Raw genomic sequence first — 112,519 nt, forward strand, 5'->3', positions numbered from 1 at the left:
ACCCCACGAACACCGCCGGGGTGTCCGCCCCGCCAGCGTCGTTGCTCAGCACGTTGCCATTCAGGCTGCCCGCCACATCCTCGGTCAGGGTCCCCCCTGCGTCATTGGCAGCCGTCGGCACGTCGTCGAGTATCACCACATCCAGGCTGGCGCTGGTGCTGTCGCCATCGCTATCTGTCAGTACAACATTGAAACTCTCGGTCAGAGCCGTGTCATTGGCAGGCTGGTTGTGGGTCTCGTTATCGCTCAGGGTGTAGCTGTAAGCCACCGTGCCGGCGCCTGTCACCGGGTTGTAGCTGATACCTGTCACCAGCAACTGATTGCCCAGAGGGCTTGGGATCCCCTGCGGGAAACTGGTGATGACCTGGCCGTTACTGATCAGTACCACGCCACCCAGAGCCAGGCTCTGGATACCATCTGCCGCATTGAAGGTGAAGACACCACTCTTGGTCAGGTTCGCAGTATCCGGGCTGCTGCCATCTGCCAGTGCAGCTTCATTCAGGACAATCTCACCACCGTCTACTTGCAACCCTTCCAGGGAAACGGGTTCATCCACGGGAGTAATGGTAACCGTCAGTATGGAGGCATCCGTATCGGCACCATCGGTCACAACGTAGTTGACCGGAGGCACTGATCCTGAGTAGTTCGGGGCCGGCGTAAAGGTATAGGAGCCATCGGCATTGATGATGAGGGTGCCTATCCCGTCCAATGAACTCTCGACGCCAGCCGAAATACCGGTGTTGCTGCCCCAGCTATAAGAGACAATCGACGCATCGAGCGGGCCATCCGAGTTGCTGCTGTTGGTCAGCAGGTTGCCACTGATGGCTTGGTCTTCCAGGGTGACGGCAGACTCATCCAGATCATCAAGATCATTCTCGGGCAGGAGATCGTCTTCCTGAAGGACATTCTGCTCAGGCAAGGTGTCATAGCTGGTATCGAATCCGGCAGCGGCAATGGTTGCATCACCAATACGATCGATGACGACAAAGCCGCCGTTGCCGCTGGCTCCCGCGACCCCGCCGATGCCACCGCCGCCACCCGCTGCAGGTGCCCCGCCGGCTGCCGCAGCCTCAAAGTTTTGAGTCGGGTCGACCCCTTGCAAGATGGATTGTTGCAAGGCCGCAATTTCCGGCGACACCTCTGGCGAGCCCGCCTGACGATTGGCGACCGATGAGGAGGGTTGTCCATCGGCGGGAATATCCGGGCCAGCAGGGGCTGCATCGGCCGGAGCCGGGCTGTCATCGTAGGGTGCCAACATCAATTTGGCATCGTCGGCAATATTGAGTCTGGCTCCCGGCTGCAATATCTCGCCAGGCTGGAGAGGACGGCTGCTGCCATCGGCAAGCAGGATCTGAACATTGCCTTCTACGGAAGAGACGACGACGGTTTTGTCGATGATTTGGGTGCGCATATCCATTGCTCCAGGGTGACAGATCTTGATGCCTACACTCTAGATGCGCGTCCATCAGGCTTCAGTTGCAAAAATGTACAACATTGAATCTGTTTGGCTTCATCCGATGCAGCGAATCGAATGAATTTTTTTTACACAGGTAAATCAATAAACTAACAACACATTTTTCAGACCTTCTGCATACTCATCGAACAAAAGCTCCTCCATATATTCTAAATAGATATAAAAAAGGGCCCTTATTGGGGCCCGTTTCAGTATAGGGGTATGACTCACGGCAGTGGGAATGCCGGATGAACGAAACCCTGATAACCGTCTATGTGCAGACGGGCCAGCATCTCAACCTGCTGTTGATCCTCCACTCGGGTGGCAATGGTCGTTACACCCGCATTGTGGGCCGCCCTGCAGACCGCGGCCAGGAAGGACGTATCCGCTCCCGGCTCCATGATCTGGCTGGTATAGCCATGATCAACCTTGACGTAGGCAGGGGCCAGCTCCTCCAGATACCCAAGGGACTGGAAGTGGCGACCATAGTGATCAACCCCCCACAGGAAGCCATGCTCTCGCAGCACATCGACCAGGTTGGTCACATGCTGCTTGTGTTTCATGATGGCGGCCTCTGGGATCTCGAACAGCAGTTTATCCTTCAACTCGCCGTTCACGGCCAGATAGCCTCTCAGCCAGGTCAGGAACTCATCCGAGCAGAGTGATCCTGCGGTAATATTGACCGCCAATACCAGTTCGGATTGCTGCTTGAACAAGGGCAAGCAGACCTCCAGTATGGTCTTGTCAAACTCGGCGCCCATCTGGAACTGCTCGATGGCAGGCAAGAACTGGCCAGCGAAGTAGTCGCTGCCATCTCGCGAGATGGCAGCGAACAGCTCGGCATGCAGGCGTGTGCCATCATCGAAGCGACAAGCAGGCTGTGCCTTGAAGCGCCACAGGTTTCTGGCCATTGCATCCTGCACCAGATCACGCCAGGCGAGACGGCCCATCAAACCTTGATCCGCTCCCCCTTCCATGACGACGGCACCCCGTCGCTCGTTGCGGGCCTTGCCCAGCGCATTGTCCGCCTTGGTCAGCAGGGCAGAGAGATCATCATTGCCATCACGACCGGCGATCCCGACCACGGAGAGTGCACCGCTCTCACCCATAGGATTGACCACCAGATCGGCGATACGGCTATTGATCAGCTCCGCCAGATCCTTGAGTTGTGAAAGATCATCGGTAGGGCATAGCAAGGCGTATTCGGTAGCCGAAATCCGGGCCAGCGCCGCACCATCCCAGCCATCCAACAACTCTCTGAGCACCTGGGCGATGGATTTGACCATGTTGTCCCGCGCGGCAAACCCTTCTTCACGATAGAGATCGTCCAGCATGTCGACGGCCACCAACATGACCCCCCCTTGTCCCGCCTCGGCGATCCAGGCATTGACCTGCCCCACGAAGTAGGAACGGTTGCCAAGCCCGGAGACTGCATCCACATAGACGCGGGCGCGCAGATTCTCGGCTTCATCAGCCTGCTCCTTGAACTGCACCGCCAGCTTGCTCGAGAGGGTATTGATGGCCTGCACCACCTGTTTCAACTCGCGACTCTTGGGCTCGGGAATGGTGTGCCCGAAATGGTGAAGCTCTATCTCGACCGCCTGATCGCAAATGAGCTTGAGCGGTTTGAGCAGGTAGTTGAGTGCCCGCATCAGCAGTATGGTGGTGATCAGGAAGCCCACAAGGAACCAGGTCGCCAGCTCGCTCATCCCCTTCCAGAGCTCGTAGTAGGCCTGTCCCGGATGGCCCACGATCTTCAGCTTGCCCAGTTGCAACCAGCCCGACGTCAGAATGGATTCGTTGGATACCTCAGGGAAGAGGCCCAGCCCGATGAACCACTGCGGCACCCCTTGAATGTTGCTGCTGTTCTCGAGTTCGATGACATCCTTGGAAGCCAGCAGATCCAGGCGAACCAACCGATAGTAGCCACCGTCGAACACGGCCTTCATGACGGATTCGGCACTCACCTTGTCCCCGTTCTCCAGATAAGGTGTCAACGCCAGACCCAGGGCAGTGGAGGTGTTGATGACGGTAGTTTCCTGCTGCTGCGCCAGATAGTTGCGAGTCGAATTGAACTGTACCCAATAGGTGGCAGCAAACAGCAATCCGAACAGTAACAGCATGGTTGCCAATAGTTGTCTGTAGAGCGTCATAGGTTAATCATCCAAATTCACCACAGGCCGAGCCAATCGCCCTGAAGTCATGCGATTGCGTAAGTCAGTCCATAATCCCAAGCGGGATGATTGCCCGGCCAGTTCCCCTTGACCACGCGCCTTCATCAACCACAAGTGACTACCGTTAAAGCTGTAAATTGGCATCAGATCCGCCCGCTGATTGGCCGGGCGAATGGCGCCGACAATATTGTCCAGAATGAGAGGGACTGATGCGGGCGTTTCATAATAGGCAACAACCATATGAAACTGGTTATAATCCAATGCCTTGACATATACCATCCGCATTTTTTCATCCGGAATGCCAAGTTCAAGCAGCGTAAAGTACTTGGAAATGCTGAAGTCTTCACAATCTCCACCAGCCGCCCCCAAAAACTCCAGCGGGGTCGCCCAATAATCCTTCTTGTGCCACAGCTTGATGTCATCGATAAATTGCATCTGATTGAAAAACTGGTTCACCTTCTCCAGCTTCTGCCGCTCTGCCAGACCCGCAGTCCGGCTCTGAAGGGCCAGAGTGCGCCAGCTGGTGACTCGCTTGCCTGCACGAGGGCCATACGTCTCCTCCGCCCGCTTGACCAGCGTCAGATCTTCTGGTGACAAAGGCTGGCTGGCGCTGAGCAGCAGAGGGATCGACAACAGAACCAGCCACAGCAGGTGGAGCCGCCAACGTTGCACGGGGCGGATGGACCATGCTGGCCAAAAGAGCCTGAAGCTCCCAGCCTTGTACCACGATGTCACATGTTTCCCCTGCGGCATTCCATCGCAATCTTCAGTTGAAAACCAGATTCATAAAAGAATGACTGCAGCAAGCTGCAGCCATTTTTTCTGACTGAGATGGCATCAGCACGATAACCATCAGTTGTTGTTGGCCTGCCACTCGGCGGGCGGCTGGACATTCATGGCATTGAGCAGTCCCCCGGTGGCATTGAGGATACGGTAATCCGCCAACAGGGAATCATACTCGGCCGTGATGTAGCTGCGACGGGCCTCGAACAGTTCGTTTTCCGTGTTCAGCACGTCCAGCAAGGTCCGTTGTCCCAGACCAAACTGCTTCTTGTACGCCTGTACGGTGTCGTAGCTGGCGTCCACGTGCTCTTTCAGGAAGACCTTCTGCTTGGCCAGCGACTCCTTGGCATTCCAGGCGAGGCGGGTTCCCTCTTCCACCTGACGGAAGGCGTTCAGGTGAATATCTTTTGCCTGGGAATAGAGTGCCGAGGTGGCCTTGCTTTCTGCCAGATCGGAACCACCACGGAACAGGTTGTAACGCATCCGGACCATGGCGGTAAGATCGTCGTTACGCCCCTTGACCGCATCGATATCCTCGTTCCAGTTCTGATCCACCTCGAAGGCCACGTTCGGGTAGAACCCGGACTTGGATCCTTCATGCTGATACTTGGCTTCTTCAATGTCTTGCAGAGAGGACAACAGGGTCGGGTGAACCTCGGTAGCCGTCTTCAGTGCATCTTCCAGGGTGGCGGGGAGCAACTGGCTGTTGGGGGCCGGTAGCACCAGATCCTTGGGCACTTCGTTCACGACACGGATGAACTCGCTCTCGGCATCCCGGTAGTTGTTCTCTGCCGCAGCCTGGTTGGAGTAGGCCCGCGCAACACGCCCATCGATCTGGGTCTGGTCCGCCGTCGAACCAAGACCGGAATCGGTCCGTTTCTGGATGTCGCTACGGATCTGCTCGTGGGTTTCGAGGTTCTGCTTGGACAGTTCCAGGATCTCCTGCTGACGCAGCATGTTGAGGTACACCTCGGCCACACGCAGCGCAGTGTTCTCCGCCTCGGAGATCATGGCAAGACGCTGGGCCTGGGCGGCGGCATCGGTCCGTGCCACGTTGCTGCTGACATCGAAACCGTCAAACAGCATCTGGCGCAGGCTGATCCCGGCCTCCTTGCGGGTCATGGAATCATCGATCGTCTGCGAGTTGGCGCCCGCCGCACGGGTCGAGGGGCTATCGGTCTTCTCGTAACCCACGCCGCCACGTAGATCGATGGTGGGATAGTAGCCGCCCTTGGCTCCATCATGCTGATACAGTCGTGCCTGATAGAGATCAAAAGCTTCCTTGATTTTCGGATGGGTAGCCAGTGACTGTGCCACTGACTGTTCCAGTGTTTGTGCCTGGCTCAGGCCCGGGAACAGTATGGTGCCACTAACCAGCATGGCAACAATCGTCTTCTTCATGGTATCTCCAGTCATGTTGTTTTTAGATTGTTGGCTTATCGTTCTCTCAGTGCCGACTGCTTAGCCCTCAAGATGGGTTTCAGCAAGTAGTCTAGGACACTCTTTTTACCAGTAATAATATCTGCACTGGCTAACATACCGGGGATGATGGGAAGTGCGTTAAGCTCATCGCCCAGATAACTCTTCTCGGTGCGCACCCGAACCAGATAGAAGGAGTTGCCCTCCTCATCCTGGATCGAGTCGGCGCTTATCTGCTCAACCTTGCCATGTAAACCTCCATAAACAGTGAAATCATAAGCGGTTATCTTGACCACGGCCTCCAGCCCGGGTCGCAGGAACGCGATGTCCTTGGGTGATACCTTGGCTTCCACCAGCAAGGTATCCTCCAACGGCACTATCTCCATCAGATCCATGCCCGGCTGAACAACCCCGCCCAGAGTATTGATCTTGAGCTTCTTGATGGTGCCCTTGAGAGGCGCAATCACGCTGGTGCGATCGACCCTGTCTCGCAGACCGACCTGGCCCTCTGACAACTGGCTCAGCTTGCCCTGGCGTTCATTGAGCTCGGTCTGGGAGTCTGCTCTGAACTTCAAGGCGATATCGTTGCGCTTGGAGATGGTTTCCCGCAGCACGGAGTTGAGTTTGGGGATGAGCAACCGGTTGGCTTCCAGCTCTCCCTGCATCTCGTTGACCTGCCGTTCCAGTTTGATTAGCTCCACTTGGGGAACTATACCCTCTTTTGCGAGAGGCCGACTGATGTTCAGCTCCTGACGGGCCAAATCCACGCTGCGGCTCACTGTCCTGATCTTGGCATTGAGCTCTATGGTCTCCTGCTCCTTCTGCTCGATCTGCTGACCGAGAATGTAGAGCTGGTTGTTCAAATTGTTGAGCCGCTCGTCCTGTACCGACTTTTCACGGGCCACGTATTCCGCAAAGACATTCTCGAATCCTTCGGGGAAGACGATGGGCTGCTTGTCGATGACCACCTGCTCACGCCAGCCGAGGTTGGGTTCTCGCTTTACCACCACACTGCGGATCTCGGCACGCAGGCGGGCGATGTCGCCCTTGAGGATCACCAGCTCCTGTTCACGCTCGCGAAAGTCCGACTTGAAGCGGGTATCGTCGATGCGCAGCAGAGGCTGCCCCTTTTCGACTATGTCCCCCTCCTTGACGAAGATCTCCTTGACGATCCCCCCTTCCAGGTTCTGGATAACCTGCAACTGGCGAGATGGGATCACCTTGCCCTGGCCGATGGTGACTTCGTCAAGCTCGGCCCAGGCTGCCCAGACGATGGCGCTCATGAAAAACAGGAAACAGGCCCAGAGCAGCACCCTGGCGCGGGTTGGTGTGCTCAGCAAGACGGCGGCGGCACCATCATCGACATACTCGAGGTGCTCGGGAGCGGGCAACACCTTGTCTGATGCCGTTCTCTTGAACCAGTTGTTAGCCATTGGCCGTCTCCTGCACCCGCACCTTGCCTTCCTTCAGTTGTTGCAGCACCGCCTCTTTGGGGCCGTCAGCCACTATCTTCCCCTGCTCTACGACGATGACCCGGGAAGCCACATCCAGCATGGAGGTCTTGTGAGTGATGAGGATCAGGGTGGTTTCGGGCCCCAGCCTTGCCAGCTCCTGCTTCACATGCATCTCTGACTGGTTGTCCATGTTGGACGTGGGCTCATCCATCACCAGAATGGGCGGATCGTTGAGCAGGGCACGGGCCAGTAAAATGGCCTGACGCTGACCACCGGAGAGCTGGCGCCCACCCTCGCCTATCTGCCTGTCCAGCCCATTGGGATCCCGATTGGTAAAGTTGGTGACACCGGCCCGCTTGGCGGCACGAACGACCCGGGCATCGTCTACCAGCGGGTTGCCCAGCATGATGTTGTCTCGCACCGAGCCAAAGAACAGGGTCACATCCTGCGGCACACAGCCGATATTGCGGCGGATGGCGGCCGGCGGCAGTTGATCCAGCTCGAAGCCATCGAGACGCACCAGACCATCAGTGGGTCGGTAGAGTCCCATCAACAGCTTCTCCAGGGTGGTCTTGCCCGCCCCTATCCGGCCTATGATGGCGACTTTTTCCCCCGGCTCGATACGCAGGTTGATGTTGTGCAGGGTGCTGCTTTCCATGCCCGGGTACTTGAAAGAGACGTTCTCGAACTCGATACGCCCCTGGATGACAGGATGGTGGATGTACTGCCTGCCCTCCTCCTGCTCGCCCGGCGTCATCATGATCTTCTCCAGGATCTCCAAGGCAGACTTGGCCTGGTTGTAGCGGGTCGACAGCACGGAGAGCTGCACCATGGGTGCGATGGCGCGGCTGGACAGCATGACTGCAGCAATCATGCCTCCCATGGTCACCAGCCCTTCAGAAATCTGGTAGACCCCGACAATGACCAGTCCTACGGTCACCACCTGCTGGATATAACTCGCCAGAGAGGACATGGAGTTGGTGATGCGTCGTGTTTGCACACCCCAAGTCGAAATGTGGGACACCGCCTGCTCCCAACGATGCTGGAACATGCTCTCTGCGCCGAAAATCTTGACGGTCTCAAGGCCGGATATGCTCTCGATCAGGTTGGCGTTCTTCTGAGAAGCCAGGCGAGAGCCCTCCTCGATGGACTGCTTGAGGGGTGCCTGGATGTAGAAGCTGTAGGCCACCAGGATCAGCATGGCGACGATGGGCACCACCACCATGACACCGGCAAACAGCCAGATGATGAAGAGGAAGAACACCGCAAACGGCAGATCAATCAGGGTCGAGACAGTGGCGGAGGTGAAGAACTCCCGCACCGATTCAAACTCCTGCAGATGCTTGGCAAATGCCCCCGTCGAGGCCGGGCGGGATTCCATCTTCATCCCCATGACCTTGGCAAAGATCTTGGCCGACAGCAGCACGTCCGATTTCTTGCCGGCAATATCGATGAAATAGCTGCGCAACTGGCGCATCACGAAATCGAAGGTGAACACTACCATGGCCCCCACCGCCAGCACCCAGAGGGAGTCGAATGCCAGGTTGGGGACTATCTTGTCGTAGACATTCATGGTGAACAGGGGGCTGGCCACCGCAAAGAGGTTGATGAGGATGGAGGCAATCAGCACATCGCGATAGATGCCGCGGGATTCAAACAACGTGCTCCAGAACCAGTGACCATCCCGGGTCTCCAGCACCTTGGGGGAGCGCTCATCGAACTTGAACTGCTTCTTGACGAAGAACAGCCGGCCATTGTATTCGTCGCCCAGCTGGGCGGTGCTGACCCACTGCGCCGCGTCACCGGCCTGGGGGAAGATGACCTTGGCCTGGCTCCTGTCCTTGCTCCATTCCAGCAGGATGCAGGCGCCGCCATGGCGCGTCTGCAAGACGCAGGGCAACAGCAGGGGGGATATCTGTTCGAGTGGCTGGATGACCTCACGGGCGGACAGACCGCCACGTTCGGCAGCGCGGCTGAAGAGTGCCGTGCTCAGACGGCCCGAGACAAGTGGCAAACCCGTTGTGAGGGCATCCTGGCTATTGGGCACACCATAAAAACGGGTCAAAAAGACCAGGCACTCCAGTAGCTCATCTATATGGCTGGTTTCTGCTTGCATAGCATCCTGTCAAAACATGATTCAGACGGTTGTCGCAGGGAATACATCACCCGGAACCCGGTGGCGACCTGTGAACGCAGAGCAGCTTCTATCATCGCGAACCGACAACCCAATTAGCGCACTGAGCAGTGACATCGAATATCATCGCCAGACTCGCACATCGTCAAGCCGGAACGAAAGGAGCCAAGCACGTCATTTAATAACGGCAAGGGGGGCGAGATATCCTGCCGGGTACATTAATTACTAAAGAGTTATTGATAACAATGTCTTTTTCAAGCCGACCATCTTATCAAGGCGACTTGAACGAAACTATACTGCAAAGACTGAATTTCATCTAATAACCCTCTGTTTTTTTAATGAAATTAGAGTCGTCACTGATGAGCACAAGCGAGTGAGAAGGGTCGGCCCAACGCACTCCCCTGTGGGCCTGTTCGAGCCAGCTCAGTGGCAATCTCAGCCATGGCGGTCCAGCGATTCTCGCACCAGGCAGGCGCCAGCAGGGTCGGACGGCGGGCCGACGCCGAGATCCTGTGATAAACCACTTCGGGCGGAGTCTGCTGGATCATGGCAACCGCCGCCTCGACATATTGCTCCAGGCTCAAGACGTCGAGCCGCCCCGCCTGCCACGCCTTGCCAAGGATGCTCCCCTCCACCACATGGAGCGGATGCAGCTTGATCCCCTCGACCCCGGTCGCAACGATGCGATGCAGAGTATCGAGACTGTCCATCGGCACCTCACCAGGCAAACCGACAATCAGATGGGCACAGACCTTGATGCCCCTTGCGTGGGCCCGGCTAACCGCGTCTTCATAGGCGGCGTAGCCGTGACCCCGGTTGATCCGTTGCAATGTCTTGTCATTGGCGCTCTGCAGTCCCAACTCCAGCCATACCTCGTAGCCACGGGCCTGATAGCCCGCCAGCAGATCCAGCACCGCATCCGGCACACAGTCTGGCCTGGTGCCCACGCAGAGCCCCACCATGTCGCTGACCGACAGCGCCTCCTCATACATGCGTTGCAGGTACTCCACCTCGGCATAGGTGCTGGTATAGGCCTGAAAGTAGGCGAGATAACGCTTGGCACGGGTCACTTCGTCCCGGCGGGCCAGCAATTGCTGCACCACCGAGAGCTGCTGGGCCGACTCGTCGGCAAAAGAAGAAACATTGCAGAAGGTGCAGCCGCCGCGGCCCAGGGTGCCATCCCGGTTAGGACAGGTGAAGGCGCCGTGGATGGAGAGTTTGTGGATCTTCTGACCGTGGCGCTGCTTGAGATCCTGGCCGAATGTATTGATGAGTTCGTGTAACTGCATGACACCTCCAATATGAGCTGTCATTGTACTGGCACGGGCCCCACGCCAGACTGAGCTGGATCAAGCCGTCCCGCCGCCAAAAATCATATAAATATTCACATTGCGTGCGATAAATACCCACAGACAGGATTTTAAGGTTACTTTTGGAAACCACTGGCCTCATACAAAGAGGGAAAACGGAAGCAATTCATCCCCTCTAACCAGCTGTTAGTACTGAAAAAATCTCCCATAGCCCTCATACAAATAAATGCAAGATGCAGGATCCTGAAATGTGATCCCCGCCCACCCCTGACGGAATGGATTGGTAAAATTACTACAGTTCAGTGACGCGAAGCAGTCAACCACCAAACTCTCCATTACCAGCCCAATAAACTTTAAAAAATTAAATTAATAGATTTTTATATAGACAAAATCGAATTACATCTCTAAAACCCGCATTTTGTTATGGCAGTGTAACATTGCAAACAAGCGGGATGTCCAATTGACCTTGCTCGAAAATCCCATTAGTTTGGAGATTCGCCACCTCAGGCGGACGGAACCACAAGAGCCAATCGCAATTTATGCAATCTGTTGATGACAGTGCGATGGAAGGCCGAGCAAGGGAGAAATGCAATGTCACTATATGATCCAAAGCTGGAGAGGGATAACTGTGGCTTCGGCCTGTTGGCCCACATGGAAGGGGAAGCCAGCCACAAGCTTGTCCGTCTCGCGATGTCAGCCTTGGCTCGCATGCAGCACCGCGGCGGCATCTCCGCCGACGGCAAGACCGGCGACGGCTGCGGCCTGTTGCTGCAAAAACCCGACAGCTTCTATCGCGCTGTCGCCGAAGAGAAGGGATGGCACCTGGGCCGCAACTATGCGGTGGGCATGCTGTTCCTCAACCCGGATCCCGTATTGGCCCAGCAGACCCGCGACATCATCGACGAGGAGCTGGAAAGAGAGACCCTGAGTCTGGTCGGTTGGCGCAAGGTGCCCATCGATACCAATGTGCTCGGTCCCATCGCCAAGGCCTCCCTGCCCAGCATCGAACAGGTCTTTGTCAACGCGCCGCCAGGCTGGGTCGACAAGGATCTCGAGCGCCGTCTCTACATCGTGCGCCGCCGTATCGAGAAACGCATCAGCGATGACTACTTCTATGTGGTCAGCCTCTCCAACCTGGTCACCGTCTATAAAGGACTGTGCATGCCGGTGGATTTGCCGCGTTTCTATCTGGATCTCGCTGACATCCGCATGCAGGCAGCCATCTGCGTGTTCCACCAGCGTTTCTCCACCAACACCAGCCCGCGCTGGCCGCTGGCGCAGCCATTCCGCTACCTCGCCCACAACGGCGAGATCAACACCATCGCTGGCAACCGCCAGTGGGCCAAGGCGCGCAGCTACAAGTTCGCCACCCCGCTTATCCCGGACCTGCAAGAGGCAGCCCCCTTCGTCAACACCACAGGGTCGGATTCCTCCAGCCTCGACAACATGCTGGATCTCTTCCTGGCAGGTGGTATGGACCTGTTCCGCGCCATGCGCCTACTGATCCCGCCTGCATGGCAGAAGCACCCGAACATGGATGACGACCTGCGCGCCTTCTATGACTTCAACTCCATGCACATGGAGCCCTGGGACGGCCCGGCCGGCATCGTCATGACCGACGGCCGCTACGCCACTTGCGCCCTAGACCGCAACGGCCTGCGCCCGGCCCGTTACGTCATCACCAAGGACAAGTTCATCACGCTGGCCTCCGAAGTGGGTACCTGGGACTACACCCCGGACGAAGTGCTGGAGAAGGGCCGGGTCGGCCCGGGCGAGCTGTTCGTGGTGGATACCAGCAACGGCAAGATCTGGACCAGCTTCGAGATCGATGACGATCTCAAGAGCCGCCACACCTACAAGCAGTGGATGGACAAGCACTGCAAGCGACTGGTGCCGTTCGAGCAGATGGATGACGCCAGCACCGGCGCACGCGAATTCCCGGACGATCAGCTAAAGACCTATCAGAAGCTGTTCGGCTACTCCTATGAGGAGCTGGATCAAATCATCCGCGTGCTCGGCGAGAATGGCCAGGAGGCGGTGGGTTCCATGGGGGATGACACCCCGATGGCGGTGCTCTCCTCCAGCCAGCGTACCCTGTACGACTACTTCCGCCAGATGTTCGCCCAGGTGACCAACCCGCCCATCGACCCGCTGCGGGAAAACCACGTCATGTCGCTGGCCACCTGTATCGGCCGCGAGCAGAACGTATTCAACGAGACCTTCGGCCACGCCCACCGGGTGCTGTTCCAGTCGCCTATCCTGCTCTACTCCGACTTCCATCAGCTGCTGGCACTGGAAGGGGAGCACTACCGCCATGCGGTGCTGAGCCTCAACTACCTGCCCGAAGAGGGGCTGCAGGCGGCCCTCGAGCGCCTCTGCAACGAGGCGGCCGACAAGGCGCGCAATGGCACAGTGCTGCTGGTGCTGTCGGACCGGGACATCAGTGCCGACACCCTGCCCATCCCGGCCGCCATGGCGGTGGGGGCGGTGCAGCGCACCCTGGTGGACAACAACCTGCGTTGTGACGCCAACATCCTGGTGGAAACCGCGAGCGTGCGCGACCCGCACCACTTCGCCGTGCTGCTGGGCTTTGGCGCCACCGCCATCTACCCCTATCTCGCCTACGAAACCCTCGCCAAGCAGGTAGAAGAAGGCGTGCTCAAGATGAGCCTGCGCCAGGCCATGCTCAACTACCGCAACGGCATCAACAAGGGCCTCTACAAGGTGATGTCCAAGATGGGCATCAGCACTGTAGCCAGCTACCGCTGCTCCCAGCTGTTCGAAGCCGTGGGGCTGTCCAGCTCCGTGGTCGAACTCTGCTTCCGCGGCGTATCCAGCCGCATCCAGGGGGCCGATTTCAGCGACATCCAGCAGGATCAGGTCAATCTGGCGCGCCAGGCCTGGCTCGGTCGCAAGCCGCTGACACAGGGCGGGCTGCTTAAGTTCGTCCACGGCGGCGAGTACCACACCTACAACCCGGATGTGGTGCAGACCCTGCAGGTGGCGGTGCGCTCCGGCAACTACAGCGATTACAAGGAGTACGCCCGCCTGGTGAACGAGCGCCCCGTCGCCACCCTGCGCGATCTGCTCGTCCTCAAGCAGGGCACCACCCCGGTTGCATTGGATCAGGTTGAGCCTGCGGCCAAGCTGTTCCCCCGCTTCGACTCCGCAGCCATGTCCATCGGCGCCCTCGGCCCCGAGGCCCACGAGGCGCTGGCGGTGGCCATGAACCGGCTCGGCGGTCAGAGCAACTCGGGCGAAGGCGGCGAGGATCCCAAGCGCTTTGGCACCGAGAAGAATTCGCGCATCAAGCAGGTGGCGTCGGGGCGCTTTGGCGTCACCCCCCACTACCTGATGAACGCGGATGTGGTACAGATCAAGGTGGCTCAGGGCGCCAAGCCCGGCGAAGGTGGCCAGCTGCCCGGTGACAAGGTGACGGCCCAGATAGCCAAACTGCGCTACTCGGTGCCAGGCGTGACCCTGATCTCCCCGCCGCCCCACCACGACATCTACTCCATCGAGGATCTGGCCCAGCTCATCTTCGACATCAAGCAGATAAACCCGGACTGCCTGGTGTCGGTCAAGCTGGTCTCCGAGCCCGGCGTTGGCACCATCGCCTGCGGCGTGGCCAAGGCCTACGCGGACTTCATCACCGTCTCTGGCTATGACGGCGGTACCGGCGCCAGCCCGCTGAGCTCGGTCAAGTATGCCGGCTCCCCCTGGGAGCTGGGGCTGGCCGAAACCCAACAGGCCCTGGTGGCCAACGGTCTGCGCCACAAAGTGCGCCTGCAGGTGGATGGCGGTCTCAAGACCGGTCTGGACATCATCAAGGCTGCCATCCTCGGCGCCGAGAGCTTTGGTTTTGGCACCGGCCCCATGGTGGCGCTCGGCTGCAAATACCTGCGCATCTGCCACCTGAACAACTGCGCCACCGGCGTCGCGACTCAGGATGAGAAGCTGCGTCGCGAGCACTTCACCGGCCTGCCGGAAATGGTGATGAACTACTTCAAGTTCATCGCAGAAGAGACCCGCGAGCTGATGGCCGAGCTTGGCGTCACCCAGCTCACCGATCTCATCGGTCGTACCGATCTGCTGGAAGCCCTGCCCGGCCTCACCGCCCGTCAGGCCAAGCTGGATCTCTCCGGCATTCTGGCAAGCCCGGTGGCACCGACAGGCTCCAGCCTGTTCAGCCAGCAGCACAACCCCACCTTCGACAAGGGACCGCTGAACCTCAAGATGGTGGACGACCTGCTGGAGGCGGTGGAAAACATGAGCGGTGGCGAATTCCGCTACGACATCCGCAACACCGACCGCTCCGTGGGGGCGCGCCTGTCCGGCGAGATAGTCAAACGCCACGGCAACCAGGGTATGGCCGCCGATCCGGTCAAGGTGCACTTCAACGGCACCGCAGGCCAGAGCTTCGGCGTCTGGAACGCCGGTGGCCTCGAGATGATCCTCACGGGTGACGCCAACGACTACGTGGGCAAAGGGATGACAGGCGGCAAGCTGGTGGTCAAACCCCATGTCGGCGTGGCGTTCAAGTCCCACGAGGCGGCCATCATAGGCAACACCTGCCTCTACGGTGCCACCGGCGGCAAGCTTTATGCCGCAGGCACCGCGGGCGAGCGCTTCGCGGTGCGCAACTCAGGGGCGCTGGCGGTAGTCGAGGGGATTGGCGACAACGGCTGTGAGTACATGACCGGCGGCATCGTCACCGTGCTCGGTACCACCGGCGTCAACTTCGCGGCTGGCATGACTGGGGGCTTTGCCTACGTGCTCGACGAGTGCGGCAACTTTGCCAAGCGTACCAACCCCGAGCTGGTGGAACTGCTGGACGTGGCTGACCTTGCCATCCATCAGGAGCACCTGCGCGGCATCATCACGGCGCACCTCAACGAGACAGGCAGCTCGCGCGCCGAGGAGATCCTGGCCAACTTCGACTCCTATGTGCCCAAGTTCAGGCTGATCAAGCCCAAGTCCAGCGACGTCAAGTCCCTGCTTGGTCACACCAGCCGCTCTAGTGCAGAACTCAGAATCCAGGCGCAATAAGGAGGGAACCCTATGAGCCAGAACGTATTCCAGTTTATCGATGTCCAGCGGGTCGACCCGCCCAAGAAGCCGCTCAAGATCCGCAAGATCCAATTTGTGGAGATCTACGAGCCCTTCAACCAGGCCCAGGTCGGCATGCAGGCGGATCGCTGCCTCGACTGTGGCAACCCCTATTGCGAGTGGAAGTGCCCGGTGCACAACTACATCCCCAACTGGCTGAAACTGGCCAACGAGGGACGCATACTGGAGGCGGTGGAGCTCTCCCACCAGACCAACAGCCTGCCGGAAGTGTGCGGTCGCGTCTGCCCGCAAGACAGACTCTGTGAGGGTGCCTGCACCCTCAACGACAGATTTGGCGCCGTGACCATAGGCAACATCGAAAAATACATCACCGACAAGGCGTTCGAGATGGGCTGGCGCCCGGATCTCTCCAAGGTGGTGAAGACCGGCAAGCGGGTCGCCGTCATCGGCGCCGGCCCTGCCGGCCTCGCCTGTGCCGATGTCCTGGCGCGAAATGGCGTCACCCCTGTGGTGTTCGACAAGTACCCGGAGATCGGCGGCCTGCTGACCTTCGGCATCCCCTCCTTCAAGCTGGAAAAAGAGGTGATGCAGCGTCGTCGCGAGATCTTCGAGGGCATGGGGGTGGAGTTCCGTCTCGAGACCGAAGTGGGTCGTGACGTTACCTTCGCAGACTTGCTCGGCGAGTTCGATGCGGTCTTCCTCGGGGTCGGCACCTACAAGTACATGAAGGGCGGCTTCGAGAACGAAACGGCCCCTGGCGTGTACGACGCCCTGCCCTACCTCATCTCCAACGCCAACCGGCTGCTGGGTTTCGAGAAGGCCCAGGCCGATTACATCGACTTCGCTGGCAAGCAGGTGGTGGTACTCGGCGGTGGCGATACCGCCATGGACTGCGTCCGTACCGCCATCCGTCAGGGGGCCGACCGGGTGATCTGCGCCTACCGCCGCGATGCCGAGAACATGCCAGGCTCCAAGCGAGAGGTGAAGAACGCCCAGGAGGAAGGGGTGGAATTTATGTTCAACCTTCAACCGGTGGGCGTCGAGCTGGACGCTCAGGGCCGCACCTGCGGCATCAAGGTGGTGAGCACCGAGCTTGGCGCCCCCGATGCCAACGGCCGTCGCAATCCGGTGGTGATCGAGGGCTCCGAGCAGGTGCTGGCCGCCGATGCGGTGGTGATGGCGTTTGGCTTCCAGCCCAACCCCCAGCCCTGGATGGCGGAACACGGCATCGAGCTCGACAACCGGGATCGCATCAAGGCTCCCGAGCAGGCCGAGCATGCCTTCCAGACCAGCAACCCCAAGGTGTTCGCCGGTGGCGACGCAGTGCGCGGCTCGGATCTGGTGGTGACCGCCATCTACGAGGGCCGCAAGGCCGCCGAAGGGATCATGGACTACCTGGCCGTGTAAACTGCCGGTTAAGGTCTCAAGCAAACAGCCCCGCCAATGCGGGGCTGTGCTTTTATGCCTCACCCAGGGTGACAGCCCCTAGCGCCTCACAGCCAAAAGCTCCCCCTTGCCCACCGGTACCAGGGCGGTCAGGAAGGCCGGATCCTGCGCCACTTCTGCCATCCAGTCGTTCATCTCCTCCCGGTGGGAGATGGCGTTGTCCACCACCAGCAGGCCGCGAGGGGCAAGCAAGCGTTGGATCTCGGGCCACCAGGCCTGGTAGTGCCGGCGATCGGAGTCGAGGAAGATAACTGATAAGCGGCCGCTGGCAGGGTGGGCAGCAGCGTGCCTGCCTCGCCGGCCAACTGCTCAATCCAGGATTCGAGCCCCGCACGCTGGAAGTTATGCGCTGCCAGCGCCAGCTTGCCTTCGTCCGGCTCTATGGTGGTGACCCTGCCACCCAGCCCTCTTGACCGCCTCGGCCAGCCAGAGGGTGGAGTAGCCGTTGGAGGTGCCGATCTCCAGCACGGCGTCGGCCCCCCTCGTCTGCACCAGCAGCTCACCGGTATCCCGGGTGATGTTGAGCATCTTGTGGCCGCGAGCCTGCTGCTCGCCGTCATTGTGTGCGCCAAAGCGCTCCAGCTCCCGTTTGAGTTGTTCCAGTTCCATGTTTCCTCCTTGAAAGTCATCCAGGCTGACCCGGCACTGCCCATGGCCTGCGCGGTTCAATCGATGGTGGGTGGCAGATCCCCCAGCAAATAGCGGGGGCCGCAGCCCCCTGAGACGGCTTGGTCCTGCGGGTTGTAGAGAGCGCAGTGCTCCAGCGACAGACAGCCACAGCCGATGCAGGCAGTGAGCTTGCGCTTCATCAGTTGCAGGGCGGCTATGCGGCTGTCCAGCAGAGTTTGCCACTGGCCGGCGATCCGCTCCCAGTCGTGGCGATCCGGCGTGCGACCATCGGGTAACCCCTGAAGGGCCCCCGCTATCTCGTCGAGGGTGAGGCCCATCCCTTGTGCCACCCGGATAAAGGCGATGCGGCGCAGCACATCCTGGGGGTAGAGACGCCGGCCGCCTTCGCTACGCAGGCTCTGGATCAGCCCCTTCTGCTCGTAGAAGCGCAGGGCGCTGGCGTTCACGCCGGCACGTTTGGCTATCTGGCCTATGGCCAGCCATTTGCGATCCATCTTCGTCCTTGATCTCAAGTTAACTTCAACTTGCATAATCCTGTCTCCCCCGACAAAAGGAGTCAAACGATAATGGATCATCTCTACCCCCTGCTCGATGCCAACCAGACCTTCGCCCTCAATGGTCGCGGCACCACCAATCACTGTCCCATGGCGCTGCATGCCCTGCACGAGATGGGGGCCAGCCCCCGGCAGTTGCAGCGCTTCTTTACCCATTGGCAGACCACTCAAGCCCTGCCCGCCGGGGTGGGCAACCAGGGTGAAGAGGAGGAGACCCGGTTCGTGGCACTGCGCCAGCAGCTGCTAAGCCGATTCGCCGAAGAGGGCTGGTTGCCATGCTTCGAAGAGCTGCTGGTGCAGCGTTTCTCCCCGGCAGGCGGGGCATTTCACCCCCTCATCCGCTTCGCCTGTGCGCTGGAAAATGGCCACTTGGGGGAGCAGGCGGCAGCGCTGGCCGCCTGGCAGTGCAAGGCCCTGATCCTGCCAACGGGGACGGGCGCCCCCTGCCGGGACGTCACCGGCCTGCTGGCGGGGCTGGCGGCCCATTGGGAGGGATCGCGCTGGCAGGGAGAGTGGATCACCGCACGCCTGCGGCAGGTGGCAACCGATCCCCGCTGGCCGGAGTCGCTGCCGCGCAGCCTCGATGATGGGGAGAATGCGCTGGCACAGCTGGCCGAGGCCGCTCTGCCCCTCTACTGGCAGACCGGTAACTTCACCGTCTTGCATATGGTGACCGGCAGCCGGGCAGCCGCCATCGTCGCCCGTCAACTGCCGGATGAGCTGAAGGACGCCTGGCAGAGCCTGATGTGGCAGGCGGTGGCCGCCGCCTACATCACAGTCGGGGCTCCAAGGTTGCAGGCCCAGCGCTGGCCGGATACGACCGGGCTGGATTGGGCGCAGGTGTTACCGCGGGCAAGCGAGAGCCTGGATGACCATGTGATCAAGCTGGTGCACTGTTGCTGGCGGGAGCGAGCGCACTCACCCCATTATCTGGCGGTCGCCGCCCGCGCGGTGGGGTTGCTGGACGCGGCGTCTCACCCTCAACGCCCCTAAGGCGCTACTACCCGGATAAAATCGATGGCGGGACAGCTTGGCACCAGCCCCCGGGTCAGCGCCAGCGGCTGGACACGGTAGCTGAGCCGGTAGCTGCCCGGCTGCGACAGATCGTAGGCCTGCGCCAGATCCGCATCGGCATGGCTCTGCTCCCCCGGTCCCAGCAGGAGGAAATCGCCATCACCGGGCGCGCCACGCTTGGCAAGCGGTCCCCGGTAAGGCAACGGCTTGCCATCTCGGGTGAGGTCGATGGCATCGGCAAACCACCCCTCGAAGGGGGTGAACCAGGTCAATACCTCGAGTGGCCCCTCCCCCTTGTTGGTCAAGGTCATCACCAGGGGCAGTGGCTCGTTCACCCCGCTCTCGGCGCTGACCGACAGTTCGCACTGCAAGGGGGCCAGTGCCAGGGTGGTGAGCAGGAGTGTCATCATGGTGCCTCCGTCAAAAAAGGGGCCATCCGGCCCCTTCACAGATTAATTTTCGCTCGGGGTATTCTCGGCGAAGTATTCGTGGTTGTCGGCGTTGTTCAGCGCCTTGACCGGATCCGTGCTCGCCAGATTGCGGGCATTGGTCTGACCGTATCCCAGATCGTCGGTGCCCGCCACCACGTTGAAGTGGCTCAGCTCGTGGACTATGGTGCCTGCGCGGGAATCTGTCCCGGTGACGGGCGCCGTCCAGAAGCTCTTGCACAGGTAGACCTTGTAGGGCTGATCCGGATAGACGTAGGCAAAGTAGCTCTGCTTGCAGCCGCAGTCGAAGGTGAGCGGCTTGTTGTCGATGGCATCCTTGATCTTGCTGAAGTGGGTCTCGGCCTGGTTCCAGCGAGAGGCGTCATAGGCGCCAAACCAGCTGCGGTAACGCTGGCCATCGGGCTTGTCCACCGCCAGGTAACTGCTGGAGTTGTTGGTAATGCCGCTGGCGGCATCGAGCGCGGTGAGGATGTCGCTCTTCTGGGTGTTGCTGCAGCGGCCGCTGAAGCTGACCGAGGCGGTCACCGCCTGGGGCTCGGCCACCGCCGCCTTGGCGAGCACCCGATCGTCAGCCACCCCTTCCACCCACAGGGTCACGACATTGGATTCGCTCCCCTGGGCCTGCTTGGCCTTGGCAGCCTTCGCCTCCTGTGGCAGCGTCGGCAGCCGGTAACGGATGCTGTACTGGCCCTGGGCGCTCATGTCGTAGAGACCGGAAACCTCGGCCTGCAGCGTCAGGCTCTGGCCTGCCTTGAGCAGCTGGAAGTCCTTGTCGGTTGGCGCCGCCCGCTTGATCAGGGCCCCCTCGTAGCCGACCTTCTCGCCGTCGCGCTCAACCAAAAACAGGGGGGCATCTTCGCTGCCCGGCAGCTGCCACTTGAGCAAGCGGATGGGCTTGTCACCCGTGTTGGTCAGGGTCAGGTTGACCCGCACATCGTCGGTGCTGCCCTCCACCAGGGTGAGCCTGGCGTCGAGCCCGGCGGCGCAGAGCGGAGAGGCCAGCACGCTGGCCAGCAGCAGGGCAAGGGGGGTTGCTTTCATCATGTTTCCTCATTCATTGAGTAGCGCCATCAGGCGGTTTGCTTCCATATGGCCCTCTTTGGGGCCAAACCACCCTAGAGCAGAACGTCTGCGTCACCATCTCACCATATGGGTGACGTCCCCCATCAGAGGGGGACGGGCGGACAAACCATTCAAATGCGACAAAAATAGCCGACTGCCGCACCAGGGCAGCACACAGGTATGGGCCCCCTTCCCGTCGCTCACCCAGCCGTCATGGCCTGTCCCGCTGACGGTCAGCCATAAAAAACCCCGGCACGGGGCCGGGGTGATAAGGCGGGCATGGGCGTCCGCCCGTGATAAGGCTCAGGCCTCTGCCAGGAGCGCCAGGGCGGGCTGGGCATTGCCCGGCACCAGCCGGTAGGCCTTGTGGTGCTTGACCAGGGTGCTCTTCTTGTCACCCTGGCTCAGCAGCAGCCCCAGCTTGAAGGCCGCCTCGGCCAGCTGCTTTTCATCCCCGCGCACATAGAGGGTAAGAGGCTTTACCAGCTCTCCCCCCTCGATATGGCCCAGATACTCGCTGGCGGAGATAACCAGGCTGGACTGGCCCTGGCTCAGCAGCCGCTGCCTGGCGCTCAGTTCGCTGTCGGTAAACACCAGCCAACCCGCGCTCTCCAGCTCGGCGACCAGGGTGGCGAGCCTGGCGCCCAACTGCCCGGGCTCAGCCATGGCCCTGCCGTACTGGCAGACGATGCGTGAAAGCAGCCCCTTGAGATCGGCCCCGGCCCCCAGGGTGCGACCCAGCTGCACCCAGGCTTTCAAATCCTCCATCACCAGGCGGGAGAAGCGTTTCTCCTTGAGGGAGTCCGCCATCCAGGTGCAGAGGAAGTGGCTCTCTTGCGCCGGGGTGCGCTTGCCCGCCTTCTGCTCTGCGGTGCGGGCCAGCTCGGCCAGGCTCTGGGTGGCCATGTCGAGCAGGGCCTCATTGTAGGTGCTAAGGGTCATGGGCGATCCTCGGGTTGAAAACAGAGATGGCAAAGGCGCCCATGGCGCCTTTGCGGTTCAATAGAGAGGGTGGTCGAGGCCCTTACTTGCCCTGGCGGGGTTTCTTGGCGGCCGCCAGACGCTTGAGACGCTGACCCTGCAGCTTGGCTTCGGCCATCACCTGGGCGGCGGCGTTGTCTTCCCGCTGCGGGCGCTTGCCGAAACGGCGGCGCTCCTGCAACTGCTTGATCAGCTCGTCACGGCTGCTCACCTCGTAGCCCGGCACCATGATGCGGCGGATCTTCTGGCCGATCAGCGCCTCGATCTCCAGCAGGGTACGCTCCTCTTCACGGCTGACGAAGGAGACGGCCATGCCGCTCTTGCCGGCGCGACCGGTGCGGCCGATGCGGTGGACATAATCTTCCGCCAGGAACGGCAGATCGTAGTTGACCACGTACTGCAGATCCGGGATGTCCAGACCACGGGCGGCCACCTCGGTGGCCACCAGCACCCGCACCTTGCCTTCCATGAACTCGCGCAGGGCACGGCGACGGCTACCCTGAGCCTTCTCGCCATGAACCACGGCGGACTTGATGCCGTCGAGATTCAGTTCTTCCACCAGCACGTCACAACTCTCGCGGGTACTGGCGAACACCAGCACCTGTTGCCAGTTCTGCTTGCCGATGAGCTCGGAGAGCAGCTCGCGCTTGCGCTTCTGCTCCACCGGATAGACGGTGTGGCTGACGGTGTCGGCGGTGGAGTTCTGCTTGTTGACGCTGATGATCTGCGGTCTGTCCAGCATCAGGTTGGCCAGCTTCTTCACGGCGTCGGAGAAGGTGGCGGAGAACAGCAGGTTCTGACGAGTCTTGCTCACAGCCTGCAGGATCTGCTGTACATCGGCACTGAAGCCCATGTCGAGGATGCGATCCGCTTCGTCCAGCACCAGGGTCTCGACACCGGAGAGGCTGAGGTTGCAGGCGGTCAGGTGCTCGAGCAGGCGGCCCGGGGTCGCCACTATGATGTGCGCACCCGCCTTGAGTTTGCGAGCCTGCACATCCTGTTTGCCACCGCCGACCAGGGTCAGCACGCTGATGTCCAGATACTTGGCGAAGTCGTTGATGTTGCTCGCCACCTGGGCGGCCAGCTCGCGGGTCGGGGTCAGGATCAGCACCCGGGCGTTGGAAGGCTGGGCCGGGGCCGGGTTATCTACCAGACGTTGCAGTATGGGCAGCGCAAAGGCCGCCGTCTTGCCGGTCCCGGTCTGGGCGCTGGCCAGCACGTCGCTGCCACGGCGTATGGTCGGGATCGCCTGCTGCTGCACAGGGGTCATCTCCTGATAACCGCACTCTGAGACGGCACGCAAAATCTCGGGGGCAAAATCGAACGATTCAAATCTCATAATGGGTTCCTGTGTTCCAGCTGAGCTGTAGTTGGCTTAAGTGGCCTGGGCCGGCGTGTGGCACGGCCTCGGCGAGGCTTGGGGCCAAGGACGGCTGGGTCTGACATCACATCAGAAGATGAGCCGGAAAATGGCGGGCGCGAAGTGTAACAGATAGGCATCAGGATTTCCGCCTCAAATGGCCTGTATTTTTACGCCACCGGGGCGAGCGCCTGACCGGGCGGCTCGGGGACAAGGGACGAGCGGCAGGCCCGTCCCTTGAGCAACTCAGCGCGCTCTCTTGGCCGAGCACTTGAACAGCCGCATGCCGATGGCGGCCACGGCGATGACGAAGAGAGCGAAGGAGGTCACCAGCAGACACTTGGTCAACAGTTCATGGTGGTCAGCCAGCAGCGGCGTCGCCATCATGAACTTGCCGACCATGCTGAGGGCCAGGGCCCAGAGGAAGGCGCTGGCAAAGCTGGTCATGGCCACCCGCAGCAGGTTCAGGCGGGAGATCCCCATCAGCATGGGCGTCAGCACCCTGACGAAGGGGATGAAACGGGAGACGAACATGGCCCAGAAGCCATAGCGATCGAGCAGCCGGGAGGCGCGGGGCAGGCTGCCCTCCGGGATAACCCGCTCCACCTGGCCCATGAAGCGGGTGCCATGAAGTGCATGGCCCTGCCAATACGCCATCACGCTGCCGACCCCGGCGGCCAGGGGAAGATAGAGGAACACCACCTCAGGCCCGAGCACCCCCATGCCCACCAGACCACCGGCCAATAGCACCAGGCTGTCCCCCGGCAGGGGCAGAAACACGAAGCTCGATTCGAGAAAGAGGATCACCACCAGACAGGTGACGAGCAGACCGACTGCCTGCAGTTGTATTAATTGCTCAAAGTCCTGATGCCATATGGCAAGCAGCATGTCCTGCATCTGGTATGACTCCCATCAACGTAATGCGCATCCGTCATGACGGCCCGTAGGCCCGGTCTGGCTACCCCTCCCTGGTACCGCCCCCATATGTTCCTGCGGGAGGCCCGTTATACACCCGGGGAACTGAACAATAAATTAATGTCTGCCATTTATGTGGATACACCGTCATCCGGCACCGGCAACCCGGTGCGCTGACGGCAAGGTGATCTCGCCGCCAGAGCCCCCTCGGGTCTGCGCCGTAAAATGGCAAAGAATATAGTCAGTTGGCGCCGAGGTGGGCTGCCATGACGATGGAAAAACCGTTACAGTGTAAGGACTCCTCAATGGACGAGGAGGTACACGGAGCTAGGTATGGTGCATCCCCCCTCTTCTCATTTTCATGCAGGCATACTGCTGCTGGCCGGGCTTTCACTCTGCAACCAGGCCGCTCACGCCAATGATGAGACCCTCATTCAACAGCGGGCCAACGCGGTGGTCTCGTTGATGAGCTTCACCGTGGTGCCGGACATCACCGCCAGCAACCTGGACATCGGCAGCGGCACCAACGAGCAGTCGGCGCTGACCATCACCCAGCTCGGTGGCGGCGCCACCATGAGCGAGGGCTTTCCCATCTATCTCGAGGGCACCCTGGGGTACAGCCGCTACGATCCCCAGTTCGTGTTCACCGACGGCAACGAGACCCGCACTATCCCCGTCAAGTGGAACAGCCTGAGCGCCACCGGCGGCATAGGGTGGGATTTCAGCCTGCACCGCGATCGCTTTGGCGGCAACCTGGTGCTGCGCCCCATCGCCAACTTCACCCTGGGAACCGTGGCGAGCGACCTGCGCATCGGCGCCGCCCTGATCGAGAACAGGACGGGCAAGAATCTCGACTTCCTCGACGGCGGCACCCTCAACGTCTATGGCCTGGGGGGCTCCCTCATGCTGGACTATGAGCTGTTCTCCAAGTCCCAGGATATCGACGCCGAGCTGCGCTACTCCTACCAACAGTTGCAAAGCTTCTCCGGCACCGCCGACAGCGTCACCGGCAAGGCCAACGCAGAGAACCTGGGGCTCTATCTGCGTCGCCGGGCACCTCTCTTCTCCTGGATCCTGCTGGATCGCCCGCTGCGCTACGTGATGGAGGGGGCCCGCACCGAATACCTGGGGGAGCAGCGCGGCCTGCTCGGCTTCAACAGCCTCAACTCCCTCGGCCTTGGACTCGAGCTCGACAGCAGCAAATACAAGGTCTTCGTCACCCGTACACGGCTGGTGGCCCGCTATATGTTCAGCCACAACACCAGCGGTTACTCCCTTGGGCTGGCGATGAGTTTCTAACGCGGCATGGCGAGATGGCCAGTCACCATCACCAAATCTCTGACTGAACGCACATTTGCTTCAATGGCCGCTATCAGGCCCCAGCTGTATCTCCTAGCATGGAGATACAGCTGGTGATGGAGACGTGAAGCAGAGCCATGCCGAGGATTGGGGTCTGCATTACAGCCTACTGTGACCAGAGAACACATGACATTTCCAAGGATAGGGAGCTTGTTATGGCCAAATTTCTGAATACCAGCGCAACCAACTATTTCCTCGAAGAGCTGATAAAGGATGCCAAGGAACGGTTAATCCTGATCAGCCCCTTCCTCAAGCTCAATGACAGGATCAAGGAGCTGCTGACCGACAAGAACCGCCTCAAGATCGATGTCCGTATCGTCTATGGCAAAAGCGAACTGCAACCGGAAGAGATCAGCTGGCTCAAGGAGCTCACCTATATCCGCACCAGCTTTTGCAAGAACCTCCATGCCAAGTGCTACCTCAATGAAGAGATGTGCATCATTGCCAGTCTGAATCTCTACGAGTTCAGTCAGGTGAACAACAACGAGATGGGGGTGCTGATCCGGCGATCGGAAGACAGCGAGCTGTACCGCGATGCCTATGACGAAGCACAGCGGATCATCCGGATCAGTGAAGAGGTTCGCATATCGCTGGAAAGAGTCGCCAACAACAGTGACGAAAGCGAAGCTGCGGTGGTCAATGCCGGGCCAGCACCAACCTGCCCCAAATGCGGTACCACTATGGTGCTGCGCACCAGCAAACGGGGAGATACCAAAGGAAACTCATTTTGGGGTTGTCCGGGATACCCCAAGTGTCGAAGCCTGATTTCTATCGAGGGTTAACCCTCAATGAAGGAAGAGTGAAATGGACGTCACTGCCATTATTTACCCTTTGCTCGGCCAGCTCTGGTATCTGCTGCCACTGCTGTTGATCGCGACGCTCGTCAAAAGCCCCTGGTTCAAGGGCATGATCGGGGAGTGGTTTATCAACGTCAGCATCCGGCTCTTTCTCGACCAGCGGGCATATCACCTGCTCAAAGATGTGACCCTGCCCATCCCCCAGGGCAGCACCCAGATCGACCATGTGCTCGTCTCCCGCTTCGGGATATTCGTGATTGAGACCAAGAACATGAAGGGCTGGATATTCGGCAATCCGGCCCAAAAGAACTGGACCCAGCAGATCTATCGCCGCAAGCACAGCTTCCAGAATCCCCTGCACCAGAACCATCTGCACATGATGACCCTCAAATCCCTGCTGGGGGTGGCGGATCATCAGCTCCACTCCGTCATCTACTTCATTGGCGACTGCACCTTCAAGACCCCCATGCCGGACAACGTGATGAACCGCGGGCTAATTCGCTATATCAAGGGCAAAACCACGCCGGTTTTGACTCCTGCCGACGTCACCCGGGTGATCGACGCCATCCAGCAAGGGCGGCTGGTGACAAACTGGCAGACCCGCAGGCAGCATGTGGCCCAGCTAAAGGCGCGTCATGGCGAATCATCACGCAAGCCGTTTTCCACCAAGGCAGTGCCTGACGAAAAGGGAGCGGCGCCCTCCCCTGTCACCATCCAACAACTCGGTGATCCGAGTCCGCCTTGCCCCAGATGTGGCAATGCCATGGTCTTGCGTACCGCCAGCCGGGGAGAAAACAGAGGCAATCAGTTTTGGGGATGCAGCGGATACCCAACATGCCGGGGGATGCAATCCCTTGAGAAGACGCGCCATGGCGCGGCGACACGGGACAGCAGAGCCTGACCCCTGAACATGCAGTTGGAACTGAAACAAGGGCGGCCACTTGGCCGCCCTTGTTGTCTCTGATTATCAGCGAATGGTCGCCATCTTTCTGACACAGGCCTGCTCCCTGTCATCCACCCGCTTGGCGAACCAGGCGGTGGTGAGGTTGCGGGTGATCTTGGGGCTCTTCAGCTGGATGCCGGGCAGCACGGCGCGGGGCTGCCGTTTGCCCGCCTGCCGGTCAGCCAGGGTGAAGACCCGATGATAGAGGTCGGTCTTGGCAAAATCGGCACTGTCCCCCTTGAGCAGGCTCTGGTGGATGGCCTGCTTGCTCATGTTGACGCGGCTGGCGATGCTGTGCACCGCGAGCTCGGTCTTGCCGGGCAGGTCTGAGTCGTAGCGGACCAGATCCCCGTCCAGTGCCAGGGGCTTGCCGCTGACCCGGCTCACCGCGGCCTGGAAGGCGGCGTTGCGGCTCGCATACCAGCCTGCGTTGAAGTCGGCGAAACGGTAGAGGGTGTCCGGGTAGTCGGCGGGATAACCGAAGATATGTTTGGTGCCAAACCAGATGCCGCCCCGGCGGGTGAACACCTCGTGGCGGATGGACTCCTTGACCGGATAGGGATAGCCGCGGGCGTTGGCCTCGGCGAAGGCGATGCTGACCTGCATGGGGCCGCCGGTGCGCACCGGATTGAGGTTGCCAAACAGCTGCTTGCCCATGGGCACGGCGCCTATCATATCCTCGAAGATCTCGCTCATCTCCCGCTCGGTGCGAAGGGCATCGATGCGCGCGGCATAGCTCTTGCCAGTGGGAGACTTGATGGAGAGCGCCGTGCGCACCACGAATTCGGGGATCAGCAGCTTGGCGGCCCGGGCGTTGATCTCCTTCCAGGCTATCTTGCCAAGACCGGGCACCACGGGATCCGCCTGATAGGTGGCCTCCTGCTCCGCCACCGCCAGCACTGAGCAGACATTGTGGTCGCTCACCGTCAGCCCCTGGGTGCTGAGCGCCTTCACCACATCGTTGGCCCAACCCGGCTTGTCCTGCACCTGGCGCGGCAGGAAGCGCACGATGCGGGTCTTCATGTCTGCGGGCTTGCGCGGCTGCATGGCTTTGGGCTGGTTGGCGATGACGACCGCCTCCTCGACAGGAGCGGTCGGTTCACTGGCACAGCCTGCCAGCAACACGGCCATCAGCAGCGGCAGGGGGATCAGGGCGCGCGCAGAAGAGACAACACGAGAAGGAGAGGCAAAACAGGGAGAGAATGTCATGAAGGCTTCCGATAGAGAGCGGGGGCCGGGCCCTCATTCATCACGGATGAAAGGCCCCGAACGCAAACAGGTGCCCATTGTAGAGGATTGGCTCGCCCGGCTAAAGCCTCCAACTCGAGCTTGGGCCAGCCCCGGGGAATAGGGCGCAGCGGCATGACGACAGGTGGCGTGAGCCTGTGCACAGGTCCCATCTGCCAAACCTCGAACAATGGCTTTTATTGATAGTCATTTCTATTTAGAATGCCGCCGACCGACACGCCCGCGGCATGGAGCCCATGGACAAGCTGACCCCCCTCTTCGACCCCCTGCAGCGACTGCTGATCACCCCGCTCTGGCAGAGTCTGTCGGGGCTGTTCGATCTCAACGGGCGCCTGGGCTTTGTTTTCCTGCTGATCTCGGGCACCGTCGCCTACCTGCTCTATCTGCGCCGCCGTCGCCAGGGAGATCCTGAAACCCGCAGCTTTCGCCACTTCCTGGGGGGCCGGGCCGTCTGGTTGCACCCCTCGGCCCTGCTCGATTACCAGTACTACCTGGTGCGCGCCCTGCTGCATGTGGCGGTGATCCTGCCTGTCCTGACCCTGCTCCACCCCTGGTTGCTGCAAACCGGGGACGTGCAATCGGCACTGACCCGGCTCTGGGGTGAGCGCCCGAGGCTCGCCGAGGCGAGCTGGCTGATGATGCTCTATGGCCTGGGGGTCTTCCTCATCAGCGACTTCGTCCATTACTGGCTGCACCGCACCTTTCACAGCCGCTGGCTGTGGGAGTTTCACAAGGTACACCACAGCGCGACCGTGATGGTGCCGCCAACGGCGAGCCGCATCCACCTGGTGGAGAAGCTGTGCGAGATGCTGGTCAAGGGGAGCTGCCTCGCCCTCTACGGCGGCATCTTCCATTGGCTCTGTGGCGGCACAGTGCGCCCCTACACCCTGTTTGGCATCAGCTACCTGGTGCTCATCTTCAACGCCCTGGCCGCCAACCTGCGCCACACCCACATCTGGCTCTCCTTCGGCCCCAGGCTCGAACACCTGCTCAACAGCCCGGCCCAGCACCAGATCCATCACAGCCGGGATCCCCGCCACTTCAACCACAACTTCGGCACCAATCTCTCCCTCTGGGACTGGTGGTTCGGCACCCTCTATGTGACCAGCAGCCAGCCCGAGCCGCTCTCCTTCGGGGTGGGCCCGAGAGACAACGAACACTACAGCCGGTTAAGTGCCCTGATCCTGCGCCCCTTCCTAGTGACGGTGCGCAAGATTTGGCGTGCCCTGCCCCGCCCCCGCAAGCCGCTGGTGGATTGAGCAAGGCCCCATAAAGCACAACGCCACCCTGAGGTGGCGTTGTTGTTGGCGGACATGGCTCAGGCGCTTTGGCGCAGGGCGCGGATCTGGGCGGCGCCGTTGATCACCGCCTGCAGGGAGGCGTTGACCACGTCACGGCCGATGGCCACCCCGCACATGCGGGTGCCGTCGACACTCAGCAACACATAGGCGGCGGCGCGGGATTCGGTGCCGGCGCTGAGGGCATGTTCGGAGTAGTCGAGCACGTCGATGTGCATGCCGGTCTGGCGCTCCCAACCGTTGACCAGGGCCGTGATGGCCCCCTCCCCCTCACCGCAGAGCTGCAAGCTGCCATCCGGGGTCTGCAGCTCGAGGCGCAGGGTCTCCTGGCTGTCGTGACCGAGCTGGAAGCGGCCGATACGATAACCGTGCAGCGGCTCGAGGTAGTGCTGCTCGAACAGGGCGCGGATCTGCTCCGGGCTGATTTCGCTGCTGCTCGCCTCGGCCTGCGCCTGGACCCGACGGCTGAAGTCGATCTGCAGCCAGCGTGGCAGTTGCAGACCGAGGTCGCGCTCCAACAGATAGGTGACCCCTCCCTTGCCGGACTGGCTGTTGATGCGGATCACCGCCTCGTAGCTGCGACCGAGATCGGCAGGATCGATCGGCAGATAGGCCACGTCCCAGTAGGCATCGGGCTTCTCGGCCGCCAGGGATTTGCGGATGGCGTCCTGGTGGCTGCCGGAGAACGCCGTGTAGACCAGCTCGCCCGCATAGGGGTGGCGCGGGTGCAGGGCAATCTGGGTGCAGGCCCCCACGGTCGCGACGATGGCGTCCATGTCAGAGAGATCCAGCTCGGGATCGATGCCCTGGCTGTAGAGGTTCATGGCCATGGTGACGATATCCATGTTGCCGGTACGCTCGCCGTTGCCAAGCAAGGTGCCCTCGATGCGATCCGCCCCCGCCAGCACCGCCAGCTCGGCCGCCGCCACCCCGCAGCCCCGATCGTTGTGGGTATGGATGGAGATGCTCACCTCGGGGCGCGCCCTGAGGTGGCGGCAGAACCACTCCACCTGATCCGCGAACACGTTGGGGGTGCTCACCTCCACGGTGGCGGGGAGGTTGAGGATCATGGGGCGGGAGGCCGATCGCCACTCGTCGATGACGGCGTCGCACACCTCCACCGCAAATTCCACCTCGGTGCTGCTGAAGCTCTCGGGGGAGTACTGGAAGCTCCACTCGGTGCCTGGGTTGCGGGCCGCATATTCCCGTACCCAGCGCGCCCCCTGCACGGCGATGGCCTTGACCCCTTCCCGCCCGGTGTTGAACACATAGTTGCGCTGGGTCGGGTTGACCGAGTTGTACACATGAACGATGGCCCGCTTCGCCCCCTTGAGGGACTCGAAGGTACGGGCGATGAGATCTTCCCGGGCCTGCACCAGCACCTGGATGGTGACATCGTCCGGAATGAGATTGCGCTCGATGAGTTCGCGCACGAAGTCAAAGTCCGGCTGGGAGGCGGCCGGGAAGCCCACCTCGATATGCTTGAAGCCGACATGGGTCATCAGCGCCCACATCTGCAGCTTCTGGGCCACCGTCATGGGCTCGACCAGCGCCTGGTTGCCGTCCCGCAGATCCACGGCGCACCAGAGCGGCGCGCGCTCAAGCACCCGGTTGGGCCATTGCCTGTCCGCCAACGCAATGACGGGGGCCGGGCGGTATTTGCGATGATCGAAGCTCATATTCAGATTCCCTTGGCAGATATGCTGAGGCGCCAGGCGACCGGACAGGTAACAGAGGGTGCAAGGAGGGGGAGCGGACTGACGCGATAACGCTGGCCCTGACTGGCGGTGCGGCGGTAACCCCACAACCGGTTTCCATTGGACCCTTCTGGTGGAAGGGGCCGACCAGGCTGGCGCGATAACGCCGGCCCTGATCCTCTCGCAACCCTCTGACACTGAATGCTTGCCGGTGCGGACGACCTTGTTTGCTCACGCATGTGATGAGAAACCAGTATAGGGAGACGCTCGGGGTGAGTGATTGCGAAGATTGTTTCAAATGGCATAAAATAGGAAATTTATAATTGAAATTAACTAATTAAAGGGCGTTTATCACCCTTCATTCTCGCTATTGACGCCATCTCGTGCATGAGAGGGCGATGCCCCGGGATCCGCCGGCCCCGTAAAAAGAAACACCCCGCCATCGCTGGCGGGGTGTTGTCAGGCTTGCATCCAGGGCCGTAAGCCTCCCTGGCCGCACGCACCTTAGCGGTGCTTGACCCTGTGGTGCAGCTCCTGCACCGAGTTCACGTTGGCGGTGGCATCGACGCTGATGGCCATGCAGGTAGCGAAGGCCGCGTGCAGCGTGGTGGTGTAGGCCACCTTGTGCTGCAGGGCGCCGCGGCGCAGCTGCTTGGAATCCTGAATCGCCTGACGGCCCTCGGCGGTGTTGACGATGTAGGTGTACTCGCCATTCTTGATGCGATCCAGAATGTGCGGACGGCCCTCGTGCACCTTGTTCACCAGACGCGGGTTGATGCTCGCTTCACCCAGGGTCACCGCGGTGCCGTGGGTGGCGTCGAGCTCATAGCCCAGCTCCAGCAGCTTGGCGGCCAGGTTGACCACCCGCTCCTTGTCGCCGTGGCGAACTGAGAGCAGGGCGCGACCTTCGCTCGGCACCTGATGGCCGGCACCCAGCTGGGCCTTGGCGTAAGCCTCGGCGAAGCTGCTGCCCACCCCCATCACCTCGCCGGTGGAGCGCATTTCCGGCCCCAGCAGCGGGTCGACACCCGGGAACTTGGCAAACGGCAGCACCACTTCTTTGACCGAATAGTAGGGCGGGATGATCTCGGTGGTGAAACCTTGCTCCTGCAGGCTCTGACCGGCCATGACCCGAGCGGCGATCTTCGCCAACGGCGCACCGGTGGCCTTGGAGACGAAGGGCACGGTACGGGCGGCACGGGGGTTCACCTCGATGAGGTAGATCTCGTTGTCTTTCACCGCGAACTGCACGTTCATCAGGCCCACCACGCCGAGCTCCAGCGCCAGCTTGCGAACCTGCTCGCGCATCTCGTCCTGGATGGCTTTCGACAGGGTGTAGGGTGGCAGGGAACAGGCGGAGTCACCGGAGTGGATGCCGGCCTGCTCGATGTGCTCCATGATGCCGCCGATGACCACGTCAACGCCGTCACAGATGGCGTCCACGTCCACCTCGGTGGCGTCGTCAAGGAAGCGGTCCAGCAGCACCGGCGACTCGTTGGAGACGCTCACGGCTTCCGCGAAGTAGCGGCGCAGATCCTGCTCGTCATAGACGATTTCCATGGCGCGGCCACCCAGCACGTAGGAGGGGCGAACCACCAGCGGGTAGGTGATGCGCTCGGCGGTCAGCACAGCCTGCTCCAGGGCAGTGACGGTGCCGTTTTCCGGCTGCTTGAGGCCCAGACGCTCGACGGCAGACTGGAAGCGCTCGCGGTCTTCGGCGCGGTCGATGGCGTCCGGGCTGGTGCCGATGACAGGCACGCCGTTCGCTTCCAGGGCGCGAGCCAGCTTGAGCGGAGTCTGACCGCCGTACTGGACGATGACGCCCTTGGGCTGCTCGACCCGCACGATTTCCAGCACGTCTTCCAGGGTCACCGGCTCGAAGTAGAGACGGTCAGAGGTGTCGTAATCGGTGGAGACGGTCTCCGGGTTGCAGTTGACCATGATGGTCTCATAACCGTCTTCACGCAGGGCCAGGGCCGCGTGCACGCAGCAGTAGTCGAACTCGATGCCCTGACCGATGCGGTTCGGGCCGCCGCCGATGATCATGATCTTGTCGCGATTGGTCGGCGCCGCTTCGCACTCCTCGTCATAGCTGGAGTACATGTAGGCGGTGTTGGTGGCGAACTCGGCAGCGCAGGTATCGACCCGCTTGTAGACCGGGAAGATGTTGTGGCGGGCACGGGCCTTGCGCACCTCGCCCTCGGCCACACCGAGGATCTTGGCCAGACGGGCGTCGGCGAAGCCCTTGCGCTTCAGGGTGCGCAGGAAGTCGGCGTCCAGGCCAGCCATGCCGCGCTCTTTCACCTGCTCTTCCAGCTTCACCAGCTCTTCGATCTGCACCAGGAACCAGGGGTCAATCTTGGTCAGCTTGAAGATGCCATCCATGGAGAGGCCGGCGCGGAACGCATCGGCGATGTACCAGATCCGGTCACAACCGGCATCCTGCAGCTCGTGGCGGATGCGGGTCAGGGAGTCGGGGGTATTGAGATCCACCATGGGGTCGAAGCCGGTCTTGCCGGTCTCGAGGCTGCGCAGTGCCTTGTGCAGGGACTCCTGGAAGTTGCGGCCGATGGCCATCACTTCGCCCACGGACTTCATCTGGGTGGTGAGGCGGTCGTTGGCACCGGCAAACTTCTCGAAGTTGAAGCGCGGGATCTTGGTGACCACGTAGTCAATCGCCGGCTCGAAGGAGGCCGGGGTACGACCGCCGGTGATGTCGTTCATCAGTTCGTCCAGGGTGTAACCGATGGCGAGCTTGGCGGCGATCTTGGCGATGGGGAAACCGGTCGCCTTGGAGGCGAGCGCGGAGGAGCGGGACACCCGCGGGTTCATCTCGATGATGACCATGCGGCCATCTTTCGGGTTGATGCCGAACTGGACGTTGGAGCCGCCGGTCTCGACGCCGATCTCGCGCAGCACCGCCATGGAGGCGTTGCGCATCAGCTGGTACTCCTTGTCGGTCAGCGTCTGGGCTGGCGCGACCGTGATGGAGTCACCGGTGTGGATGCCCATGGGGTCGAAGTTTTCGATGGCGCAGACGATGATGCAGTTGTCGTTGCGATCCCGCACCACTTCCATCTCGTACTCTTTCCAGCCGATCAGGGACTCATCGATGAGCAGCTCCTTGGTCGGGGAGAGATCCAGGCCGCGCTCGCAGATTTCGACGAACTCTTCGGTGTTGTAGGCGATGCCGCCACCGGAGCCGCCCATGGTGAAGGAGGGACGGATGATGCAGGGGAAGCCGACCATCTGCTGCACCTTCCACGCCTCTTCCATGTTGTGGGCGATGCCGGCACGGGGGCACTCCAGGCCGATGCTCTTCATGGCGATGTCGAAGCGACGACGATCTTCCGCCTTGTCGATGGCATCGGCGGTGGCACCTATCATCTCCACACCGAACTCGGCCAGCACGCCGTGCTTCTCCAGATCCAGCGCGCAGTTGAGCGCGGTCTGGCCACCCATGGTGGGCAGCACGGCATCGGGGCGCTCTTTCTTGATGATCTCGCGCACCACTTCCCAGGTGATGGGCTCGATGTAGGTGGCGTCCGCCATCTCGGGGTCGGTCATGATGGTGGCCGGGTTGGAGTTCACCAGGATGACGCGGTATCCCTCCTCGCGCAGAGCCTTGCAGGCCTGGGCGCCGGAGTAGTCGAATTCGCAGGCCTGACCGATGACGATGGGGCCGGCGCCGAGGATCAGGATGCTCTGTAGGTCGTTACGTTTTGGCATGGCTCTCTTTATCCTCTTAGGCGCGATACTGCTTAATCAATTCAATAAAGTGGTCGAACAGACCGGCACAATCGTGGGGGCCCGGGCTCGCTTCGGGGTGACCCTGGAAGCTGAAGGCCGGACGATCGGTGCGGTGGATGCCCTGCAGGGAGCCGTCGAACAGGGAGACGTGAGTGGCACGCAGGCACTCCGGCAGGCTGTTCTCGTCCACCGCAAACCCGTGGTTCTGGGCAGTGATCATGACGGTGTTGTCGTCCAGGCTCTTCACCGGGTGGTTGGCACCGTGGTGACCGAACTTCATCTTGATGGTCTTGGCGCCGGAGGCCAGACCCAGCAGCTGGTGACCCAGGCAGATGCCAAACACCGGGGTGTTGGTGGCCAGGAAGGCCTTGATGGCCTCGATGGCGTAGTCGCACGGCTCGGGGTCGCCGGGGCCGTTGGAGAGGAAGATGCCATCCGGGTTCAGCGCCAGCACCTCGGCGGCCGGAGTCTTGGCCGGCACCACGGTCAGGCGGCAGCCGCGGTCCACCAGCATGCGCAGGATGTTGCGTTTGACGCCAAAGTCGTAGGCCACCACGTGGTACTTCAGCTCATCGGCGGCCGGGGTGACGTGCCCCTTGCCGAGCTGCCAGCTGCCTTCAGTCCAGCTGTAGGATTCGCTCACTGTCACTTCCTTGGCCAGATCCATCCCCTTCAAACCGGGGAAGGCGCGGGCCTGGCTCAGGGCATGGGCTTCATCGAGCTGCTTGCCGGCCAGGATGCAACCGGCCTGAGCGCCTTTCTCGCGCAGGATGCGGGTCAGTTTACGGGTGTCGATGTCGGCGATGCCAACGATGTTGTGGGACTTGAGGTAATCGGAGAGGGATTGCTGATTGCGGAAATTGGAGGCAAGTATCGGAAGGTCCCGGATGATCAATCCCTGCGCGTGGATTTGACTGGACTCTTCATCTTCGCTGTTGGTGCCGGTGTTGCCTATATGGGGGTAAGTGAGGGTGACTATCTGACGGGAATAAGAGGGATCGGTGAGGATTTCCTGATAGCCCGTCATCGACGTATTGAAAACCACTTCACCAACGGAACATCCCTCGGCGCCTATCGACACGCCTTTGAACACAGTTCCATCTTCCAGCACTAGCAATGCAGTGTGATTCAAGACAACCTCCAGTTATTTAGCTTTAAATTCAGCAATTTACCTGGGTGTTGCGGGTCCGGACGCTGTTTGAAACAGGGCTCAAACCCGGCAGATTTCTGGCAAATTGGGCGCATTCTACTTAAAAACGATCTCATTTCAACGTCTTTTCTCGTTTGAAATGCATCTAAATTCAATAAACAAGCAACATTACCCATTATCTATGCACTAAGGCGCTTTGCAACCCCCTCCCCAAAAAGAAAAGCCAAAACCAGAAACAAAAGCACCCTCCCATGCCACCCAGCAGACAAAAAACGATATTTTATCTTTAATAAACAGATGAATACGAATTTAAAAAACAAACAACTCAAGCCAAAAAGTGCCATTTGGCGATAGAAAACTGACTACTAAAAATAGAAAACGTTTTTCTTTGATTGCATTTTTAGTCCGTTTGACTGGATGTAAGAAAAGCAGACTACAGGGAAGATTGAGACCCAATCCCGTTACCCTCTGATGACATTTTTGTCGCAGGAGTGTGGCGCAGAAATAGGAAGGGGGAGATTTAGGCTGGTTCACCACAAAAGCGGTGCTTAACGCTTATTTTTACAAAAACCATAAACAAAACCCCGGCGAGCCGGGGTCTGACAACCAGATCGGAGAGAGGAGAGCCCTGGTCAGGCTCCCGCTACACCCTATCTGAGGTCGAGTACGTCCTGCATGTCGTAGAGACCCGCCCCCTGCTGGCCGAGCCACTTGCCTGCCCGCACGGCGCCATTGGCAAACGTCAGGCGGCTCGAGGCCTTGTGGCTTATCTCCACCCGCTCGCCGATGTCGGCAAACATGACGGTGTGCTCCCCCACCAGATCCCCGGCGCGGATGGTGGCAAAGCCGATGGTGTTGCGATCCCGTTCGCCGGTGATCCCCTCGCGGCCATAGACGGCGCACTCCTTGAGATCCCGGCCCAGGGTTTTCGCCACCACTTCCCCCATGGAGAGCGCGGTGCCGGATGGCGCATCCACCTTGTGTCTATGGTGCCCCTCGATGATCTCGATGTCGGTGTACTCCCCCATCACCTTGGCGGCCTGCTCCAGCAGCTTGAACACCAGGTTGACGCCGACCGAGTAGTTGGACGCGAAGACGATGCCGATCTGCTTGCCCGCCTCGTGCAGCGCGGCCTTGCCTGCGTCGTCGAAGCCGGTGGTGCCTATCACCATCTGCTTGCCATGGGCCAGGGCGAAGGCCAGGTTGGCCAGGGTCACCTCGGGACGGGTAAAGTCGATGATGAGATCAAACTCATCGCGCACCTTGTCCAGGCTGTCGCTGATGACGACCCCAAGCCGGCCCAGGCCATTGAGTTCACCCGCATCCAGGCCTATCACGGCAGAGCCAGGTCGCTCCAGCGCCGCACCAACCACCACGCCCTCGGCGTTGGTGATGGCCTCCAGCAGCACCTTGCCCATACGACCATTACAGCCCATCACGGCCACACGGATCGGATTGTCCATCTCCACCCTCTCATCTCTTTATTTTGGAAAGAGACCGTTTTACCAGCCCGCGCCGGCTTTGAAAAGCCTTCCGTGGCCGCCGTCTCGACGCCGCCATATCAACAATAAATATCGGCAAAGTCCGAATAATTGACGGATTTAATCAGCACATCAGAATCACAAAAGAAAAAGACTTATCCATCTGGACGTCTATCTTGACCGAATGCCCCCGACTCACTACTGTAAGCCCCCCATAGCGGCAGGATGCCTACCCTGTGTCCGAACATACTCGGGCCAACACAGGCAGCGACAGGAGGTCATTGTTCAAGTTTCGAGGAACACATGATCCAGACCCAACCCAGTGCCAGAGCCCTGCTGCCCCTTCTGGTCTTTCTTGCCCTCTTCATCGGTACCGGCACCTGGCTGACCCTGCAGGGGGTCGAGTTTGCCTTCTACCAGCTGCCCGCCCCCGTGGCCGCCCTGCCCGCCGTCATGCTGGCGCTGATGCTGGGCAAGGAGGGCTTCAACAAGAACCTTGAAACCTTCTTCAAGGGGGTGGGTGACAGCAACATCATGGCCATGTGCCTCATCTATCTGCTGGCGGGCGCCTTCGCCACCGTGGCCAAGGCCACCGGCGGGGTGGATGCCACCGTCGCTCTCGGCCTCTCCCTGATCCCGGGCTGGTTCCTGCTGCCGGGGCTTTTCCTCATCTCCGCCTTCATTGCCACCGCCATGGGCACCTCCATGGGCACCATAGGCGCAGTGGCACCTGTGGCCCTCGGTGTCGCCCAGGCCACCGGCATCGATCCCGTGCTGATGGCGGGCACCATTCTCTCCGGCGCCATGTTCGGCGATAACCTCTCCATCATCTCGGATACCACCATAGCGGCGACCCGCAGCCAGGGCTGCGAGATGAAGGACAAGTTCCGCGAGAACGTCAAGATTGCCGCCCCCGCCGCCGTGCTGGTGATCCTGCTCTACCTGCTGCTGGGCTCCACCGGTGAGGCCCCCGCCGCCAACGCCAGCGCTGACCTGCTCAAGGTGATGCCCTACCTGCTGATCCTGGTGCTGGCGCTCGGTGGCATGAACGTCTTCGTGGTGCTCGGCCTTGGCATCCTGGCCGCCGGTGGCGTTGGCATGATCGGAGGCTATCCCCTCGGCCAGTTCAGCAAGGACATCTACCAGGGCTTCACCAGCATGCAGGAGATCTTCCTGCTCTCCATGCTGATCGGCGGCCTCGGTGCCCTGATGGAGCGCCAGGGGGGGCTGGCCTGGATCAGCGCGCGCATCGCGGCCCTGATCGCGCGCTTCACCCGTGCCCACGACGGTGAACAAAACGAGAAGGCGGCCGAGCTCGGCATCGCCGGTGTGGTCGGCTTGACCAACCTCTGCACCGCCAACAACACGGTCGCCATCATAGTGGCGAGCAAGGTGGCCCGGGACCTGGCAGAGCAGCACGGGGTTACCCCGCGCCGCGCCGCCTCCATGCTGGACATCTTCTCCTGCGTGGTACAGGGTCTCATCCCCTGGGGCGCCCAGGCGCTGCTGCTCGGCTCCATCTTCGCCCTCTCACCGCTCTCGGTCGTGAGCATGAGCTTCTACCCCATGGCGCTGGCCCTGGCCGCCCTCGTCGCCGTTTTTATCAAGCATCAGGTGCGCGGCGGCGCCGATAATCGACAAGTCGTCTGATCATCACCTTCTACCACTCAAACCTGGGGCTGGCCGCCATAGTCGCGGCGTTCGTCAAGCACCAACTGCGCACGGCGACCGAGCCCTCTCCCCAGAGCTGAATCAGGGCCCTCGCTGGCCGGGGACTATCCCGTCGTCCCCGGCCAGATCCCGGCACCGTCCCTTCCCCGCTTTTCATCCCTATGGCCCCTTGTTAAGGTAACCCAGCCCTTTAGTTCCACCACAGGAGCCCCCATGCCGGATACCCAGCCCGAACGCCAAAGCCTGCGCCAGCTCATCCGCCAGCGCAGAAAGAGCCTGAGTCAGGCCGAGCAGCAGGCGGCGGCCCAGCAACTGGTCACGCGCTTCCAGGAACACCCCGAGATCCAGGGGGCCAGACGCATCGCCCTCTACCTGGCCAATGACGGTGAGCTCGATCCCCTGCCCGCCATTCACTGGCTCTGGAGCCAGCGCAAGGAGGTCTACCTGCCGGTGCTGCACCCCTTCACCCCGGGTCACCTGCTCTTCTTGCGCTACACCGCCACCAGCCCCATGACCCGCAACCGCTATGGCATCGCCGAGCCCGAGCTCGATGTGCAGCAGGTGCTGCCCCACAGCATGCTGGATCTCATCTGCACCCCGCTGGTGGCCTTCGATGCCGAGGGCAACCGGCTCGGCATGGGAGGCGGCTATTACGATCGCACCCTGGCCTGCTGGCACGAGCACGGGCTGGGCCCAAGGCCGCTGGGTCTTGCCCACGACTGCCAGCAGGTGGAGTCAGTGCCCCAGGCGCAGTGGGACGTGCCGCTGCCTCAGATCATCACCCCCGCCCGCTGCTGGCGCTTCTCCTAGCAAGTTTTGCCCTGCTGCCGGGGGGCTGGTCCCCTTACCCAGCCCCTTGGCTCAATAAACAGGCAAACGATTTACATCTTGGGGCTTTTTGCCCCGGAACGTGACCGCCATGGTCGCTCTGGGCAGGATGCTTGGATATAATGCGCCCGCTTTTTCCATAAGGATCCATCATGACTCAAGATGAAATGAAGAAGGCGGCCGGTTGGGCTGCGCTCAAATACGTGGTACCCGGCACCATAGTCGGGGTGGGCACCGGCTCTACCGTCAATCACTTCATCGACGCACTGGCGACCATGAAGGACGAGATCAAGGGCGCGGTATCGAGCTCCATCGCCTCTACCGAGCGCCTCAAGGGGTTCGGCATCCCGGTGTTTGACCTCAACGACATCGATGCCCTCTCCGTCTACGTGGATGGCGCCGACGAGATCAACGGGACCCGCGACATGATCAAGGGGGGCGGTGCCGCCCTGACCCGCGAGAAGATAGTCGCGGCCGTGGCCGACCAGTTCATCTGCATCATCGACAACACCAAGACAGTCGAGGTGCTGGGCCAGTTCCCGCTGCCGGTGGAGGTGATCCCCATGGCCCGTGAATACGTGGCCCGCGAGATCAGAAAACTGGGTGGCAACCCGGTGTGGCGTGAGGGAGTGGTGACCGACAACGGCAACATCATCCTGGACGTCAAGGGCATGGCCATCACCGATGCCAAAGGGCTGGAAGTGCAGCTCAACGCCATAGTAGGCGTGGTCACCAACGGCCTGTTCGCCCATCGCGGCGCCGACGTGGTACTGATCGGTACTCCGGATGGGGTCGTCACCCAATAAGGCATCTGCCATGGTCGGTGTGGTCACCAACGATCTATCTTCCGCCCATCGCGGCGCCGACGTGGTACTGATTGGCACGCCAGAGGGCGTGGTCACGCAATCAGGCTGACTGCGGGAGGGAACGCGGGTCACCAGACCCCCATTATTACCCCCGCGAATGGACAACGGCGCCTGATGGCGCCGTTTCTATTTATCCCTCAATGGCTTGTAGCAACATCGCTGCAAAAAACGTTGATAACTTCAAAGAATTTGACTTTCGTCACAAATATTCCCTCTCCCAAACGTTTTTGCTACTTTACGGTTTTCTTCACACTGCAAGCCTGAGCGCATTTTTCAAAACAATAGAGGGAACGTCATGACAGCCAAGTTTTCGCTGGACAAGGATAAGATCAAGGTACTGCTGCTGGAGGGAGTGCATCCCAACACGGTGGAGACCTTTCGGGCAGCCGGCTACACCAATGTTGAGTATCTGAAGACCTCCCTGTCGGAAGAGGATCTGGTCGAACGTATTCGTGACGTGCATTTCGTGGGCCTGCGTTCACGCACCCAAATCACCGAGAAGGTGCTGGATGCCGCCAGCAAGCTGGTCGCCATCGGTTGCTTCTGCATCGGCACCAACCAGGTTTCCCTGGATGCCGCCCACGTGCGTGGCATTCCCGTCTTCAACGCCCCCTTCTCCAACACCCGCTCCGTGGCCGAGCTGGTACTGGGGGAGATCCTGCTGCTGCTGCGCGGCATCCCCGAGAAGAACGCCAAGTGCCATCGCGGCGTCTGGGAGAAGCTCGCCAACCGTTCGGTGGAAGCCCGCGGCAAGAAGCTCGGCATCATAGGCTACGGCCACATCGGCACCCAGCTTGGCATCATCGCCGAGATGATCGGCATGAAGGTCTACTACTACGACATCGAGAACAAGCTCTCTCTGGGCAACGCCATCCAGGTACCGAACCTGGTGGAGCTGCTCAACATGTCTGACGTCATCAGCCTGCACGTGCCGGAGACCGCCTCCACCAAGGATCTCATCGGTGCCGAGCAGCTGCGCATGATGAAACCGGGCGCCATCTTCATCAACGCCTCCCGCGGTACCGTAGTGGACATCGACGCCCTGGCCGACGTCATCAAGAGCGGTCACCTCTCGGGTGCCGCCATCGACGTCTTCCCGAGCGAGCCCAAGTCCAATGACGAGGAGTTCCTCACCCCGCTGCGCGGCCTGGACAACGTGATCCTGACCCCCCATATCGGCGGTTCGACGCAGGAGGCCCAGGAGAACATAGGTCTGGAAGTGGCCAACAAGCTGGTCAAGTACTCAGACAACGGCTCCACCCTCTCCGCCGTCAACTTCCCGGAAGTCTCCCTGCCGGGCCACAAGGGTTCCAGCCGCCTGCTGCACATCCACCGCAACCAGCCCGGCGTGATGAACCAGATCAACCAGATCTTCGCCGACGAGGGGATCAACATCGCCGGTCAGTACCTGCAGACCAGCAGCGAGATCGGCTATGTGGTGATCGACGTGGAAACCGAGCACAGCGAGAAGGCGCTCTCCCGTCTCAAGGAGATCAACGGCACCATACGTGCCCGGATCCTGCACTGATGTCCTGAGCCCGGCGCCAGGCCAGCAAAAAGCCCGTCTCGATGACGGGCTTTTTTATGTCAGGAGAAAGGTTGCTCTCGCAATCTACCACCAACCCAGCAGATTGCGGCCAATCAGGGCGCCCCACACCAGCGCATTGAGGGCCAGGGCGATGAAGACGGCAGCGGAACCGAGATCCTTGGCGCGCCCCGACAGCTCGTGATGCTCGGAGCCGATGCGATCCACCACCGCCTCGATGGCGGAGTTGAGCACCTCGACGATCACCACCAGCCAGCTGATGCAGATGAGCAGCAGGATCTCGTTGAGGGAGTTGCCGAGCCAGCCTGCCAGCGGCATCAGAGCCAAGACAAGCACCAGCTCCTGACGGAAGGCCGCCTCGTTAATCCAGGCCGATTTGAGACCCTTCATGCTGTAACCGGTTGCGTTGATGATGCGGGTAATCCCGGTCGCGCCTGGCTTTGCCACGATAACTACCTCATTTGAAATGGCTTTTAGGCTCACATCCTATCAGAGCCTCCCAAGGTTTCCATCGGGGGATTTTTGCTTTATTTTATTCCCTTGCATTTCGGCATCCCGCCCCCTTATTCACTCGAGAATTGAGTCGTATGTCCATTCACACCGATGAATTGCGCACCCGTCGCCTGGAGTCCCTGATCACTCCGAGCGAGCTGGCGCACGCCTTCCCGTTAAACGACACCGTCGCCCAGAACCTGCTGGATGCCCGCCACGATGTAGAAGCCATTCTGGCCGGTGAGGATCAGCGTCTGCTGGTCATCGTCGGCCCCTGCTCCATCCACGATCCGGCCGCCGCCCGCGAATACGCCCAGCGCCTGAACACCCTGCGCGAGCAATACAAAGAGAGCCTGTGCATCGTGATGCGCACCTACTTCGAGAAGCCGCGCACCATAGTGGGCTGGAAGGGGCTCATCAACGATCCGCGCCTCGACGGCAGTTTCGATGTGAACGAGGGGCTGAAGCTGGCCCGCAAGCTGCTGGTGGACATCAACGAGATGGGCATGCCCACCGCCACAGAGTTCCTCGACATGGTGACCGGCCAGTACATCAGCGACCTCATCACCTGGGGCGCCATAGGCGCACGCACCACAGAATCCCAGGTGCACCGCGAGATGGCCTCCGCCCTCTCCTGCCCGGTGGGCTTCAAGAACGGCACCGACGGCAACACCCGCATCGCCATCGATGCGGTGCGCGCCGCCCGCCACAGCCACATCTTCTATTCCCCGGACAAGGACGGCAAGATGACCATCTACCGCACCGCCGGCAACCCCTATGGCCACGTGATCCTCCGTGGCGGCCACAGGCCGAACTACGACACCGCCAGCATCGACGAGGCCTGTGAGGCCCTGGCCGACGTGGGCCTGCCCGAGCGGCTGGTGGTGGACTTCAGCCACGGCAACAGCATGAAGGATCACCGTCGCCAGCTGCTGGTGGCGCAGGATATCTGCGATCAGCTGCGCCGCGGCCGCACCGGCATCGCCGGCATCATGGCCGAGAGCTTCCTGGTGGAAGGGCGGCAGGACGTGGAGAACGGCTACGCCGCCACCTTCGGCCAGAGCATCACCGATGCCTGCCTCTCCTGGGAAGACACCGAAACCCTGCTGGCCATGCTGGCCGAGGCGGCGGCTGTGCGTCTGAGCAAACAGCTGGTTTGAACAACTAAACGTTCTGCTCAGCGATACAAAGGGCCAGACATCCCGGATGTCTGGCCCTTTGATTTTCCCGGTAAACGTTGAGTCTCAGGGCTGGTTAGCCGCTTCGCGCTATCCAGCCCGGGCGCTCCTTCTCCCTTCTCCCCTCGCGGGAGAAGGGTCGGAGATGAGGGGGCAGCCTCACAGGCTCGGCATAAACCAGACCCGGCCCGCCGCCTCGACGCGATCCGTCTTGATCTGGAACACCCGCTCCAGCAAGGCTTCGTCGATGACATCCACGCCCCCCTCACTCACCACCCGCCCTTGTTGCAGACAGAGGATGCGATCCGCCCAGTCGATAGCCAGGTTGATGTCGTGAATGGCGATCACCACCAGCAGGCCTTGCCGGGCCAGGCGCTTGAGCAGCCGCAGCAGGGCCAGCTGATGGTGCAGATCCAGTCCCGCCAGGGGCTCGTCCAGCAGCAGCACCCGCCCATCGGTGTTGAGACCTGGCCAAAGTTGCAGCAGGGTGCGGGCAATCAGCACCCGCTGCTGCTCACCGCCGGAGAGGCGGTTGAAGTCACGCGCCAGCAGGGCATCGAGCTCCAGCGCGGCGCAGATCTCGGCCACCGCCCTGCCCTGTGTCTCGGGCAACCCCTCCTCATCCAGTCCCAGACTCAACACCTGGAACACCGGAATATGGAACAGCTGGGGCTGGCGCTGGGGCAGCATGGCGCGGCGCCTGGCAAGCTCGGGCCAGCTCAGGTCGGTGAGCACTTTGCCACCCAGCAGCACGGCACCGTCGGCGGGCAGAATGCCGGCCAGGGCGCCGAGCAGAGTCGACTTGCCGCTGCCGTTGGGGCCGAGCAGCGCCACCAGCTGGCCCCCCGCCCAGGCAAGATCCAGGGGGGAGAGCCGCGCGGAGATCCCGAGGGCCCGCGCCTCCAGCAGCCAGAGGGGATCGGAGGAGGGCTTAACGGGAGACATCGGCATCTTGCCTCAGCAGCAGGTAGATGAAGAGCGGCGCTCCCACCGAGGCGGTGATGACGCCGATGGGCAGCTCACCGGCCTGAAGGGCCGAACGCGCCACCAGATCGGCACCGAGCAGCAGGGCGCCGCCCCCCAGCGCCGAGGCGGGCAGCAGGAAGCGCTGATCGCTGCCGCCGCACAGCCGCAGCAGGTGAGGCACCACCAGGCCGACGAAGCCGATGACACCGCACAGGGACACCGCGACCCCGGTGAGCAGGCAGACCGCCAGCACCAGCCGCACCCGCATGCGGTCCACGTTCATCCCCATCAGCCGGGCCTGGGTCTCCCCCAGCAGCAGCTGTTGCAGTGCCCGGCCCTGCCAGCAGAGCCAGCCCAGGGTCAGCGGCAGCACCAGCCACCACCAGGCGAGCTGCTGGCTGCCATAGGAGAGGCTCCCCATCATCCAGAACATGAATTCCCGCAGGGAGCCGTCGTCGGCAAAATACATCAGCCAGGTCATGGCCGCATTGGTGAGAATGCCGATGGCCACCCCGAACAGCAGCAACCGGGTGTGGCCGAGCCGGGCCCGGCGTGCCAGGTGGATGAGCAACATGGTGACCACCAGGGCGCCGCCGAAGGATGCCAGGGATAACCCCCAGCCCGGCAGATAGACGCCGAGGGACTTGGCTACCGCCATCGCCACCATGGCGGCGAGACCCGCCCCGCTCGAGACGCCGAGCAGGCCGGGCTCGGCCACAGGGTTATGCAGCATCACCTGCAACACGGCACCACCACAGGCGAGCGCCGCCCCCGCCAGCAGGGCCAGCAGGGCGCGCGGCAGGCGCAGCTCCAGCAAGATGCGCAGCTCCAGCTCCCCCAGAGGCTGCCAGGGCAGCAGCACGAACTCCCCCAGGGCAAGGGAGAGCAGGAAGAGGGAGAGCACGAGCAGCGACAGGGCGATCAGCCAACGGCGCTGCCAGCGCTGCTGACGATGGATGAGAGCGAGATACACACGGGATCCCCGAAATGAGACAGCTGCCGCCCCGACCCGGGGCCAGCAGGAAAGCTGCATGATAACAGCGCGTTACCACCCAAGGTCAAGGCTGGTAAGGCTTGGCCAGCGTCGCGACCTCGCCGCTCTCCACCATGGCCTGCAACGCCTGCGCCAACACAGGCCCGAGCGCATGATGGGGTGAGTGCTTGCTCATGCCCAGATAGAGCACCACGGGATGAGGCGGGCGGTAGTCCGCCTTCATGAGGCTGGCGTCGTTGCGCTGGCTCAGGGCGTAATCCACCTGGCAGTCGGTGCCTATCATCAGGGACAGATGGCCCCGCTCCACCATGCGCAGCAACTGATCCTCGGTCGGCACCCCATGCTTGTCGAGCTGGCTGTCATCGTCGAAGGGGGCGAAATAGGCGGAGTTGAGCACATAGCCTATCTCTCGGCCACGCAGATCAGCGTAGGTTTTCAGAGGGGCCACCGCCGCCGCCTTGCCGTAGAACGCCGGCCGGCACTGGTAATAGGGTGGTTGCAGGTAATCGATGAAGGCTGCCCGCTCTCGCGTATGGGCCAATCCTATCATCAAGTCCGCCTGACCGGTCTGCATCTGCTTGAGCGCCCGTCCCCAGGGCACACGCTTGAGGGTGAGCGCGATGCCGCTGCGAGCCTGCAGCTGGTGCAGAATGTCGATATCCAGACCATGGAACTCGTCGTTCTGCGCGAGCATGCGAAACGGGGGCCAGACATCGGTTACCACCGTCAGGGTTGGCGCCCCTTGCACCCAGCAGGCAAACAACAGACCAAGCACTCCCCAGCTTGTCTTGCCCATCCAGTTTCAACCTTCTGTTGCCCCATCCTTGTGGCATAAAAATACCCTCAAGCCCCACTTATGGAAACCCGGGAAGTCGAGATAAAATGCATTGATTTCAAAGGAGAACCTAATGAACCCTATCATGACCAGTATCGGTCTGCTGATCTGCAGCAACGTCTTCATGACCTTCGCCTGGTATGCCCATCTCAAGAGCATGAACCACAAGCCCTGGATCATCGCCGCCCTGGTGAGTTGGGGGATCGCCCTGTTCGAGTACCTGCTGCAGGTGCCCGCAAACCGTATCGGCCACACAGTGCTGACGGTCGGTCAGCTCAAGATCCTGCAGGAGGTGATCACCCTCACCGTGTTCGTCCCCTTCTCCATCTTCTATCTGAAGGAAGACCTGAAGTGGGACTACCTCTGGGCGGGCCTGTGCATCCTGGGCGCGGTGTTTTTTGTGTTTCGCGAGAAACTGACCGGTGCCTGAGGCTGTACACTCAAGCACATTGATCCCCCATCCCTTTGAGTGACGAGGCAACACATGGAATTGCGAGACATGCTACAGATCCTGGCCAAGCAGGATGGCTCCGACCTCTATCTCTCCACCGGGGCTCCCCCCTGCGCCAAGTTCAATGGCGCCCTGCGCCCCTTGAACGAGGTGCCGCTCGAGCCGGGCGAAGTGGCCAGGATCGCCGCCGATCTCATGGACTCGGAGCAGAAGCAGCAGTTCGAGAAAGAGCTGGAGATGAACCTCGCCATCTCCCTGCCCCAGATAGGCCGGTTTCGGGTCAACATCTTCAAGCAGCGCAACGAAGTCTCTCTGGTGGCGCGCAACATCAAGACCGAGATACCCCGTTTCGAGGATCTCAAACTCCCCCCGGTGCTGCTCGACACCATCATGGAGAAGCGCGGCCTGGTGCTGTTCGTCGGCGGTACCGGCTCGGGCAAGTCCACCTCGCTTGCGGCCCTCATCGACCACCGCAACCGCAACAGCGGTGGCCACATCATCACCATCGAGGATCCGGTGGAGTTCGTCCATCGCCACCGCAAGAGCATCATCAACCAGCGGGAGGTGGGGGTGGACACCCGCAGCTTCCACGCGGCCCTGAAGAACACCCTGCGCCAGGCACCGGACGTCATCCTCATCGGTGAGATCCGTGACCGGGAGACCATGGAACATGCGCTGGCCTTCTCGGAGACCGGGCATCTGGCCATCTCCACCCTGCACGCCAACAACGCCAACCAGGCGCTGGACCGCATCATCAACTTCTTCCCCGAGGAGCGCAGGCCCCAGCTGCTCAACGATCTTGGCAACAACCTCAAGGCCTTCGTCTCCCAGCGGCTGGTGAAGACCACCGAGGGCGGCCGCCGGGCGGCGGTGGAGGTCATGATCGGCACCCACACCATTCGCGATCTCATCAAGCGCGGCGAGTTTGGCGGCCTCAAGGATATCATGGAGAAATCCAGGGCCCTTGGTATGGTCACCTTCGATAGCACCCTGTTCGATCTGGTGGTGGAGGGGGTGATCGACGAGGAGGAGGCGGTCAAGAACGCCGATTCCCAGAACAACCTGCGCCTCAAGATCAAGCTGTGGAAGGAGAAGGGGCAGATAGGCAACAGTGCGGAGGCCAGCGGCTGGAGCCTGGAGCCCAGCAAGGATGAGAACAACGATATCTTCTAGTCAGGTGCGCCCCCTCCCCCGCTGAGCACACAGCCGCCCGCGCGGCTGTGTGCTCAATGACCGCGCGGCCAATGCCTCTCCTCTGCACTCACCTCTTTGCCCTTCATCCGGCCGCAGGTGAGCCATCCCCTCGGAGCAATGACGCTCGCCACATAAATGACAAAAAAATCAACTTAAGCCCCAACCCTGCCATCAATGTGGTTGAAAACCCTTTCAAACGGGCCTCAAAAGAGGCACCATTGATGAGGTGTATCAATAAAGGGGTATTCAATGTTGTTACAACCAGCCAACACAGCAAGGTCCAGACAGTTATTGAACGAGACCATGGCGTTGGTGTTAGCCGGGGGGCGAGGCAGTCGGCTCCAGCAGTTGACGGACAACAGGGCAAAACCGGCCGTGCATTTTGGCGGCAAGTTCCGCATCATCGACTTCGTCCTCTCCAACTGCATCAACTCCGGGATCCGCCGGATCGGCGTGGTCACCCAGTACAAATCCCACAGTCTGCTGCGTCACCTGCAATCGGGCTGGTCCTTCCTGCGCTACCAGATGAACGAATTCATCGAACTGCTGCCGGCCCAGCAGCGCATTGACGAAGTCAGCTGGTATCGCGGCACCGCCGATGCGGTCTACCAGAACATGGACATCATTCGCGAGCACGGCCCCAAATACGTGGTGGTGCTGGCGGGGGATCACATCTACAAGATGGATTACGCCGCCATGCTGCTCGATCACGTCAACCTGGGCAGCCGGGTGACCGTGGCCTGCATCGAGGTGCCGCGCCGCGAGGCCCGCGCCTTTGGCGTGATGGCGGTGGATGAGAGCCGCAAGATCAACGCCTTCGTCGAGAAGCCCGCCGACCCGCCCGCCATACCGGGCAAGCCCGACACCGCGCTGGCCTCGATGGGGGTCTACATCTTCGACGCCGACTACCTCTACCAACTGCTGGAAGAGGATCTCGCCAACGAGCAGTCCCACCACGACTTCGGCATGGACGTGATCCCGCGGGTGGTCAAGGAGGGTACCGCCTATGCCCATCCGTTCAGCCTCTCCTGCGTCGGCTGCTGCCCGCAGAAGCGTCCCTACTGGCGCGACGTGGGCACGGTGGACTCCTTCTGGGAGGCGAACATGGATCTCGCCTCGGTGACGCCCGAGCTCGACATCTACGATCAGGACTGGCCCATCTGGACCAGTCAGAGGATGACGGCCCCCGCCAAGTTCGTGCAGGATCAAAACGGCCAGCACGGCATGACCATCAACTCCCTGTTCGCCGGTGGCACCATCGTCAGCGGCTCCTTTATCGTCAGCTCTGTGCTGTTCACCAACGTGCGGATCGACTCCTTCTGCACCCTGGATCAGGCGGTGATCTTCCCCGGGGTCGAGATCGGGGCCGGCTGCCGGTTGCGCCGGGTGGTGATCGACAAGGGCTGCACCCTGCCCGAAGGCCTGGTGGTGGGCGAAAATGCCGATGAGGATGCCCGCCGCTTCTACCGCTCCGAGCAGGGCATAGTGCTGGTCACCCAGGAGATGCTGGCCAGGCTGTGATGGCCCGGATGGGCCCTCCCCGCCAAGACAGCAAGACAGCCAATAAAGAGACCCGCCATCGGCGGGTCTCTTGTTGTCAGCTGACGCTCTCTGGCGACAGTGCTCAGCGCTGCTGTACCAGGCCTATCCTGCCTGGCTCGCACCACTCGAACATCACCTCCTCGCTCTTGCCGCAGCAACTGCCGCCGCACACCCGGGTCTCCCGCTTGGTGACGCGGCCCTTGCGCATCCAGACGCCGAGCATGGCCTCCACCGCATCCTCCGAGGTATGGAAGTGGCGTGCCAGCTCCCGCCGGCTCACCCTCTGCTGCGCCGCCAGATAGTCACCCAGCTCTCGCAATATCATGGCGTGACCTCCCCCTGATGGGTCAATCTGCTCTTCTGCGCCGTCACAGGGTCACCACCTTGCGGGCGACTATGTCCCCGTGGCGGCGGCCAAGCCACCACAGCAGCACCAGGGAGATCCCGTAGCTCAGAGTCCAGAACAGGCTCTGCTCGGGGTGAGCGGCGAAGGTCGCCAGCTGATAGAAGAGGGTGGCGCACATGAAGGCCATGTAGTTGCACCAGGCGGCGGTGAACAGGGCCCATTGACGGCCGGTCTCCCGCACCAGGGCGCCCATGGCGGCGGCACAGGGCATGTAGAGCAGCACGAACAGCAGGTAGGCAAAGGCACCGGCCGCCCCGTCGAAGTGGGTCTGCATGTTGCCATAGGTGGAGGTGTCCACCTCCTGGGCCTCGGCGGCCGCCTGCTGATCCGCCAGCTCCCCGACCTTAAGCCCCATGGGATCGGCGGGATCGATGTCCGCCAGGTTCGCGGGAATAGTGGCCAGCGCCTCCTTCAGGCTGCCCAGCAGGGAGTATTCACTCGCCTCCTCGTCACCGGCGCCGCCGGCGTAGAGGCTGTTGAGGGTGGCGACCACCGCCTCCTTGGCGAAGATGCCGGTCAGGATGCCGACCGTGGCCTGCCAGTTGTCGTCACGGATACCGATGGGATGCAGCACCGGCGTCACCGTCTGGCTGAGCTGGCTCAACACCGAACGCTCCTGATCCTGGTTGCCGAAGCTGCCGTCGGTACCGAGCGAGTTGAGCACGCTCAGCACCGCCACCATCAGCACTATGGTCTTGCCCGCGCCGAAGATGAAGCCCTTGAGTTTTTGCCAGGTACGCAGCCCCACGTCCACCGGACGGGGCCACTCGTAGTCCGGCATCTCCATCACCATGGAGTCGCTCTTGCCCGGCAGCAGGGTGCTGCGCAGGAAGAGCCCGGTGAGCACCGCCACCAGGATGCCGAGCAGGTAGAGACCAAACACCAGGTTCTGGCCGGATTCGGGGAAGAAGGCCACCGCGAACAGGGCATAGACCGGCAGCCGGGCGCCGCACGACATGAAGGGCGCCATGGCCGAGGTCATCAGCCTTTCGCGCTCCGAGCCCAGGGTGCGGGTCGCCATCACCGCAGGCACGGTGCAGCCAAAGCCCATCAGCATGGGGACGAACGCCTTGCCGGGCAGCCCGAGGCGGCGCATCAGGGCATCCACCACGAAGGCGGCGCGGGCCAGGTAGCCCGAGCTCTCCAGCACGGCGAGGAACAGGAAGAGGCAGCCCACCACGGGGATGAAGGTCGCCACGGTCTGCAGACCGGCGCCGACGCCATCCGCCAGCACGGCTCCCAGCCAGTCGGGGGCCGCAGCCAGCCCCAGCAGGTGGTGCACCCCGTCCACGAACAGGGCCCCCCCCAGGATGTCGAAGAAGTCGATGAAGGCGCTGCCCACCTTGATGGCGAACATGAACATCAGGTACATCACCAGCAGGAAGAAAGGGAGACCCACCCAGCGGTTGAGCAGCGCCCTGTCCAGCCACTCGCTCTGGGCGACCGTGAGCTTGCCCTGCTGACGGCACGCCTGCTGGCTCCAGAGATGGATGTGGCCATAGCGCAGATCAGCCAGTTGCAGATCGATGTCCTGAGCGTGGTGGGCACGGCTGACCACGTTGCCAGCCGCCGCCTGTTGACCCGCCGCCAGGGTCTCCTGCATGGCGATGTCCTCCTCCAGCAGGCGCAGGGCACGACCACGGTCGCTGAGGTGATGAGGGGCAAGCAGACTCTCGAGCTCGGCGATGTCGGCTTCCAGCGGCTGGCCGTAATCCAGCACCAGGGCGGGCTGGGGCTGGCCGATGAACCGGTGGATCTGCTCCTTGAAGGCCGCCACCTGCTGGCGATTGTGGGCCGACAGGGACACCACCGGGCAACCGAGCGCCTGGCCGAGCAGCCCCTCGTCTATGGTGATGCGGCGCTTTTGCAGCAGATCCATCTTGTTGAGTACCACCACCATGGGCAGGCCCAGCTCCCGCAGTTGCAGGGTGAGATAGAGGGAGCGCTCCAGATTGGCGGCGTCGATGACGTTGAGCAGCAGGTCCGGCTGCTGGCCCTGCACGAAGCGGCTGGCGATCTGCTCGTCCAGGCTCGCCTCCTGATTGGCCAGGGAGTAGATGCCGGGCAGATCCATCAGGGTATACTCCTGCCCCTTGGCTGAAAATTCGCCCATCTTCTTGTCGACGGTGACCCCGCTCCAGTTGCCCACCTGCTGGCGGGCACCGGTCAGGGCGTTGAACAGCGAGGTCTTGCCACTGTTGGGGTTGCCGACGGTTACCAGGGAGTAGTTCATACCGGTTCGACCTCGATGTGCTGGGCCAGGCTCTTTTGCATGGAGAGGCAGATGCCCTGGCACTGGACCTGGAGCGGATCCCCCAGGGGGGCCGCCCGCAGATAGAGGATCTCGGTCTGGGGCAGCAGCCCCATCACCATCAGCTTGCGTCGCAAGGTGCGGCCAAGCTGATTCATGTTCTTGATGCGAGCACGCTGCCCCGGCGACAACTCTGTGAGTACCATGACGGGCTCCTGAAGTTAAACAAGAATAATTCGCTTTTAGTGGGGAGGATTATAAGCTGTGCCCCCAACATTTATTTGCGTAAAATCAAACTCCGCTTAGCTAACCGACAAAGTATTGCCATGAGTCACGACAACAACAGCCGCCTGGTCTACAGCACGGACGGCGGTATGATCAAGGAATCCGCCCCCACCCAGAGCGCCTCCCCCTTCCCCGCCGACGGCACCGTGCGCATCCGGCGCGAGACCAAGGGGCGCAAGGGCGCCGGGGTCATCACCATCCACGGTGTGCCGGCCGAACAGCAGAAAACCATCGCCACCCTGCTCAAGAAGAAGTGCGGTACCGGCGGCGGCCTCAAGGAGGGGATCATCGAGATCCAGGGGGACAAACGGGACCTTATCAAGGCCGAGCTGGAGAAGGCCGGTTTCAGCGTCAAGCTGGTGGGCGGTTGATCTGCTTGTCTCTCCCGCACTTTTTCCCTAGAATGCCGGCTCCCATCGAGGGGGAGTAGTCTCGCCACGGGTGCCAACCCGGTGCGCGATCCTGATCAACATACTTGGTGCCAACTCACCATGGTCAGGATGATCCGGGCAATGCCGGATTTGACAAGACCTTTGACGGGCCAGTGCCAATACCGGGGACGGATGGCACAGGCTTGTCTTTGGTTTATAACAATTCCGTCCCCCGGTCATATTTATGGAAGCCTTGTTAACCTCAACCCTGAGCGTGGCCATCGCCGAGATCGGCGACAAGACACAGCTCCTGGCGTTGCTGCTCATCTGTCGTTTTCGCAAACCCTGGCCCATCATCGCCGGCATGCTGGTCGCCACCCTGCTCAACCATGCGGGTGCCGCCTGGATAGGGGAGTTCATCAGTCGCTGGATGGATCCCAAGGTGATGACCTGGCTGGTCGCCGGTGCCTTCATCGCCATGGCGGTCTGGATCCTGGTGCCGGACAAGATGGACGATGAAGAGAGTTCCCTCGACAAATACGGTCCCTTCATGGCCACCTTCGTGCTGTTCTTCATCGCCGAAATCGGCGACAAGACCCAGATAGCCACTGTGCTGCTGGCGGCCAAGTACGACTCCCTGACTCAAGTCATCACCGGCACTACCATCGGCATGATGCTGGCCAACGTACCCGTGGTGCTGCTTGGCAAGCTGGGGGCCGACAAGCTGCCCCTCAAGGGGATCCGCATCGCCTGCGCCATCCTCTTCGTGGGTCTGGGCGCCAGCACCCTGATCTTCGTCTGACGCGCCAGCAACGAGGGGATAGGATGGGCGTGAGCACCCATCCATATCCCCATCTGCCCGTCATGCCAGCCCCCTCCTCCAGGTCGGGGCTTTTTTGTTGCCCCTGCCCTGCCCCTGTCGCATCAGCGCCACCGGGGTCTGCCCCGGGGCACGGCGCCGTGCCATAATGCCTTACCATTCAGGCACGACGGCTTCAGGAGCCCCCATGCACGTCACCTCAAGACAGACCTTGCTCGACTGGGTCAGACGCGGTCGTCTCCCTCGGGAGTCATTGCCCGCCGCCCTCACCCTCTGCGATCTGCCCCCAGCCCCGGTGCGCTGGCAGTGGCTGTTCGACAGGTTGCTGCTCTGGCTCGGCTGCCTCTGCCTCGGGGCGGGTCTGGTGTTCTTCGTCGCCTTCAACTGGCAGGCCCTTGGCCGCCTTTCACGCCTCGCCCTGCTGGAGCTGCCCCTGCTCGCCATGCTGCTGGTGCTCTGGCGCAAGCCCCTGGCCGACACCCCGCGCCAGGCCTTGCTGCTGGCCCTGGCCCTCAACATAGGCGCCCTGCTGGCCCTGGTGGGTCAGACCTACCAGACCGGCGCCGATCCCTGGCAGCTCTTCGCCACCTGGGCCCTGTTGCTGCTGCCCCTGGCGGCGCTCGGCAGAAGCCCCCTGCTCTGGACCCTCGCCTGGCTGCTCGGCCAGCTGGCGCTGGTGCTCTACTGGCGCCTCGGCCTCATCGATCTCTTCTTCTCCTTCGATGAGGAGGCCCTCGGCTGGTGCCTGACCCTGCTCAACGCCGCCCTCTGGGGTCTGCTCATCCTGGCCCCAGCCCGGCTCGCGCTCATGCCCTCCTGGCTCCCGGGGCTGGCCGCCGGGCTCGGGGTCACTCTGCTGGCCCTGCTGGCGCTGTTCGATGCCGCCTCCCCCTGGGTCTGGCCTGCCTGGCTCGCCTGGCTTGGCGCCGCCTACCTGCGCTGGCACCACAGATTCATCGCCGGGCTCGCCATGGGGTGTCTGAGCCTTATAGCCGTCATTCTTGCGGCGCTCGGCAAGTGGATGGAGCCGGACATGAACGGCTTTTTGCTGCTATCCCTCATCGCCATAGGTCTGTCGGTGATGGCCAGCCGCTGGCTGCAACAACAACGGAGGCAACATGTCTGATCTGATCCCTTGGGAGAGGCTGCGGGCCGCCCATCTGGTGGAGGGCGACGCCCCCCGGGACGAGCAGCCTCACTGGTCGAGCCGTTTCCTGCTCGGCATGGTGGGCTGGCTGGCCGCCCTCTTCCTGCTGTTCTTCCTGTTCATGGCCTTCGAGAGCCTGGTCCGCGAGGCGAACCACGCCCTCGTCATGGGCACCCTGCTGATGGCCGCGGCCCTCGGCCTCAACCGCCTGGCCCGGCGTAGCGATCTCTGGGATCAGTTCGTGCTGGCGCTCGCGCTCGCGGCCGATGCCTGGCTGCTCTATGGCCTCATCGACCAGATTGACCCCCACTCGGCCCCGCTCTGGCTGGGATTGGCCCTGCTGTCGCTGGCCATCGCCGCCCTGTTCGAGCACTGGCTGGTTCGCCTGTTCCACAGCTTCGCCGCCGCCATCCTGCTGACCATGGGGCTCGCCTGCCTCGGCCTGCAACTGCTGGCCCTGCCGTTGGTGATGGCCGCCCTCACCTTCTGCTGGCTTTGGGCCGAGCGCGACCCAGAACGCCACTCGCTCTATGAATCCCTCACCCTGGGGCTGGCACTCTCCCTGCTGGTGTTGGGTCGGTTGCATCATCCCCTGTGGGACGGCGGCACCAGCGTGCTCGACGAGCTGGGCCACTCCCGCCTGCCGCTTATGCTCAATCCCCTGCTCTGCGCCGCCCTGCTGCTCGCCGTCATGGTCCGCCTCAAGCTGCCGCTGCTGTATGGCCTGCCGCTGGTGGTGATCAGTGCCCTCATCCCCGGCATGGGGGCCGGCGCTCTGGTGCTGGTGCTTGGATTCTATGCCGGCAGTCTCGGGCTCATGACCCTGGCCGGCCTGCTGCTGCTCGGCTTTGGCTCTCTCTATTACTACGATCTCGGGCTGACCCTGATGACCAAATCCTGGCTGCTGCTGGGCTCGGGGGCCCTGCTGCTCGGCACCCGCCAGCTGTTGAAAATCCTCGGCAAGGAGATCGCCTCATGAAACGCTTTGCCCTCTTGCTGACCCGCCTCGCCACACAACCGGGCTCCGGTCCCCGGTTGCTCGGCGATGACCAAGGGCTCAAACATCTGCATGGGAGTATCCCCTCATGAGACGTCTTGGTTTCTTTCTGACCGGCCTCGCCATCCTGGTGGGCATCAATGTCACCGTCTGGCGTTTCGAGCACGCCATAAGCAGCGGCGAGACCGTGCTGCTGGAGCTGGCCCCGGTCGATCCCCGCTCCCTGATGCAGGGGGACTACATGCGCCTGAGTTACGCCCTCGCCCGCCAGTTGGGGAGCCCGCACCAGGAGGGCGCCGCCACCCAGACCCTGGTCATCCGCCTCGATGAGCAACAAGTGGCACAGCGGGTGGAAGGGGGCAGAACCGACGCCCTGGCCCCGGACGAGCGGCTGCTGCTGGCCCGCTGGCAGCAAGGCCAGTGGCGGATAGGGCCGGATGCCTTCTTCTTCGAGGAGGGGACGGGCGAGCAGTACGAGCAGGCGCGCTATGGCGAATTCCGGCTGCAACCGGACGGCGGAACCCTGCTGGTCGGCCTGCGGGACGAGGCGCTCAAGCCCATCGGCCACACCCGTCCGGCCTGGTGATGCGCCATCCGGGGAGCGCATTCCCGCCTCTCCTCTTGCGCCGCACCCGGGGGCAGCCGCGGTTGTTCGCCCCCTCGGGTGGCGAAACCCCGTGGCTTGACAACACTTGAAGCTGGGCACTCGGCAGCAGGACGGTCAGGATGAGAACAGGGATGCCAGGGATCACACGCACACTCGGGGGCACCATCACGGGCATGGCCGCCCTGCTGGCGACACTCTGGGGCGGGCCGGGGGAGATGGGACAGGCCAGCGCCAGCCCGGCCCTTGGCAAGCTGCATTACCTCAGCGAAGAGTACAAACCCTATAACTTCACCGGGGAAGATGGCACCCCCAGCGGCTTCGCCATCGAGCTGCTGCACCTGGTGTGGCAGAAGACGGGCACGCCGCCCCAGGCGATCAGCATCCTCCCCTGGGCCCGGGGCTACTACCTGCTGACCCAGAAGCCCAACGTGGTGCTCTTCGCCACCGCCCGCACCGAGGCGCGGGATCCCCTGTTCAAGTGGGCCTGCCCCATCGGCTATGCCGAAATCGTGCTGATGGGGCTGGCCAGCCGTCCCCTCAAGCTCACCCGGCTGGAAGATGCCCAGCAGCACACCATAGGCGCCGTGCGTGCCGACGTGGGGGAGCAGTTGCTGCTCAACAACGGCTTCGACGAGCAGAAGATAATGACCGCCAACCGCCTTCCCCAGGCCCTGCGGATGCTCACCTCGGGTCGGGTCGACCTCATCTCCAGCAACAAGGCCACCCTGATGGATCTCATCCAGGCCCAACAGCTGGATCCCGCCCAGTTCGAGGTGCGCTGGGTACTGAGCTCCGAGCAGTTCTGCTTCGCCTTCAGTCACCCGGTGGACGATGCCCTGGTCAAGGAGTTCCAGCACGGCCTGACCCAGGTGCTGGCCAGCAGCGAGTTCCAGCGGATCCAGCACAAGTACTTCCCGATCCCCTGACGTTCAGCGCCACGACAAGGAGCCGGGATGGGCTCCTCTCTTTTTCTGGGCCTGGCATGCCCGCCACGCCCTTCTCGGCCGCTCCTCGCCTCGGCGGTCGCTGGCTCCCTCACAAACACCATAAAATGTCAGACGCTGGTCACCACAAGGGGTGACGCGGAGCGTCCCGGCTCCGTAAAATGGTGCCGGGAGCCTGTTGGCCCCACTCTCCCGGTGCAGATGGCACTTTGTTTGGACATATCAGGACTGAACATGCATAAAACAGTGAAGTGGTTGATGGGTGTCTCGGTGTGCGCCCTGTTGATGGCGTGCGGCGGCGACAAGACCACGGGCAAGGCCTGTCTCGGCGCCAACAATGACTCTCTGGTGGAGGGGATGCAGGACAAATGCAAGGCGGGTGACACGGTTGCCACCAAGCACCCGGCCTATTTCTGCGACTTCAACTACGCCGTCGCCTACAACAGTTACAACTCCGCCATCTGCGTCTACTCGGGGGCATTGAAACCGGAGCGCACCACCGAGAAGTCATAGCTCAGCAGGCTCACCGGGAGGTCGCCATCAGGCCGCAGAGCCAGGGCCCGGATTGCCGGGGCCCGTCGGGCAAAGAGAGACGCCATGGCGGCGCCCCTTATTTGAGCCGCATCATTTGACCCGCATCAGGCGGTGGCGCTGCCCGCCAAACTCCAGCTGGACCACCTGGGATCGCACCATGGCATCGACCCGGGCCAGCATCTCGGCGCTGTAGCCCTTGCGGTGCATCCACTGCATGGGCACCTCGAAGCTGCCCTCGTTGACGATGAAGGTATCGGTGTAGGCATCCTTGATGATGCTGACCACCCAGATGCGCTGCTGAAACTCCGAAAGTTCCGCAAAGAGGGCGGCCACTTTCGCCGCCAGGGCGCGGAGCTGGCCGATAACGCGGTTTGCCATGATAGAGGGTGCCTGTGTTGGGGGAGACGCATCCTAACACCCTGGGCGCGGGGGCAACAATGCGCGGCATCAAGGGCGCGGCGCCTGGTCTCATTCCCATGGGCCGGGGCGCCCTGGATGCAAGGCCCCCGTCACCCCAGCGCGCGGCGCTGGCGCTTGACTTCATACATGCTCGCATCGGCCTGGCGCAGGGCCTCGTCCACGCTGGTGTGCGCCGGATCGACCGCCACCACTCCCACGCTGGCCCCGGGGTAGTGCAGCACCCGGGACTGGATCGGCAACTGCAGCACGCTGTGCTCGAACAGCCGACGCCCCAAGCGTTGTACCGCCGCCTCGAGCGTCTCCTCCCCCGGGATCGGGCCCATGCCCACGACGACGAACTCATCGCCTCCCATCCGCGCCAACATGTCGCCACGGCGCAGGGCCGACCCCAGCTGACGCGCCATGGTGGTCAGCAGCCGATCCCCCGCCTCGTGACCGTGGGTATCGTTGATCTGCTTGAAACCGTCGAGATCGATAAAGGCGATGAGCACAGGGTGTCCGGCCCGATCCGAGAGGGAGAACAGCCGGGTCAGCTCCTGCATCAAAGCCCGGCGGTTCGGCAACCCGGTCAGGGGATCGCAGAGGGCCTGGCGTGACAGCTCGTCGTTGGCCCGCTGCAACTGCAGCAGCAATTGCTCTCGCTCCACATGCTCGGCGATAAGCCTCGCGAAGAAGGCAACCAACTCCTCGGAGCCGGCTACCAGGGGTTTTTGTTCGGCGCTGGCGCCACACAGGGTGCCATAGAGTAACCCCGAAGGGGTGCGCACCGGGCTGCTCAGATAGGTGCGAATGCCCATGGCCCTGGCCGCCTGCGAATCCCCCCAGCACTCGGTGACGTTGTCGGTAAACAGGCGCCCCTCATCGATGGCCCGCCGGCACAGGGTATCGCTCCAGTCCACCGCCGCCCCCTCCGGGATCTGCAGCCCGGCCACGTTGCGGGCATAACGGATATGCTGGGTGCTCTGCCCGACATCGATCTCGGTAAGATAGGTCGACTCCAGCCCGGTCACCGCTTCGAGCATCTCCAGCAGGGGCCGGGTCAGGCTCTCCAGATCCCGCGCCGCCGTGACCCGCTCCGACAGGGTCTGCAATATGTTGTCCATGCCTATCTCCCTGGGTGCATGTGCTTGCGGACACCTTAGCCAACCCGGGGCACGCCAGACAAGTGCGAGAAAGGGGTAGGCCGGGGAAATACCACCCCGTTCACACTTTGGCGCGCCCACCGCCACGGTCTGACGCCTCGCCCCGCCCTTGGCGTGCGGCCATAACTTTGAACCAGCGCAAAAAACCTGTCGATTCTGACACTTGGGTCAGCAATATCCATGGATCGGGCCCCGTCGGCTCCGTAGGATGGGAGTGGGTGCCCGTTGGCCCCTTTTCATATGCCAGGGTCAGCGGCGCATTGTGGTAGCGACAGCCAGGGGCGGCAGCGACGGAATTTGGCCGGCTTCCCAGGTCTCGACGGATGCCAGCCCGGCATCCCGCGCCTGCTGCGAGGGACAAGAACGTTGTCCTCGACGGGGTTTGGCCGCCGCTGGGCGGCTTGGTGAGTGACGTTGGAAAAACCCGCTCTCTTTGGCCAATAACACCAAAGGTCTTATCCCCCGCTTGTTCGCCCTCCTGAGTCGGGTTCCCTCAGTTCAGGCAAAAAGTCTGACGGAACGAAGCAAACGGCGACGAGCAGCAGATCCCACACCTCGTGACAGTGTGTGTCGTTGATGGCCTTGAAACCGTCGGGATCGATAAAGGCGATGAGCACCGGAGGCCGGCCGGCCCCGAGAGGGAGAACAACTGGGTGAGTTCGAGCATCAGGGGCCGACGGTTGGGCTGCCCGGTCAGGGGATGACTAGATCTGTACAGCTTGTGGTTGGCCAGCTTCAGTTGATGCATCAGCGTAACAATCGAACGCTAACCATTAGCAAAATTGCGTTAAAAATAAAGGGGTATAGAAATACCCCTTATTATTTAACCCCGTCTTTATTCACTTACTGTGACAAATGATCCTGCAGTTACACCATCAGGCAATGCCAACGTATTCGGCGTTGTCTTGCTGACAACAATTTCATTACTGATGCTGAATGTGATTGGTTGAATATCAGACACATCCGATGAAGGTGCTACGTAAACATTATATGTGCCTGGTTCAATGATCCATTCATTATTAGCAGGATCGAAACTAGATAGCGTCTGAGCAGAAATATTGAATGTTAACACTTCCGACTCACCGGCCGCTAACAGAGCTGTTTTATCAAATGCCTTCAGCTCAACAGTTGGTTTTTTAAGTTTATTTTCGGGCGCATTCACATAAACCTGAGCTGCCTCTTTACCTGCTACACTACCTGTATTGGTGATCGTTGTCATTATTGTTAGATTACCACCTGCAGTAAGTGTGTTGGACGTTACAGCTGAATTACCATAAGCAAACGTGGTATACGACAAACCATGACCAAATGCATAGGAAACCGGCTTATTAAATGAGGTGTAATAACGGTAACCAACATAAATCCCTTCGTTGTAATAAGATTTATCAGGCAATCCATCACCATCTACATCAGTGCCAGGGAAGGTCGTTGATGACGGTACATCACTATAGGATGCCGGCATGGTTTGCGCCAGCTTACCACTCGGATTGACGGCTCCAGATAATACATCGGCTACTGCACTACCAGTTTCCTGTCCACCCATATAGGCTAGCAGAATGGCATCTACGCTATCAGACCAAGCCGCTGTATCAATCACGCCATTGACGTTGAGTACCACAGTGACTTTTTTTCCTTTGGCATGGAACGCAGCGGCAACCGCTGTGATCATTTCCTGCTCGGTGTCACTCAGTAGGTAATCACCTTTACCACTGCTGCGATCGCTACCTTCACCGGCCTGACGGCCTATCGTGATAATGGCCGCATCATCACTCTCTGCCGAACTAGCAATCAACTCTTGCAATGCCGGAACTGCAGCAACCGAAGGTTCTTCAATGACATAACCAGATGCAAATAAAGCAGGGTTAGATACTTTATTTTGATCCCAATAATCACTAAAGAACGAGACTAAACCATCATTGACATCAAATTGTTCAGCCAATCCACTAGCGATATCTTTAACATAGGCAGAATTGACATCACCACTACCTGTTCCACCTTTAAAGGTATTGATTTGAGTGGTACCAAATGTAGCAACTTTTTTGTCTGCCGCGATCGGTAATGCTGACTCCATATTTTTAAGTAACACCATGCTTTCACTTGCAGCTAGGCGTGACAAGGCAATATGCGCATTCAGATCAGGGCTTTCGGAATATTGATAATGGTTATATGATGGTGATTTTTGCACTTGGGTTAAAATGGCAACAACACTCTTGTCAATATCTTCTTCTGTTAGAGTTCCATTCTCATAAGATGCCTGTAAGTCCTCTTTAACATTACCTGGCTCTATTAGGTTGTTACCGGCAGCGATCTGTTTTGCTGCCGACTCTGGATCGCGACCAACGTCACCGGTGAAATCGGAGGTAAGCCCGGCAACGTTACCAGCAAACCAGTCAGACATCACCAATCCCTTAAACTTCCATTCATCTCTCAGTATGTCAGTCAGCACATCTTTGCGCTGATCGACATAAGTACCATTTAGCAAGTTGTAAGAGCTCATAACAGCCCAAGGTTGTGAGTCTTCAACGGCGATCTGGAAACTCCTCAGGTAGATTTCTCGCAGGGTTCTTGGTTCTGCAATGGAGTCGTTAAAGAATCGGTTAGTTTCTGCATTATTAGCGACAAAATGTTTGATAGTCGCCCCCACGCCATTAGACTCAACACCGTTCACCATTGCTGCGGCAATCTTACCCGACACTACCGGATCTTCTGAATAATACTCAAAGTTACGCCCAAGCAGAGGGTTACGCTGAATATTCATCCCTGGAGCCAACAAAAAATCAACTCCGTATTCTTTGACCTCATCACCAAATGCCTCACCAACTTTCTTCACCAAATCAGTATCCCAACTCGATGCCAGTAATGAACCAATTGGCCACGCGGTGGCATAAAATGTACCGCTCTGCCCCTCTCTTGTTGGACTGAAACGTAAACCAGCTGGACCATCGGATAACTTAGCTGCTGGAATATCGAGCACCTCGTTTTTAACACCGTTAATATATCCAGCAATACCGGGTACATCCTTTCCTTCCTCCAAGTTAATAGGCGGTATTCCTGCATAAGTATTCAGATCCATTCCTGGACCTTGTAGAATATCGAGTTTCTCGCTCAAGCTGAGGTCTTTGACCATGGCTTCCGCTTTCGCCCTGAATTGAGCCTCCTCATCCTGAACCTGTGACGTGCTATTGTTATCATTGCAGCCAACAATAGTTCCAGCTAACCCCATTGACACAGCGATGGCGACAACACTTAATTTTAATTTTTGGCGGTAAGCTATCATTATATATTCCTTTAAAAGAGAATGGCCTTTTAATTTAAAATATTGAATAAAAACAATCTGCACTTTTAACCATAAACATGGCCACCAGATTATCATTATAAAAATGTTATTTTTAAATTCATATGATGTAAGAGCATTTAAACTCTCATCTACAATAGCAGATGAATAAATAATTTTACGAATTCAATATAATCACTTTGAAGCTTACTGTCTTTGCATTAGGGTGATAGTTATTGCATTTTGGTGGGGTTTTAAAAAACGCTACAGAGATCTCCAGATTACGATTTGTTACAAAGAGAAAAACAATGATTTAATGCATTGTGACAAAAATCACAGTCAAGCGTTAAAAAATGAAATATCAATCCTCCTTTATGATTTATCAATGCAGCACTTTGCATGGCTTAGCGGCCATTTAAATTTCTTGAATCTTACCGTTTTATATTTAAAAAGAGATAGACCGGAGGAAGCTTCTATGGAGAGAAGTGTTTCAAACACTATAGCCAGAGTAATACTAAAACAGCTGGAAGTGCATGGTGTTGATACAAAAAAAATAACTGAAAAATGCGGGATATGTTTTTATGAACTGGAAAATAATGGAGGGAGGATTTCAGAAAAGCAACACTATAATTTTTTGATTGAAGCAGAGAAATATAACGAACTGTTGACTCAGGATATGCTGGAGCACTGTATATCACTTGGCACTGTAAATTTAAGCTATCATACCTATCCTGACTTATTCGGCTTTTGCCTTAATCAAACATCAGCGATGGATGCAATTAATGCATTCATTAATTACAGGGTGATAATTGGAAGCTGTGACTCTGTCATTATGACCAGAGGAGAAGGGCAAACCAGAATAGAATATATCAATAGCGGCCCTGAACAGATTGGAAATCTATCTGCGATTGGTAACTTCATGATCTTATATGGATTAATAAACTCATACATACCAATAAACAATATCAAAATAGGCTTTGCAGGAAAAAAACATGAGAAAAAAGGGTTATTGAATGAATATTTTGAAAGCAAATGTTTGTTTGATAACAACATTAATTACATGTTAATCAACAACAGCTTGTTGGATAAAAAAATCGACTCTTTCAATGAAATTCTTCATTCAGTGCAAAAAACAAATTTAAATAGTAAAAAGATCGAATTAGAGCACTCGACGTCGCTAGCTAATCTGGTTATGAAGTTAATTGAGAGTTCAATAAACCGAGTAAGGTCAGAATCTGAAAGTAGCATTATGAATGATGTGTGTTCAACTTTAAGGATGAGTCGGTGGACACTGAATGAAAAGTTAAAACATGAAAGAACCACCTTTACCGAACTTTTAAAACACGTCAGAGTCGGCATGGCTTGCAAGCTACTAGTCGAAACAGCTGCAAGCATACAAGAAATAAGTGAATTGATTTGTTTTTCTTCTCAATCAGTATTTTCACGTTTTTTCAAATCAAACTTAAATATATCACCACTGGCATATAGAAATAGGTATAGATGTTAAAGATAACCGAATCCTTGCTGGGTGAAATAATCCAGAGAAGATTCTGGCAAGTACCAATTTAGATACAGAGATCAGAGAGTGTCACTTTTTATGCCTGAGAAACCCTCATATGATGAGGTTCTAAGAGTGATACATACCTATTTCCCAGCCCCCCTTCTCCCCCGACTAGAAAACTATTTAGTCAACCCCTTTTGCGGCTGGACAGGCAATTAACATTAAAGCGGAGATATTGCAAACCACGCAGCAGCGGCGAAACCCCGTCGAGGGCGTAGCTTTGTCCTACATGGCGAAACCATGCCATTCAAGCGCTGGCTGGCATTCAAGCGAGGAATCACGCGCAAGGAGAGAGGGGAGCAGAGCGAAAGCCACCGAGGCTTAACGGAAAAGACCACAAACAAAAACCGCAGCCCTTGGGCTGCGGTTTTTTATTGGGTCAACCGGTTGGCGCGAGCAGCGCCACCGGCCTTAGGCACGGCGCCAGCTGGTTTTGCCGGCGCTGTCTTCCAGCACGATACCCATCTCGGTGAGACTGTTGCGGGCGGCATCCGCCGCGGCCCAGTTCTTGTCGGCACGGGCCTGGTTGCGCTCGGCAATCAGGCGCTCGATCTCGGCGACTTCGTCGTCGGCCTCGTCACCCTTCAAGAAGGCGTCCGGATCCTGTTGCAGGATGCCGAGCACGGCGCCGAGTTCCCGCAGGCGGGCACCCAGGCCAGCGGCGACAGCCACGTCTTCAGCCTTCTGGCGGTTGATCTCGCGCACCAGGTCGAACAGGGCGGAGTAGGCTTCCGGGGTGTTGAAGTCGTCGTCCATGGCCTCCTTGAAGCGGGCCACCTGCTCGTCGCCACCGGCGGCGGCCGCCACCGGCAGGTCGCGCAGGGCGGTGTACATCCGCTCCAGGGCGGCGCGGGCCTGCTTCAGGTTCTCTTCCGAGTAGTTGAGCTGGCTGCGGTAGTGGCCGGACATCAGGAAGTAGCGCACGGTTTCGGCGTCAAAATGGGCCAGGACGTCGCGGATGGTGAAGAAGTTGCCAAGGGACTTGGACATCTTCTCCTTGTCCACCATCACCATGCCGCTGTGCATCCAGGTGTTGACGTAGTCGCCACCGTGGGCGCAGCAGGACTGGGCGATTTCGTTCTCGTGGTGGGGGAACTGCAGATCGGAGCCGCCGCCGTGGATGTCGAAGTGGTTGCCAAGGTGCTTGGAGTTCATGGCGGAGCACTCGATGTGCCAGCCGGGGCGGCCCGGGCCCCAGGGGCTGTCCCAGGTCGGCTCGCCGGGCTTGGACATCTTCCACAGCACGAAGTCCAGGGGGTTGCGCTTGGCTTCGACCACGTCGACCCGGGCGCCGGCCTGCAGCTGCTCCAGATCCTGACCGGAGAGCTTGCCGTAGTCGGCGAAGGACTCGACGATGAACATGACGTCGCCGTTGTCCGCCACGTAGGCGTGCTCTTTTTCCAGCAGGGTTTCGACCAGGGCGATGATTTCACCAATGTGCTGGGTGGCGCGGGGTTCGATGTCAGGGCGCAGCATGCCGAGGGCGTCGAAGTCCTGGTGCATGTCGCCGATCAGGCGCTCGGTGAGATCGTCGCAGGTGACCCGGGTCTCGGCGGCGCGCTTGATGATCTTGTCATCCACGTCGGTGATGTTGCGCACATAGGTGAGATCGTAACCGGCGTAACGCAGGTAGCGGGCCACCACGTCGAAGGAGACGAAGGTGCGGCCGTGGCCGATATGACAGTGATCGTAGATAGTGACGCCACACACATACATGCCCACCTTGCCCGGGTGGATAGGTTTGAATTCTTCTTTTTGACGAGTGAGTGTGTTGTATATCTTCAGCATCTTATGACCACTGCCTGTGAGTAAAATGGCCTGACATTCTAACCGCATCCGGTGGAGAAAACGAGGCAGAAAAAGCGCCGGATCCCCCATGCCATCTATGCCGCAGCCCCTCGATGGGCTAGAATTGCCACCACTTTAGGCCATAGCCCATGCAACAGCCGCGAGCCGGCTTCGTGCTCGCGCAACATTTGAAAGGACATATCATGGTTACTCTGCACACCAACCACGGCGACATCACCCTGACCCTGAACGCGGAAAAAGCCCCCGAGACCGTGGCCAACTTCCTGCAATACTGCCGTGACGGTCACTACGACAACACCATCTTCCACCGCGTCATCGACGGCTTCATGATCCAGGGCGGCGGCTATGCTCCTGGCTTTGAAGAGAAAGAGACCCGCGCCTCCATCAAGAACGAGGCGGCCAACGGCCTGTCCAACAAGATTGGCACCATCGCCATGGCCCGCACCAGCGAGCCGCACTCCGCCAGCGCCCAGTTCTTCATCAACGTGAACAACAACGACTTCCTGGACTTCAAGTCCGCCACCACCCAGGGCTTCGGCTACTGCGTGTTCGGTGAAGTCACCGCCGGCATGGACGTGGTCAACAAGATCAAGGGCGTCAAGACCGGCAACTCAGGCCGCATGCATCAGGACGTACCGGTTGAAGACGTCGTCATCACCAAGGTCACCCTTGCTGACTGATTGTTTTCTACTGCGTAGCGATGAAACTGCGGCCCCGGCCGCAGTTTTTCCATCTGCGCAGGCCAGCCCTGCCAACTGGCGCCGCCTCGACTATCTGGCCCGGGGCAATCCCCGCCAGCGCTCCGCCCACGCCCTGCTAAGCAGTGGTGTGTGGGATACGCTGGGGCGCCTGTGCCAGGACGTGGCCCTGGTGAGCACGGTCGCCATCGGGCTCGACCTGCCCGGCAGCGATCTCGACATCCTCTGCCAGCACCCGGACCCCGCGCGCCTCGCCGCCCTCTTGCGTGAACAGGGCTGGGCGGTCAGGGGCAAGGGGAACCAGGTGTGGCTGATGGAGCAGACCCTGACCGGCCCGGACCAGGCGCGCTGGCCGGTGGAGCTCTATGTCACCCCGGCCCGGCTTGAGACGCTCAACGGCTGGCGTCACCTCAGCCTGATGGCCGCCCTGCTGGGGCACTTTGGCCACGACTTCCATCAGGCCGTGCTGCGCCTTCGCCTCGGGGCAGGACTCAAAGGAGAGGCCGCCATCTGTCGTCTGCTTGGGCTTTGCGGCGATCCTTACGCCGCGCTGCTGACCCTGGAGGGGCGCAACCTTGCAACGCTCCACTGGCAGACCCCATCCCAGTGCGACTCACCCACGCCGGCAGGCTCCCCTGCCCCTCTTTGCCCGGATCCCATCAAGAGCACTCATCCCACATCATGAGCACCCTTTTTATCAGTGACCTTCACCTGTGCGCCCAGCGGCCCGACATGACAGCCGCACTGGTGCGCTTTCTCGAGCGCGATGCCCCCAAGGCCGATGCCCTCTATGTGCTGGGTGATCTGTTCGAATTCTGGATTGGCGACGACGATCCCAACCCGCTCCACCACCAGGTGGCCGAGGCCTTCCTGGCCCTGAGCCGGCAGAACGTGCCTATCTACTTCATTCACGGCAACCGCGACTTCCTGCTGGGCAAGGCCTTTGCCAAGCGGGCGGGCATGACGCTGCTCGGCGACCCCTGCGTCATCGATCTCTACGGGGAGCGGGTGCTGCTGAGCCACGGGGACCTGCTCTGCACCCTGGATCTCGGCTATCAGAAGTTTCGCCGCATCACCCAGCAGAAATGGCTGCGCTGGCTCTTCCTGCGCCTGCCCCTCAGCCGCCGCCAGGCCATCGCCTGCAAGATGCGGGGCCAGAGCCAGATGGAGAATGCCGGCAAGCCCCAGACCATCATGGACGTGACCCCGGCGGCGGTCGATGCCCTGCTGCGCCAACACGGCTGCCACCTGATGATCCACGGCCACACCCACAGGCCCGCCGTCCATGACTTCATGCTGGACGGCAAGCCGGCGCGGCGCATCGTGCTGGGGGACTGGTTCGAGCAGGGATCGGTGCTGAGCTGCACCCCGCAGGGCCAGCGGCTCGAGAGCAGTCCCCTCCCCGAGTGACACCTTGCCAGCGAAGATAAGGGGTGCCCTTATAACTACTTACGCCCCCCTCTTTGGGCAGGAGGCAACACTGAACCCTGCATATACTCTGTGTCTGTGCACACACATGAGGACGAGATGATGGGATTTCTGACCTGGGTGGTATTGGGATTGATCGTCGGCATCCTGGCCAAGTGGATCATGCCTGGCAAGGATGGGGGCGGTTTCTTCATGACGGTGATCCTGGGGGTCGTCGGCGCCATGGTGGGGGGCTATGTCGGCACCCTGCTCGGCATGGGAACGGTGACCGGCTTCAACCTGCCGAGCATCCTCATCGCCACCGTCGGTGCCTTGATCGTGCTGTTTGTCTACAACAAGATCCGCAGCTGACCTGCCTCCCGACACACCCCGTGTACGCCCCTCGCGGGCCAGGATCCGAAACCCCGTGTTTCGGATTTTTTATGGGCGAGCCGCGCCTTTCGCCACGACGCCCGCTAACAGGGCAAGTCGCCCAGCCCAGGGCCCGGGGTTCTGGCGCGAGGCGCTGACCTGTCGAGGTTGGCAGGTGCGACACTGCGGCCGATCTTGCGCTGCCGCTTATGGCATTCCGTTATTGCCATACAGACAGAAGCCGGGGCGCTCGCTCAAGCGCGCGTAGTAATCGCTCACCGCCGCGAGTGACGGGCGCTCGAAGGGCGTATGAAACCAGCGATTCACCGACAGGCCGACGGGAATGTCCGCCAATGAGAAGCGGCTCCCGGCCACATAGCCGCCGGTGGCCTCGAGCTGTCTGTCCAGGATCTGCATGTATCTGGACCACTCGGCACAACTCGCCGCAATCGCCTGACTGTCCTGATGGGCGGGGGAGAGCCTCACCAGCGACATGAAGGCGTAGCTCCAGGCACGATTCAAGTCCGATGCCTGCCAATCGATCCACTGATCGACCATCGCCCTCGCCCGCGCCTCGGCGGGATAGAGCGAGCCGTCACCATAGCGCGTCGTCAGATATCGGATGATGCTGTTGGATTCCCACAGGGTGAAGTCTCCATCCCGGATGACCGGCACCATGGCGTTCGGGTTCAACGCCAGAAACTCGGCGCTCTGAGTGGACTGGAAACCACTCCCCCACTCCTCCCGCTCGAAAGGAAGATCCAGCTCGGCGCAGGTCCACAACACCTTGCGCACATTGATTGACGACGCCTTGCCCAAGATCCGTAACATCGCTTCACCCTCCCGTGGAAAAGATCGAGCTTCCATGAAGCACACCGTACCGGTCAAGGGAGAAAGCGACAGCCGTGGCACCCTTGGTACAGGCGGGGCCCGGTAACGCGAGGTGACACAGGGAGGATGAGGGAAAAGAGTGGCAGAGCCGGCGCCCTGCCGTCATGGTCACACTGGTAGGCGATTACCCGTTACCACAACGCCAGTCACGGGGTCACGGTCAAGTCTGCGGTGGCAGAGAAGTTCTGCCCATTGAGCATCCCGCTCGCGCTGACAGTGGTGGCCCCCGCGCCGACGGCGGTCGCGACCCCTTTACTGCCGATCGTGTTGCTGACGGTGGCGACGGCCTCATCACTGCTGCTCCAGCTCAGGGCCGGGTTGTAGGTCAGATCGATGATGCTGCCATCGGAGAGCGTCGCCTTGGCGGCAAAGACGGTCATGACTATCGGTTGTGATGCCGAGGGCGGCATGCTGGTGGCGATCGCCGGGGTAAGGGTCAGATCGGAGACAACGGCATCTGTCACCTCCAGTTTGGCGCTTGCCTCAAAGACCCTGCCATTCCCGGTCCCTGTGGCCTTGATGCTGGCTATCCCGGCCCCCACGGCAGTGGCACGCCCCGTCTCGTCGACGGTGGCAATGCTGGCATCACTGCTGCTCCAGTTCACGGTCACATCGGCTGCGGCCTCCGCGGTCGAGCCATCGCTCAGGGTGACCTGGGCAATCAGTTGTTGTTGTAATCCTGCCGGGATACGGCTCTCCGAGGGGGTGACTTGCAGGCTGGTGATCTGTGCTGTGTCTGTTCCATTACCTCCGCCGCTCCCACTGGGCACGGGCACCATGGTTTCGGTATCACAGCCACCTAAAAACAGCGTCCACGTGCTGAGGAGCACGTATTTCATCTTGAGCACACTCATAATGGATTCCTTCAGGTTTGTGTTCGTTCAATTTTCGTCCCCGTCTGGTCTGGCTTTGTTGAAGTTCAATCGAGAGGTTCCTTGGTGATAAAGCGCCAAGCGTACGACAGCTTCCGCCGCTGCGCGCGCAAGGGATGGCGCAAAAAATGAGGCTATCCGGACATAACGACCCCGCTCCACAATCGGTTGCTGATGCCCTCCTAGCCAACCGAATCCCCCCCTTTTCCAGTGAAATCGTGGCCCAGCCACGGCAGTTGCATGCTATCAATTTGATTCGGTGGGAGCAGGCGGGATCGAGACAGCGGCAAGAGCCATAGGCAGTGGCAAGCAGGCACAGCCTCGAATAAGGCTCCATTCCTCATGCCAAGTTCGCAGCCGACGTCTAAGTATTTTTTCTTCTATCCAACCATCTCTTCCGACGATATTGCATTGGATAGCCCCAGATGGGGCGAAGATGAGATGAGGGTGCCACCGGCTCGAGGATGACGGCGGGATCACGCGGTCGTGTCCGCCACAGGGCTAGCCCGATGAGCAGAGGCCCGGACCGTTAATCCAGATGGTAAACCGCCCATCGACTCGACATTGACCCTTGGCTACGACTGGATTACGGGAGCTACAGGGAGTAAAGCTGGCATACCTGCCGAAATAAGGTTGTGTGGACCAAGTGTGGGCATTGACGCAAAAACAAAAAGGCCACTATCGCTAGTGGCCTTCGTAAGTCTTTGATTTTAATGGTGCCCGAGGCCGGAATCGAACCGGCACGACGCGAACGTCGAGGGATTTTAAATCTGATATGCCCCCTTGTGAAAACAGTCACTTACATAAAAATCAACGAGTTATAAAACCAATGATGGTCAAAAACGACCACCCATTAAAAAATATGTCGCCACTCTGTCGCCACTTTTATCCCTACTCAGCCAGCAGCGCTGACAGCCTGCTCCACTCTTTCGCAAACTGCCGCCTCAGATAAAACTGCCTGAGCCTGATGGACAGTTTCTTGGCAAACCCGGCCTTGGCCTCTCTTGCCAGCAAGCTCTGGATCTCTGCCCAAAGTGAGTCACGTTCAAAACCGGTCCAGATCGGCGGCACGGGTGCCAGGGTGTTGGTGTAACAGACCGGCGCCACCCATTCGAACAAGACTTGCTCCACATGAGTAACAGGAAAAGCCCTCGCCACCCTGGCGATGTACTCGTAGTCGACCTCGTTATCGACGAAGAGGTCCGATAGCGCTTCGCACAGATCGATGTCTGACAATGGCTGTTCCACTCTCAAGCTCCACAGGGCCAAGTGGCTTCAATTTACACCACAGACAGCCAACGGGTTCAACCTCACCGCATCTTCCAGATGGTCGGGGGCGAAATGGGCGTAGCGCATGGTCATGGCGATGGTGGAGTGGCCGAGGATCTTCTGCAGCACCAAGATGTTGCCGCCGTTCATCATAAAGTGGCTGGCGAAGGTGTGGCGCAGAACGTGGGTATTCTGTCCGGGTGGCAGCTCCAGCCCAGCCCGTTCGACCACCATTTCGAAGGCGCGGTAGCAGTCACCAAACAGGCGGCCCCGCTTTCTCGGCAACTGGGCATAGAGCTCGGGGCTGATGGGCACGCTGCGGCTCTTCTTGCTCTTGGTGCGGGTGAAGGTAATGCGATTGGGGGATATCTGGGACTGGGTCAGCTCTTCCACCTCAGACCAGCGGGCGCCGGTAGCGAGGCATAGCTTCACCACCATTAGCAGGTCGGGGTTTGGGCTCTCGGCGCAGGCGACCAGCAGGCGCTTGAGTTCGTCAGGGTAGAGAAAGGCCAACTCGGCCTCGGCCACCTTGTAGGCCCGCAGCCCATCGAGTGGGTTTTCCCCCAGCCACTCCCCTAGCCTTTTCAGCTCGTTAAAGACCGCTCGCAGGTAGGCATGTTCGCGATTGACCGTGTTGGGGGTGACGCCCTGCTTCTCCTGGTTGATGGCGCGCCGGTCGGTGATATCGCCCGATAGCCTTGCTTCACGATATGCGGCAAAGTCGCGGGCGGAGAAATTGACCGCCAACGGATCCCCGAGGGCATGGCACACCGTCAGCAGCTTGGACTTGCGGGCCTCACCATCACGCAGGCTCTGACCATGGCGACCAAACCAGAGTTCGACCAGATCAGAGAGATGCCGGCCATCGGTGGGTGCCCCCTGCCCTTCCAGCCAGGGTTTACCCTTGTCCGGGTCCAGCATAAAGCGCTCGAATGCCAATGCCTCACCCTTGGTAGCGAACCGCTTGCGCTTGCGGGGGCCTTCTCGACCTTGGGGATAGACTTCGGCAAGCCAGGGCTTGGGTTTGCCGTCATCGAGTTTGCGAACGGTCATGAGAGCAAACCCACTCCCAATCCTATTATCTGACCCAACACCGAACGGCCGACCTCCCGTGAATCCGACTTGACGGCCTCGACCAATCGCTCACCCAAGCTCCCTTGGAGGCTATCGGGGGTGGCCTTGAGCACCTCCAGCCCTTTGGCAGTCAACACAGCATTGTTGATACCGTCATACGCAACTGGTGTGCCATGGAGATATCCAGCATCAACCAGCCATCTCAGGCTGTCGAACGCAAATTCTTTGCGCTTAAAATAGGGATCTTTGAGGTATGGGTCTTCATCGAACAGAAGCCCTTCTGCCTCGGGTGAAAGGCCGTCAATGTGCTCGCCATCTTCGGTGACGATGAATTTGCTGGAGGCCAGAGATTGGCGCACCGGAAACCGGCTATACAGGTCAGCCAGAGCCAGCACCACGATGGTATCGAATCGTTCAATATTGGAGACCATATGAATCCTTCATTAAAAGAGGCATTTGCCGATCATCAGCGCAGGTACGAACTGACCGACATCATGAAATGGCACATCGTGTCGCAACTCAATGGCTCCGTAGACGCCGTGCGCGCCCGTGCCTTTTGGCGCACCCATCTGCCAAACCTCGCCGAAGCAGAAGGGACCGAACAACTGGCAGAAGCGCTCGCATCGGCACTGGAAGAGGTGCGTAGCAAGCTCGCCTCCTCCATTGTTGGCTGATGCTCTCACTGGTTCCCAATGGCTTGCCAAACAAGCTGAAACCACGCCCCCACTCGGAACCTCTGCAGTTAATCTGCACCATCAGGAAGATTTCACCAGCCAACACCTCACATTTGTGGCGAAGCGCTTGCGGTGCTGCGGACTGCCACGGCCACGGCCACGGCCACGGCCACTGAGGTGAATATCGGCAAGCCATAATAGCAACTTACCGTCATATAGTTCAGACTGGTCACAATGTTACACCTATCCCACCAAATATCTCTTAGTAGGTGACTCAAAAATAAACTCTTCTTGATAAGTTTGATTAGGTATACCTGCTAGGGATGTGTTTTCAACTAATTCTGGGCCCGCGAACTCAATCCATATAATTTTATTTCTCTTGAGCCCACAAAGAATATTGTTGTTAATCTCACCTTTTGCCGTAAAACAGGTAACCTCATCGGTGATATCGAATGGCACTGCATCACCGTCAATATAAGCAACAATCCTTCTCCCACCCAACCAGTGTTCTTCCACTTTGCAGTACGAATTGAGGTATGATTTGAATTTATACTTTTCTGCCCATCCGAATACAGATACATCATATCCAAGCATATCTCTCCAATAGATATAAAATTCTTTAGGGTAAAACTCAAAGAATTCATATCTTTCAAGAAGACATTTCAAGCCACTATCTCCCCACCGACTAAGCCCATGATAAAAAAGGAGATACAATTCATACTTGGATGTTTGGGCGATAATTAAATCAACATATTTTTTCTTGACGACAGCGTCATAACTAGACTCGTCGATAAGCTTCAGCGTTTGATATAACCCTTGAAAATATGACCCTAATTTATCTTCATTACCTTCAAAGAAATCAAGATATACATCGCTTGGTGTAATAAGCTTATCCCTATTCATAGGTCTATTTGACATCTGTTCAAATTTCAAATTCAATTCGTTATAAAATAATAAAAACACTTGCCTTCCTGTAGTGACTTCAATAATAGTTTTGGTTTGATTGTTTTTGAAGTCATACTGATTACGTCTATTTTCTATTGTCAGAGACTGTATTAACTCATTATTAAAGGACATTAACTGAAAAAGCGAGTTTTCGAATGACTGCTTATCAAGCATTTCAGTTTGTTTTTTAAATTGGTCACCCTGATTTTTCATTTCCTCTCTTGTTGCACTCAGTTCTGCTGACTGAAATAGTATTGATATAAAAAGAGCAGCAAACGCCACACCAGAAAAAAGAGTATTAAGGCTACCATAGACATCACCAAACCTACCAGCATTCTCAGGTAAATCCGCCTTATCCTTAATATCTGAAAAACTAATATCAAAAAATATTTTCGTGTAATTAAACCAAATAACAACAATAACTGAAATCAAAATAACAAATAATAACCAAATGGTACTTTTTTTCATTTAATTATAATTCCATTCAACAATTATTATTAACGAAAACCTAGTCTTTGAATGAATCAGGCTACGAATAGGAAACAGGGCGCACCAGCGCCCTATCGTTTTCTGAAAATCCGGTGTTCTACCATGACGCCGATGATTTCGATGTGCTGCCGGTCGGAGTGCATGGTGGGGAAATCGTCATTGAGGGGCACCAGTTCGAAGACCTCTTGCCCGCTCTCGTCGATGCCGCGGGGTCGGTACTTCTTGAAGGTGGCCTCTTCGCTGCCGTTCTTGGCGACGACATAGTCGCCCGGGCGTGGTTGTTCATCGGGGTCGATGATGACCAGGTCCCCTTCGTTGAAGATCGGGGTCATGGAATTGCCGCGCAGCCAGAGACCAAAGCCACAGGGCCCGATATCGACGCTGGATGTCACATATTCGACATTGCCATCGAAGGTGGTGGCCTGCTCACACACTTCCCGCCAGTTTCCGGCCTGAACATAACTTATGATCGGAATTCTGTTTCCATGTGGTATTGGAACAGGCTCAATGCTGGGGTATTCAAAATGCAGCCCCTCAAGATTTTCCTGTCGTTCCTGTTTAGGTAAAGAGCCAACCCCATGAAGCAGCCAGTGTTCATCAACACCAAGAGCAGCCATCAAATGAGATAGCCTTTCATCACTAGGTACAACTTCCCCCCTCTCCCACTTGCTTATCAAGCCATGGCTTACACCAAGTGTGTCAGCAAGTTGGGATGGTTCGAGGCCAAGCTGTGCCCGTTTAGCTTTAATCCGCTCCCCAACCTGCATCGCATACAAGGAAGTCGGTGGCTTTATTGCTCCCGTCAACAGCCAATCTACGGACACACCCAAAACATCCGCTAAATCATTGAGATAGCGACCTTTAGGCTGATTTAGACCTGACTCCCACTTTCCAACAGAAACATCACTCACACCAATCGCTTTAGCGAGTGCCGTCTTAGAAAGACCTAGGGCAGTTCTTCTGCTGAGTATTCGATCTGAAATGTTCATTGGCCTAGCTTAACCTTGGGAATCCGAACTTAAGCTAACTTATGAAGCAAATTTAAGTTTGCTTATGACTCAAACCTAGGTTAGGATTTTTACAAATCCGAACTTATGGTCGAGGCGTAACAGTGAAAAAAGCAGATGCGATTAGCTACTTCAACTCAGCTGCTGCATTGGCAAAGGCGTTGAAGATCTCAGAGGCCGCAATTTCTCAGTGGGGCCAAAACGTTCCCCAAGGCCGTGCCTACCAAATCGAAGTGCTGACCGGCGGCAAGTTGAAAGCCGATCAGCCCCACGCCGCGCAAGGCCGCGCGTAACTCACACCGCAGGAGGCAACCATCCATGATCATCGCCCCCATCCATATCGATACCCCGGTTTGCACGGTCGAGAGCTTCTCCGAGCGCACGGGCCTGACCCAGCGCACGGTGGAGAACTACGTGCGGGCCGGGCGCATTCCCATCATGCCCAAGCAGGGCCGCGCTGAAAAAGTGCTGATCAATCTGGTGCTTTACACCCAGCAGGCGATGAATCAGCCGGGTCTGGAGCCTGTTCCTGCCCCTGTGCGTCGTCCCAAAGTGTCGCGCAAGCAGAAGGATGAACACCATGTTTGAACAGGCAGGCAGCAAACACCCGCACTTCGACTCCGCCTGCTCGCGCTTTGCCGCCAGCCATTCCCTGGCCGAGGTGGCCCGCGCGGCTGGCATCAACGTTCAGATGCTGCGCAACAAGCTCAACCCCGAGCAATCCCATCAGTTGACCGCCCGGGATCTGGTGGCCCTCTTCCACGCCACCGGCGACGAAACCCTGCTCGACGGGTTGCTGTTTGAGTGCGGGCTGACGGCGATTGCCATCCCCGAACGAGAGAAAGCCCCCAGCCTGGCCCATCAGGTGATCGACACCACGGCCAAGGTGGCCGGGCTCGGCGCACAGGCGCTGACGGTGGTGGAGAGCGGCCGCGTGACCAAGGGGCAACGCAATGCGTTGGTCGGTGCGGCGACGGCGGCCATGGGCAACCTCGCCATTCTGATCACCGAGATCGAGCACAAATACCAAGCCATCCCCTCTCTGTCTTGTGCGCTGGATATCGCGCGCATGGCGGCCGGGGCTTAGGAGATTTCATGAGACTGATATGCCCCCACTGCGGATCCCGCGCCAGTACGCGCACCTCCACCCGGATGAGCCCGCTGTGCGGGATTGCCACTTACCAGTGCAGCAATGTGGAGTGCGGCCACACCTTCAAGGCGGGGTTCGAGATCATCGCGACCATCAGCCCCAGCGCCATGCCCAACCCGGCCATTGTGCTGCCCATGGTCCCCCGCAGGGTGAAGGCGGTGGCCCAATGAGCAGACTTCGCGCCGAACAAGCGGGGCTGATCCCGCTGCCGTTTTTGCTGTTCACCCGCGCCACTGTCGTTGCCAGCGGCGACGAGCCGGTGATGCGCAACACCACCCGTTTTGATGGCAGTTATCTGGAAGACAGCCAGGGCCGCCGTGGCGCGCTGCGCTTCCAGCCGTGCCGCCAATCTCGCCCACGCTGGCTGACCAGGCTGCTGCAGGCATAACCGGAGGGCCACCCCATGAACACCGCACAGGTAATCGGGTTCACTCAACAACCCAGCGCCGCAGACCGGGCGCTGGCAGAGATGCGTGCTCAATTCGGCCGCAATGGGGCGGCCAGCCGCTGGTCACGCCTGCCGACCCGGGCCCGCGCCGTTATCTGTTACGCCGCCGGGTTATCGACCACGTCGGCCGGGCGCGAACTGGGCCAGTTCGATTTTGACCAGCAAGAGGCGATCCGCCTCGCCCTGGGGGAGCTGCTGGCGACCCTGCGGGAATTCGACGGGTCTGTGCTGCACCGCCGGGAGTGGCACCGTACCACCCGCCGCAGCGAGGGGCCGACCCACAGCGAGCAGGAGCAGGCAGAACACGAGAACAAACGCCGGGCCGAGCTCAACGAGCAGGCCGGGATATTGGAAAGCCGCAGAGCGGTTTTGCAGAAGGTGGCCGGAAACGGCCAATAAGGAGACAAACCATGCACAACATCCAGCAATCAACCATCAGTGACATCGCCAGCCGTTTCGAGAAAGCCGTGATTAGTACGCCGAGCAGTGAACGGGAAGTGCAAGCAAAAGAGCTGGCGGCAGAGGCAAACAAACAGGCCAGAGCGGCAGGCGTTGAGATGGACTTCGGCCTCTACATCCCCAAAGCACTGGCGGCCATTGAACGGCATGAAGGGATGAGAGGGGCAAAACAAAGCGGCCTCTGAGGCCGCTTGAGGGAGGGCTATTTGAGCACGACAAAATGACCATCTCGCCCTGTGCCCTGGTACTTGTCTCGCAATCCCAGCCCACCCAGGAACTGGTCGATGGCGACAAAACTGCCCAACCCGTAGGCCTTGATGGTGCAGTAAATCTGGCCGGATTCATTTTCAACGACCAGCGGGTAATCAGGGCCATCATCGACATCTTTCTTTACGAATTGAGCCAGTTGTTCGTGAAAAGCAGGTTTCGCAGCTTCGGGATGGTACTTGATGTCGAACATCACTCTCTCCTTGGAATGTATTGAAAACCTAAAGAAAAACCCCGCTTTAACGGTGTTACAGCACCAGCGGGGTTTCCATCAGCAACTGAGGTAACTGATATGCGCAATGTAGCGATTCCGAACGCACTACGCAATGTGAAGGAGTGCCATTGGTATCTGACCAGACTGGCACGACGCCGCAATATGACTCGCTCCGACGACATTGCGGCACAGCACCACGCCGCCAATGCACATGCCTGGCGCTCGCTCTGGCTGAACCTGAACACCAAAGGGGGCCGGCATGCGTGATGACCTGTTCGAACTGGAGCCGCCGGTCGACGAACTGGGTGGCGCCGAATCTGGCCCCGCCCATATGCAGCCGCCAGCACCGGTCAGCTCACTGACCAAGCACTGGGAAGCAGTGCAGGAGGAGTTCAACACCTCGGGCAGTGATGCCCGCCGAAACCGCAACATCGCCCAGGAGCTGCTGGCCCTGGGCGCCATCCGCGCCGTGTATTGGCTGGCTCTGGGTGGCGGTGAAGTCGCGCTGGCCACAGAGATCGCCGAGTGGTGGGCCGAGTGGGAGCCACTCCACGGACTGGGGGAGACCATCAAATGATCCACGACTTCTGGCTCGATGCCATGTTGAGCGACGCCGCGCGCCGCCGGGAATACCAACTCGAGTTGCTGGATGCCCGTCGCCGTCCCTGCCGCCCCCACCGATATATCAAAACCCTGCTGGTCATGGTGCGTGCGGCCCGCCGCTGCGAGCACCAATCTGCCGCCCGTCTGCGCCAGTCATACAACGGAGGCGCCATCTAATGACACACCAAAAACCAGCCGGGCTTGCCCCGGCTTTGGGCGTCGTGCGCCCTGCAAACAGCAATATCGTGACGCTTGAGCCCTGCACCAAGTGCCGCCAGATGGCGGTTTGCCTGCCGGTAGCAGGCCGACACGGTCGCCGCTCTTACCCCTACTGCGTCGAAACCTGCTGGCCGCTGGCCCGCGCCGCCAGTGAAACCGTGGTAAAGGCTGCCCCCGCGGATCGCCCTTCGATGCGTTGCAGTTGCTGCGGCGAGTTCAGCCATGTGCGCCCCGTCATCCTGGCCGGCAACCAGCTCACCAGCCTGTTTTTCTGCGAGGCCGCCTGCTGGTCTGATCGGCTCGCCACCCTGGACATGGTACCGACCTGCACCCAGTGCGGCCGCTACCTACAACCCAACGAGTATGTGAACGGCAAGTGCGGGGTGTGCAAGTGATCGACGCCATCACCAACCTGCACGGCATCCAGCTGCCACAGCACTATTTGGTCGGGCACCATGCCATCAATATGGCTGGGGCTGCCGAGCAACTGGCCCGCATCGAGTGGCATGTCGCAAAACCGCTGGCCGCGACCTTCCTGCGCCGCTACCCGGCCAATCCCAAGACCGCCAACATCTGGCTGCGCCGCATGGTCGACGCCTGCGCCGCCGCCCAGAGCCGGTTCCCGGTACCGGTGATCGACCTGCGCAACGATGTGCGCCGCGAGCTGGTTGCCGCCGAGTGGGCCCGTCGCTGCCAACAATTGCTGGCGGCGGTGGGCCATGAGCGCACCGCCGCCGAGCTGCTGGCCGATATTGGGGCCCAGGCCAAGGCGTGGCGCTTCTGCCCTCCCCTACCAATTCACCCGCGCACCAAGGTGGAGCGCCTGCTGGGCCGCCCCCTCAGCCAAGAAGAGCGGGACGATCTGGCTGGCGAGGTGGACAAGTTCGAAGGCGCCGCCGCCAGCTTGCTGGTGCGCCTGCTCGACGAGTCGTGGTGGCTGCGAAAGATAAACCGCGCCTGGGCCATCTATTGCGAGCTGATCGCCATCCTCACCGGCCAGGTGCGCAAAGGGGTCAGCCCCTACGCCAGCGCCCACGCGGTACGTGAGTTCACCCAGCGCAAGGCAGCACAACAGGCATGGATGGCAGGCATGAGCGCCGTCAACGAGGAGCTGGGACAAGAGATCGACTTGGCTGACGCCATCATGGCGTCGGTCGCCAATCCGGCGATCCGTCGGCATGAGCTGATGGTGCGCATGCGGGGCTTTGAAGACATGGCGCAGGAGCAGGGCAAGCTTGGCCTGTTCCTGACCCTGACCGCCCCCTCCAGCTATCACGCCTGGCGCCAGGGCAGCAAAGACAAGACGAAGACCTACCAAAACGAGAAGTTCAACGGCGCCTGCCCGACCGACACCAACCGCCTGTTGTGCAAACAGTGGGCCCGTTTTCGCGCCGCCTTGGCCCGTGAGGGGATCATGGCCTTCGGTTTTCGGGTGGTGGAACCGCACCACGACGGCACCCCGCACTGGCACTGCCTGCTGTTTATCAACCCCGAGCATCAGCGCGACTTTCTGACTCTGCTCGCCTATCACTTCACCGACACTGAACGGGCCGAGCTCAAGATGCCCAACGGCGACCAGCTCGACGCGCTGGCCGAGCTGAAAATCCGCAACAAGATCCCGCGCATCAAGTGGCTGCTCGATGTGAACAGCCCGGCGGTGGTCAAGGCCATCAACCCACGGGTTAACTGGAAGGAGATCGACCCGACCAAGGGCAGCGCCACCGGCTACATCGCCAAGTACATCGCCAAGAACATCGACGGCCACAAGGTCGGGATGGACTACGAGGCCGAGGCACCGGTCGACCATACCACCATCGCAGTCGCGGCCTGGGCGAGCTGCTGGCGCATCCGACAGTTTCAGCAGATCGGCGGCCCAGCCGTGAGCGTATGGCGCGAACTGCGCCGCCTGGGTGACGAGGTGATCGAGTGGGATTGCATCCTCGAAGCCGCCCGCACCGCCGCCGACAACAACCGCTGGGGCGACTTTATCGACGCCATGGGCGGCATTGACCTGCCCCGCAAGCAACACCTGATCCGCCTCTCCAAGCGCCTTGATGAAGCCGCCAACAAGTATGGCGAGGATGTGCTGCGCCTGATGGGGGTGATCACCGACATCGGCATGACCACCGCCGTCACCCGCACCGAGGGCTGGCAGATAGTGCGCAAGGGTGTCACCGGGTCGGGTTTGGGCGAGCAGCGCGAGCATGCAGTGGGCGAGCGCAGCGAGTTGACCTCAGGCGGCGGCAGCCGCCCCCCTCGGAGTTCTGTCAATAACTGTACGAAAGGATCCAAATCGGGGGTGAAAGGATCCGCTCTGGCTAAAGAGCTGGCCCGAATGGGGCTTGATGAGAGTAACGCCGCCCTGCTGTTGCACGGCAGCATCATCCACGCCGACGGCCAATATGTGCGACTGGTCGGCGATCGGCTGATTGTGAGCCGCAACTCGCCGGGTTCAGCCAGTGTGTTGGGTTATGGTCGCAAGGGAATGCTCACCCCGGTGGAGGCCGAGATAGAGAAAAAGCTGGCTGATACAGAAGCGCTGCGCCAAGAACAGCTCAGAATGCGAGTGCGTAGTGCGGTACTGACCCGAGGGAGTCTGGCATTCGGGAACGATTTGTCGGATGCTGACTTCGAGATCGCCTTTGATGAACTACGTAAATCAATCGACTGGGTAATGGATGCCGCCATATATCCCCCATCGCCAGAAGAAGTCCGGGAGTTCCTGCCCAGTATGAAGCCACATATCAAGGCGCTAACTATGGAGGGAAGAGCAGATGATCGATAAGCAAACAGCCTACACACCCCAGCTACATGGCAGCGAAGCCATCGAGAAGCGCTGCAGGCTCATCCTGGAGCGGCATTGGCCTCAACATGAGATTGATACCTGGCTTAACATGCTCACCCCTGGTGAGCGTGCCTATGCGGCGGTTCTGCTCCAAAGACAGCATCACCAAACCTCACCGGGTGCCCATCACTCCCCTGTGGTTCCCTATGATGAGTTCAGTGCGTTGACTCTCTGGATTGATGAGCCCCCGATGAGCCAAGGTAATCTGAGCGATGCGGAGTTCAAACGCGCCATCTGGCAAAAAGTGGACGAAGACAAATGGTGGTGAAATTTCGGACATTCCATGCCAAACCTAACCATTCAGGGAGTGGCTAAAATATTACGGGCATGGCTGAATATAGTGACTTTACCTGCATTAACCACCATTGGATATTTCAATGTTTCGCTCAATTTCTTATGTTTACTATTTAGTAATTCTTTTGCCGATCTCACTCTTTATCGTCGTTCAGCTTCTGCCAGAGTACCTTGACCAGCAAGATTTTGGCCCATGTCTGACTACACTTGATAACTCACCATTCTATCGTGTCGAAACCGCAGAGCAGTGTGGCGCCATTTTCACCACACCTGGTTTGGTGGCAAAAGAACGCCCTGACAGCTACGACGTCTGGCTTGTTCCAGTTCAAACAACGATCGATCAGACTACGTTAAAAAACATTTACGATGTGGTCAGCCTACAAGCCCCTCATGCCTTGAAAGGCGCTCCGTCATTTGAAACGTGGTGGGCCTCTATCCCAGTGGGACCGTATAAGAAGACCTCATCAACACTGCTCCGCTACATCTTTCAGTAGGGAGATCTCATGCTGGGACGCCTACAAAACCTTCTTGCTTCACTAGTCATGGAGCCTGGGGTGTTGAAGTGCTTGGGGGGTCTGCTGATGATGCTCTCTCTCTTTGCTCTATTGCTGGGAGCCAGAGAGCTCAAGCTTCAGCAACTTATCGAAAACCTTTTTAACAGACTCCTGACCATCACGGATGGCAAAGCGGTAATCCCCACTCCACCTGGGCTGTTTGACCAGTGGCCCATCATCCAGGCCATGATCCCGGAGACCTTCATTGGGTTCCTCACTTGGGCCAGCTTTTTTGCCGCCGGATGGATGATGGTGGATTTTGGCAAGCAGATCGAACGGATGTACTGACTCCCTCCGCCGTCATCACTTCACCACCGGCAGCTCGCCGAGCGCGGTGGTATAGCGGGGGCTTAACTGCTCCCGCTTCATCATCCACTCCCGGGTGTCGCGGCCGCGGGCCGCAAAGTAGACCTTCCCCAACCGCCCCTGGTTGATCTTGTCGATGACCTGCATCAGCGCATCGCTGCGCGGGGATGGCTGCTGTGCGGCGAACAGGTCGCCCTGCTGCATGTTGGCGGGGGTGAAGTCGGCCAGCATGACGCCCCCTTTTTGGTATCGCTGCTCGTCGCGCCAGATCCGGGGGAGGAGTTCCGGGATCAGGGCCAGCAGCGCCCGGGTGTCATGGGTGGGCATGGCCAGCTTGGTGCTCACCTGGTTGCCGTAATAAGGCTCCCGGTCGCTGAACGGGCTGGTGCGAATGAACAGGGTCACGTGCCGGCAGCACATCCCCTCCCCCCGCAGCTTCTCGGCGGCCCGCTCCATGTAGCCCGCCAGCGCCTGATGCATTGGGCCGATCTGGGTGATGCGCTCGCCGAAGGAGCGCGAGCAGATGATCTGCTGCTTGGCCTGGGCCTCTTGCTCCAGCTCGGCGCAGGGGATCCCCCGTAGCTCCTGCACGGTACGCTCCACAACTACGCCATAGCGGCGCCGCAGTGCCTTGGGATCGGCTGCGACCAGGTCGGCCACCGTCTTGATGCCCTGGGCCTCCAGCTTGGCGGTGAGCCGCCTGCCAATGCCCCATATCTCGTCCACCGGGGTGATCGCCATCAGCCGGGCGCGCCGCGCTTCATCCCGCAGATCCACCACCCCACCGGTGGCTGGCCACTTCTTGGCGGCATAGTTGGCGAGCTTGGCGAGCGTCTTGGTGGGGCCGATGCCGACCCCCACGGTCAGCCCCGTCCACTGCTGCACCCGCTCGCGGATCTGGCGGCCATAGGCCACCAGGTCGCCCGCCCAAGACTCGCTCAGCTCGATAAAGGCCTCGTCGATGCTGTAGACCTCCACCGCCGGGGCCATCCCCTCCAGAATGGTCATCACCCGGTTCGACATGTCGCCATAGAGGGCGTAGTTGCTGGAAAACCAGACCCCGCCCATGGCCTCGAAGAATTGGCGGATCTGGAAATAGGGAATCCCCATCTTGATGCCGAGGGCCTTGGCCTCCGCCGAACGGGCCACCACGCAGCCATCGTTGTTGGAGAGCACCACGATGGGCCGCCCCTTCAAGTCGGGGCGAAACAACCGCTCGCAACTGGCGTAGAAGTTGTTCACGTCGACCAGGGCAACGGCGCAGCGCTTGTTCATGGGCTATCCACCTGGTGCACGACAAAGGCCACCACCCCGAAGATTTCCAGCTCCTGCCCATCGTTGAAATGGATGGGGCGATAGGCCCGGTTGCCAGGGAGCAAGGCGACTGTGGGCTCAAGCTGCAGTTTCTTCACCGTGAACTCGCCATCCACCGCGGCGACCACCACGCTGCCGTGACGCGCCTTGCGACTACGGTCGACGACCAGCAGGTCGCCATCGCGGATCCCGTGGTCGACCATGCTGTCACCGGCCGCCCGCACAAAGTAGGTGGCCGCCGGGTGCGCCACGCACAGCTGGTTAAGATCGATGGTCTGCTCGGTGTAGTCCTGCGCCGGCGACGGAAAGCCGCAGGCCACCGGGGAGAGGAACAGGGGCAGCTCCAACAAGGGAGCATCGGGAGTGGGTTGAGCAAACATGCTGGCAATCTCGAAAACACTGTATGGATAACCAGTATAGCAAGGCGGTAAAAACGGATCATCGTTCGGCGTTTGGCTCCGCCCTTTGTGATGCAAGAGAGCCAACGTGCTGTGGATCAAATTGTATGGGGAGCCGTGTGGACAATATTGTTACGCTCCCAGATTATCAGCTGCAAATAGCGCGCCGAGACGATAAGTCTGAGGAACTACAGCCTAAGCAATACCACAAGAGAGCAACATGAAAAATCAACACTATCCTCCGACCTATAGAGCAGAAAAGTTCCATTGCCCATATTGTGGTGTCTATTCCCATCAAAAGTGGATGGCGATGACATTCAACCATATGAGTGCGGTACGGCAGACAGAAGAACGCGAACCAGAATTTATGGGAGCATGCTGCGAGCATTGCGAGCAACATTCAGTCTGGAGTAATAAGAGGCTAGTTTTTCCATATGCGAGTCAAGCAGAGCCAATGCATCAAGACCTACCTGAAGAGTGCCGAGCTGAGTATGAAGAAGCGAGGGATATCGTTGGACGTTCCCCCCGGGGTGCGGCAGCCTTGCTTCGTTTGTGCCTGCAAAAGTTGATGCCCCATCTCGGGGAACAAGGCAAAAACATCAATGAGGATATCAAGTCGCTCGTGGCTAAGGGTCTCTCACCGGTGGTCCAGAAGGCATTAGATTTTTGCCGTGTAGTTGGTAATAACGCTGTGCATCCAGGAGAACTGACCATAGAGGACACCCCTGAGATAGCTCAACAACTGTTCAAGATGATCAACTTTATCGTTGAGGACCGCATCACAAGGCCGAAGGAGGTTCAGGCGCTGTATGATCAACTCCCCAAAAATTCGAAAGATGGAATCGCCAAACGTGACGCAGCCAAGCAACCTGATCGATAAGGGCGCTCAGTGAGCCCTGTGTATGTTTCCTGCCGAAATTAACGTCCCCTTCCTTGTGTAGAACCGGTACCCTGCCAGCGGTGTTGTGCTGCTGGGCGGGGTGATTGTGGCTTATCCCGCCTAATTGGGGCTGATTGGGGGTTGATTGGTGTCGCGCTGTTGCGCGATACTGCGCGGGCAACGGCAAAATCCGTTGCCGGGATTGGAACCCCGTCAAACTCAAAGCGCACAACACGCGCCATGCGTGTTTTTTTGTGCGGCCCAGTTGTACCCGCAATTTCAGTTATGGCGGGCTGGGCAGGGCAGCCTCACGGCTGGCCGGTCTCTTTGGGTCCCGGTAGTTCCAACCCTGTTCAGCTCGTCACCAGTCAGAGATTGGAACCTCTTTGGTGACGTTGACTTTGTTGACCCAAAGGAACGCATCATGAACAGCATCCGCTTCCATGACACCCAGTTCACCGTTATCCCCCATCACGGCCAACCCTGGCTGACCGCAACCCAGATCGCCCAAGCCCTTGGCTATGCCAGCGATGATGCCGTCAGTCGCATCTACCGCCGTAATGCAGACGAATTTACCCCTTGCATGACCGGGACGGTCAATTTGACCGTCCCGGGAAATCCCATGCCGATCCCGGTGCGGATTTTCTCCCTGCGCGGCGCCCATCTGATCGCCATGTTCTCCCGCACTGCACTCGCCAAAGAGTTTCGCCGCTGGGTGCTCGATGTGCTGGACCGGGAGACCGCCGCCCATCCGCAGCCCCTCACCGTGCTGACCGACGACGAACTGCACTCGCTCGCCTGGCTCTGGCGCGCCGCCGATTACATGATGGGGGCCGCCCGTCGCATCTATCCCCTGCTCGATGTCGCCGAACACCGCGAGGCCGGCACCTACTACTCCATCATCCACGAATACCCGATGACCCTGGCCGCCGCCCAGCGCATCCTGGCCGACAAGACCCGCCATGTGCAGCCCGCTACCCACAGCGACCGCGACTGGAACAGGTTGATCCCCCACCTGCACCGCCATCCGCTGGCAAAAAATTGGTAAATGTGAACCCGGTCGGTGAAATTCTTGGGGGGCCTTGGCCCCCCTTCAATCGACAATTTTTAGGGCTTAAGGCAAGATATCCATACTTCAAATAAGTGCATCATTTTCAGTACGTTGCGGAAACATCAACATGTGAAAATCGGTGTGGGTTGGCATAACGACAAGAGCATGGGTAAACACAAATGGAACAATCTGGACTACCAGAAGAAATCACTACACTGATAAAGAAAGCCGAAACAGGTGATGCCAAAGCCCAGCTCTTTCTTGGCATGAAATATTTAAATGGCCAAGGAATTGACCAAGACGATAATAACGCTGCCACTTGGATTCAAAAATCTGCCGAGCAAGGCGATGTAAGTGCTCAAAACAATTTTGGGTGGATGTACGAACATGGCAGAGGTGTAGAGAAAGACTACAACAAAGCCTTCCATTGGTATCGCCAAGCTGCCGAGAAAGGAAATGCAAACGCCCAATATAATGTAGGCGTGTCATACCGTAATGGCAGAGGAATAAAGCAAAGCGACGAGGATGCTGTCTATTGGTATATCAAATCCGCAGAGCAAGGATATGCTCCTGCTCAATTTAACTTGGGGTACATGTACGACTATGGTTTAGGTGTAACACAAAGTGATAGCATGGCTTTCGATTGGTATAGTCGTGCCGCGTCAAATGGGGTCCCTAAAGCAAAGTGTTCTTTGGGGTGCATGTACCAAAATGGTCAGGGTGTAGAACCAAACTATGACATAGCTATTAATTGGTATCGGCAGGCTAGTAAAGAAGGAGACGCACAAGCCAGATTCAATTTAGGGCTTATGTATATGAATGGAACTGGCGTAACAAGGAGTTATTTAAAAGCACAAGCCATGTTTCGTAAAGCCACAGAAAACTCCCCATCTCGACTCCGATTTAAAGCTATTGAACTCCAGGATCAGGCAAAACGATATGCTTCATCACCTAAAATAACCGAAATAAGAAATAAAATACTGACTGAATTAAAAGTCAAACCAACACTAACCATGACACATTACACCTCTCTTATCGTTGGCAATGCCTTACTACTAGAAGAAAGCCCTCTACGATTGGGACATATCAATGCTCTCAATGATCCCAACGAAGGAAAATTACTATGGCGTTATCTTGGCCACACGCCAACTGAAGGAAAACCCGTTTTTGTAGGTTGTTTTCTACCAGAAGATGACAGCCTTAACATGTGGCGATTTTACAGCAAAAATCATCGAAATGATGACGCCTGCGGCTGCGCTATAACATTTGAAACGGATACCTTTTTTAACTATAGCCTATTGCCATTGCAACCATCAGACGCACCAAATTCTGAAGACAAATCTGCATTTCCCAATACAGGAAGATCACCGCAAGAGAGTACGGCCTTCTATCAAATTATCTATATAAATGATAGCATGAAGGTCAATTCTGGCGATAATAAAAAAGCACTTGACAGACTATTGTCAGAACTAAAGTCCGCAGTAAGCAAATATATGAAGACCTCATCAAACGATAATAAGCACCAAAAGCTATCGTGGCTATTGGGACCATTGCCTTATCTGATTAAACATACCGATTATGAGGCAGAAAAAGAACATCGAATTATTGTCACCCATCTAGAGTACGGTGCCAAAGAAATTCAGTCTCTGAAGCCTGACTTTGAAAATGGTACTCCACCTAGGCTATATCTGGAACTGCACCGGCCCAACCACCTTGTCCCAGTCAAACATGTGACACTGGGCCCTAAGTCACCTCATCAGGAGATGATGGCTCCCTACTGGCATCATCAGCTTGCCAGCAAGTTTGCTGATCAGCTCAAAGCCAAGCCGGATTTTTATATCAAAGCCTCCAGGTGCGCTTATCAGTGAGTGGGAAGAGCAAGGGGGTGGAGTGACCACACCAGAACGGAAGTGAATGGATCTGACGGAAAGTGAAGGATCGCAAAATGGATCCGACTTGCCCCGCGCGGCCAGTGCTGGCGCGGGGCGCCGCTCCCCTTTCCCAATCGTTCACCTGCATGGAAATCGACACATAAAGCGGGCAGGCGAGGCGGGGTCTTGACTGCGCGCGCCGGGTGCTGAGGGGCCGCCGCCCCGGGGTGTCAGGGCGCTGAACGCCAGGCAAAACAAAGCCCCCTCGGTGAGGGGGCCTCTCTTACGCCGTTTTAGCGACTCATAAGGTCCTTGTAACTGTAGCCTCGCCTATGCCGCCTGCCCTGTCAGATCTGACAGTCGGTAGGGATTGAACCGGATTATCTCCTCCCCCGCCCAGTCATTGAGCGCCAGCAAGCTGGCCTTGATGCTGTCTATCTCGTTGATGTCGAACACCTGGGCGGCCTTGGTCACATCGCCAAAGCCGCCGGTGCTGTTGGGCATGACTCCCATCAACTGGGGCGGTACCCGGTGGCTGGCCAGCTGGTCATCCCGGCTCACGTTCTTGATGCTGAGGAAATCATCCTTGGCGGCCACCTCGGCCACCGGGATCAGCTTGACCCCGTCCTTGCTGCCGCCCGGGGTGTAGAGCAAGAGGTTGCGGAAGTTGCCGGGGCCCTTGCTCTGGCGCAGGGCTTCTTTAAGGTCCTTGATGTCCTGCTCATTCTGCGTTGGGTCTGTGATGTGCATGATGAAGCCCGCGTGGCTGCCGTTCTCGTAGTAGCGGCGGCGGAACAGGGTGGCCGACTCGTTGAGCAGGGTGGAGTTGAGCCCGCCGACATAGTCGGGGATGCCGTAGATCTCCTGGTTGATGTCGGCCTCCATCACGTGGCCCACCCGGCCAGTGGGCAGGGCCTGCTCCTGGCCGGGCTGGGCAATCCACCAATACTGGTTGAGATCCAGCGCGCGCCGGGTGTACTTGGCGCGCAGGTGGTCATAGCGCAGCACCCCGCCGAGTCGGTTCTGCACCGCCTGCAGGTAGCCGTTGCCGAAGATGAGGTAGTCCAGCACCAGGCCGGTGAAGGCGGCCAAGCTCAATTTAGGATGCGGGATGAAGCAGGAGCGCAGGATGTTGCGCTTTACCTGGATGGCAGAGGCGTGATGCACCCCAGCCCGATAGACCCGGGACAGCCCATTGAGGGAGAGGGGCGGCTCGTACCAGCGGCCGTTGTGCATGGCCTCCAGGTAGTCGAACACTTCCCGTTGCGATAAGACGGGCACCGGCTCGCCAAAACTGAACGCCTCGATGGCCGCGCCGGGTTTCTGGGTCGCCGTCACCGGCGGGGTATGGCGCTGTGGGCGGCGCTTTCTCATGAGAAAATCTCCATCATGCTGGTATTGGCACCGGTGGCACCTGCCAGCGGCTCATGTAACAGGGCTTGCATGGTTGCCCAGGCAATGTCGGCGTGGCTGGTTTCGTCGGAGCGGCTCGCCTCGAAGGTCGGCAGCTTGCCGCCCGCGGTCACGGCGCGGCGGATGCTCATGAAGGCCTGGGCCAGATCGGTCATCCCGCTGTCGAATTCCAGCCGCCCCTTGTTCATCACATCCTGGGCCTTCATCACCATCTGGATTTTCACGCTCGGGTTGTACTGGATGGGGGTCACTGCCGGGTAGAACTGCTTCACCAACTGGTAAACCCCCTCCCCGATCCCGGTGGTGTCGATGCCGATATAGCCGACGTTGTAGCGCTCGCACATGGCCTTGATGGCCCGCGCCTGGGCGTCGAAATCCATCCCGCTCCAGCGGTGGCGCTCCAGCACCCGGAACTTGCCGCCCGGTACCGCCGGCGGGGCCAGCACGGCGCAGCCTGCGCTATCGCCCTGCCCGCCCTTGGCCGGGTCATAGCCGATCCACACCGAGCGGTTGCCCAGGGGGCGCAGGGCAAAGGGCTTGTAGTCGTCCCACAGCTCCCAACTGTCGACCATGCAGCGCTGCAGGGTGGCGAGCGGGAAGACGCTGGAGGTGTCGTCCATGAATTCGCACATCAGCAGGTTGCGGAAACGCTCCTCGGAATACTCACTGTGCAGTTGGGCCATGTCGAACAGGTCGCAGCCGCCACGCACCGCATCTTCCACCGTGACGATCTGGCGCCATTGACCATCGCCACCAAGCTTGCCGCCCATCAGGTGGGCGTGGCTCAAGTCAAATTTGATCTGGTCGGCCTTGGGCCTGCCCTTGTTGAACTCCTCACCCGACCAGAATTTGTATGCCGGATGGGAGAGGCTGGAGGGGGTGGAGAAGTAGGTCTGACGCCACTTTTTGTGCATCGCCATCCCGCTGGCCACGTTGCGAAAATCCGCAAAGCCATGGATCCAGAAGTATTCGTCCATGTAGATGTTGCCATGGTAGCCCTGCGCGGTGCGGGCGTTGGTGCCGAGGAAGTAGAGGTGCGCCCCGTTCGGCAGCACCATGGGGTCGCCCTTGAGCTCCACCCCTTCTGCGTTGGCAAACTGGATGATGTACTGCTTGAAGATGTGGGCCTGTGATTTGCTGGCCGACAGGAAAATCTGGTTGCGCCCGGTGACCAGGGCGTCGATGAAGGCCTCGAAGGCAAAGAAGTAGGTCGCCCCGATTTGACGCGATTTGAGCAGGTTGCGCCGCCGATACTGCTTGCCCGCCTCATACCAGACCCGCTGGTAATCGAACATGGTGGACTCGAAGCGCTCGATCAGCCGCTCCTGCTGTTCGGGCTCCACCACGTTGCGCTCGGGGGCTTTCTTCGGCCCCCTGTTGCGGTTCGCCACCTTGGGGTTGAGGTCGGCCTCGTTGCCGCCCTTGCTGTATTTGTTGACCCGGGCGATGCGCTCCAACTGCCTGCCCAGCAGGTCAATCTCCTTGAAATCGCCGCCGGTTTTCACCTCCTTGGCGATCAGCTGGCACATCCGCGCCTCGATGGCGAAGTCGACCCGGTCAATGGGTTTGATGTCATCCCAACCGTCGCGGGATTTCCAGGTGCCGACCGTCCCCTCGGGGGTCGCCAGCAGCTCCGCAATGGCTCGGATCTTGTACCCCTGAAAGTACAGGTGCATGGCCTGCCTGCGGGGTTCGATATGGGGGAAGAGTAAGGGTGCTGTCATGGCGCCAGTCTACCCAGCCGCTACTGCTCCAAACGCCCCCGCGCCAATGTGCCAGCGCCGCACACACTGGCCGCCGATTGCACGATCCCGCCGCTCACCCAGACCATAACCGCGACATCACCACCCAATCACCAAAGGGATCCCAGCCCATGGCAAAGTCCAAATTTTTCCGTGTTGCCGTAGAAGGGGGCACAACCGATGGCCGCGCCATCACCCGCGAATGGCTTGAGCAGATGGCTCAGCGCTACAACCAGTCCACCTACGGCGCCCGGGTCAATATGGAGCACATCCGGGGCATTGACCCCAACGGCCTGTTCAAGATGTACGGCGACATCACCGCCGCCAAGACCGAAGAGGTCACCATCGAAGGCGAGCAGCGCCTGGCCCTGTTCGTGCAGATTGACCCGACCCCGGAGCTGGTCGAGTTGAACAAGAAGCGCCAGAAGGTGTTCACCTCGGTCGAGATCCACCCCAACCTGAACGAAAAGGGCGCCTACCTGATGGGGCTGGCGATCACCGACTCCCCCGCCAGCCTGGGGACCGACATGCTCCAGTTCTGCGCAGGTGCAGGTGACAAGTCGCCGTTGGCCTCTCGCAAGCAGCACAAGGAGTGCTTGTTCACCGAAGCGCTGGAAACCGTCATCGAATTCGAAAGTGAACAGGAGAAAGGCCCCTCCCTGGCCGAGCGCATCACCGCGCTGTTCTCCAGCCACAAGAAGCAATCCACCGCCGATCTCAGCGACGTGCACCAGGCCGTAGAGACGGTGGCGAAAGAGGTCACCAGCCTCGATGCCGGCATGCAGAAGAAGTTCACCGAGCAGGCCCAGACCATCACCGAGCTGACCAGCAAGCTGGATATCACCGCCAAGGCGCTGGCCGACCTCACTGCCAACCTGGAAGGCCAGGAAGATTTCAACCAGCAACGCCCGCCCGCCACCGGTGGCGATAGCGCCTCCATTCAAACCGACTGCTAAGGACCATGCCCAATGCGTAACGAAACCCGCCAGAAGTTCAACGAGTTCACCGGCCAGGTGGCCAAACTCAACGCCATCACCAGCGCCATGGTGCAGTTCAACGTGCAGCCGACCGTCCAGCAGACCCTGGAAACCAAAATGCAGGAGTCGGTCGCCTTCCTCGGCATGATCAACGTCATCCCTGTCGATGAAATGAAAGGCCAAAAGGTCGGTATCGGCATCACCAGCACCATCGCCGGTCGCACCAACACCGACACCAAAGACCGCCAGCCCAACAGCCCGCACGGTCTCTACGACCAGAGCTACGAATGCGCCCAGACCAACTTCGATACCCAGATCGGCTACGGCCAAATCGACGCCTGGGCCAAGTTCCCCGACTTCCAGACCCGTGTCCGTGACGCCATCCTCACCCGTCAGGGGCTGGACCGCATCATGATCGGCTGGCATGGCACCACCGCCGAACCCGACACCGATCGCAACGCCCATCCCCTGCTGCAAGACGTCAACATCGGCTGGCTGCAACACATCCGCACTGACGCCCCGGCCCAGGTCATGAGCGAAGGCACCGAGGGCAGCGGCAAGATCTACGTCGATGCCAACGACGGCGATTATAAAAACATCGACGCCCTGGTATACGACGTTGTGAACGAGCTGATCAAACCCTGGTATCAGGACGATACCGACCTGGTGGTCATCTGTGGCCGCAAGATGCTCTCCGACAAATACTTCCCCATCATCAACGACGCGGGCGACAACCAAAACAAACTGGCTGGTCAGGTGCTGGTGAGCCAGAAGCAGATCGGCGGCCTCAAGGCCGTGCGCGTCCCCTTCTTCCCCGAAGACAAGCTGCTCATCACCAAGCTCAGCAACCTCTCCATCTACTGGCAGACCGGCGCCCGCCGTCGTTACATCGAAGACGAGCCCAAGCGCAACCGTATCGTCAACTACGAAAGCACCAACGACGCTTACGTGGTCGAGGACTACGACTGCGCCGCCCTGGTCGAAAACATCGTCATCGGGCCGAACCCGGCCCCTGGCGAGTAAGGGGGTGGCATGACTCCCGCCCGCCGCCACCGCGAAAGAGCACTGGCCGCCCTGCAAGGGGCGGCCAATCCCCAATTCGACCAGGCCCGCGCCAACGCCTACGAGCTGCAGCTGATGCAGTTGGCCGAACACCGCCGCACCCTCAAGGGCATCCAGAGCATCGAGCGCAAGATCGATGCCAAGCGCACCATGCTGGGCGTCTACAAGCCGTGGATTGATGGCCTGCTGGCCGCCGACCGGGGCGGACAAGATGACGTCCTCGTCACCGTCATGCTCTGGACCCTCGACACCGGCGATCTCGAAGGGGCCTTCAACATGGCTGATTACGTGATCCGCCACGGCCTCAGCACCCCGGACCGCTACGAGCGCACCGCCGCCACCCTGCTCGCCGAAGAGGTGGCCGACACCGGCATCAAGCTGCAAGAGGCAGGCGCGGGCCCCAGTTATGGCCTGCTGTGCGCTTACCTCGAGCTGCTGACCCACTCCGACATCTTCGACCAGGTGCGCGCCAAGCTGCACAAGGCCGTGGGCCGCGCAGCACTGGCCGAAGGGTTCAAGGAGCAGGCCGCCCAGCACTACCGCCGCGCCATCGAACTGCACGACAAGGTGGGCATCAAGAAAGAGCTCGAAGTGCTCGAGCGCGAACTGAAAAAAGAACAGCAGCCCGACGCCACCGGCGGCGGCAGCTAACCGAGCGAACCCCGCACCCTGGGCGGCTCGGGCCTGACGAATGCGTTGCGCATACCAGACGGCCCGACCACCGCCCAACAAGCGGAAAAGGAGCACCATGAGCACCGGATTCATTGCCAATGCCCCCACGTCGCCAGCCGAAGGGGAGATAGACTCCAGCCCCTTCTGGCCGGTGATCTCACTGCCTGACCTGCGCGACACCGTCCGGCTCGATGGCACCGTCACCACGGCCCGCCTCAAGCATGCCGTGATCGACGCCATCACCAGCGTCAACCGGGATCTGGCTGACTGGCGCCGCGCCCGTGAGGCAGAAGGGGTCGCCACCCTGGCCGCCGTACCGGGCGAGGTCATCAATGGCGAATCGGCGTACCTGCACAGCTACCGGCGCGCCGTCTATGCCATGACCCGCGCCAACCTGCTGGAGCGTTACACCGACTACAGCGCCACCGGTGATGGCGTCAAAGGGGCCGATGCCAAAATCATCAGCTCTGACGACCTCTACCGCGACGCCCGCTTTGCCATTCGCGATATCCTCGGTACCACCCACATCACCGTGGCGCTCATCTGATGGAGCTGCGCAGCCAACAGGGTGACACCCTCGACCTCATCCTGTTCCGGCACTACGGCTACACCGCAGGCATCACCGAGCAAGTGCTCAACCTCAACCCCGGTTTGGCCGCGCTCGGCCCCATCCTCCCGACCGGAACCCTCATCACAATGCCAGCGGCCCCCACCCAGGCCGAGCAGCCGCTGATCCAGCTATGGGAATGACCATGAGCCGCCTCGACGACGAACTCGAACGACTAGCCGACATCAGCGAGCAGCAACTCGCTACCCGCATCCACGCCGCCCGTATCAGTGGCACCGGCCCGCACTACTGCATCGACTGCGACAACACCATCCCGCAGGCGCGCCGTGAAGCGATCCGGGGCTGCGAACGCTGCGCCGAGTGCCAGACCATCCACGAATTTCAAACCGCTCGCCACTACGGCGGCAAACGATAGGAGAGCACGATGCCAGAACCCATTTCATCCAGTGCAGCAACCAGCACCCTGAGCGCCTTGGCGTTGCTGTCCCTCTTCCCGGGCGTAGACCCCGGCGTCCTGCTCGGTGCATTCGCCGGGGCGCTGGTGTTCATCGCCACCACGGCCGAGCTGGGCAACCTGCGCAAAGCGGGGCTGTTCGTTGCCGCCTTCGTGGCGGGGGCACTGGCGGCGCCGCTGGTTGCCGCCATGCTGGCCAGCGTGCTGCCACTCAGCGTCGAGGTCCCCAGGGCCGTCGGCGCAATGCTGGCCTCGGCGTTGGCCGTCCACCTGTTGCAGTGGATCCTGCGCAAAACGCCGGAAGACCTGCTCAAACTCCGCAAAGGGGGCTGACATGAACCAACTGAAAAGACTCGCAATTTATCTGGTCGGGTTGGTCGAAGAACTCATCAAAGAATCCATCAAAACAGGTCTGATGATTGTTTTTGCCTGCCTGGGGTTCATGACCGTGGAGTTTGTCAGCCAAAAACCACTGGACCTTGTTGCGACGTCAGTAAATGTGGCTGCTGCCACCGCCCTGCTGGGGCTGCTGCTGGCAATCATCACCACCATTAAATGGGCATGGCGCAAGCGCCAAGCCCTCAACGGGGGCTGACATGCTGACCATCCTCTACGCCATGATCTGTGCCGCCATCGCGCTGCGTATCGCCACCTTCAACCGCAACGGGGGCGACTATCGCCCCCTCCCTGCCGTGCTGGCCTGGGCCATCACCGTGGCCGCCGGGTCCGTGCCGCTGCGCGCCCTGATCGGGGCACTGCCCGCTCCTGACCCCGCCGCCGTCATGCTGGCCTCTGTCGTACTCACAGCACTGATCGGCTCTCGCGGATCCGTCATGCGCCTGCTGCCACGACGGCGCCAGCAACCGACTACCGCCAGCCATCTGAACGGGAGGTTTCAACCATGAGCCTGAAAAAAGGGGATACGGGCGCCGCCGTCGCCGATTTGCAGCGTCGCCTGACCAAAGCCGGTTATCCGCTCGATCCGGATGGCTGGTTTGGCGATGCCACAGAGCGCGCCCTGCTCGCCTTTCAGCGGGACTACATGATCACCGCCATCGGCCAGGCAGGCCCCCGCACCCTGGCCGCCCTGCTCGGCAGCGAGCGGGGCAACCAGTTGCGCATCAGTGACATGCAGGCTGGCGCCGACCTGCTGGGCCTGCCGCTGGCCACCATGGCCACCGTCGCCCAGGTCGAGAGCATTGGTGAAGGCTTCACCCAAGACCAGCGCCCGGTGGTGCTGTTCGAGCGGCATGTGTTCTACAAGCAGCTCACCCAGCACCTGGGCAAGGCCGCCGCCGACCAGATGGCGGCCCGTTACCCCAACCTGGTCAACCCCAAGCGCGGCGGCTATGCCGGTGGAGCGGCCGAGTGGGAGCGGCTACAACTCGCCATCAGCCTGCACCGGGATGCCGCCATCGAGTCGGCCAGTTGGGGAATGTTCCAGATCATGGGCTTCCACTGGCAGGCGCTGGGCTTTGCCTCGGCCAGCGACTGGCAGACCGCCATGCAGCGCAGCGAAGTGGACCACCTCACCGCCCTGTGCCGCTTCATCCAGCAAGATCCCGCCATGCACAAGGCCCTGCAGGGTCGCAAGTGGGCTGACTTTGCCCGCCGCTACAACGGCCCGGCCTACAAGGACAACGACTACGACACCAAGCTCGCCAAGGCATACAGCCACTTTGCCAAGGTCTACCCGGTGAAGGAGGTGGCGGATGCCTCGGCCTAAGTGCGGTCACTTGGTAGGGAAAACCTGCACCAAGCTGGATGCGAAGTGTCTGGAATTGCGCTGGCTTGGTGGCTGCATGGTCTGCCCGTTCAGAGGATGTACCCAGAATAAGCCGCAGCCCACCCCACCACCGAGGAAACCGTAATGGCATTTCTGCGCTCCCCCCTCACCTGGTTGCTGCTGGCGCTGACCATCGCCTTGGCTGGCTGGGGCTGGTCTGCTCGCTCAGCGGCGACCTCCAAGGGCCACGTCACCACCCTACAAAGCGACCTCAAGGCCGCCAACGACAAGGCCGTCGAGGCCGAGCGGCGGGAAAAGACCAAAGACGGGGCCATCGATACCCTCAGCAGAGAGCTGGACGCCCAGGCAAGCGCCGCCGCCACGCTGCAACGCCAGCTTGGCGATCTGACCATCACGGCCGCCACCAGGGCCGACACCATCAAGAGGCTCAAACGTGAAAATGCCGAACTCAAGGAGTGGGCTGATCGCCCTCTGCCTGATCCTGTTGTCAGGTTGCTCCAGCGCCCCGCCCTCACCGGCGCCGCAGATTATCAGGCTCACCTGTCCGGCCCCGGCGCCCTGCCAACTGCCGGCAGCCAGCCCGGTCAATAACGGCGACCTCATGGATCAACTGACCCAGACCGAGGCCGCCTGGGCCACCTGCGCCGCCCAGGTCGATAGCCTCATCGCCTGCCAGCAACGCCACCAGAACGGGAGGGAACATGGAAAAGCCAAAACAGATCCGTGAGGTACTGACCCGCTGTGTGCCCCACCTCAAGACCAACCCGGACAAGCTGCACATCTTCATCGCCCCGGGCAATGTGGAAAGCACCGGCGCCCGCTCGCTCTCGTTCGAGTGGCAATACCCCCTCACCATCGGCATCGAGGACTTTGCCGGCCACCCGGACCAGATCATGGTGCCGCTGCTGGCCTGGCTGCGCCAACACCAGCCCGAGCTGATGACCAACGACGAGCAGCGCAAGGAAGGCATCACCTTCGAGGCGGAATACCTTGCCAACGACCTGATGGACCTCATCATCACCGTCAAGCTGACCGAGCGGGTCAGGGTGTGGCAAAACGAACAGGGGATAGGCTGGGAGCACCTGCCAGAGCCACCAGAAGACCCCTATGACGGCATCACCTGGGAACTCTTTATCAACGGGGAGCATCAGCCATGGCCGCCGACGACCTGAGCCGCCTGACCCACTGGGCCGATGGCCTGCTGGCCAGTATGGAACCCGCCGCCCGCCGTCAGTTGGCGGGCGAGATGGCCCGCACATTGCGCGCCAGCCAGGCCCTGCGGATCCGGGCCAACGTCCAGCCCGATGGCAGCCCCATGGCCCCGCGCAAGCCCCAGCCCAAGCTGAAGCAAGGCCGGGGGCGCCTTCGCCGCAAGATGTTCTTCAAGATCAGCAACCCCACCTGGCTCAAGGCCCGCGCCAGTGAACAACAGGCCGTGGTGGAGTTTGTCGGCACCGCCAACCGGCTCGCCACCATTCACCAATACGGCCTCAAAGACCGCATCAAGGGCCGCGAGATCCACTATCCGGCGCGAGAGCTGCTGGGCATCACCAACCAGGAGGTGGAAAAGTTGGAGGAGTTGTTGTTGGCCCATTTGGCTAAATGAGGGGGGAGGAACGAAAATCAACGATGAAAAGTATTTGTCTTAGATAAATTTCTGTGTCAAAACAACCTGAGACATTTAAATATCCATGAACACTGTGATATAGAATATTGTTTGATGTTATGGATATAAAAGCAACAAACTATGTGGGGGAGTGCATGATAACAATAATGTTTGGCGCAGGTGCTAGCTATGATTCTGGACGAACGATTCCATACAACCCTCCACTTGGAAAAGATTTATTTGAACGACTAGTTTCATTAAAAGGTGCTTTTTATAACCTCTCTGATGAAACCAAGAAGGTTTTTATAGATGATGGTTTTGAAGCTGGAATGGCAAAAATACCAAACGACAGCAGGCAAATAAATCCATTACAAAGAGAAATAGCAATATACCTATCAAAATTCCAACCAACACCAAATAACGCATACACTAGACTATTTAAAAAATTGCGTCTAGCTATGGAAAACATAAGCATTGTCACTCTCAACTATGACATTCTTATTGAGCAGTCATTAAGCTTGAATGGGTTCCAATCTGATTACAAAGGCTCTGGAGATTATGGCGTAACGCTGTTAAAGCCACATGGCTCTTCAAACTTCCTTCCTTCATACCCACATAACAATATCTTTAAAAACATTGTGGCAATTGACTGCGATGTCTTTATGGAAGGCCTCGAGATTGATATCGCAATAAACTCCCATGATGTTATAAAGTGGTGCGGCAGTCTAGATAATGAAGATTTAAGCCCGGTTTTATGTATGTATGAAAAAGGAAAAAGAGCATTTATAAACCCCAGCATAATAGCTGAGAGTCAACATAAATATAATGAACTTGTGTTGGAGTCAGACTTGATAATATTAGCTGGAATAAAATACATTGAACATGACCATCATATTTGGGGAGTGTTAGAAAAAAACAGCTCCCCCTTGCTTATTGTCGACCCATACCCACAAGACACTATTGATTGGGCCAATCGCGTTGGTAAAAAAGATGTTCAAGTAATTCAATCTGGCTTTAATGATGCAGTATGGAAAATTGTAAAAGTTATAAAAAAACACCTCTACAGTTAGTTTTCGCATTCATAGGGAAGATTTACTTCCTTAAATTAGAAAAGCTAACCTCTATAATTTTGCTATAAAACCTAAACGAGCATGGCCATTGTGTAACGCCGTTACACACTGGCCGCCCCTCGCCTTACTCGCCATTGCCCAAAACAATGGCCCCATGCAACCGACCCCGACTGAACTCCAACGCCTGATCGACAACCTGATCCGCATCGGCACCGTCACCGCCGTGCGATCAGGGGAATGTCGCGTCAAAACCGGCGACCTCATCACCAACTGGCGGCCCTACGCAGCAGCGCGGGCCGGGAAGAACCGCACCCGTAATCGCCTCTCCATCGGCGAGCAGGTGCTGATGCTCTCTGTCAGCGGCGATTTGCGCAATGCCTACATCGTCGGCCCCATCCACTGCGACGCCTTCCCAGAGCCCTTGGAGGACGATGACAACCCGGACCTCGACCGCACCGAATACAGCGACGGCGCCGTCATCGAGTACAACCCGGCCACCGGGGCGCTCAACGCCAGCGGCATCAAGACCGCCACCCTCTCCGCCTCGGTGACCGTCAAGCTCATCACCCCCCTGGTGGAATGCACCCAGGCGCTCAAGGTCGGTTCGACCATCGAGGCGGGCGGCAAGATCACCGCCTCCAGCGCCAAGATTGGCGGCATCGAGGTGACCACCCACAAGCACAGTGGCGTCAGTGCCGGCAGCGGGACTTCCGGGGGCCCGCAATGAACTGGCTCGGCATGAATGCAGCCTCTGGCCGCGCCATCAGCGCCACCGACCACATCATCCAGTCGGTGCGCGACATCCTCATCACCCCGGTGGGATCCCGCGTCATGCGCCGCGACTACGGCAGCGAGCTGTTTTACCTCATCGACCAGCCCCAGCATCAGGCCACTCGCCTGCGCCTGATGGCTGCCACCGTGCAGGCCCTCATCAACTGGGAACCCCGCATCACCATCACCCGGGTCGATGTGCTGGGCGGCGGCATGGATGGTGCCCTCACCGTCGAGCTCACCTGGCAGCGCAAAGACGGCGGCGCGCCAGATTCAAAAACAGAAAGTGCCTCTATCACCATCCCCACAGGAGCCGCCAATTGAGCAACGTGGATTTGACCCAACTCCCACCGCCCTCGGTGGTGGAGCCCCTCGACTTTGAGACCATCCTGGCCGAGCGCAAGGCCACCTTGGTGAGCTACTACCCGGCAGACCAGCAAGCCGCCATCGCCGCCACCCTGGAGCTCGAATCCGAGCCGCTCAACAAGCTGCTGCAAGAGAACGCCTATCGTGAGGTGGTGCTGCGGGCCCGCATCAACGATGCCGCCAAGCAGACCCTGCTCGCCTTTGCCAGCGGCACCACCCTCGACCACCTGGTCGCCGAGTACAACATCGCCCGCCTGCTGGTCACCCCGGGGGATCCGGCGGCCAATCCGCCTGTCGATCCGGTCTATGAATCGGATGACCGTCTGCGCCTGCGCGGCCAGATGGCTTTTGAGGGGCTGACCACTGCCGGGCCAGTCAATGCCTACAAGTTTCACGCCCTGTCAGCCAGCGCCGAGGTGGCGGATGTGGACGTCGACAGCCCCTCGCCGGGTACCGTGCGGGTGACCCTGCTCTCCCCTGCCGGCCAACCCAGTGCCGACACCCTCAATCGGGTCAACCAGGCGCTTTCGGCAGATGATGTGCGCCCCCTGTGCGATCTGGTGGCCGTCGAGCCAGCCCAGATCAAACCCTATGCCGTCGATGCCACCCTCAACGCCACCGGCCTTGGCAAGGAGCAAGCCATTGCGGCGGCCACCGCTGCCATGACCAAGACGGCAGCCGCTTATTACCGGGTCGGGGCCACCGTCCCGCTCTCGGCCATCTATGCCGCCCTGCACCAGCCTGGGATCGACAGCGTCACCCTGCGCGCACCGCTGACAGATGTCACCTGCACGGCGCAGCAGGCCGCCAAACTCACCACCCTCCACCTCGATTAAGGACCAGACCATGGCAAACGCCCTCTATGACAAAGGCCGCGAGAAGTTTCTCACCGGCGCCATCAACGCCAGTGCCGACACCCTCAAGTGCGCGCTGATCAAAGACACCTATGCCCCCACCCTGGGCAGCGACGAGTTTTTCAGCACGCTCTCGTCCCACGTGGTTGGCACCCCGCAGACCCTGACCAGCAAGACGGTCACCGGCGGCGTGCTGGACGCCGCCGACGTCACCTTCAGCGCCGTGCCCACGGCGGCGGTGAAGTATTGCGCCATCTACAAAGACACCGGCAGCGCTGCGACCAGCCCGCTGATCGCCCTGTTCGACACGGCGGCGGGCCTACCGGTCAGCACCAACGGCGGCGACATCATCATCGCCTGGGACAACGGCGCCAATAAGATCTTCAAACTCTGATGGCAACCCTCTATCCCGTCTGGCGCGGGTCACTGACCTATCACGACGGCACCCTGTCATTCGACGGGGCGGCGATCTACCGGGGCACTCTGCAGGGTGACGATGACCCCGCGCCGGTCGCCATTGCCGGGGTCAGGATCGGCCTGTCAGCGGGCGGGATAGCGGCAGGGCCAATCGGCGGCATGGCAGCATTGCAGCGCGCCAGACCCGCCGGAGTCAGTCAGTTTGCAGCAGGCACGGCCAAGCTGACCCATCGCACCGCCCCCGACGCCATCGAGGCGGGTGCCTATGGCACCCCGGATACCACCGCCCGCGCCAGCGTGGCGACGCTGGGCGACCTGCTCGCCATGGGCGCGGCCAAGCTCCACCCCCTCGTCCGCGTGCCAGGGCTCAATGCCGGTGCGCTGGGCATCGCCACGCTCAGGGCCAGGCTTGCGGCTGGCAGCATGCAGCCAGACGCCATTGAGGCGCCGACCATTGGGCAACGCATCGCTCCTGCCGGCTTCGATCTTGGCGCCCTTGGCAGCCACCGCGCCCGAGTGCGCCAGCTCGTCGGCGCCCTGTCTGATGGTCAGAGTGGTGCCCCAAGGCTCAACACCCGACTGGCTCAGGCCGCGACCCCGTTCACGGGCGCAGTGGGGAGCCCCATCGCCAAGTACGCGCGGATCCTCTATCCACTGGCACCGGCAGTACCGCTCCCCGGTCAGCCCGCCATCACCGCCGCGCTGGTCCCGGCCCCGCTGCTGCCTTCGGCACTCTCGCCGATTGCCAGCGCCGCGCGTCTGACCACGCGGGGCTTTGATGGCTGCACGTTCGGCGCGGCCAAGGTGCATCGCCTGCCCCTGCCATTGCCGACCACCCGGGATCTGCTGCCGCCCTCTGCCACCCGGCTCGAGCACCTTGCAGCGGCCACCCTGGCCAGCACAGTGACACCGGAGGTGATCACCACCACCCGCTTTGCTGACACCTGCCCGGCCCCGCTGCTGCCCTGGCTCGCTTGGGCAAGGTCGGTGGATTGGTGGGAGCTGGCCGAGTCAGAAGACCAGCAGCGAGCCCTCATCCGCGCCTCGTTCCGCCTGCATCAGCGCAAGGGTACCCCCTGGGCCATCAAGGAGGCGCTGGCCGTGCTGGGCTTTGGCGACAGCACCATCATCGAGCGCGCCACGGGCCGCCGCTATGACGGCACGCTCGCTTACAACGGCAACGAACCCCACGGGGATCCGTCCCAGTGGGCCGTCTATCGCGTCATCCTCGCCCGCCCGGTCACCACCGTGCAGGCCAACCGCATCCGGCGCCTGCTGGCAGAGATGGCCCCGGCCCGCTGCCATCTGGCGGCCCTCGATTACACCCAGGCGCCCCTGACCTACAACGGCGCCGCAACTTACAACGGCAACTACAACCACGGAGCCTCCTGATATGGCGAATTTACAAGAGGTGGTGAGCTGGGACGCAGGCGTCTATCAGCTCGAAACCAGCGACCCGGTGCTCGGCGGCCCGGGGGGTACTTCCAACAAGCAGGCCCAGGCGCTGGCGAACCGCACCGCCTACCTGAAAAAGCACATGGATGACCTGGAAGGCGGCACCACTGCCGCCGGCAAGGCCAACAAGCTCACCACGGCGCGCACCATCGCCGTGGCTGGGGATGTGACCGGTCAGGCCTCGTTCGATGGCAGCGGTAACATCTCCATCACCGCCACCTATAAAAACTCGGGGGTGGTGGCGGGGACCTATCGCTCCGTCACCGTCGATGCCAAGGGCAACGTCACCGCTGGCAGCAATCCCACCACCTTGTCGGGCTATGGCATCACCGATGCCGTACCCAGCAGCCAGAAGGGGGCCGCCAACGGGGTCGCCACCCTGGACAGCGGCGGCAAGGTGCCGGTCGCCCAGATCCCGGCCACTGCCATCACCGACACCTTTGTCGTCGGTACCCAGGCCGCCATGCTGGCCCTGACCGCTGAAATCGGTGATGTCGCGGTGCGCACCGACCTGAAGAAGAGCTTCATCCTGCGGGTGGCGGGCGCCTCGACCTTGGCCAACTGGCAAGAGCTGCTCACCCCCACCGACGCAGTGCAGTCGGTCGATGGTATGACCGGGGTTGTGGTCATCGCCACCGCCAGCGAAGGGGTGAAAGGCAAGGCGCAGATCGCCACCCAGGCCGAAGTTGACGCGGGGACCGATGACAGCAAGTTTGTGACGGCCTTGAAGCTGATGAACTGGGTCAAGCAAGCCGGGGAGTCCGTGCTCGGCATGTTGAAGGTGGCAACGCAGGCGCAAACGAACGCGGGCGCGGCCGACGATGTGGCTGTCACCCCCAAGAAGCTGCGCGCCGGGTTTGCAGCATCCTTTGCAACCGCCGGGTATCTTGCATTTCCGACATGGATGGGTGGGCTGATCATTCAGTGGGGCAGTATTTTTGTGACTGCAAACTCAACGGCCACCGGTTCATTGCCCATCGCATTCCCAACAGCAGTGTTTCAAGGGGTATGCACCTATGACAGCCCTGTTGGCTCCATCTACCCCACTTCCGCCATGAATTTCCCGTCGTTATCGACCTATCAAATCGGCGTAAAGAGCGCAGCCGGTACCAACTTCATCATGCGATACATCGCCATCGGGTATTAGGAGACCACCATGTACAAATATGATCCTGAGTCCAAAGGGTTCTACCTGACGGCGATTCATGGCGACAACATTCCCCACACCGCGATCACTCTCAGGCCTGGGGACTATGAGAGGCTGGTCAACGGCCAGAGTGACCAGCAAGAGATCGCCATGGTCGATGGCTACCCTGTTTTGCAGGAACGTCCGGCACCGTCAGCGCAACAGATGGCAGAGCTGATGCTGACCCAGCTCGATATCGCCGCTGCCGGAGAGATTGAACGCCTCCGCCCTGCCGTGGATGGCGGCTATGCCAAGGCGGCTGATGTCGAGCTGCTGGCACAATGGCAGCGCTATCGCTACGAGCTGCCGGATGTGCGCGGCCAGCCTGGCTGGCCTGAGCACCCCGCCTGGCCCCCGCGCCCGGGGGATCCCGCCACCGAATAACCCTTGAGTCCGACCACCACCCCGCCCTGTGCGGGGTGTTTCGTGACTGCCGTCATCCGCCACCTTGTCACCGCTTCGCCAGTGTGTAAGGCCCTCACACACTGGCCGCCGCTCGCCTGTCATCCCCAGCCCCTGCATCCTGACCCTGCTCGCATCACATGCAACAAGCTCCGTCCGGACAACAGGAGAACCTATGGCACTGGACCAATTTCACCACGGCGTGCGCGTCGTGGAAGTCAACGAGGGCACGCGCACCATCCGCACCGTCGCCACGGCGGTGATCGGCATCATCTGCACCGGCAGCGATGCGGATGCCGCTTACTTCCCCCTCAACAAACCCGTGCTGATTGCCAACCTGCCGGCGGCCATCGCCAAGGCGGGCAGCACCGGCAACCTCAAACGCTCGCTGCAAACCATCTATGACACCGTCAACACCATCGTCATCGCCGTGCGCGTAGCCGATGGCGCCGACGCCGCCGAGCTGACCAGCAACATCATCGGCACCATCCTGCCGGATGGCAGCTATACCGGCCTCAAGTCGCTGGAGCGGGCCGCCCCGGTCACGGGCGTCAAGCCGCGTATCCTCTGCGTGCCGGACAACTGCACCCTGCCCATCGCCACCGCCTTGGCGGGCGCAACCAAAAAGCTGCGCGCCTTCGCCTATGTGCCGACCATCGCCGACACCGTAGAGGCGGCGCTGGCCTACCGCGATAACTTCTCCAGCCGCGAACTGATGCCGATCCACGGCGACTGGACCGCCTGGGACCCCGCCGCCAATGCCAGCATCAAGCTCGATGCCTGCCTCAAGGCGGCCGCCATGCGGGCATTTATCGACAAGGAGATCGGCTGGCACAAGACCCTGTCGAACGTCGGCGTGACCGGGGTCGACGGCATGACCAAGGCCCTGTTCTGGGATCTGCAAGACCCCGATACCGAGGTCGGCCTGCTCAACGCCAACGAAATCACCGCTCTCATCCGGTCCGATGGTTTCCGGTACTGGGGTAACCGCACCTGTTCCGATGACCCGCTGTTCGCCTTCGAGAACTACACCCGCACCGCCCAGATACTGGCCGACACCATGGCCGAGGCGCACATGTGGGCCAACGACAAGCCGCTCACCCCCACCCTGGTGAAAGACATCATCGAGGGCATCAAGGCCAAGGGCCGCGAACTGGTGGCGGGCGGTTACCTGCTCGGCTTTGACTGCTGGTACAACGAGGAGCTCAACGACAAAGACACCCTCAAGGCCGGCAAGCTGCGCATCGATTACAACTACACCCCGGTGCCGCCGCTCGAAGACCTCGGCTTCATCCAGCGCATCACCGACACCTACCTCATCGACTTCGGCGCCCGCGTCGCGGCCGCCGCATAAGGAGCCACCATGGCACTGCCACGCAAACTCAAACGCCTGAACGTCTTCCTCAATGGCGATAACTGGGTCGGTGAAGCGGAAGATTTCACCCCGGCCAAGCTGTCCCGCAAGTTTGAAGCCTATCGCGGCGGCGGTATGGGGGGTGCCGTCAACATCGACATGGGGCTGGATGACAGCGCCCTCGATGTCTCGTTCACCTTCGGCGGCTACGGCGAACCCCTGCTGAATTGCATGGGTGAGCCCAAAGCCGACGGCACCAGCCTGCGATTTGCCGGATCAGTCCAGCGTGATGACACCGGCGAAGTGGTCGCCGTCGAGATCGTCTGTCGTGGCCGCTTCAAAGAGCTCGACCGCGGCACCCTCAAGGCAGGCGACAACACCCAGGCCAAAGTCAGCATGGTCAACACCTATTACAAAGAGACCATCAACGGCCGGGTGATGCACGAAATTGACCTGATCAACATGGTCGAGATTGGCCCCGACGGCGTCGACCGCATGGCCGAGCACCGCAAAGCCATCGGCCTCTAACCCACCCAACAACCCAACGGGCGGCCCTTACACCAACAGAAAGTGCCGCCCTCACCACATCAACAACAGGAACAAGCACCATGGACCAGAAAGAAATCACCCTCGATACCCCGATCCAGCGCGGCGAGAGCACCCTCAACAGCCTGATCATCCGCAGCCCCAAGAAGGCGGGCCACCTGCGCGGGCTCAACACCATGGACATCGTCCAGATGAACGTCGACACCCTCATCAAACTGCTGCCCCGCATCACCGACCTGACCGAAAAAGAAGTGAACGACATGGACCCGGCTGACCTGCTCAAAGCCGGGGTAGTGGTGGTCGGTTTTTTGATGGGCTCGCAGCAGGAGGCCTACCTCACTGCATAGACGATCTGATGGCCGACATCGCCATCATCGCCCACTGGCCGCCGTCCGAGATGGCGGCCATGGAGATCAGCGAGCTGATGGGCTGGCACCAACGCCTCGTTGAAACCCACAACCGCATCAACGGGGCAGAAGAACAATGAACCCTCTCAAACTGCAAATCCTCCTCGGGGCGGTCGACAAGCTCACCGCCCCCCTCAAGGCCGCCAGCGGCCAGAGCCGCATCACCGCCAAAGACCTCGCCGAGACGAAAAAGCGCATCAAGGAGCTCGAGACCCAGAGTGGCCAGATTGACGGCTATCGCACCCTGGGAAGCCAGATTGGCGCTACCCGCGCCCAGCTCACAGCAGCCCAGCGCGATGCCCAGCAGATGGCCCAGCAACTTGCCCGGGTCGAGCAACCGACCAAGGCCATGACTCGCGCCATGGAGCAGGCCAAGCAGAAGGTGCGCGACCTATCCCAACAAGAGCGGGAAATGGTCGCCCGTCACGGCAGCCTGAAACGGGCCCTGGGCGAGGCAGGCATCAACACCAAGCAGCTCGGCGAACACCAGCGCCGCCTCAAGACCGATCTGGCTTCCGCCAATACCCAGCTCGACCAACAGCGCGCCAAGCTGGGCCAACTGGCCGACCAGCAAAAGCGCCTCAACCAGGTCAAGGCCAGCTATGACAAGACCATGTCGATGCGCGGCACCATGGCGGGCTATGGCGCCGCAGTCATGGCAACCGGTGCCGCGGCCATCTACAAGGGCACCAACATCGCCAGCAAGGCCATGGGCTTTGATGTCGACATGTCCAAGGTGCAGGCGATCACCAGGCTGGACAAAGGCAGCGGCGAGTTGGCCGCCTTGCGGGCTCAGGCCCGGGAGCTCGGCGCCAATACCGCCTTCACGGCGGGCGAAGCGGCGCAGGGCCAGGGCTTCCTAGCCATGGCAGGCTTTACACCCAAGGCGATCCGTGACGCCATGCCTGGGGTGCTCGACATCGCCAAGGCCGGGGGTGTCGAAATTGCCGCCGCAGCGGATATCGGCTCCAACATCCTGACCGGCTTCAAGCTGCCGGCAAACCAGATGACCCGACTCGGGGATGTGATGGTCGGCACCTTCACCCGCGCCAACGTCGACTTGCAGATGCTGGGGGAAACCATGAAGTACGTGGGCCCGGTAGCGGCGGGCCTTGGCGTGGACCTTGAAACAGCCTCCGCCATGGCGGGCAAGCTGGGGGATGCTGGTATCCAGGGCAGCATGGGCGGTACCGCCATGCGAGCCATTCTCGGCCGCCTCGCGGCGCCCCCCAAGGCCGCGCACGACGCGCTCGCCGCCCTCAACGTCAAGACCGCCGATGCAGCCGGTAACCTGCGCGCCCTGCCCGATATTCTCGACGAGCTCTACAAGAAGACCAGCAAGATGGGGGACACCACCCGCTCGGGCTACTTCAAGGCCATCGCCGGTGAGGAAGCCTTCGCCGCCCTGGCCGTACTGACGGAACAGGCGGGATCCGGCAAGCTGCAGGAGCTCATCGCCACCTTGAAGCAATCCCAGGGCGAGGCGGGCAAGGTAGCCAAAGTCATGGCTGATAACGCCATCGGCGATCTGGATAACCTCACCTCCGCGTGGGATGACGTGGGCATCCAGATGATGGAGACCGAGAACGGCCCGATGCGCGGGATCATCCAGCGCATCACCGAGATTATCCAGGTCACCGGCAACTGGATGCGGGCCAACCCTGAACTCACCTCCACCCTGACCCGCATCGCGGCCGTGACAGCCGTGGCCGCCGCCGCTGGCGGTTCACTGCTGCTGGTCGTGGCTGGCCTGCTGGGCCCGCTGGCAGCCATCAAGATGGGGATGTCGATGCTGCTGGTCTATGGAAGCCCCCTGCTGACCTTCATCAAGGCACTGACCATGGGCATGGTCAGGCTCGGCATCGCCATGCTTACCAACCCCATTGGCTGGTTCATCATGGGCATTGTGGCCATCGCCGCCGGGGCTTACCTGCTCTACAAAAACTGGGATGGCGTCGCCGCATGGTTCAGTGGATTGTGGGCGCAGTGCCAGGCCCCTGCGCTCGCCTTCTGGGAGCTCCTGAAAGAACTCTTCTCATGGACCCCCATCGGCATGCTCATCATGCACTGGGACGAGATCTGGGCCTTCTTCGACACCTTGCCAGCGGGGGCAGCCAACAAGGGCAAGGCCATCGTCGACGGTCTGATTGGTGGCATCACAGCAAAGTGGGAGAGCCTGAAAGCCAAGATAAAAGCCCTCACCGACCTGCTGCCGGACTGGATGAAAGGGGGTGGCTCGGTCACGGCCAACGTCAACCCGTCAGGCTACCTCACCGGTAACTACAACACTCCCGCCATGGCCGGGGGATCCGGCTACGGTCCGCGCATCGTGACGCCGCCGCGCCCAGTCGCCAGAGGCAGCACTACCACCGAGATCAACGCCCCTATCCATATCGTCCAGCAACCAGGGCAATCCGGCGCGGATGTGGCGCAAGAGGTGCGCCGCGAACTGGACCGGCGCGAACGGCAGGCCGCTGCCAATGGCCGCGCCTCCCTGAGCGACCGCAACTAAGGAGCAACAGCCATGATGATGACCCTGGGCTGGTTCGTGTTTATGCGCTCGACCCTCGCCCCCCTCTCACAACAAGACGAGCGAGCATGGCGCCATCCGGGCAATAACCGGGTCGGCGCCCGCCCGGCTTACCAGTACCTCGGCCCGGATGATGAAACCACCACCTTCAGCGGGGTGCTGCTGCCCGAGGTGACCGGCGGCCCGGTCTCCCTCGATTTGCTGAACAGCATGGCTGACAGCGGCCAGGCCTTCCCCCTGATCCAAGGCGATGGCGTCATGCGTGGGTCATTCGTGATCGAGGGCATCAGCACCACCCGCAGCGAGTTTTTCAGCGATGGCACCGCCCGTAAAATCGAGTTCACCATCAAGCTCAAGCGGGTCGATGACAACGACAGATCCCTTGTCCAAACCCTGCTGGGCCGCACCGCGGGTAACCTCTTTGGCCGCCTGGGCCTGGGCAAGCTGGTCGGCAGTATCGGCAACAAGCTCGGGGGACTTCTCTGATGGGGGTATTCGACCAGTTCGGCACGCGATTGGCCGAAAATTTGGGGCTGACCAATCCCCTCGACGCCTTGCGCCAAGGCCACCCGGTCCCGGCTTACCAGGTACTGGTCGACGGCAAAGACATCTCGGCCACCATCAGGCCGCGCCTGATGTCGATGACCATCACCGACAACCGGGGTTTCACCGCCGACACCATCGAGCTGACACTCGATGACAGCGACGGCCAGCTCGATATGCCACGCCGGGGCGCCACTTTGCGCGCCCTCATTGGCTGGCAAGGCCAGGCCCTGATCGACAAGGGCACCTACAAGATCGACGAGGTGGAGCACGGCGGGGCACCGGATGTGCTCACCATACGGGGCAAGTCAGCCGACCTGCGCGGCGGCATGAACAAGCTGCGTGAGCAAAGCTGGCACCAGACCACTGTCAGCGGCATCGTCAGCCAGGTCGCCGTCCGCTACCAGCTCACGCCCTGCGTGGGTGACTCGCTCAAGGGCCAAGTGATAGACCACATCGACCAGGCCAACGAGAGCGATCTCGCCTTCCTCACTCGCCTGGCTGGTCAGTGCGATGGCATCGCCACCGTCAAGAATGGCCGCCTGCTGTTTATCAAGGCAGGCCAGGGCACCACCGCCAACGGTCAGCCTCTGCCCGCCATCACCATCACCCGTCGGGATGGCGATCAACACCGCTTCTCAGTGGCTGACCGCGATGCCTACACCGGCGTGACCGCCTATTGGCAAGACAACAAGGAAGCGGAGAAAAAGAGAGTCGAGGTGAAGCGCAAGCTGAAGACCAAGC

The 112,519-nt window shown here is 60.1% G+C and carries 117 protein-coding genes and 2 pseudogenes (1 of these 119 cut by a window edge); 76 read left to right on the forward strand and 43 right to left on the reverse strand.

Annotated elements, in window-relative coordinates; genetic code table 11:
- From KW824_RS04805 to KW824_RS04835, 7 genes are all read right to left on the reverse strand, one after another.
- Positions 1–1,411: retention module-containing protein (locus tag KW824_RS04805; protein ID WP_256351283.1), on the reverse strand; the 1,411-nt coding region annotated here is incomplete at its 3' end.
- A gap of 269 nt (positions 1,412–1,680) precedes the next feature.
- Positions 1,681–3,606 carry an EAL domain-containing protein gene (locus tag KW824_RS04810; protein WP_218409099.1) on the reverse strand — a complete coding sequence of 642 codons (1,926 nt, stop codon included), beginning with the start codon at positions 3,604–3,606 and terminating at the stop codon, positions 1,681–1,683.
- Positions 3,607–3,609: 3 nt separating this feature from the next.
- Positions 3,610–4,380 carry a transglutaminase-like cysteine peptidase gene (locus KW824_RS04815; protein ID WP_236544861.1) on the reverse strand — a complete coding sequence of 257 codons (771 nt, stop codon included), beginning with the start codon at positions 4,378–4,380 and terminating at the stop codon, positions 3,610–3,612.
- Between the two features lie 99 nt (positions 4,381–4,479).
- Entirely contained in the window at positions 4,480–5,811 is a 1,332-nt protein-coding gene (locus KW824_RS04820) for a TolC family outer membrane protein (RefSeq protein ID WP_005328118.1), read from the reverse strand.
- 35 nt (positions 5,812–5,846) lie between these two features.
- On the reverse strand, positions 5,847–7,262 hold the full coding sequence (locus KW824_RS04825) for an HlyD family type I secretion periplasmic adaptor subunit (protein ID WP_041205981.1): 1,416 nt from the start codon (positions 7,260–7,262) through the stop codon (positions 5,847–5,849).
- Positions 7,255–9,399, reverse strand: coding sequence for a type I secretion system permease/ATPase (locus tag KW824_RS04830; RefSeq protein WP_218409100.1), 2,145 nt, complete (start codon positions 9,397–9,399; stop codon positions 7,255–7,257). Before KW824_RS04830 ends, KW824_RS04825 begins: the two co-directional genes overlap by 8 nt.
- Before the next feature lie 371 nt (positions 9,400–9,770).
- Positions 9,771–10,706 carry a TIGR01212 family radical SAM protein gene (locus KW824_RS04835; protein ID WP_042648934.1) on the reverse strand — a complete coding sequence of 312 codons (936 nt, stop codon included), beginning with the start codon at positions 10,704–10,706 and terminating at the stop codon, positions 9,771–9,773.
- Between the two features lie 612 nt (positions 10,707–11,318).
- On the opposite strand from KW824_RS04835, the gene gltB reads away from it, so the two are divergent.
- Together gltB and KW824_RS04845 are read left to right on the forward strand one after the other, a co-directional pair.
- Complete coding sequence (gene gltB / locus KW824_RS04840; protein WP_218409101.1) at positions 11,319–15,776, forward strand: glutamate synthase large subunit; 4,458 nt, start codon at positions 11,319–11,321, stop codon at positions 15,774–15,776.
- A 12-nt stretch (positions 15,777–15,788) separates the two neighbouring features.
- Positions 15,789–17,204 carry an FAD-dependent oxidoreductase gene (locus tag KW824_RS04845; protein WP_218409102.1) on the forward strand — a complete coding sequence of 472 codons (1,416 nt, stop codon included), beginning with the start codon at positions 15,789–15,791 and terminating at the stop codon, positions 17,202–17,204.
- A gap of 78 nt (positions 17,205–17,282) precedes the next feature.
- Here KW824_RS04845 and KW824_RS04850 read toward each other — a convergent pair.
- Positions 17,283–17,852: pseudogene (locus tag KW824_RS04850) on the reverse strand (O-methyltransferase).
- A gap of 56 nt (positions 17,853–17,908) precedes the next feature.
- Positions 17,909–18,367: a redox-sensitive transcriptional activator SoxR gene (soxR, locus tag KW824_RS04855; RefSeq protein WP_218409103.1), complete on the reverse strand. Its 459-nt coding sequence runs from the start codon at positions 18,365–18,367 to the stop codon at positions 17,909–17,911.
- 72 nt (positions 18,368–18,439) lie between these two features.
- On the opposite strand from soxR, the gene KW824_RS04860 reads away from it, so the two are divergent.
- The gene (locus tag KW824_RS04860) at positions 18,440–19,420 is read left to right on the forward strand and encodes a questin oxidase family protein (protein ID WP_218409104.1); all 981 of its coding nucleotides are present in this window, start codon (positions 18,440–18,442) and stop codon (positions 19,418–19,420) included.
- On the opposite strand, the gene KW824_RS04865 is transcribed toward KW824_RS04860, so the two are convergent.
- From KW824_RS04865 to KW824_RS04885, 5 genes are all read right to left on the reverse strand, one after another.
- Positions 19,417–19,851 (reverse strand): protease, encoded by a 435-nt coding sequence (locus KW824_RS04865; protein WP_218409105.1) that lies wholly within the window; start codon positions 19,849–19,851, stop codon positions 19,417–19,419. The two genes, KW824_RS04860 and KW824_RS04865, sit on opposite strands and share 4 nt — an antisense overlap.
- Before the next feature lie 42 nt (positions 19,852–19,893).
- Entirely contained in the window at positions 19,894–20,934 is a 1,041-nt protein-coding gene (locus tag KW824_RS04870) for a M35 family metallo-endopeptidase (RefSeq protein ID WP_218409106.1), read from the reverse strand.
- A 321-nt stretch (positions 20,935–21,255) separates the two neighbouring features.
- On the reverse strand, positions 21,256–21,894 hold the full coding sequence (locus tag KW824_RS04875; protein ID WP_043130213.1) for a DUF2913 family protein: 639 nt from the start codon (positions 21,892–21,894) through the stop codon (positions 21,256–21,258).
- Between the two features lie 82 nt (positions 21,895–21,976).
- Positions 21,977–23,272 (reverse strand): DEAD/DEAH box helicase, encoded by a 1,296-nt coding sequence (locus tag KW824_RS04880; protein WP_005328097.1) that lies wholly within the window; start codon positions 23,270–23,272, stop codon positions 21,977–21,979.
- Between the two features lie 267 nt (positions 23,273–23,539).
- Positions 23,540–24,190 (reverse strand): DedA family protein, encoded by a 651-nt coding sequence (locus KW824_RS04885; RefSeq protein ID WP_218409107.1) that lies wholly within the window; start codon positions 24,188–24,190, stop codon positions 23,540–23,542.
- Between the two features lie 351 nt (positions 24,191–24,541).
- Here KW824_RS04885 and KW824_RS04890 point away from each other — a divergent pair, with 351 nt between their 5' ends.
- The 3 genes from KW824_RS04890 (at position 24,542) to KW824_RS04900 (ending at position 27,265) form a co-directional block, all read left to right on the forward strand.
- Entirely contained in the window at positions 24,542–25,507 is a 966-nt protein-coding gene (locus KW824_RS04890; RefSeq protein ID WP_218409108.1) for a hypothetical protein, read from the forward strand.
- A gap of 215 nt (positions 25,508–25,722) precedes the next feature.
- On the forward strand, positions 25,723–26,349 hold the full coding sequence (locus tag KW824_RS04895) for a topoisomerase DNA-binding C4 zinc finger domain-containing protein (protein ID WP_218409109.1): 627 nt from the start codon (positions 25,723–25,725) through the stop codon (positions 26,347–26,349).
- A gap of 22 nt (positions 26,350–26,371) precedes the next feature.
- Positions 26,372–27,265: a nuclease-related domain-containing protein gene (locus tag KW824_RS04900; protein WP_218409110.1), complete on the forward strand. Its 894-nt coding sequence runs from the start codon at positions 26,372–26,374 to the stop codon at positions 27,263–27,265.
- Between the two features lie 66 nt (positions 27,266–27,331).
- Here KW824_RS04900 and KW824_RS04905 read toward each other — a convergent pair whose 3' ends face one another.
- Positions 27,332–28,438 carry a DUF1615 domain-containing protein gene (locus KW824_RS04905; RefSeq protein WP_218409600.1) on the reverse strand — a complete coding sequence of 369 codons (1,107 nt, stop codon included), beginning with the start codon at positions 28,436–28,438 and terminating at the stop codon, positions 27,332–27,334.
- A gap of 353 nt (positions 28,439–28,791) precedes the next feature.
- On the opposite strand from KW824_RS04905, the gene KW824_RS04910 reads away from it, so the two are divergent.
- Positions 28,792–29,814, forward strand: a complete 1,023-nt coding sequence (locus tag KW824_RS04910) for a sterol desaturase family protein (protein ID WP_218409111.1) — start codon at positions 28,792–28,794, stop codon at positions 29,812–29,814.
- Between the two features lie 59 nt (positions 29,815–29,873).
- On the opposite strand, the gene leuA is transcribed toward KW824_RS04910, so the two are convergent.
- The 4 genes from leuA to dapB form a co-directional block, all read right to left on the reverse strand.
- Positions 29,874–31,532: a 2-isopropylmalate synthase gene (leuA, locus tag KW824_RS04915; protein ID WP_218409112.1), complete on the reverse strand. Its 1,659-nt coding sequence runs from the start codon at positions 31,530–31,532 to the stop codon at positions 29,874–29,876.
- A 522-nt stretch (positions 31,533–32,054) separates the two neighbouring features.
- Positions 32,055–35,279 (reverse strand): carbamoyl-phosphate synthase large subunit, encoded by a 3,225-nt coding sequence (carB, locus tag KW824_RS04920; RefSeq protein ID WP_218409113.1) that lies wholly within the window; start codon positions 35,277–35,279, stop codon positions 32,055–32,057.
- 16 nt (positions 35,280–35,295) lie between these two features.
- Entirely contained in the window at positions 35,296–36,432 is a 1,137-nt protein-coding gene (carA, locus tag KW824_RS04925; RefSeq protein WP_218409114.1) for a glutamine-hydrolyzing carbamoyl-phosphate synthase small subunit, read from the reverse strand.
- Positions 36,433–37,100: 668 nt separating this feature from the next.
- Positions 37,101–37,913 (reverse strand): 4-hydroxy-tetrahydrodipicolinate reductase, encoded by an 813-nt coding sequence (gene dapB, locus KW824_RS04930; protein ID WP_218409115.1) that lies wholly within the window; start codon positions 37,911–37,913, stop codon positions 37,101–37,103.
- Between the two features lie 321 nt (positions 37,914–38,234).
- Here dapB and KW824_RS04935 point away from each other — a divergent pair, with 321 nt between their 5' ends.
- From KW824_RS04935 to serA, 4 genes are all read left to right on the forward strand, one after another.
- Positions 38,235–39,581, forward strand: coding sequence for a Na+/H+ antiporter NhaC family protein (locus tag KW824_RS04935; protein ID WP_218409116.1), 1,347 nt, complete (start codon positions 38,235–38,237; stop codon positions 39,579–39,581).
- Between the two features lie 234 nt (positions 39,582–39,815).
- Entirely contained in the window at positions 39,816–40,412 is a 597-nt protein-coding gene (locus KW824_RS04940) for a 5-formyltetrahydrofolate cyclo-ligase (protein ID WP_163153789.1), read from the forward strand.
- A 170-nt stretch (positions 40,413–40,582) separates the two neighbouring features.
- Complete coding sequence (rpiA, locus tag KW824_RS04945; RefSeq protein ID WP_025327396.1) at positions 40,583–41,236, forward strand: ribose-5-phosphate isomerase RpiA; 654 nt, start codon at positions 40,583–40,585, stop codon at positions 41,234–41,236.
- Between the two features lie 355 nt (positions 41,237–41,591).
- The gene (gene serA / locus KW824_RS04950; protein ID WP_043130189.1) at positions 41,592–42,824 is read left to right on the forward strand and encodes a phosphoglycerate dehydrogenase; all 1,233 of its coding nucleotides are present in this window, start codon (positions 41,592–41,594) and stop codon (positions 42,822–42,824) included.
- Between the two features lie 84 nt (positions 42,825–42,908).
- On the opposite strand, the gene KW824_RS04955 is transcribed toward serA, so the two are convergent.
- Positions 42,909–43,289, reverse strand: a complete 381-nt coding sequence (locus tag KW824_RS04955; RefSeq protein WP_371316591.1) for a diacylglycerol kinase — start codon at positions 43,287–43,289, stop codon at positions 42,909–42,911.
- 140 nt (positions 43,290–43,429) lie between these two features.
- Between KW824_RS04955 and KW824_RS04960 the strand changes: the two genes are divergently transcribed.
- Complete coding sequence (locus KW824_RS04960; RefSeq protein WP_218409117.1) at positions 43,430–44,494, forward strand: 3-deoxy-7-phosphoheptulonate synthase; 1,065 nt, start codon at positions 43,430–43,432, stop codon at positions 44,492–44,494.
- 177 nt (positions 44,495–44,671) lie between these two features.
- Here the strand turns inward: KW824_RS04960 and KW824_RS04965 are convergent, their stop codons facing one another.
- The 3 genes from KW824_RS04965 to KW824_RS04975 form a co-directional block, all read right to left on the reverse strand.
- Entirely contained in the window at positions 44,672–45,457 is a 786-nt protein-coding gene (locus KW824_RS04965; RefSeq protein ID WP_218409118.1) for an ATP-binding cassette domain-containing protein, read from the reverse strand.
- Entirely contained in the window at positions 45,444–46,451 is a 1,008-nt protein-coding gene (btuC, locus tag KW824_RS04970) for a vitamin B12 ABC transporter permease BtuC (RefSeq protein ID WP_218409119.1), read from the reverse strand. Before btuC ends, KW824_RS04965 begins: the two co-directional genes overlap by 14 nt.
- Before the next feature lie 85 nt (positions 46,452–46,536).
- On the reverse strand, positions 46,537–47,268 hold the full coding sequence (locus KW824_RS04975; RefSeq protein ID WP_218409120.1) for an ABC transporter substrate-binding protein: 732 nt from the start codon (positions 47,266–47,268) through the stop codon (positions 46,537–46,539).
- A gap of 112 nt (positions 47,269–47,380) precedes the next feature.
- On the opposite strand from KW824_RS04975, the gene KW824_RS04980 reads away from it, so the two are divergent.
- From KW824_RS04980 to glgC, 3 genes are all read left to right on the forward strand, one after another.
- On the forward strand, positions 47,381–47,737 hold the full coding sequence (locus KW824_RS04980; RefSeq protein ID WP_005328056.1) for a DMT family protein: 357 nt from the start codon (positions 47,381–47,383) through the stop codon (positions 47,735–47,737).
- A 54-nt stretch (positions 47,738–47,791) separates the two neighbouring features.
- Positions 47,792–48,931 carry a type IVa pilus ATPase TapW gene (tapW, locus tag KW824_RS04985; RefSeq protein WP_171276387.1) on the forward strand — a complete coding sequence of 380 codons (1,140 nt, stop codon included), beginning with the start codon at positions 47,792–47,794 and terminating at the stop codon, positions 48,929–48,931.
- A 270-nt stretch (positions 48,932–49,201) separates the two neighbouring features.
- A complete protein-coding gene (gene glgC / locus KW824_RS04990) occupies positions 49,202–50,473 on the forward strand; it encodes a glucose-1-phosphate adenylyltransferase (RefSeq protein WP_218409121.1) in 1,272 nt (423 codons plus the stop codon).
- Between the two features lie 103 nt (positions 50,474–50,576).
- On the opposite strand, the gene KW824_RS04995 is transcribed toward glgC, so the two are convergent.
- From KW824_RS04995 to KW824_RS05005, 3 genes are read right to left on the reverse strand one after another with little or no spacing between them, the layout of a single operon-like run.
- Positions 50,577–50,819: a FeoC-like transcriptional regulator gene (locus tag KW824_RS04995; RefSeq protein WP_139436654.1), complete on the reverse strand. Its 243-nt coding sequence runs from the start codon at positions 50,817–50,819 to the stop codon at positions 50,577–50,579.
- A gap of 43 nt (positions 50,820–50,862) precedes the next feature.
- Positions 50,863–53,133: a Fe(2+) transporter permease subunit FeoB gene (gene feoB, locus KW824_RS05000; RefSeq protein WP_218409122.1), complete on the reverse strand. Its 2,271-nt coding sequence runs from the start codon at positions 53,131–53,133 to the stop codon at positions 50,863–50,865.
- On the reverse strand, positions 53,130–53,357 hold the full coding sequence (locus KW824_RS05005; protein ID WP_171276390.1) for a FeoA family protein: 228 nt from the start codon (positions 53,355–53,357) through the stop codon (positions 53,130–53,132). Before KW824_RS05005 ends, feoB begins: the two co-directional genes overlap by 4 nt.
- 120 nt (positions 53,358–53,477) lie before the next feature.
- On the opposite strand from KW824_RS05005, the gene KW824_RS05010 reads away from it, so the two are divergent.
- The 7 genes from KW824_RS05010 (at position 53,478) to KW824_RS05040 (ending at position 58,835) form a co-directional block, all read left to right on the forward strand.
- The gene (locus KW824_RS05010; protein ID WP_218409123.1) at positions 53,478–53,807 is read left to right on the forward strand and encodes a translation initiation factor; all 330 of its coding nucleotides are present in this window, start codon (positions 53,478–53,480) and stop codon (positions 53,805–53,807) included.
- Between the two features lie 244 nt (positions 53,808–54,051).
- Positions 54,052–54,609, forward strand: a complete 558-nt coding sequence (locus tag KW824_RS05015; protein WP_041205993.1) for a TMEM165/GDT1 family protein — start codon at positions 54,052–54,054, stop codon at positions 54,607–54,609.
- 205 nt (positions 54,610–54,814) lie between these two features.
- Positions 54,815–55,753, forward strand: coding sequence for a DUF2157 domain-containing protein (locus KW824_RS05020; protein WP_218409124.1), 939 nt, complete (start codon positions 54,815–54,817; stop codon positions 55,751–55,753).
- Positions 55,746–56,753 (forward strand): DUF4401 domain-containing protein, encoded by a 1,008-nt coding sequence (locus tag KW824_RS05025; protein ID WP_218409125.1) that lies wholly within the window; start codon positions 55,746–55,748, stop codon positions 56,751–56,753. The genes KW824_RS05020 and KW824_RS05025 overlap by 8 nt, the downstream gene beginning before the upstream one ends.
- Before the next feature lie 106 nt (positions 56,754–56,859).
- Positions 56,860–57,357, forward strand: coding sequence for a GDYXXLXY domain-containing protein (locus tag KW824_RS05030; protein WP_218409126.1), 498 nt, complete (start codon positions 56,860–56,862; stop codon positions 57,355–57,357).
- A 194-nt stretch (positions 57,358–57,551) separates the two neighbouring features.
- Entirely contained in the window at positions 57,552–58,304 is a 753-nt protein-coding gene (locus KW824_RS05035; RefSeq protein ID WP_218409601.1) for an ABC transporter substrate-binding protein, read from the forward strand.
- Positions 58,305–58,556: 252 nt separating this feature from the next.
- Positions 58,557–58,835, forward strand: a complete 279-nt coding sequence (locus tag KW824_RS05040) for a hypothetical protein (RefSeq protein ID WP_042648950.1) — start codon at positions 58,557–58,559, stop codon at positions 58,833–58,835.
- A gap of 111 nt (positions 58,836–58,946) precedes the next feature.
- On the opposite strand, the gene KW824_RS05045 is transcribed toward KW824_RS05040, so the two are convergent.
- From KW824_RS05045 to KW824_RS05055, 3 genes are all read right to left on the reverse strand, one after another.
- On the reverse strand, positions 58,947–59,234 hold the full coding sequence (locus tag KW824_RS05045; RefSeq protein WP_218409127.1) for a hypothetical protein: 288 nt from the start codon (positions 59,232–59,234) through the stop codon (positions 58,947–58,949).
- Between the two features lie 131 nt (positions 59,235–59,365).
- Positions 59,366–60,379, reverse strand: coding sequence for a sensor domain-containing diguanylate cyclase (locus KW824_RS05050; RefSeq protein WP_218409128.1), 1,014 nt, complete (start codon positions 60,377–60,379; stop codon positions 59,366–59,368).
- Between the two features lie 874 nt (positions 60,380–61,253).
- Entirely contained in the window at positions 61,254–63,695 is a 2,442-nt protein-coding gene (locus KW824_RS05055; protein WP_218409129.1) for a beta-glucosidase, read from the reverse strand.
- 223 nt (positions 63,696–63,918) lie between these two features.
- Between KW824_RS05055 and KW824_RS21200 the strand changes: the two genes are divergently transcribed.
- Entirely contained in the window at positions 63,919–65,199 is a 1,281-nt protein-coding gene (locus KW824_RS21200) for an AraC family transcriptional regulator (protein WP_218409130.1), read from the forward strand.
- 465 nt (positions 65,200–65,664) lie between these two features.
- Here the strand turns inward: KW824_RS21200 and cysS are convergent, their stop codons facing one another.
- Positions 65,665–67,041: a cysteine--tRNA ligase gene (gene cysS / locus KW824_RS05065; RefSeq protein WP_218409131.1), complete on the reverse strand. Its 1,377-nt coding sequence runs from the start codon at positions 67,039–67,041 to the stop codon at positions 65,665–65,667.
- Positions 67,042–67,244: 203 nt separating this feature from the next.
- On the opposite strand from cysS, the gene KW824_RS05070 reads away from it, so the two are divergent.
- From KW824_RS05070 to KW824_RS05085, 4 genes are all read left to right on the forward strand, one after another.
- Positions 67,245–67,742: a peptidylprolyl isomerase gene (locus tag KW824_RS05070; RefSeq protein ID WP_218409132.1), complete on the forward strand. Its 498-nt coding sequence runs from the start codon at positions 67,245–67,247 to the stop codon at positions 67,740–67,742.
- Positions 67,732–68,445, forward strand: a complete 714-nt coding sequence (locus KW824_RS05075; protein WP_218409133.1) for a DUF4269 domain-containing protein — start codon at positions 67,732–67,734, stop codon at positions 68,443–68,445. Before KW824_RS05070 ends, KW824_RS05075 begins: the two co-directional genes overlap by 11 nt.
- Entirely contained in the window at positions 68,442–69,170 is a 729-nt protein-coding gene (lpxH, locus tag KW824_RS05080) for a UDP-2,3-diacylglucosamine diphosphatase (RefSeq protein WP_218409134.1), read from the forward strand. The genes KW824_RS05075 and lpxH overlap by 4 nt, the downstream gene beginning before the upstream one ends.
- A 120-nt stretch (positions 69,171–69,290) precedes the next feature.
- Positions 69,291–69,539 (forward strand): GlsB/YeaQ/YmgE family stress response membrane protein, encoded by a 249-nt coding sequence (locus KW824_RS05085; protein ID WP_042649749.1) that lies wholly within the window; start codon positions 69,291–69,293, stop codon positions 69,537–69,539.
- Positions 69,540–69,746: 207 nt separating this feature from the next.
- On the opposite strand, the gene KW824_RS05090 is transcribed toward KW824_RS05085, so the two are convergent.
- From KW824_RS05090 to KW824_RS05110, 5 genes are all read right to left on the reverse strand, one after another.
- Positions 69,747–70,370: a glutathione S-transferase family protein gene (locus KW824_RS05090; protein WP_218409135.1), complete on the reverse strand. Its 624-nt coding sequence runs from the start codon at positions 70,368–70,370 to the stop codon at positions 69,747–69,749.
- Between the two features lie 206 nt (positions 70,371–70,576).
- A complete protein-coding gene (locus KW824_RS05095; RefSeq protein WP_218409136.1) occupies positions 70,577–71,284 on the reverse strand; it encodes an Ig-like domain-containing protein in 708 nt (235 codons plus the stop codon).
- Between the two features lie 909 nt (positions 71,285–72,193).
- Positions 72,194–72,550: a hypothetical protein gene (locus KW824_RS05100; protein ID WP_218409137.1), complete on the reverse strand. Its 357-nt coding sequence runs from the start codon at positions 72,548–72,550 to the stop codon at positions 72,194–72,196.
- A gap of 27 nt (positions 72,551–72,577) precedes the next feature.
- Positions 72,578–73,624 (reverse strand): site-specific integrase, encoded by a 1,047-nt coding sequence (locus KW824_RS05105; RefSeq protein ID WP_218409138.1) that lies wholly within the window; start codon positions 73,622–73,624, stop codon positions 72,578–72,580.
- Positions 73,621–74,076 (reverse strand): hypothetical protein, encoded by a 456-nt coding sequence (locus KW824_RS05110; RefSeq protein ID WP_218409139.1) that lies wholly within the window; start codon positions 74,074–74,076, stop codon positions 73,621–73,623. Before KW824_RS05110 ends, KW824_RS05105 begins: the two co-directional genes overlap by 4 nt.
- Between KW824_RS05110 and KW824_RS05115 the strand changes: the two genes are divergently transcribed.
- The gene (locus KW824_RS05115; protein WP_218409140.1) at positions 74,077–74,319 is read left to right on the forward strand and encodes a hypothetical protein; all 243 of its coding nucleotides are present in this window, start codon (positions 74,077–74,079) and stop codon (positions 74,317–74,319) included.
- A gap of 243 nt (positions 74,320–74,562) precedes the next feature.
- Here KW824_RS05115 and KW824_RS05120 read toward each other — a convergent pair whose 3' ends face one another.
- The 3 genes and pseudogenes from KW824_RS05120 to KW824_RS05130 all read right to left on the reverse strand — a co-directional run.
- On the reverse strand, positions 74,563–75,732 hold the full coding sequence (locus KW824_RS05120) for a putative phage abortive infection protein (RefSeq protein ID WP_218409141.1): 1,170 nt from the start codon (positions 75,730–75,732) through the stop codon (positions 74,563–74,565).
- Between the two features lie 92 nt (positions 75,733–75,824).
- The gene (locus tag KW824_RS05125; RefSeq protein WP_218409602.1) at positions 75,825–76,520 is read right to left on the reverse strand and encodes a LexA family transcriptional regulator; all 696 of its coding nucleotides are present in this window, start codon (positions 76,518–76,520) and stop codon (positions 75,825–75,827) included.
- Between the two features lie 51 nt (positions 76,521–76,571).
- Positions 76,572–76,742: pseudogene (locus tag KW824_RS05130) on the reverse strand (helix-turn-helix domain-containing protein); the annotation flags it as partial.
- Positions 76,743–76,864: 122 nt separating this feature from the next.
- On the opposite strand from KW824_RS05130, the gene KW824_RS05135 reads away from it, so the two are divergent.
- From KW824_RS05135 to KW824_RS05165, 7 genes are read left to right on the forward strand one after another with little or no spacing between them, the layout of a single operon-like run.
- The gene (locus KW824_RS05135; protein WP_218409142.1) at positions 76,865–77,053 is read left to right on the forward strand and encodes a Cro/CI family transcriptional regulator; all 189 of its coding nucleotides are present in this window, start codon (positions 76,865–76,867) and stop codon (positions 77,051–77,053) included.
- Positions 77,054–77,078: 25 nt separating this feature from the next.
- Positions 77,079–77,348 carry a hypothetical protein gene (locus KW824_RS05140; protein WP_025327431.1) on the forward strand — a complete coding sequence of 90 codons (270 nt, stop codon included), beginning with the start codon at positions 77,079–77,081 and terminating at the stop codon, positions 77,346–77,348.
- Entirely contained in the window at positions 77,341–77,847 is a 507-nt protein-coding gene (locus tag KW824_RS05145) for a phage regulatory CII family protein (protein ID WP_218409143.1), read from the forward strand. Before KW824_RS05140 ends, KW824_RS05145 begins: the two co-directional genes overlap by 8 nt.
- 8 nt (positions 77,848–77,855) lie before the next feature.
- Complete coding sequence (locus tag KW824_RS05150) at positions 77,856–78,080, forward strand: ogr/Delta-like zinc finger family protein (RefSeq protein ID WP_025327433.1); 225 nt, start codon at positions 77,856–77,858, stop codon at positions 78,078–78,080.
- Positions 78,077–78,298, forward strand: a complete 222-nt coding sequence (locus tag KW824_RS05155) for a hypothetical protein (protein WP_025327434.1) — start codon at positions 78,077–78,079, stop codon at positions 78,296–78,298. Before KW824_RS05150 ends, KW824_RS05155 begins: the two co-directional genes overlap by 4 nt.
- A gap of 15 nt (positions 78,299–78,313) precedes the next feature.
- Entirely contained in the window at positions 78,314–78,757 is a 444-nt protein-coding gene (locus tag KW824_RS05160; RefSeq protein ID WP_218409144.1) for a hypothetical protein, read from the forward strand.
- Between the two features lie 11 nt (positions 78,758–78,768).
- Positions 78,769–79,002, forward strand: a complete 234-nt coding sequence (locus KW824_RS05165) for a hypothetical protein (protein ID WP_218409145.1) — start codon at positions 78,769–78,771, stop codon at positions 79,000–79,002.
- A gap of 17 nt (positions 79,003–79,019) precedes the next feature.
- On the opposite strand, the gene KW824_RS05170 is transcribed toward KW824_RS05165, so the two are convergent.
- The gene (locus KW824_RS05170; RefSeq protein ID WP_218409146.1) at positions 79,020–79,277 is read right to left on the reverse strand and encodes a hypothetical protein; all 258 of its coding nucleotides are present in this window, start codon (positions 79,275–79,277) and stop codon (positions 79,020–79,022) included.
- Positions 79,278–79,376: 99 nt separating this feature from the next.
- Here KW824_RS05170 and KW824_RS05175 point away from each other — a divergent pair, with 99 nt between their 5' ends.
- The 8 genes from KW824_RS05175 to KW824_RS05210 all read left to right on the forward strand — a co-directional run bounded on the left by KW824_RS05175 (position 79,377) and on the right by KW824_RS05210 (position 84,101).
- Positions 79,377–79,565 (forward strand): hypothetical protein, encoded by a 189-nt coding sequence (locus KW824_RS05175; protein ID WP_218409147.1) that lies wholly within the window; start codon positions 79,377–79,379, stop codon positions 79,563–79,565.
- Positions 79,558–79,875 (forward strand): hypothetical protein, encoded by a 318-nt coding sequence (locus tag KW824_RS05180; protein ID WP_218409148.1) that lies wholly within the window; start codon positions 79,558–79,560, stop codon positions 79,873–79,875. Before KW824_RS05175 ends, KW824_RS05180 begins: the two co-directional genes overlap by 8 nt.
- Entirely contained in the window at positions 79,872–80,078 is a 207-nt protein-coding gene (locus KW824_RS05185) for a hypothetical protein (protein WP_139736260.1), read from the forward strand. The genes KW824_RS05180 and KW824_RS05185 overlap by 4 nt, the downstream gene beginning before the upstream one ends.
- 68 nt (positions 80,079–80,146) lie before the next feature.
- Entirely contained in the window at positions 80,147–80,515 is a 369-nt protein-coding gene (locus KW824_RS05190) for a hypothetical protein (protein WP_371316592.1), read from the forward strand.
- A complete protein-coding gene (locus KW824_RS05195; RefSeq protein WP_371316593.1) occupies positions 80,506–82,905 on the forward strand; it encodes a replication endonuclease in 2,400 nt (799 codons plus the stop codon). Before KW824_RS05190 ends, KW824_RS05195 begins: the two co-directional genes overlap by 10 nt.
- Positions 82,895–83,233, forward strand: coding sequence for a hypothetical protein (locus KW824_RS05200; protein WP_218409149.1), 339 nt, complete (start codon positions 82,895–82,897; stop codon positions 83,231–83,233). The genes KW824_RS05195 and KW824_RS05200 overlap by 11 nt, the downstream gene beginning before the upstream one ends.
- Positions 83,234–83,342: 109 nt before the next feature.
- Entirely contained in the window at positions 83,343–83,753 is a 411-nt protein-coding gene (locus tag KW824_RS05205; protein ID WP_218409150.1) for a hypothetical protein, read from the forward strand.
- Between the two features lie 9 nt (positions 83,754–83,762).
- Positions 83,763–84,101, forward strand: coding sequence for a hypothetical protein (locus KW824_RS05210; RefSeq protein WP_218409151.1), 339 nt, complete (start codon positions 83,763–83,765; stop codon positions 84,099–84,101).
- A 15-nt stretch (positions 84,102–84,116) separates the two neighbouring features.
- On the opposite strand, the gene umuC is transcribed toward KW824_RS05210, so the two are convergent.
- A complete protein-coding gene (gene umuC, locus KW824_RS05215; RefSeq protein WP_218409152.1) occupies positions 84,117–85,394 on the reverse strand; it encodes a translesion error-prone DNA polymerase V subunit UmuC in 1,278 nt (425 codons plus the stop codon).
- On the reverse strand, positions 85,391–85,813 hold the full coding sequence (gene umuD / locus KW824_RS05220; protein WP_060389713.1) for a translesion error-prone DNA polymerase V autoproteolytic subunit: 423 nt from the start codon (positions 85,811–85,813) through the stop codon (positions 85,391–85,393). Before umuD ends, umuC begins: the two co-directional genes overlap by 4 nt.
- Before the next feature lie 238 nt (positions 85,814–86,051).
- Here umuD and KW824_RS05225 point away from each other — a divergent pair, with 238 nt between their 5' ends.
- The 4 genes from KW824_RS05225 to KW824_RS05240 all read left to right on the forward strand — a co-directional run bounded on the left by KW824_RS05225 (position 86,052) and on the right by KW824_RS05240 (position 89,630).
- Positions 86,052–86,711 carry a DUF4145 domain-containing protein gene (locus KW824_RS05225; protein WP_218409153.1) on the forward strand — a complete coding sequence of 220 codons (660 nt, stop codon included), beginning with the start codon at positions 86,052–86,054 and terminating at the stop codon, positions 86,709–86,711.
- Positions 86,712–86,870: 159 nt separating this feature from the next.
- A complete protein-coding gene (locus KW824_RS21205) occupies positions 86,871–87,104 on the forward strand; it encodes an ash family protein (RefSeq protein ID WP_371316608.1) in 234 nt (77 codons plus the stop codon).
- Positions 87,105–87,135: 31 nt separating this feature from the next.
- Positions 87,136–87,759, forward strand: a complete 624-nt coding sequence (locus tag KW824_RS05235) for a P22AR C-terminal domain-containing protein (protein ID WP_218409155.1) — start codon at positions 87,136–87,138, stop codon at positions 87,757–87,759.
- A gap of 182 nt (positions 87,760–87,941) precedes the next feature.
- Positions 87,942–89,630, forward strand: a complete 1,689-nt coding sequence (locus KW824_RS05240; protein WP_218409156.1) for a tetratricopeptide repeat protein — start codon at positions 87,942–87,944, stop codon at positions 89,628–89,630.
- Between the two features lie 333 nt (positions 89,631–89,963).
- On the opposite strand, the gene KW824_RS05245 is transcribed toward KW824_RS05240, so the two are convergent.
- Together KW824_RS05245 and KW824_RS05250 are read right to left on the reverse strand one after the other, a co-directional pair.
- On the reverse strand, positions 89,964–91,007 hold the full coding sequence (locus KW824_RS05245; protein ID WP_218409157.1) for a phage portal protein: 1,044 nt from the start codon (positions 91,005–91,007) through the stop codon (positions 89,964–89,966).
- Positions 91,004–92,770 (reverse strand): terminase ATPase subunit family protein, encoded by a 1,767-nt coding sequence (locus tag KW824_RS05250; RefSeq protein WP_218409158.1) that lies wholly within the window; start codon positions 92,768–92,770, stop codon positions 91,004–91,006. The genes KW824_RS05245 and KW824_RS05250 overlap by 4 nt, the downstream gene beginning before the upstream one ends.
- 149 nt (positions 92,771–92,919) lie before the next feature.
- Here KW824_RS05250 and KW824_RS05255 point away from each other — a divergent pair, with 149 nt between their 5' ends.
- The 29 genes from KW824_RS05255 to KW824_RS05395 form a co-directional block, all read left to right on the forward strand.
- Positions 92,920–93,744: a GPO family capsid scaffolding protein gene (locus KW824_RS05255; RefSeq protein ID WP_218409159.1), complete on the forward strand. Its 825-nt coding sequence runs from the start codon at positions 92,920–92,922 to the stop codon at positions 93,742–93,744.
- Between the two features lie 12 nt (positions 93,745–93,756).
- Positions 93,757–94,788, forward strand: coding sequence for a phage major capsid protein, P2 family (locus KW824_RS05260; RefSeq protein WP_218409160.1), 1,032 nt, complete (start codon positions 93,757–93,759; stop codon positions 94,786–94,788).
- Between the two features lie 9 nt (positions 94,789–94,797).
- Positions 94,798–95,478: a phage terminase small subunit gene (gene gpM, locus KW824_RS05265; RefSeq protein ID WP_218409161.1), complete on the forward strand. Its 681-nt coding sequence runs from the start codon at positions 94,798–94,800 to the stop codon at positions 95,476–95,478.
- Positions 95,479–95,575: 97 nt separating this feature from the next.
- Positions 95,576–96,046 carry a head completion/stabilization protein gene (locus KW824_RS05270; RefSeq protein ID WP_218409162.1) on the forward strand — a complete coding sequence of 157 codons (471 nt, stop codon included), beginning with the start codon at positions 95,576–95,578 and terminating at the stop codon, positions 96,044–96,046.
- Complete coding sequence (locus KW824_RS05275) at positions 96,046–96,249, forward strand: tail protein X (RefSeq protein ID WP_218409163.1); 204 nt, start codon at positions 96,046–96,048, stop codon at positions 96,247–96,249. The genes KW824_RS05270 and KW824_RS05275 overlap by 1 nt, the downstream gene beginning before the upstream one ends.
- A 2-nt stretch (positions 96,250–96,251) precedes the next feature.
- Positions 96,252–96,482 carry a TraR/DksA C4-type zinc finger protein gene (locus KW824_RS05280; RefSeq protein ID WP_218409164.1) on the forward strand — a complete coding sequence of 77 codons (231 nt, stop codon included), beginning with the start codon at positions 96,252–96,254 and terminating at the stop codon, positions 96,480–96,482.
- A gap of 9 nt (positions 96,483–96,491) precedes the next feature.
- Positions 96,492–96,854, forward strand: a complete 363-nt coding sequence (locus KW824_RS05285; RefSeq protein WP_041214915.1) for a putative holin — start codon at positions 96,492–96,494, stop codon at positions 96,852–96,854.
- A 1-nt stretch (position 96,855) separates the two neighbouring features.
- Positions 96,856–97,116: a hypothetical protein gene (locus tag KW824_RS05290; protein ID WP_218409165.1), complete on the forward strand. Its 261-nt coding sequence runs from the start codon at positions 96,856–96,858 to the stop codon at positions 97,114–97,116.
- 1 nt (position 97,117) lies between these two features.
- Positions 97,118–97,426 carry a phage holin family protein gene (locus KW824_RS05295; RefSeq protein ID WP_218409166.1) on the forward strand — a complete coding sequence of 103 codons (309 nt, stop codon included), beginning with the start codon at positions 97,118–97,120 and terminating at the stop codon, positions 97,424–97,426.
- A complete protein-coding gene (locus KW824_RS05300) occupies positions 97,423–98,247 on the forward strand; it encodes an N-acetylmuramidase family protein (protein ID WP_218409167.1) in 825 nt (274 codons plus the stop codon). The genes KW824_RS05295 and KW824_RS05300 overlap by 4 nt, the downstream gene beginning before the upstream one ends.
- Before the next feature lie 144 nt (positions 98,248–98,391).
- Positions 98,392–98,859 carry an Rz-like lysis system protein LysB gene (gene lysB / locus KW824_RS05305; protein ID WP_256351284.1) on the forward strand — a complete coding sequence of 156 codons (468 nt, stop codon included), beginning with the start codon at positions 98,392–98,394 and terminating at the stop codon, positions 98,857–98,859.
- Complete coding sequence (lysC, locus tag KW824_RS05310; RefSeq protein WP_256351285.1) at positions 98,753–98,995, forward strand: Rz1-like lysis system protein LysC; 243 nt, start codon at positions 98,753–98,755, stop codon at positions 98,993–98,995. The genes lysB and lysC overlap by 107 nt, the downstream gene beginning before the upstream one ends.
- Complete coding sequence (locus tag KW824_RS05315; protein WP_123246919.1) at positions 98,970–99,440, forward strand: phage tail protein; 471 nt, start codon at positions 98,970–98,972, stop codon at positions 99,438–99,440. Before lysC ends, KW824_RS05315 begins: the two co-directional genes overlap by 26 nt.
- A complete protein-coding gene (locus KW824_RS05320) occupies positions 99,422–99,874 on the forward strand; it encodes a phage virion morphogenesis protein (RefSeq protein ID WP_218409169.1) in 453 nt (150 codons plus the stop codon). The genes KW824_RS05315 and KW824_RS05320 overlap by 19 nt, the downstream gene beginning before the upstream one ends.
- Before the next feature lie 119 nt (positions 99,875–99,993).
- A complete protein-coding gene (locus KW824_RS05325) occupies positions 99,994–100,944 on the forward strand; it encodes a hypothetical protein (RefSeq protein WP_218409170.1) in 951 nt (316 codons plus the stop codon).
- 154 nt (positions 100,945–101,098) lie between these two features.
- Positions 101,099–101,671, forward strand: a complete 573-nt coding sequence (locus KW824_RS05330) for a phage baseplate assembly protein V (RefSeq protein ID WP_218409171.1) — start codon at positions 101,099–101,101, stop codon at positions 101,669–101,671.
- A complete protein-coding gene (locus tag KW824_RS05335) occupies positions 101,668–102,039 on the forward strand; it encodes a GPW/gp25 family protein (protein ID WP_214005424.1) in 372 nt (123 codons plus the stop codon). Before KW824_RS05330 ends, KW824_RS05335 begins: the two co-directional genes overlap by 4 nt.
- Before the next feature lie 5 nt (positions 102,040–102,044).
- Positions 102,045–102,917, forward strand: a complete 873-nt coding sequence (locus KW824_RS05340) for a baseplate J/gp47 family protein (protein WP_371316609.1) — start codon at positions 102,045–102,047, stop codon at positions 102,915–102,917.
- 10 nt (positions 102,918–102,927) lie between these two features.
- A complete protein-coding gene (locus KW824_RS05345; protein WP_025327464.1) occupies positions 102,928–103,329 on the forward strand; it encodes a hypothetical protein in 402 nt (133 codons plus the stop codon).
- On the forward strand, positions 103,329–104,744 hold the full coding sequence (locus tag KW824_RS05350; protein ID WP_218409173.1) for a phage tail protein I: 1,416 nt from the start codon (positions 103,329–103,331) through the stop codon (positions 104,742–104,744). The genes KW824_RS05345 and KW824_RS05350 overlap by 1 nt, the downstream gene beginning before the upstream one ends.
- A gap of 1 nt (position 104,745) precedes the next feature.
- Positions 104,746–105,954 (forward strand): phage tail protein, encoded by a 1,209-nt coding sequence (locus tag KW824_RS05355; protein ID WP_256351286.1) that lies wholly within the window; start codon positions 104,746–104,748, stop codon positions 105,952–105,954.
- A gap of 9 nt (positions 105,955–105,963) precedes the next feature.
- A complete protein-coding gene (locus tag KW824_RS05360) occupies positions 105,964–106,377 on the forward strand; it encodes a tail fiber assembly protein (RefSeq protein ID WP_218409174.1) in 414 nt (137 codons plus the stop codon).
- Between the two features lie 199 nt (positions 106,378–106,576).
- Entirely contained in the window at positions 106,577–107,749 is a 1,173-nt protein-coding gene (locus tag KW824_RS05365; protein ID WP_218409604.1) for a phage tail sheath protein, read from the forward strand.
- A 9-nt stretch (positions 107,750–107,758) separates the two neighbouring features.
- On the forward strand, positions 107,759–108,277 hold the full coding sequence (locus KW824_RS05370) for a phage major tail tube protein (RefSeq protein WP_104452361.1): 519 nt from the start codon (positions 107,759–107,761) through the stop codon (positions 108,275–108,277).
- Positions 108,278–108,357: 80 nt separating this feature from the next.
- On the forward strand, positions 108,358–108,642 hold the full coding sequence (locus tag KW824_RS05375) for a phage tail assembly protein (protein WP_039214151.1): 285 nt from the start codon (positions 108,358–108,360) through the stop codon (positions 108,640–108,642).
- A gap of 8 nt (positions 108,643–108,650) precedes the next feature.
- A complete protein-coding gene (locus KW824_RS05380) occupies positions 108,651–108,782 on the forward strand; it encodes a GpE family phage tail protein (protein WP_218409175.1) in 132 nt (43 codons plus the stop codon).
- Complete coding sequence (locus tag KW824_RS05385; protein ID WP_218409176.1) at positions 108,779–111,214, forward strand: phage tail tape measure protein; 2,436 nt, start codon at positions 108,779–108,781, stop codon at positions 111,212–111,214. Before KW824_RS05380 ends, KW824_RS05385 begins: the two co-directional genes overlap by 4 nt.
- Before the next feature lie 12 nt (positions 111,215–111,226).
- Entirely contained in the window at positions 111,227–111,718 is a 492-nt protein-coding gene (locus tag KW824_RS05390) for a phage tail protein (RefSeq protein ID WP_218409177.1), read from the forward strand.
- Positions 111,718–112,519: the 5' portion of a phage late control D family protein gene (locus tag KW824_RS05395; RefSeq protein ID WP_218409178.1), read on the forward strand. Its footprint extends 359 nt past the window's final position; only the first 802 of its 1,161 coding nucleotides appear in the window; its start codon is at positions 111,718–111,720; the stop codon falls past the right edge of the window. The genes KW824_RS05390 and KW824_RS05395 overlap by 1 nt, the downstream gene beginning before the upstream one ends.

This window comes from Aeromonas sp. sif0611, from assembly GCF_019218845.1.
In the GTDB taxonomy this organism is placed as follows: domain Bacteria; phylum Pseudomonadota; class Gammaproteobacteria; order Enterobacterales; family Aeromonadaceae; genus Aeromonas; species Aeromonas media.

Bases quoted from the DNA above. Each gene is read 5' to 3' on its own strand.
- KW824_RS05315 (WP_123246919.1), top strand. From the start codon at position 98,970: ATGGAAAAGCCAAAACAGATCCGTGAGGTACTGACCCGCTGTGTGCCC.
- leuA (WP_218409112.1), bottom strand. From the start codon at position 31,532: ATGAGCTTCGATCATCGCAAATACCGCCCGGCCCCCGTCATTGCGTTG.
- KW824_RS05300 (WP_218409167.1), top strand. From the start codon at position 97,423: ATGAGCCTGAAAAAAGGGGATACGGGCGCCGCCGTCGCCGATTTGCAG.
- KW824_RS05375 (WP_039214151.1), top strand. From the start codon at position 108,358: ATGGACCAGAAAGAAATCACCCTCGATACCCCGATCCAGCGCGGCGAG.
- KW824_RS05095 (WP_218409136.1), bottom strand. From the start codon at position 71,284: ATGAGTGTGCTCAAGATGAAATACGTGCTCCTCAGCACGTGGACGCTG.
- KW824_RS04965 (WP_218409118.1), bottom strand. From the start codon at position 45,457: ATGTCTCCCGTTAAGCCCTCCTCCGATCCCCTCTGGCTGCTGGAGGCG.
- KW824_RS05165 (WP_218409145.1), top strand. From the start codon at position 78,769: ATGCACAACATCCAGCAATCAACCATCAGTGACATCGCCAGCCGTTTC.
- KW824_RS04975 (WP_218409120.1), bottom strand. From the start codon at position 47,268: ATGGGCAAGACAAGCTGGGGAGTGCTTGGTCTGTTGTTTGCCTGCTGG.
- KW824_RS05200 (WP_218409149.1), top strand. From the start codon at position 82,895: ATGATCGATAAGCAAACAGCCTACACACCCCAGCTACATGGCAGCGAA.
- KW824_RS05120 (WP_218409141.1), bottom strand. From the start codon at position 75,732: ATGAAAAAAAGTACCATTTGGTTATTATTTGTTATTTTGATTTCAGTT.
- KW824_RS05360 (WP_218409174.1), top strand. From the start codon at position 105,964: ATGTACAAATATGATCCTGAGTCCAAAGGGTTCTACCTGACGGCGATT.
- KW824_RS05285 (WP_041214915.1), top strand. From the start codon at position 96,492: ATGCCAGAACCCATTTCATCCAGTGCAGCAACCAGCACCCTGAGCGCC.
- KW824_RS05020 (WP_218409124.1), top strand. From the start codon at position 54,815: ATGCACGTCACCTCAAGACAGACCTTGCTCGACTGGGTCAGACGCGGT.
- KW824_RS05105 (WP_218409138.1), bottom strand. From the start codon at position 73,624: ATGACCGTTCGCAAACTCGATGACGGCAAACCCAAGCCCTGGCTTGCC.
- KW824_RS04880 (WP_005328097.1), bottom strand. From the start codon at position 23,272: ATGAGATTTGAATCGTTCGATTTTGCCCCCGAGATTTTGCGTGCCGTC.
- KW824_RS04905 (WP_218409600.1), bottom strand. From the start codon at position 28,438: ATGGCCGTGTTGCTGGCAGGCTGTGCCAGTGAACCGACCGCTCCTGTC.
- KW824_RS04900 (WP_218409110.1), top strand. From the start codon at position 26,372: ATGGACGTCACTGCCATTATTTACCCTTTGCTCGGCCAGCTCTGGTAT.
- KW824_RS05270 (WP_218409162.1), top strand. From the start codon at position 95,576: ATGAGCACCGGATTCATTGCCAATGCCCCCACGTCGCCAGCCGAAGGG.
- KW824_RS04825 (WP_041205981.1), bottom strand. From the start codon at position 7,262: ATGGCTAACAACTGGTTCAAGAGAACGGCATCAGACAAGGTGTTGCCC.
- KW824_RS05170 (WP_218409146.1), bottom strand. From the start codon at position 79,277: ATGTTCGACATCAAGTACCATCCCGAAGCTGCGAAACCTGCTTTTCAC.
- KW824_RS05235 (WP_218409155.1), top strand. From the start codon at position 87,136: ATGAACAGCATCCGCTTCCATGACACCCAGTTCACCGTTATCCCCCAT.
- lpxH (WP_218409134.1), top strand. From the start codon at position 68,442: ATGAGCACCCTTTTTATCAGTGACCTTCACCTGTGCGCCCAGCGGCCC.
- KW824_RS04995 (WP_139436654.1), bottom strand. From the start codon at position 50,819: ATGATATTGCGAGAGCTGGGTGACTATCTGGCGGCGCAGCAGAGGGTG.
- KW824_RS05050 (WP_218409128.1), bottom strand. From the start codon at position 60,379: ATGGACAACATATTGCAGACCCTGTCGGAGCGGGTCACGGCGGCGCGG.
- KW824_RS05205 (WP_218409150.1), top strand. From the start codon at position 83,343: ATGTTTCGCTCAATTTCTTATGTTTACTATTTAGTAATTCTTTTGCCG.
- KW824_RS05345 (WP_025327464.1), top strand. From the start codon at position 102,928: ATGGCAAACGCCCTCTATGACAAAGGCCGCGAGAAGTTTCTCACCGGC.
- KW824_RS05355 (WP_256351286.1), top strand. From the start codon at position 104,746: ATGGCGAATTTACAAGAGGTGGTGAGCTGGGACGCAGGCGTCTATCAG.
- umuC (WP_218409152.1), bottom strand. From the start codon at position 85,394: ATGAACAAGCGCTGCGCCGTTGCCCTGGTCGACGTGAACAACTTCTAC.
- KW824_RS05280 (WP_218409164.1), top strand. From the start codon at position 96,252: ATGAGCCGCCTCGACGACGAACTCGAACGACTAGCCGACATCAGCGAG.
- KW824_RS04910 (WP_218409111.1), top strand. From the start codon at position 28,792: ATGGACAAGCTGACCCCCCTCTTCGACCCCCTGCAGCGACTGCTGATC.
- tapW (WP_171276387.1), top strand. From the start codon at position 47,792: ATGGAATTGCGAGACATGCTACAGATCCTGGCCAAGCAGGATGGCTCC.
- serA (WP_043130189.1), top strand. From the start codon at position 41,592: ATGACAGCCAAGTTTTCGCTGGACAAGGATAAGATCAAGGTACTGCTG.
- KW824_RS05010 (WP_218409123.1), top strand. From the start codon at position 53,478: ATGAGTCACGACAACAACAGCCGCCTGGTCTACAGCACGGACGGCGGT.
- KW824_RS05090 (WP_218409135.1), bottom strand. From the start codon at position 70,370: ATGTTACGGATCTTGGGCAAGGCGTCGTCAATCAATGTGCGCAAGGTG.
- KW824_RS05385 (WP_218409176.1), top strand. From the start codon at position 108,779: ATGAACCCTCTCAAACTGCAAATCCTCCTCGGGGCGGTCGACAAGCTC.
- KW824_RS04865 (WP_218409105.1), bottom strand. From the start codon at position 19,851: ATGATGACACTCCTGCTCACCACCCTGGCACTGGCCCCCTTGCAGTGC.
- KW824_RS04835 (WP_042648934.1), bottom strand. From the start codon at position 10,706: ATGCAGTTACACGAACTCATCAATACATTCGGCCAGGATCTCAAGCAG.
- glgC (WP_218409121.1), top strand. From the start codon at position 49,202: ATGTTGTTACAACCAGCCAACACAGCAAGGTCCAGACAGTTATTGAAC.
- KW824_RS04980 (WP_005328056.1), top strand. From the start codon at position 47,381: ATGAACCCTATCATGACCAGTATCGGTCTGCTGATCTGCAGCAACGTC.
- KW824_RS05155 (WP_025327434.1), top strand. From the start codon at position 78,077: ATGAGCAGACTTCGCGCCGAACAAGCGGGGCTGATCCCGCTGCCGTTT.
- KW824_RS04820 (WP_005328118.1), bottom strand. From the start codon at position 5,811: ATGAAGAAGACGATTGTTGCCATGCTGGTTAGTGGCACCATACTGTTC.
- KW824_RS04960 (WP_218409117.1), top strand. From the start codon at position 43,430: ATGTCCATTCACACCGATGAATTGCGCACCCGTCGCCTGGAGTCCCTG.
- KW824_RS05085 (WP_042649749.1), top strand. From the start codon at position 69,291: ATGGGATTTCTGACCTGGGTGGTATTGGGATTGATCGTCGGCATCCTG.
- KW824_RS04870 (WP_218409106.1), bottom strand. From the start codon at position 20,934: ATGATGAAAGCAACCCCCCTTGCCCTGCTGCTGGCCAGCGTGCTGGCC.
- KW824_RS05125 (WP_218409602.1), bottom strand. From the start codon at position 76,520: ATGCAGGTTGGGGAGCGGATTAAAGCTAAACGGGCACAGCTTGGCCTC.
- lysB (WP_256351284.1), top strand. From the start codon at position 98,392: ATGGCATTTCTGCGCTCCCCCCTCACCTGGTTGCTGCTGGCGCTGACC.
- KW824_RS05380 (WP_218409175.1), top strand. From the start codon at position 108,651: ATGGCCGACATCGCCATCATCGCCCACTGGCCGCCGTCCGAGATGGCG.
- KW824_RS05390 (WP_218409177.1), top strand. From the start codon at position 111,227: ATGATGATGACCCTGGGCTGGTTCGTGTTTATGCGCTCGACCCTCGCC.
- KW824_RS05180 (WP_218409148.1), top strand. From the start codon at position 79,558: ATGCGTGATGACCTGTTCGAACTGGAGCCGCCGGTCGACGAACTGGGT.
- KW824_RS04895 (WP_218409109.1), top strand. From the start codon at position 25,723: ATGGCCAAATTTCTGAATACCAGCGCAACCAACTATTTCCTCGAAGAG.
- dapB (WP_218409115.1), bottom strand. From the start codon at position 37,913: ATGGACAATCCGATCCGTGTGGCCGTGATGGGCTGTAATGGTCGTATG.
- KW824_RS05290 (WP_218409165.1), top strand. From the start codon at position 96,856: ATGAACCAACTGAAAAGACTCGCAATTTATCTGGTCGGGTTGGTCGAA.
- feoB (WP_218409122.1), bottom strand. From the start codon at position 53,133: ATGAACTACTCCCTGGTAACCGTCGGCAACCCCAACAGTGGCAAGACC.
- cysS (WP_218409131.1), bottom strand. From the start codon at position 67,041: ATGCTGAAGATATACAACACACTCACTCGTCAAAAAGAAGAATTCAAA.
- KW824_RS05055 (WP_218409129.1), bottom strand. From the start codon at position 63,695: ATGATAGCTTACCGCCAAAAATTAAAATTAAGTGTTGTCGCCATCGCT.
- KW824_RS04830 (WP_218409100.1), bottom strand. From the start codon at position 9,399: ATGCAAGCAGAAACCAGCCATATAGATGAGCTACTGGAGTGCCTGGTC.
- KW824_RS05350 (WP_218409173.1), top strand. From the start codon at position 103,329: ATGGCAACCCTCTATCCCGTCTGGCGCGGGTCACTGACCTATCACGAC.
- KW824_RS05185 (WP_139736260.1), top strand. From the start codon at position 79,872: ATGATCCACGACTTCTGGCTCGATGCCATGTTGAGCGACGCCGCGCGC.
- KW824_RS05275 (WP_218409163.1), top strand. From the start codon at position 96,046: ATGGAGCTGCGCAGCCAACAGGGTGACACCCTCGACCTCATCCTGTTC.
- gpM (WP_218409161.1), top strand. From the start codon at position 94,798: ATGACTCCCGCCCGCCGCCACCGCGAAAGAGCACTGGCCGCCCTGCAA.
- umuD (WP_060389713.1), bottom strand. From the start codon at position 85,813: ATGTTTGCTCAACCCACTCCCGATGCTCCCTTGTTGGAGCTGCCCCTG.
- KW824_RS04815 (WP_236544861.1), bottom strand. From the start codon at position 4,380: ATGCCGCAGGGGAAACATGTGACATCGTGGTACAAGGCTGGGAGCTTC.
- carB (WP_218409113.1), bottom strand. From the start codon at position 35,279: ATGCCAAAACGTAACGACCTACAGAGCATCCTGATCCTCGGCGCCGGC.
- KW824_RS05320 (WP_218409169.1), top strand. From the start codon at position 99,422: ATGGCCGCCGACGACCTGAGCCGCCTGACCCACTGGGCCGATGGCCTG.
- gltB (WP_218409101.1), top strand. From the start codon at position 11,319: ATGTCACTATATGATCCAAAGCTGGAGAGGGATAACTGTGGCTTCGGC.
- KW824_RS04935 (WP_218409116.1), top strand. From the start codon at position 38,235: ATGATCCAGACCCAACCCAGTGCCAGAGCCCTGCTGCCCCTTCTGGTC.
- KW824_RS04810 (WP_218409099.1), bottom strand. From the start codon at position 3,606: ATGACGCTCTACAGACAACTATTGGCAACCATGCTGTTACTGTTCGGA.
- KW824_RS05330 (WP_218409171.1), top strand. From the start codon at position 101,099: ATGCAACCGACCCCGACTGAACTCCAACGCCTGATCGACAACCTGATC.
- KW824_RS05255 (WP_218409159.1), top strand. From the start codon at position 92,920: ATGGCAAAGTCCAAATTTTTCCGTGTTGCCGTAGAAGGGGGCACAACC.
- KW824_RS05140 (WP_025327431.1), top strand. From the start codon at position 77,079: ATGATCATCGCCCCCATCCATATCGATACCCCGGTTTGCACGGTCGAG.
- KW824_RS05145 (WP_218409143.1), top strand. From the start codon at position 77,341: ATGTTTGAACAGGCAGGCAGCAAACACCCGCACTTCGACTCCGCCTGC.
- KW824_RS05225 (WP_218409153.1), top strand. From the start codon at position 86,052: ATGAAAAATCAACACTATCCTCCGACCTATAGAGCAGAAAAGTTCCAT.
- KW824_RS05260 (WP_218409160.1), top strand. From the start codon at position 93,757: ATGCGTAACGAAACCCGCCAGAAGTTCAACGAGTTCACCGGCCAGGTG.
- KW824_RS04860 (WP_218409104.1), top strand. From the start codon at position 18,440: ATGGATCATCTCTACCCCCTGCTCGATGCCAACCAGACCTTCGCCCTC.
- KW824_RS05250 (WP_218409158.1), bottom strand. From the start codon at position 92,770: ATGACAGCACCCTTACTCTTCCCCCATATCGAACCCCGCAGGCAGGCC.
- KW824_RS05325 (WP_218409170.1), top strand. From the start codon at position 99,994: ATGGATATAAAAGCAACAAACTATGTGGGGGAGTGCATGATAACAATA.
- KW824_RS05335 (WP_214005424.1), top strand. From the start codon at position 101,668: ATGAACTGGCTCGGCATGAATGCAGCCTCTGGCCGCGCCATCAGCGCC.
- KW824_RS05245 (WP_218409157.1), bottom strand. From the start codon at position 91,007: ATGAGAAAGCGCCGCCCACAGCGCCATACCCCGCCGGTGACGGCGACC.
- KW824_RS05210 (WP_218409151.1), top strand. From the start codon at position 83,763: ATGCTGGGACGCCTACAAAACCTTCTTGCTTCACTAGTCATGGAGCCT.
- KW824_RS05040 (WP_042648950.1), top strand. From the start codon at position 58,557: ATGCATAAAACAGTGAAGTGGTTGATGGGTGTCTCGGTGTGCGCCCTG.
- KW824_RS05370 (WP_104452361.1), top strand. From the start codon at position 107,759: ATGGCACTGCCACGCAAACTCAAACGCCTGAACGTCTTCCTCAATGGC.
- KW824_RS05240 (WP_218409156.1), top strand. From the start codon at position 87,942: ATGGAACAATCTGGACTACCAGAAGAAATCACTACACTGATAAAGAAA.
- KW824_RS05160 (WP_218409144.1), top strand. From the start codon at position 78,314: ATGAACACCGCACAGGTAATCGGGTTCACTCAACAACCCAGCGCCGCA.
- KW824_RS05035 (WP_218409601.1), top strand. From the start codon at position 57,552: ATGGCCGCCCTGCTGGCGACACTCTGGGGCGGGCCGGGGGAGATGGGA.
- KW824_RS05150 (WP_025327433.1), top strand. From the start codon at position 77,856: ATGAGACTGATATGCCCCCACTGCGGATCCCGCGCCAGTACGCGCACC.
- KW824_RS04885 (WP_218409107.1), bottom strand. From the start codon at position 24,190: ATGCAGGACATGCTGCTTGCCATATGGCATCAGGACTTTGAGCAATTA.
- KW824_RS04890 (WP_218409108.1), top strand. From the start codon at position 24,542: ATGGTGCATCCCCCCTCTTCTCATTTTCATGCAGGCATACTGCTGCTG.
- KW824_RS04940 (WP_163153789.1), top strand. From the start codon at position 39,816: ATGCCGGATACCCAGCCCGAACGCCAAAGCCTGCGCCAGCTCATCCGC.
- KW824_RS05045 (WP_218409127.1), bottom strand. From the start codon at position 59,234: ATGGCAAACCGCGTTATCGGCCAGCTCCGCGCCCTGGCGGCGAAAGTG.
- KW824_RS05175 (WP_218409147.1), top strand. From the start codon at position 79,377: ATGCGCAATGTAGCGATTCCGAACGCACTACGCAATGTGAAGGAGTGC.
- KW824_RS04845 (WP_218409102.1), top strand. From the start codon at position 15,789: ATGAGCCAGAACGTATTCCAGTTTATCGATGTCCAGCGGGTCGACCCG.
- KW824_RS05015 (WP_041205993.1), top strand. From the start codon at position 54,052: ATGGAAGCCTTGTTAACCTCAACCCTGAGCGTGGCCATCGCCGAGATC.
- soxR (WP_218409103.1), bottom strand. From the start codon at position 18,367: ATGGATCGCAAATGGCTGGCCATAGGCCAGATAGCCAAACGTGCCGGC.
- rpiA (WP_025327396.1), top strand. From the start codon at position 40,583: ATGACTCAAGATGAAATGAAGAAGGCGGCCGGTTGGGCTGCGCTCAAA.
- KW824_RS04875 (WP_043130213.1), bottom strand. From the start codon at position 21,894: ATGACCCTTAGCACCTACAATGAGGCCCTGCTCGACATGGCCACCCAG.
- KW824_RS05110 (WP_218409139.1), bottom strand. From the start codon at position 74,076: ATGGTCTCCAATATTGAACGATTCGATACCATCGTGGTGCTGGCTCTG.
- KW824_RS05025 (WP_218409125.1), top strand. From the start codon at position 55,746: ATGTCTGATCTGATCCCTTGGGAGAGGCTGCGGGCCGCCCATCTGGTG.
- KW824_RS05005 (WP_171276390.1), bottom strand. From the start codon at position 53,357: ATGGTACTCACAGAGTTGTCGCCGGGGCAGCGTGCTCGCATCAAGAAC.
- KW824_RS05030 (WP_218409126.1), top strand. From the start codon at position 56,860: ATGAGACGTCTTGGTTTCTTTCTGACCGGCCTCGCCATCCTGGTGGGC.
- KW824_RS05115 (WP_218409140.1), top strand. From the start codon at position 74,077: ATGAATCCTTCATTAAAAGAGGCATTTGCCGATCATCAGCGCAGGTAC.
- KW824_RS05070 (WP_218409132.1), top strand. From the start codon at position 67,245: ATGGTTACTCTGCACACCAACCACGGCGACATCACCCTGACCCTGAAC.
- KW824_RS05295 (WP_218409166.1), top strand. From the start codon at position 97,118: ATGCTGACCATCCTCTACGCCATGATCTGTGCCGCCATCGCGCTGCGT.